Below are 114737 nucleotides of genomic sequence, written 5' to 3'. Positions count from 1 at the left end.
GAGGTGTCGGCGGCGTACTCCTCGGCCAGGGTGGCCCACAGGGTGTCCATCCACCGTGTGGCCATGCCGTCGAAGTCTCCGGCGGCGTCCGCGATGCCGCGCTCGACGATGGGGGTGGCGCCGGCGGCCAGCAGACCTTCCTCGATCCGCTTGGGGAATGCCTGGTAGGTGGCCACCCACTGGGTGTTGCCGGCGCCCAGCAACGCGTACCGCACGTTGGACAGTGAGCCCTCGGGCAGTCCGGCGGCGAGCAGGTCGTCGAAGCGCTGGGCGTTGTCGGGGGCCTTGCCGTTGTAGCTGGCGGCCACGACGACGAGCAGGCCCTCGGTGGGCAGGTCGTCGCCCAGCTCGTCCAGGCTGACGAGGATGGTGCCGAAGCCGGAGCGCTCGCCGCGGTCGGCGATGGTGCGGGCCAGGTCCTCGCAGGAGCCGAGGCTGGAGCCGTAGGCGACGGTCAGGTTCACCCCGACGCCGCTGACCGCTGCCTGCGCCTGCGTGTCGCCGGTCTGCAGGTCCGCGGCGCCGAAAACGGTCCGCTGGTGGTCCTGACGCTTACGGACGACCAACTGGAAGTCGCCGGGCTTGCGCGTCAGCGCCTCGCGGACGTCCATCTTGTAGTCGGTGGTGTCGGAGAACCTGAACTTCTGCAGCACGAGCGCAAGCGCCAGGCGGGCCTCGGTGAGCGCGAACTGCCGGCCGATGCAGGCACGCACACCGTTGCCGAACGGCTTGTAGGCGTGCGGGTGCTGCTGGGCGCGGTTCTCCGGCAGCCACCGGTCGATGTCGAACTCCTCCGGCCGGTCCCACGCCTTGGGGTGGGAGTGCAGCGCGCCCATGAGGATGTTGGCCCTGGTTCCCTTCTTCAGCTCGTACCGGTCGCCGATGACGGTGTCGTCGATGGGCGCCTTGGCGATCAGCGGGATCGGAGCCCACAGGCGCAGGGTCTCCTCCAGGATCCGCGGGATCACGTCCAGCTGCATGATCGTGTCGTAGTCCGGGACCGTGTCACCGGGCAGCAGGCGGTCCACCTCGGCGTACGCCTGGGCCAGGACGTGCGGGTTGCGCATCAGCGAGTACGTGGCGAACGACAGCAGGCCACTGGTGGTCTCGTGACCGGCGATCAGGAAGGTCACCACCTGGTCGCGGACGTTGTCGTCCGCCAGCAGCTTGCCGGTCTCAGGGTCGGTGGCCTCCAGCATCAGGCCGAGCAGGTCCTCCTCGCCGGTGCCCTTCCCCTCGCGGCGCTCCTTGATCACGCTCTCGACCAGGTCGCGCATCAGCTGGATGTTCTGGCGGTACTTCCTGTCGTCCGCCTTGCGGAGCTTGGTCATCATCGGCAGCTCCTGGGAGCGCCGCATCGACTCGATCAGCGCTTCCAGCAGCGAGTTGAGGAAGGGGTGCAGTTCCTCCTTGTCGAAGGACTTGAACCGGTAGCCGAAGCCGGACAGGGCGATGGTGTCCAGGGTGAGCCGGGTGTAGTCGTCGGTGATGTTGACCGGCTGACCCTCCCGGCGCTCCCACTTGCCGACGAGGTTCTGGGCGATCTCCAGCATCTGCCCGAAGTAGGTCTTCATGGCCCGCTGGCTGAAGGCCGGCAGCAGGATCCGGTGGGCCATGGCCCATTCCTCTTCGTGCTGGTGGGCCGTGAACAGGCCCGCCCCCGTGTAGTCCCGCACATGGCTCAGCGGCGTCTTGTCGATCTGCTTGAAGAACCGCGTCTCGTCGCAGACCTCGGCCACCAGGTCCGGGTCGTAGACGAAGACCTGCTCGATGCCGGCGATGTCCATGCCGTAGATGCCCTCGGGGAACTGCTTGGACAGCTCACCGAAGTACTCCACCGGATTGGTGTCGGGGATCTGCGGCGTGTTGCCGAGGAGGGGGATCCCGCGCGGGGACCGGATGGGGCGAAGGTCGTTCGCGGAGTGCGTGGTCATGTCTTGCTCCTCTGCGGAGGGTGGAGGGGGTGGGCAAGGGCGCGCTGCGCAGGTCGATGCCGTGGCGCCGTACGGAAACATACGCCGTATGGAATTGGAACCATACGCGGTACGGAAAGTGGAGTGCAACCCCGGGTCTCCAGGTGGAACCGTGATGAAGCTCATTTCCATACTGTGTACGGAACTGGTACCGTACGAGGTATGGAAAAGAAGGTGAGACGTCCCCCGCGGGGAACGAGGAAGAGAGACGTGCCTCTGACCGAGGCCGGGATCTACGCCGCCGCCCTGCGGCTCATCGACGCGGACGGTGTCGAGGCGCTCACCATGCGCAAACTCGCCACCGAGCTCGACGCGAATCCGATGTCGCTGTACCACCACGTGCCGAACAAGGAAGCCGTGCTGCGTGGCGTGACGAGAATGGTCGGCGCCCAGTTCCGCACCGTGACACTGGAGGACGCGCCCTGGCAGGAGCGGATCCGCCTGCTCGCCACGGACTTCCGGACCCTGGCGCACCGTCACCCCAAGCTGATGGCCTACTCGTTCAGCCACCAGCCGGACTTCATCCAGCCCGACGACCCGTTCTGGACCGCGCTCACCGCGATCGTGGCGGCCGCCGGGGTACCGCGGTCGAAGGCCGCGGAGATCGCCGCGCTGATCGCCGCCGTCGTCGTCGGTGTCCTCGCCGCCGAACTCAACGGCGCTCTCCACCAGTGGTCGACCCTCAAGCCCCACGGCCCTGAAGCCGACGAGGACGGGGCCGCGGACGCACACCCTGGCTCTGCGAGTGCGGCCCCTGAAGGCCCTGACCAGGACCACATGTTCCGCCTCGTGATGGACACGCTGATCACGGGCCTGGAAAGCCGGCTCGCCGGCGATCCGGGACGGCCGGGGCGCCGACCTCTGAGCCAGTCATCCTGAGGCGCTGCGCCCAGGCACTGCCGCCTGAGGCGCGCCCCGCAGTAGGGCGATCTCAGGCTGCGACACACGGGAGCCCCCCGTCACATCGGGTGAGACCGCCCGGCGGGGTGGTTCCACATCCAGCCTCTACACGGCAGCCGTATGCCGACGCCGCACCGTGAAATCACCATGGTCGTCGGCTTGTTCCTGGTCTCCCTCCCGGAAGGGGGACCGTCGGCCTCGTCGAGCTGAATCACCCGCGTTCACCGAGGCGGCTACGCCGCCGAGTGCTCCCGCCCGTGAGCGCGAAGTGGCGCCCCGTACCGGATGAGCCCTACCCGATCTCTCGATCCCTTCTTTTCTCTCTTCCCCCATCCCCCCATCCCCCCATCCGCTGTCCGGAGGGCTGCCCCCATGTCCCAGAACGCCATGGCCACCGCCGGGGCCGCTGTTCTTCGAGCGCTTCTTCGTCGGGAACAACCTGGGACGCGACACCGTGAACGCCGTCGTGGACGCCGCTTTGCGAGGTTGGTCCCAGGTGTAGCGGCTTGCGGCCGCGAAGCAAGCCAGGCCATCCGTCCGACAAGGTCTCCGCCCTTCAATTCTTCGCAGCGGGTTACGCCTTGCTTCCGCAGCGGCTTCGCCGACCATGTTCGCCGATGCTCTGCTCGCCTGGGCGGTGTACATGGCCCCGGTCTCGTAGGGCTCCAGGAAACGCAGCGTCTGGCAGTGGCCAGGACCCTGGGCGCCGGCGTTCGGGTCGCTCGCTCCGGACCACGGACCCGCTAAGGCGTGAGATCAGAGCGCCGCGATGGCCTGCGGGGGCCGGCTGCGCATTCGAGAGTCGACGCCAACGACCGAAAACGAGCACACGGTACCGTGGCCCGCCCCTGACCCCGGTCGTCGCCGCCACAGGCCACCGAGAGCCAGTTCCTCGGACTCGCCGTGTACGCGGCGCAGCTCTCCGACGGTCTCCTGACCGCGCCTCAATTACTGGTGACAGCAGTTAATTTGCCGCTTCGACCGGTGGGTACGTACCAATGTGTTACGCGCGTAAATTCTGCCTCCGGCTTCTTGTTCACCGACCGCGGGGCACGGAATACTCCCGTCGGAACTTGTCAGGGACACGCTGTTCGCGAGGGCTCTAGTTGTTCTGTCCAGGGAGGTTGGTGACGGACGGCACGGCTGGGTGGTCTTGAACGGGTGAGGGCCTTCCGGCTTCGGTGTGGATTGCGACATCTCCACCGAGCACCGAGAAGGCCCTCTTGCCCCACCGTAATGCACCGCTGACCGAGACCGGCCGTCTTCGCCTGGCCCGCTGTGTGGTCGAGGACGGCTGGCCCCTGCGCCGGGCTGCCGAACGTTTCCAGGTCTCACCGACCACGGCCCAGCGATGGGCCGACCGCTACCGCCAGCTCGGCGAGGCGGGTATGAGCGACCGCTCCTCCCGACCGCGCACAAGCCCGCGCCGTACTCCGACCCGCACCGAGCGCCGGATCATCAAGGTCCGCGTGCTGCGCCGGTGGGGACCGGCCCGCATCGCACACCTGCTCCGCCTGGTTCCCTCGACGGTGCACCGCGTGCTGACCCGCTACGGCCTGGCCCGCCTCACGCACCTGGACCGGGCCACGGGCCGTGTCATACGCCGCTACGAACGCGACCGCCCCGGTGAACTGGTGCACGTCGACATCAAGAAGCTCGGCAACATCCCCGATGGCGGCGGCCACAAGGTCCTCGGCCGACAAACGGGCCGCAAGACCCGCGCCAACGCCGGCTACAGCTACCTGCACACCGCCGTCGACGACCACTCCCGCCTGGCCTACAGCGAGATCCACCCGGACGAGAAGAAGGAGACTGCCACCGGCTTCTGGACTCGGGCGCAGGCGTTCTTCACCGGCTGTGGGGTCACCGTCGAACGAGTCCTGACGGACAACGGCGCCTGCTACCGCTCACGCGACTGGCGAGACCTGCTGACGGCGGCAGGGATCACCCACAAGCGAACCCGGCCCTACCGGCCCCAGACCAACGGCAAGGTCGAACGCTTCAACCGCACCCTGCTCGACGAATGGGCCTACGCCCGCCCCTACCGCTCCGAGCAGGAACGACGCGACGCCTTCCCACAATGGCTGCACACCTACAATCACCACCGCGGACACACCGCACTCAAGGGCCACCCACCCGCCAGCCGCGTCCCCAACCTCTCAGGGCAATACATCTAGTGCCGCCCTGACGGGTCTCGCCTGTCCCCACCCAGGAGGAACGAGTGAAGGTCAAGACCCTCCGCACCGCCAGACGCTCCGGGCTGATCGCCTTGGCGTCCGGGCTCCTCGCGGTGTCGCTCACCACGCCCACCGCCCAGGCCGCCCCCTCGGCCAAGGCCTCGCCCGAGGCCGCGGCCAAGCTCACCAAGACCCTCGGCACCACCTCGACGGCCGGCTCGTACTACGACGCCGAGACCAAGTCCGTGGTGGTCAACGTCACCACGCGGAAGGCCGCGGAGGCCGTCCGCGAGGCCGGTGCCGTGCCGAGGCTCGTCACCCACAGCTCAGCGCAGCTGGCCAAGGCCGGCGCCGCCACCAAGGCTGCCGACATCCCCGGCACCGCCTGGGCCGTCGACCCCAGGAGCAACAAACTCGTGGTGAGCGCCGACAGCAGCGTCTCGCGCGCCGGCCTCGCCGAGCTCAAGTCCGCCATCGCCTCCTACGGCGACGCGGTCACCGTCAAACGAGTCAGCGGCACCTTCAGGAAGCTGCTCAACGGCGGCACCGCCATCTACGCCGACGCCGGCTGGCGCTGCTCCGTCGGTTTCAACGTCCGGAGCAGCAGCGGCGCCTACTACTTCCTGACTGCCGGTCACTGCACCGACGGTTACCCGAACTGGTACACCAACTCCGGCCTGACCACCTACGTCGGCCCGACCATCGACTCCAGCTTCCCCACCAACGACTACGGCATCGTCCGCTACGACAACACCGGCGTCAGCCACCCCGGCACCGTCAACCTCTACAACGGCACCAGCCAGGACATCACGTCCGCCGCCAACGCCTACGTCGGCGAGTCGGTCAAGCGCAGCGGTTCCACCACCGGCGTGCACGGCGGGACCGTCCAGGCCCTCAACGCCACGGTCAACTACGGTGGCGGCGACGTCGTCTACGGCCTCATCCAGACCAACGTCTGCGCCGAGCCCGGCGACTCCGGCGGTTCGCTGTTCGACGGCACCAAGGCGATCGGTCTGACCTCCGGCGGCAGCGGCGACTGCACCTCCGGCGGTACGACCTTCTTCCAGCCGGTGACCGAGGCGCTGAGCGCGTACGGCGTCAGCGTGTATTAGGTCCTCCTCCCTCTCCCGAGCGTTGACGACGCACGTGACCGCCGCCCGGAAGGCGGCGGTCACACGCGGCCTGTGGGAGCGCCGCTCCGCCAACCCGCCCTTCGCCTCCTGGGGGACGTTCGCGGGCGACAACGGTGAGGACAACGCCGCGCACACGCCCTGGGCCTGGGACGACGGGGACGACGGCAGCGATCTGCAGGACGGCTCGATCGCGCCTGACTCCGCGTACCTGATCTCCCAGTTCTTCGCCAACACCGCTCCGCTCAGCCTCACCTGCACCCGCAACGCCTACCGGTCCTGACGGGCACACCGAAGAGAGGGCTCGTGAACCCTGCAGCAGACTCCGGCCGAGGCCTGGACCGGCGTACCATGCTCCGCGGCGCGCTGGGCCTGACGGCCGCGCTCGGTACGGCGGCGACCGTCAGCCTCGTGTCGGCCCCCGCGCCTCGGCCTACGGATGGACCCGCACTCTTCAGCAGGGCGACAGCGGCTCCGATGTGAAGACCGAGGCCGGCTTCGGCCCGGCCGTCCTCGACGCCACGACTGCGGACCTCCACTCACCATGGCGGTGAACACCGAGGCGCAGACGTCCGTGTGCCTGCCTCAGGTCGCACCCTGACAGGACTCACCCTTCGGCGAGGAAGTGCGCCGGCAAGCGGTCGAAGTCGCTGTGGGCGAGCTCGGCCCCCCGGGGCACCACTGCCTCCGTTTCCTGCAGGAACGCCTTGAACTCCTGCGCTGGGGCCTTGAGCAGGGCCGTACCGGATGGCGGGTTGAGAAGGATGTACAAGTCGCGGCGGCCCTCCTCGCCGGAGGGCCATATGCGAACGTCTCCCTCGCCGGCGGGGCCCTCCAGGCCGTCGATCAGCACATCGCGCCCGATGATCCATTCCACCGGCTCGTGGCTGTCGACATCGGTGGTGAATGCGGCATGGACCACATAGGGATCACTCGGCTCGTACCGCAGATTCATGATCATGGGCAAGGACGTCGCATGCACGCCGACAAGCTTCACAGGCAGCCCCTGGATCACAGTTCTCAATGACTTCATCGGGTCTTACTCCTGGTGCTTCGAGTCATCCGGGGAGGGCATCGGAAGGGCTGTCGACGGATTCAAAAGGGCTGCACAGAGACGCGGTTACTGCGAGGACCGGTGGCGGTCGGCACGAGGACACCCGCAGGAGCAGTTCTTCGTGCCGTCGGCAAGGGCGCCCGGCCGACGGGAGCAGGCGAGGCCACTACTTTTGGCCGGGGCCATCACGGAGATGTGGCCAACGGTGGTTGCCGGACAAAGGGCGCCCTTGGTCTCAGCGATCGACGCTGTACCGGTCGTGGTTGCAGTGAACCGACTCGTCACGGTCCCCACCTCGACGCCGGCCGTGGTTGCCGGGGCCCGGTCACGCAGGGCAGAGCCGCCGGATACAGGCCCTTCCGGCCGCGTCACTCGTCGCAGGGCGACCGTCAGCGCAAGGGAGAGTCCACGGTGGGCGTCAGCAGGGTCTCGTCGAGGCCGACGATCTGGCTGATGTCGAAGCCCGCCATGTCCGCGCGGAATTCAGGACTCGACAGGTATGTCTCCAGCCGCTCCTGCACGTCGTCGGCGTCCCTGTAGGAAACGAGGGCGTACAGCCGGGGAGTGTCGCTTCCGGGCGCCGCGGGCACCGTCCAGACGCCGTGGGTGGTGATCCGGTGCTTGGCCATACCGGGAATGTGCTGGGCCCAGATCTTCTCGTAGGCGGTGAGCGCGTCGGAGCTGCGCAGGGTGTAGACGCGAAGCTGGTACTGGGACATGACACTGGTTCCTTTACTTCTGAGCATGGATGGTCGGCGGTCAGCCTCGGGGGAGGAGGTGTGCCAGTTCGGCATCCCAGTCGATGAGTCCGGACTCGGTCCCCCGTGGCACCAGAGCCTGGGTGTCCTGAAGGAAGGACGAGATGTCCTGCACGGGGACGTCGAGCAAGGCGGTGCCTGCGGAAGAACCGAGGGCGATGTAGATCGACTCGTCACCCCGCCCTGCGGCCGACCAGATCCGGGCGTCCGCGTGGCCTGCGGAACCCTCCAGGCCGTCAGCCAGAAGATCCCGCCCCAGGATCCATTCGACCGGCTCGTCACAGTCGACGAAGAAGGCGGCACGGACGACATAGGGATCAGCGGGCTCGTAGCGCAGACGTACACATAGAGGCAACGAGTAGACGTGCGAGACGACCAGCTGCACGGCCACCCGCCGTTCTACGACCTTCAAGGACTTCTTCATCGGCTTCCGCTCCCGGGTATGGCTCGGCGGTGCCTCACACCGGCCGGTGGCGAAGAGGCAGCGCGGGCGGAGGCGGTACAGCAGGGCGCGGGCGCCGGACGGCACCGGCGCACCGCATCAGGAGTGGCGCTGCACTCACTCGGCCGGCAGTCGGGGATGCCACCCCCCGACCGCCGGACGGGCCCCCGCCGCCGGCAGGGACAGGGCCGAGGGGAACTACTTGCGCACATGGCCGATACCCGTCTCACCGGTCGTCGCGGCTCACGTCATGGTGGTGCCTGCCCCCGCCGTCGTGCGCGCAGCGGTCCCCGTCGTGGCGGTAGGACCTGTCGGACGTCCAGCCGTGTCCCTCGCCCTCCCAGCGGTAGAAGTGACCATCGCGGTAGTAGAGCCCGTCGCAGTCGTGCCGGGTCGAATCGCTGCCGTGGCGGTCCTGGTGCCAGCCGCGGGTCTCGTCGCAGGAGTAGCCCCGCTCGAGCAGGTAGCCGACACCGTGGTCCCAGCTGTAATCAGCGGCCACGGCCCCGTCGGTCCGGTGCTGGGCGTGCGTGGACGCAAGGGGCGCGGCCGAGGCGGTGCCACCGGCACCGAGGACGGCGGCACCGGCGACCGCGACGGAGGAGACAGCGAGGGCGATGCGCTTCGCGAGCTTGTTCATGATCTTTCCTTCCCGAGGGGGTGATCTGGGCCAACGGCGGTTCTGCCAGGCGATGTATGACGCCCGGCGCGGCCCGAGCGAGCACTTCCATACGCTGTATGGAAGTGCGCTTTCATTCTTACCATACGCCGTATGGAAATGTCGAAGTGACGAAGGTGACCGTTGACCGGCTGGCACGAGCGCCAGCAGATGTCGTTCTTCGGCGCGAGCTGCCCGTCGCCGTCCTCTCGGCACGCCGGCCTTCTTCGCCTTGGCCGCGGCAGTGTGTGTCCCCTCGGCGCAAGCGCCAGGACGCGGTCGGGTTGGCCCGGCGGCGGGACGGCGGCCGGAGCGGGGCCTGGTGATCGGTGGCTTCACCGGCCCGGAGTTCGCCTCAGCCCGGGCAGTGAGGGCTCGAAGTCACGGATGCGTCCAGTTCGCCCGTCCGTTCAAGCTGTGCCCTGCAACCCCGACCGGCCTGTCAAACGATCTTTCGCCTGACGAGGAAAGGCCCAGCCGTCGACCCGGGCGAACTCCTCGCTGCGCTTGTGGCGGCCGGCTTCCACGGGGCCGTCATCCGGGGGCGTCGGACCGGTCGGCGTTCTCGGGGCCGTTGTCTGCCCGTGTCGGCAGCCCCAGTGGCCGACCGCCGCGGTGAGCCCAGATGTCACCGAGGACGACCTGGATGATGCCGGTGACGGGAATCGCCAGCAGGGCACCGAGGATCCCGGCGACTTCGGCGGCGATCAGGGTGGCCAGCAGCACGGTGAGGGGGTTGAGTTTCACCGTCCGAGACAGGATGACCGGTTGCAGGAGGTGGTTTTCGGCCTGCTGATAGACGATGAAGAAGATGATGGCCCCGATGCCGGCCGGCAGGGAGTGGACGAACGCCACTGCGGAGGCGACGACAGCTCCTATGGTGGCTCCCACCAGGGGAATGAGGTCGGTCACGGCGACGAAGAGGGCCAGCAGGCCGGCGAACGGCACTCCGGAAACCAGCAACACGACGTAGGTCAGAAGCCCGCAGATGACGCTGATCAGCAAGTTCCCGGTCAGATAGCCGTTGACGGTACGGGCGCACGCGGCTCCGACGCGGCGTATGCGGGCCGCGGGCGCCTCGTCCACGAGGGCCAGGGACCGGTCTATGGCCTTGGGGCCCTCCAGCACCATCAGATAGGCCAGCACGAAAATGGTGAGAGCGCCTGCCGCGGTGCTCGCTGCACCGCGGAGGAACTTCGCGATGGGCGTGCTCAGGCCGGTGGCGAACCCGTGGATCTGCGCCTGATGGTGCTGGACATACTGCAGAGCGTGCGTCCGTTCCAGCAGGTTGCCGACTGGCCCGCGGCCGGCCTGGGCGTCCCTGATCATCGCGGGTAGGCGACCGGCGAACCGGCTTCCCTCCTGGGCCAGGGGGATGACGAACAGGGCGATCACCGCGCCGACGGCCGCGGCCGCAGCCAGGAAGACCAGCAAGGTGGCCACCGGCCGTCGGCACCGCGGCGCCCGTCGCTGCAGGGCTTCGACCGCCGGATGAAGTGAGACGGCCAGGAACAACGCGATGACCGCCCAGATCAGGACCCGGCGAGCCTGGACCACCAGCTCGAGTACGACGTAGGTGGCGAGCACCAGGCCGATGGTGGCGAGGATGGTCCGCACCGGAACCGGACGCGTCGCCATGGGCATCGGGTGCCCAGCCCCGGTCACGGGAAAACGAGGAGACCTCTTCGCCCGGTGGGCGATGCTTCCCGGCACTGTCGCACTTGACCCCTTCCAACACGGGCTGCGGTGAGTCGCCACCGGCCACCAGGGACGGAGTCAGAGACAACCAATGGTGCTCGGCCGTCCGCAACGGATCACCCCGAGGCTGCCGCGTCCGTCACGTCCTGGGCGTTCCCGCCTTGTTCGGCTGGCGCTGGAGAAGGCCCCGGCCGGGCTCTCATCCGTACGCCGTGGATGAAAAGGGCACCACGGGTAACGAGATGCTGTTGGTGCGCCAGTCCGACCCCGGGCACGCAGGTTGGGGAGAAGGCGTCGGCTCGGCGGTGGTGAAGGCGTTCGGGGCACCGCCGATCCCAGGTGCGGATCACAGGCCGAGCTGCAAGCTGATGCCATAGGCCGTAACCGTCGAAGGAGTGTCATGGTGGCGGTGGCCGCAGGTGCAATCGCCGGACCGCCGGCCCGGTGGGGGAGGGAGCCGTCAGCCGCGGGCGTGTTCGCGGCAGTCGTGCTGTCGCCAGTGAGGTGCGCGCGGCTGATGCATGCGACTTTCGGGTACGCGCCGTGAGCGAGAACGCGGCGCGGCCGACGACCGGCGCGCGGCGGCCCTGGCTGATCGTGAATCCGCGTTCGGGTGGAGGGAAGGCGAGCCGGTTCCGGATCGCGGAACGCGCCTGCGCGTTCGGAGCCCAGGTGTTCCTGATCGATCCTTCCCTGCCCCAGGACGTGGCGACCGTCGCCCGACGCGCGGTGGACGACGGTGCGGATCTGCTGGGCGTGGCCGGCGGAGACGGTACACAGGCGCTTGTCGCCGAGGTGGCCGCGGAGAGCGGCCTGCCCTTCGTGGTCATTCCGGCGGGTACCCGCAACCACTTCGCCATGGATCTCGGCCTGGACCGTGAGGACCCTTCGGCCGCGCTGGAGGCCCTCAGGGACGGCGTCGAGCTGCGCGTGGGTCTGGGATACGCGGGCGAGCGGGCGTTCGTCAACAACGTCTCGTTCGGTGCTTGTGCCGCCCTTGTGCAGGACCCGGCTTATCGGGACGACAAGCTTGGCACGGCAGTGCGCATCCTTCCGGAATTGCCGGCCCGGCACGAGGGCCCGGAGCTGGTGGTCCGCACCGGGCTGCTCACCGTTGACGGGCCGGATGCCGTGCTGGTGAGCAGCAATCCCTACCAGTTCGACGACCCGGCCGGACTCGGCAGGCGTGCGCACCTGGACTCCGGCCTGCTGGGAGTGCTGACCGCCAGGGCAGAGACGCCCGCCGAGACGGCCGCGAGGCTGCGCGGTGGACAACCGCACAACCTCGCCGGTCTTGCCACGCCCGACGACGTCGTCGTCTACGCCGCCGCCCCGGCCCCCCCGCCGGGCTGGACGGCGAAGCCGTCAGACTGCCGACTCCCGTGCGGTGTCAAATCAGCCCTCGAGCACTCCGGGTATGGATTCCCCGGCATCGTCCCGGCGCCCAGCCTGCCGAGCGATCGCCGGGGTGGGCCGCCATCCGGCGGGTGGTCTGAACCTCGGGGAGCCGCTCCCGCTCACCGCGCATGCTCGGCGGAAGCCGCTACCCGTCCGTTCACCTGCGAAGCCGTGACCTGGAGCGGCAGTATCTGACCTTTCGATCACCTATGAGGGTCTTGACGTACAAGCCATTACATCTGATGATTTCATCAGAAAAGGGCAAATTGCTCTGATCTGACACATACCGCACCGTGTGCCGCTCACCGGGACATCGCTGTTCACCACCGCTGCACACAGGGCCGGCAGGCCACAGGCCGACGCTCCTACTTCCGCACCGATGAGATGGACCGCGAATGACCAACATTGACCACACCCTCCTCGCCGAGCCGGTGAGCCTTCCTGAGGTGCCCGATGCCGCGATAGCGATGATCGATGCCGAGGGCATCGTCGTGGGGTGGACGCACGCCGCTCAGCAGCTCGTCGGCTACTCGGCCGGTGAGGTGGTGGGCCGGTCCGCCGCACACGTGCTGCCGCCTCCCGAGGACACCCGGAGGGCGTTGGCGTTCGCCGAGCAGTGCCGTGCGCGGGGCGGCTGGTCCGGCACCGTCGCGATAGGCCACCGCGACGGCCACACGCTCAGGATGACGCTGCGGGTCTCGCTGCTACGGGGACAGGGCGACGACACCCGGTGGCTGGCGTCCGTGACGGACATAGGTTCCCTGTCCTCGGGGGCGACCGGGGGACCGGTGCGGGAGTCGCTCCTTGCCCGAGCCCCGATCGGCATCGTCGTCTATGACGCGCAGCTGCGCTGTGTCTGGGCGAACGACGCCATGGAGCGGCACGACGGCGTGCCTCGTCACCGGCGCTTCGGGCGCGGCCTGAAGGACTCCCTGCCCGCCGTCGAGGCCGAAGCGCTCAAGGTCGTGATGCGACAGGTGCTGGAGAGCGGCACGACGACGGTGCACGAGTACCGTGCGTGGCCGCCTGCGGACCGGCGCCGTGAGCATGCGTTCTCGGCTTCCTTCTTCTGCCTCCAGGGCGCGGACGGCACCCCGTTTGGCGTGTGCTCCATGACCGTGGACGTCACCGGAAACAAGCGGGCACGCGAGCGCCTCGCCATCCTCAGCGAGGCCAGCACGCACATCGGCAGCACCCTCGACGTGATGCAGACCGCCCAGGAACTGGCAGAGCTCACCGTGCCCCTGCTGGCCGACCACGCCGTCGTCGACCTGGTGGAGTCGGTTCCGTTCGGACTCGAGCCCGCCGCACGGATCAGCACGACGAGCGGACGCCGCCCTGTGTTGCGCCGTGCCGGGGTGGCCTCCGTCGACCAGGGTGTCCTGGAGATGCCAGCGGTGCGTGAAGAGGTGATCCACGTCCCCCCGACCTCGTCGTTCGCCGCCGTCCTGCGCACGGGCAGATCTCACCTGGAACCGGTGCTGGACACTCATGCCGGCCCCTGGGTCGACCACGATCCGACGCGTGCGCAGAAGGTACGCGACAGCGGCGTCCACTCTTTGATGGTCGTACCCATCCGCGCGCGGCGCTGCGTGCTGGGCCTGGCGCTGTTCGGCCGTTCCACGGAACAGACGCCGTTCCAGGAGGACGACCTGCTCCTCGCCGAGGAGCTGGTCACCCGGGCCGCGCTCTGTTTGGACAACGCGCTCCAGTACGCGCGCGAGCGCACCGCCGCTCTCACGCTGCAACGCGACCTGCTCCCTCACCGGGTGCAGGGCGGCGCCGCCGTCGAGGTCGCCTCGCGCTATGTGCCCGCCGACATGGACCACGGTGTGGGGGGCGACTGGTTCGACGTGATCGAGCTGTCCGGCGCACGGGTGGCCCTGGTCGTCGGCGATGTGGTGGGACACGGCATCAACGCCGCGGCGACCATGGGCAGGCTGCGCACCGCCGTACGCACGCTCGCGGCCCTCGACCTGCCCCCGGACGAACTGCTGACGCACCTCGACGACACGGTCCGGCGACTGAACGACGAGGACGCCGACGACACCGACCGGGTTCCAGCGGTCGTCGGTGCCACCTGTCTGTACGCCGTCTACGACCCGGTCTCCCGACGGTGCACGCTGGCACGGGCCGGGCATCCGCCGCCCCTGGTCGTCGACGCGCAGGGCGGGGTCACCGTCCCCGACCTGCCGGCCGGAGCCCCGCTGGGCCTCGGTCTCGGCCTGGTGCCTTTCGAGTCCGTGGAACTGGAACTGCCGGAAGGAAGCGTGCTCGCCCTCTACTCCGACGGCCTGGTGGAGTCCCGCGGCGAGGACATCGACGTCGGCCTGCGGCGTCTGGGCGCCGCCCTGGCACAGCCCGGTGCCGCCCTGGAGGACCTGTGCTCGCGGGCGATGGAGAACGTGTCGGCGCAGGCACCGGCCGACGACGTCACCCTGCTCCTTGCGCGGACGCGCGCCCTGCCACCCGCCCAAGTCGCGTCCTGGGATCTGCCGAACGAACTCGTCACCGTCCCGACGGCCCGGCGTCTGGCCGCCCGTCAGCTCCGTGAATGGGGTCTGGAGCCGCTGGTGACGGCCGTGGAGTCGCTCGTCAGTGAACTGGTCACCAATGCGATCCGCCACGGCGACGGCCCGGTCCGCCTACGGCTCATCCAGCACCGGGTGCTTACCTGCGAAGTCTCCGACACCAACACCGGTCGGCCACGCTCCCGCCATCCCGGCAATCTCGACGAGCACGGCCGCGGCCTTCACCTGGTCGGCCGGCTGTCGCGCAGGTGCGGTTCCCGCTCCGTAACAGACGGCAAGGTCGTCTGGGCCGAACAGGACCTGCCGTCCCCAACAGGCGCCCGCTGAGCGCCGACAGCCGCCACAGGATCCCCATCTGCCGTAGTCGCGGAACCTCGTAATGAAAGCCAGAGACATGGACCCATCGGATGTTGAAAACGCCGACCCGGCAGGCGCCTTTCGAGGTGCGACGAGCGTCTCCGGCGCCGGCCCCGGCGGCCGGCCGCCCGCCTTCGACGGTCTGGCCGCGGCCGTGCTCGACGATCGGGGCACGGTGGTGGGGTGGACCGGCACAGCACAGGACCTGACCGGGTTCTGCGCCGACGAGGTCCACGGCCGCCCCGTGCGGGAGCTCGTGGCCGACCTCCCGCACGGGGCGCACAGGGCCGCACACGTGCCGGCGACCGGCCGGGTACGACTGCGTCACCAGTGCGGCAACACGATCGACGTCACATTCCGGACCACACGGGTGAGCGGCTCGGCGGACTTCCTCGTGCTCGCAGCCCCCACTCCTCACGTCGCCGGCCACCGGCACGGCGCAGCCCTCCTGCGCGCACTGTCCGCACAGAACCGGATCACGATCGCCCTGCACGACACGGATCTCACCACCGTGCAGACGAACGCCATGCCGGACACTCCCGACGGCCGTCCCATACAGCCCGGCGCCCGACTGAGCGACGTGCTGTGCGCCGGGGACGCCGAGACCATCGAGGCGGTACTGCGGCAGGTGCTCGAGACGGGCGTCCCGGTGATCCACAGGAACCAGCGAGTGAGCTGGCGACACCGTCCGTGGCGGCGGCACGCGCTGTCGCTGTCCGCCTTCCGGCTGGAGGACGCGCGAGGACACCCCACAGGAGTCGCAGCCCTGTACATAGACGACACCGACCAACTGCGTGCCCGCCGACAGCTGGATCTTGCCCACGCGGTCGCCGAGCGGGTGGGGGGCTCCCTGGATGCCGTGCGGACCGCCCAGGATCTCGCGGACGCCCTTGTACCCACCTTCGGTGATCTCGCGGCAGTCGACCTTGCGGAAGCCGTCTTCGACGGTGACGAACCCGCCGAGCGGCTGGGCGGAGGAGATCCGCATCGACGCAACGCGGCCCTGGCGCCGGCCACCGCGGACTGGCCGCCCGGCATCCAGCGCGGCAACCTCGTCCCGTCCCTGTCCGACCACCCCCTCCTGCGCCGCTTCCAGCACGGCGAGACGGTCGTCTACGACCGGGACGACTACATCGCCCTGATCGGCGGCCCACATCCGGCCGAGCAGTTCCTCCCGCACGACGTCCAGGCGGTGATGGTGGCACCGCTGCACGCCCGCGGCCTCACCCTCGGAGCGATCGTGGTCTGGCGCACCGGTCCGTCCGAACCGTTCACCGAGGACGAGGTGGATCTCATGAGGCAGATCGCCTCACGGGGAGCACTCGCCATCGACAACGCCCGCCGCTACACGCGCGAGCACAGAGCGGCCATGGCCCTGCAGCAAAGACTCCTTCCCCCGGCCACGACCGACACTCCGGCAGCCGAGACCGCCGGCGTCTACCTGCCCACAGACCGTGGGGGCGGCACCAGCGGCGACTGGTACGACGCCATACCCCTGCCCGCTCTCCGGCTGGCCCTCGTCGCTGGAGACGTGATCGGCCGCGGCATACCCGCCAGTGCCACCATGGGCCGTCTGCGCGCTGCCATCCAGACCCTCGCCGACCTCGAACTGGAGCCGGACGAGTTGCTCACGCGCCTCGCTGACCTGGTCCAGCGCCTCGCGGCGGAAGCACCCCCTGGCGACCATGACGCCATGGGCGCCACCTGTCTGTACGCGGTCTACGACCCGGTCACCCGACGCTGCGCCATGGCCAGTGCCGGGCACCCGCCGCCCGTGCTCGTGCGGCCCGACGGGAGTGCCGAAGCCGTCGACATACTCCCGGGGCCGCCCCTCGCCGTCTGCGGCATGCCGTACGAGACAACCACGATCGACGTCGAGCCGGGCAGCGTCCTCGCGCTCTACACCGACGGCCTGGTCCAGCAAGCCACACACGACGTCTGCGACGGGCTCCAGCGGCTGACCGGTGCCCTCGCCACCTCCTGCCGCCCGGACCGCGCGCTGGAGGAGACCGGCAGGACCCTCCTCGACAATCTGGTGGACGAAGCACCACGTGACGACGCGACCCTGCTGCTGGCACGCACCCGCGCCGTACCCGCCAACGACACCGCTCGCTGGCGGATACCGGCTGATCCGGCTGCCGTCTCGGACGCCCGGGAATGGGCGACCCGCCAGCTCACCGCATGGGGGTTGGACGACCTCCTCTTCCCCACCGAGCTCATCGTCAGCGAACTGGTCACCAACGCGATCCGCTACGGTCGTCCGCCGGCGGAGCTGCGACTGATCCGGCACCACGTTCTGGTCTGCGAGGTCACCGACTCCAACACCGCCCAACCCCGTCTGCGCCGCGCTCGCACCACCGACGAGGGTGGACGCGGACTGTTCCTCGTCGCCCAACTCGCCGAGCGCTGGGGCTGCCGCCACGGCCAGAACCACAAGACCATCTGGTCCGAACAGCCGATCACGCGCGCCCACTGATCACGCCCTGTGGCCATCTTTAGTAGGTGGGGCCGTAGGGGCTCCAGTGCCCGAGGAAGGGTTTCAGGTCGCGCCGGCGGCAGCGTCAGCCGCTCCACGAACGGCACGAGCTGGCAGAACCTGGTGATCGCGGTCAGCAACGACGGCCAGGGCTACGACAAGGAGTGGATCGTCTGCGACAACTCCGCCACCAGCCCGTACTACGGCACCTGCTACGTCGAGGTGGACGTAAGCCGCGCCTGGGGCGCCCTGATCGCCGAACACCACCCCCGCGCGGTACGCCTCTCCATCCATCCACAGCCCGTCGGCGCCCCGAAATTCGGCATCCGCCTCCTCGACGCCCCGACGCCTGGACAACCCCCTGGCACTCCGCCGCCTTGCGCCGTAGCGACGGCAGGTGGACTCTCATGCCCAGAGCCGAAGCCGCCCGGATGGGTCGACTGGTGCGGCAAGGCGGCAGAGACAGTCACTTCGACCAGAACCGGGCAGCCGCACCGGGGGACGTTGGGGGTGCGCGGTCGCCTGGTGGTGGCGGCCCCGTGCCGTACCGCGCTGCGGGCGAGCCACTCGGACCAGGTGAGATTTCGTAGCCGTAGCGGGCGCTCGGCCCGTGCCGTCAGGCCGTGCTGGTGCCGCGCTGGTTACGCGAACGCGGCTGCGTGCACTGCCTGATCCGGAACACCGGCATCTTTCAGACCACCGGCTACCGCTACCTGCAGGGAGCGTCGGCCTCCGGACGTCGAGCAACGCAAAGTCCCGGACACTCCGCGACTGCGCCTGTACGCTGAGTTGGTGCCACTTCGCCACAGTTCCGAGGCCGCTCACAGCGGGAAACCGGTCGATTCGGCCTGGGACGAGTTGGGCGACGCGATACGGAAGCTGACGTTCGCCCGAGGCTGGGACGACGTCCGGCGCGCGTTCGACCAGCACCCCGAACTGCTGAGTGACACCGGTGTGGAACTCCTCGAGTATCTGGCCGAAGGGCTGCGGAAGGAGGGAAACCCCGCCGGGACGCGCCTCTACGGCCAGTACCTCGACCTCTTGGTGCTGGCCCGCCACACCGGCGTCGAGGCCGCGATCGCCGAGATGAGTGGCGACGACCTCCCCGCCGAACTGCGGTCTGCCCTTGCCCCTTTGTCCCAGGCGCCCACGGCCGCCGACGACCCGCCCGGGCATATCGCGCGCATCCGGCATGCCCTGGAGTCGGCCTCGCCGGACAGCGCGCCGAAGGTCTGGCGCTCGCTGCAGGCGATGCTCGGTGACGCCCTGCTCGACGACCGCACGGGCGATCGCGCCCAGAACGTCGAGGACGCGCTCGCGGCGCTCCAGGCGTCCCTGTCCCGGCAGTCGAGGACCGCCCGGCCGATCCTGTGGGCCATCACGATGAACGACATGGCGAGGGCGCACATGGAGCGGGTGCGGGGTAACGCGGAGGAGAACGCCTCGCACGCGCGCGCCACCTTCCGGCAGGCCCTCGACATCTTCACCGGTAACCCGAGGCCACGGATCATCGCGGTCGACACGGAGCGAACCCTCCTGCTGCTGGCGACCGGCACGGACGCCGAGCTGCGCCGAGCGATCGACATCCTCCGCCGCCTGCTCAACCACCTGCACGGCATCTTCCCGGTCGACAGCGTGGTCGATCTTCCCCGGCTGGCGCGATGCGTCCGAGAGGTACGTCTGTCGCAGGCCGACGAGGACGACGCGGACGATGCGGGCCACGCGGACCATGAGGGCCACGAGCACGACGAGCACGACGAGCACCTCGTGGTGGACGTGCCGAACGGTTCTATGCGGTTCGATCCGGCGCGGGAGCGCGTGGCCGTCGGCGTGTGGCTGCTGGCCGAGTACGGGCGGACCGGCCACGGCGACACTCTCCGGCTCGCGCTGCGCCATGCCGAGGAGACGGCACGGTCCACCGACGCGTCCTCGACATGGCGGGGAGAGGTCCTCGCCCTGCTCGGCAACGCCTTGTGGAGCTACCACGACCGGGTCCGGGATCCGCGGGCCCGCGCCCAGGCCATGGACGCGCACCGGCAGGCCGCGGCCGTGTTGCCGCCCGACTCCCCTCTTGTCGCCGACTGTCTGACCACGCTCGCCGAGGGCCTCTACCAGCAACACGTGGAGAGCGGTGACCGGGAAGACCTGGACGAGGCGATCGCACTGGCCGACCGGGCCACCGCCCTCCTCCCGCCCGACTCACCACTACGCCCGGGGTTCCTCCTGCGGCTGAGCAACTACCGGCGGGCCCGGCACTTCGCCGACGGCGACCTGCGTGACCTGGAGGCCGGCCTGGCGGCACTGCGGTCGGCCGAGGAGCTGACACCGCCCGACGCCGCCGGCCGGCTCACGGTGCTGTGCAAACTGTCCGCGGCGCTGACCGTACGGTACGAGCGACTGGGCGACCTCGCCGACCTGGACGACGCCATCGCCCGTGGCCGCGAGGCGCTCGGCCACACGCCGGAACCGTCCCCCGTCCGCGCCGCTGTGCTCGGAGAGCTGTCCTCCGCGTTGCAGGGCCGTTACGAGGCCACCAGTCGGCCGGCCGACCTCGACCACGCCATCGAGGCCGCCCGCGAGGCCCTGACCCTCACCCCCGCCACGGTCCCGGAGCGCGCGCGGTCCCTGTTTCGGCTGGGCCACGCACTGAACGCCCGCTACGACCTGGCACAACGGCCTGACGACCTCACCGAGAGCGTCACGCTCATCGAGCAGGCCGTGGCGCTCTCCCCGCCCGGGACGGACTTCCGGGATGCGGCGTTGGGCGCGCTCAGCATGGTCATGCGCGACCGCTACTTCCGCGACGGCGACCTCGCCGATCTCGCCCGGTCCGTCGAAGTGGCCCGCGCCGCACTAGCCCTCTCACCACCCGGCACTCCCGGCCGATGGCTGCACCTGACGGGCCTCGGTGTCGCGCTGCGCCAGCAGTACACCCGTAGCGGCGCGCTGTCCGACCTGGACGAGGCGATCGCGCAGTGGCGGGAGGCACTCGAGGACGACTCCCCTGACGAGGCTCTCCCAGTGGCTCTCAGCGGTCTCGCCGTCGCCCTCTTCGACCGTCATCGGCACACCGGTGACCGGGCACACCTCCAGGAAGCGATCGGGCTGGCCCGCAAGGGACTGGACTTCGTCCCACCGTCGTCGGCGTCCTATCCCAACGCCACCCACCTCCTGGCTCGCGCGTTGCGGGACAGCTTCCTGAGCGCGGGCGACCCCGCAGATCTCGACGAGGCCGCGACACTGTTGCGCGGTGGCATCGAGGCGGACCAGGGCAGCGTGCACGGCCGGATGTTCCTGCCCAGCAGTCTGGCGCGTGTGCTGACCTGCCGGTACGAGGTCGACGTGGTGGGCCACGCGGCCGACCGGGACGAGGCGCGAGCGCTGTTCCGCCGGGCCGTGACCGCCGGGCTGGTCATGTGTCCGGACCTCGCCCGCGCCGACAGCATGGCGTGGGGCAGGTGGGCCGCCCGGCGGGAAGCCTGGAGCGAGGCGGCGGAAGCGTACGGCTACGGCCTGCGGGCGATGGAGCAGTTGTTCCGGGCGCAGCTCACCCGCGCGACGAAGGAGTCGCGGCTGCGTGATGCGCAGGGACTAGCGGTGGCCGCCGCCCATGCGCTGGCAAGGACCGGTGACGCGACCGGGGCGGCGGTGGCGCTCGAACGCGGCCGGGCCCTGCTCCTCTCCGAGGCGCTCGAACGTGGCCGGGTCGGGCTGGAACAGCTCAGCGCCACCGGTCACGCGGACCTCGTCGAACGCTACCGGCGTGGCAGTGCGGCCCTGGCGGCACTGGAGCGCCAGACGCTCGCCTCGGCAGACGGGTCAGGCCCGGCGCCGGCGCACCACGTACCGGCTCATGATCCCGAAGTCACCGACGCATTGCGCGCCGCCCGAGCCGAACTGGAGGCCGCCATCACCGCCATCCGGCGGGTCGACGGCTACGAAAGGTTCCTCGACCCGCCGCGCTTCGACGACATTCGGGCGGCCGCGACGACCCCGCTCGTCTACCTGGCGGCGGCGGAACGGACCGGATTCGCCCTGCTCGTCACCGGCGACCACGTCGAGGTGCGCTGGTTGCCGTCGCTGACCGAGGAGTCACTGCGCGCCCGGGTGGAGTCGTATCTGAGGGCGTACGGTGCGCGAGCGAGCGATCCCATCGCTTGGGAGAACCGTCTGGACGAGGTCACGCGATGGCTCTGGGACGCCGTCATGGAGCCCGTCGTCGCGACCCTGGCGCCCGCCGGCCGGGCGGTGCTGGTGCCCGCGGGCCTGCTCGGCCTGGTCCCGCTGCACGCCGCCTGGCGCGAGGACGCGTCGGCGCCGACCGGGCGCCGGTACGCACTCGACGATCTGCTGCTGACCTGCGTACCCAACGCGCGCGCCCGCGTCGCCGCTGCGGAGCGGGCCGCCACCGTCAGCCAGGAGGGGCTGCTGGCGGTGGAGGACCCCCATCCGGTGTCCGCGCGGCCGCTGCTGGCTGCCGGCCCTGAAGTGCGGGAGGCTCTCGGCCACTTCACCCGCACGTGCAGTCTCGGCGGTGACCGGGCCACCCTGACGGCCGTCCGGGACGCGCTCGGCGACTACCCTGTACTCCACTTCGCCTGCCATGGTTTCGCCAAGGTCGACCAGCCCTTGGCCAGCGGGCTCCTGCTCGCCGGCGACGAGCCGCTGACCCTTCGCGACCTGCTGAGGGGCAGCCCGCTCGACGCCCGGCTGGCCGTCTTGTCGGCCTGCGAGACCGCTGTGCCCGGCGTCGATCTGCCCGACGAGGTCGTGAGCCTGCCCACCGGGCTGCTCCAGGCCGGTGCGGCGGGTGTCGTCGGATCGCTGTGGGCCGTCTCCGACCTGAGCACGATGGTGCTGATGGCCCGCTTCTACGCCTTGTGGCGCTCGGACGGGCTGGATCCGCCGGAAGCACTGCGACGGGCGCAGCAATGGGTCCGCGACACGCCGAACGGCGTGAAGCGCGACATGTGCCCCGGCATCGGGGAACTGAGCGGCGACCATGTGCCGGCCGGAGCCAAGCCCCTGTGGGAGCGGGCGCGGGCGCACCGTTCGCCGTCCTGCTGGGCCGCGTTCGTGTACGTGGGCGAGTGAGCCGTGGCGCGGGGCGCCCGCCGTTCACATGCCGGTGTAGGTGAACGCGGCCCAGTGGGCGGGGCCGGTGTGGGGCCGGGCCTTCTGCCAGAAGCGGCGGTGCAGTGCGGGCATCCCCGGCCTGGTCACCTCCGGAATGTCCGGGAAGCGGTGCGCCTTGTCGCCGTTCGTGCTGTCGCGCACCCAGATCTGGGCCCGGCGCAGTGCCTGCGCGGGCTCCAGTCCCTCCTGCCGCCAGCTCTGGTAGAAGCGGGAGACGAGGAGGGTGGTGGTGATATCGGGTACACGCCACAGGCTGCCGACCACCCCCGCTGCGCCGGCCTCGCTCAGGCCGGTCGGCAGTCCCACGGCCTCGTCAGGCAGGACGGTGCCCGACAGCGCGCTCTCGCACGCGGACAGCACGGCGACCCTCACCGACGTGAGGCGCTGTTCCAGCACGTCACGCAGGGTCAGTTCGCCCTGTGCCAGGAGCAGTGCACTGTCGAGCGGATGATCGAGGTGGGCGAGGCCGTGGCAGGCGAAGTGCAGGACGTGATGCTCCGTCATCGCGGCCAGGACGTCGGGTAAGGAGCAGTCGGGGCCGGTCAGTCGCCGGTGGTGGCGGAAGCAGCCGAGGGCCGCGTTCACCTCATGGCTGATCGCAGGCAGATCCGCGGTCGACTGGGACCCGACGGCGTCGACCATCAGCAAGCTCGTCGGATCGGCCTCGGCGGCGAGTCGGCGGGCCACGTCGAGGGCTCGCGCGTTGGGCGCGTAGGTGAGGAGCATCTGATCCACGGCGTACCAGCGGCCGCTCGCCGTGGACGCGGGCCGCCAGGCGGCGTGCAGCGGCAGCAGGTTCAGTTCGCCGGCGGCCACGAGAACGGCGTGCTCGTACCCGTCGAGCGCCGTCAGCACGGGTGCCATGGCCGCGTCCCAGAGCCATCGCGTGACGTCGTCCAGGCAGGTCTCCCACACGGCGGCCGACGCCGAGCGCGTGGCCTGGGCGGCCAGGAAGTCGCTGGCCCTGGACGCGACGGCGGCCTCCGTGAGCGCAGGCAGTGGGACCGTGCGGAGATCATCGCCGATGATGACGGCTTGACCGCCGACCGGAGCGGTCACCAGGTAGACCACGGCCGGACCGTCCGGGGGCCGGGCCGGACTATGGGAGTCCGTATTCCGCAGAAAACCGGAGAAGCCGCCGGTCGCACGGATCGCGGTGATCGCCTGGTCCAGTTCCTTCCGCGCCGCGTCATGGGCGTCCCGTCTGCGAGGTGCTGCCGGCCCGGTGAACGGGTGGCGCGAGTCGCCGGGAGCGGCTCGTTCGAGGGCGGTGACGCGTTGCGCGGCCAACTGGTAGCGGTCGGCGAGGTCTTCGTGTCCCTGGGCGCGCAGACGGGACAGGTCGACGCGTTCGCGTTCCAGGACTTCGGAGAGGACCAGCGCCCGGCCGTGTTCGAAGCCGGCAGCGGCCTGGGGCACCCGCCCGGCACTGACCATGGCGAAGGCCGCTCGGGCCGGAAGCCGCCGTGCCTCGCGCAGCCAGGTCTCGCGCTGGGCCCGGGTGGTCTGCGCGCGCACCAGCTGGTGCATGGCCTTCAGCCCGATGGCGTACGCGCAGGCGGACTCGTCCCACGCCTCCCATTCGGCGGTCCAGTCCCCCAGGGTACGGGCGGCGAGCAGCGCGACCTGGGGGCTGTGGACGAGTCCGATCCGAGCGGCGCGGCGCAGCGCCTCCACGGCCCGGCGCAGGTCCCGGATGTGGGAGCCGCGGTCGTGGCGCAACCGGAGGCCGACCGCCAGGTTGTACGAGAGGGCGGCCAGCTCGGGGCTGCGCGGCCGGACCGCGGCGATCGCCCGTTCGTAGTGGTGACATGCGCGATCGAGGTCTGCCGGGTCCCGGCGCGTCTCGTAGCGGTCGAGCAGACCGGCGGCCAGGTTGCTTGCGTGGAGCCACCACTGCGGGGAGTGGTCCGGGGTGAGGTCGAACGCCTCCTGGGAACGAGCCACGATGGTGTCCAGCAGGTCCGGTCGGATGCGTTCCCCGTCGTGTGTGGTCGCCAGGCAGCCGGCGAGCGTTGCCAGGCGGCGGGCTCGTTCGGTGGCGTCGGCGCCGGTCATTCCCACCGCCTGCTCGGCGTGCCCGACGGCACGGCGCAGCTCCGTGGGGTCGCCGGTGCGCAGGAAGCGCTCCCGTCGGGCCGAGGCCAAAGTGTCCAGGTAGATGGCCCGCTCGGGTGCGGTGGCAGGGGTGGCCTCGACCGCCTGTTCGCCGACGTCGATCGCCAGGTCGAGGTCGTCGAGGTCGCCGCTGCGGGTGTGCCGGGCGAACAGGCAGCCCGCGTAGGTGTTGAGACACCCCGGCCGTTCGGCGGGGGTGAGTTCCCGGTGGGACAGCGCCTGCTCCACGGCGTCGACGGCGCGCTCCAGGTCGGCCGCGTCGGCACCGCTCTCGTACGCCTGGAGGCGGGCGTTGGCGAGGTTGGCCAGTGCACCGGGCCGTTGCGGGGCGTCCTCGTCGAAGGCGTCCACCACGCTCTCCAGGGCCGCCACCGCGCGGTCGAGGTCCTCGAACGCGCCGGCTGCCTCGTAACGGTTGAGCAGGCCGAGGCCAAGGTTGTTGACGAACTCGGCCCGCGCCGGATCGCCCTCGGGAACGAGGTCCACGGCCTGTTGCAGGGCATGCACCGCGGCGTCCGCGTCGGCAGCGGTCTGCTTGGCCTCGAACAGGGCGATCAGCACGTTTCCCAGCCCGGTGAACGCGCCGGCCCGGGTGAGGGCCTCGGCCGAGGGGGTCCGCGAGGCGGCGGTGAAGGCCTCGACCGCCTCCGCCAGGTCTTGGAGGTCGCCGTTCAGCTCGTAGCGGCGTGCCAGGGCCGCGCCCAGGTTGGTGCGGTAACCGGCGGCCTCCGCGGGATCGGCGGCCTCACGGACAGCCTGGCGCCACAGCGCCACCACCTCGTCGAGCGTGGGTCCGTCCGGCTCGGTGTCCGTCATCAGACGGGAGAACAGCAGACGGGCCAGTCCGTCCAGGGCAGCCGTGCGCGCCTGCGGGGAGACACGGTCGGCGTCGTACGGCACCAGCTCCAGGACGCGCCGCCATGCCTCCTCGGCAAGTGCCCGTTCGGTCCCGCTACCGCCGTCCTCAAAGGCGGCAGTGGCGGCGAGGGCGGTCTCCCAGGTGTCGGTGACTCCCGTGGGGTGTCCCCGGATTTCCCCGAAGGTCTCGGCCACGCCGACGACACGGCAGCGGTACAGCAGCCGCGCGTGGAAGGAGAGGACATCAGCGGTCTGCCGGTCCTGGGCGTCGACCGCCCGCTCCTCCCACTCCCGCAGCAGGTCCATGCTCGCGTGGTCGGTCAACTCGCCGTGGTGCCGTACCAGTTGCTCCGCCTCGTCGAGGGTGCCGGCGCCGATGAGGGCGGCGAGCCGGTCGGCCGGGCCGTTCTCCGTCATCCTTCGTCGGTCCTCCTGACCTTTAGGGTGTCGGCGGGTTCGGGGGCTCGGCACTGGTGAACGTCGGACTCGTCCCATCGAGTCCGCGCAGGAGGTACGTCGTGATCCTGCGCCCCGTGACGCGTTCCTCGGCGGGATTGGCCGGAAGCGGCCAGCGCAACTGGGCGTACAGCGCGCCCCGGTGCAGGTCGAAGGAGGCTTCCAGCAGGTCGGCGAAGACCTCGGCCCTGGCCGGAACCCATACGAACACCGCGGAGAGGGCGACGGCGAGCCCGGCGGGCAGGGCCCACGGTGTCCAGGGGGTGAAGCCGAGGAAGAGCAGTCCCCACACGCAGGCGCCGACCGAGGTGTCCAAGGACCGGCGAGCGGCGGTCAGTTCGGCCCGTACGGTGTCTGGGAGCAGCAGCCACAGACAGGGCCAGACCACCACCGCGTCCAGCCCGTACTTGTCGATGGGGCGGGTCTCCGCGGCCCGCAGAACGTTGCCGACCCGCGTGGGCAGCATGCGCGGCCCGGTGGGCAGGCGCCGCAGGCGTTTGTCGACGGACGTGTAGCGTTCGCGCTGTTCGGGAGTAGCGCTGCCATCGTGGATCGCCTCGGCGAGTGACTGGAACTCCTCCCCGGCAGCGCGCGCCCTGCGCGACGCCCGCCGGACCAGCCGTCGGCGGACCGGCCGCAGCGGCGCGGGCCAATAGCCCTCCAGCAGTGCGAGGACGGGTCCGGTCAACCGGTCGACGACGACTCCGCAGGCGCCGACGGCGCAGAGCAGCGCGAGCAGTACCACCGCCTGCCCACCGGCGGGTTGCCGTCCGAGCCAGTGTGCGGGTGCCTCCCACGCGTGGGGCCCGCCTCGGGCGCGTGTCCAGGCGAGCAGCCCACCCAGCCAGAACATCAGGGCGGGCAACGCGACCGTGGCCCAGCGCTCGGCGAGCTTGCCGCCCACCCCCGACCAGAACGTCCCCATGCTCAGTACGCCTTCAACTCGCGACCAGCCTGACACCCGGGTGATCGGGACACTCGGGTATCTCTTGCCCCACCGACGTGCGCCACCACGCGTAGGCGCCGTCCTCGGGACAGAGGTACCGCTGGGCGTCCACGGGATCGCCGCCGTGCGGATTGGCCAGCGGGGAATATCCCGTCTTGTCCCCCGAGCGCACGGCTCTGTGCTGCAGGTCCGGAGGCAGATGCCGCTCGTCCTCCAGCACGGACGCCGCCCATGCGAGCGTCGCCGGCGATTCGCCGAGCAGCTCCAGGACGGCCTCGCCGACGTCCACGCCGTCCCGTGCTCGGTCGAGCAGCGCGACGATCCGCAGGTCCCACCGCGGCGCGTCCTCTCCGACCAGGCCCGGAAGATACGGCCGGATGGCCCGGGCCACGTCGAGGACCACCTCATCCATCCCTGCCCCCGCTCTCCTCGTCATGCCTTCGTCGACAGGGGCTGCCAGAGGAGCGCCGGCATGTCGTACCGAACGCGACAATCCCGCCGGATCGGATGGGACGGGAAATCGGCGCCATGGGCTCCGCGTCAGTGACCGGACCGTGTTCGGCAAGCTGCGGCGGCTCCTGCGGTTCGGCTGCCCCGCGGAAATAGCCGCGCGCCGATCATGGTTGCTGCGAGCATGACGACGAATGCGCCCCAGCCCGGGGTGTTGCGATACACCGCCTTCTCCAGCGTCCCCGACGGCGGAAGTCCCGCCGGCGTCGTTCTGGACGCCGCAGCCCTGGACGACAGCGACATGCTGGCCATCGCCGCCGACCTCGGCTACTCGGAGTCCGCGTTCCTTACCGGGCCCGGGGAAGCTGGTGTTCGCCACGCGCGCCGGCACCGTGCCGGTGGAGGTGACCGAGGAGGGCGGGACGGTCAGGGCCACCCTCAGGCCCTCAAAATCTTTCAGGGGCAGCTCTGCGTCGCAAAGCGCCTCTCCAGCAGGCTTCTCGGCCGGGTCCTGCGCCGTAAGCGGGGTGCGGATGGGCTGAATTCAGTCCTCTTCCTGGGCGCGCCGGTAGAGCTTGTCCATGTCGTCGTCGACATAGGCGGCCTTCCACAGTCGTCATCCGAGGGGGTACGTGCCGTGCGGGGCCCGGGTTCCACCCACTGCAGCACCGAGAGCTGCCGCTCGTTGACCCGCCATTCCAATGGCCCGCCCTGGACTCGAAGTGACGTGCGACGGTGGCATGGTGCCAGTTCGGTTGGTAGGCGGCCGGTGCTTCGACTCACTTCGTCCGAACGAGCGAGCCGACGTGGCTGCAAGCCGGTTAGACGGAGAACAATGGGTGGGTGCTGTCCTACGGCGGGGTCTGACTCCTGAGATGCCTGACCGGAGTGTCCTGCTCACACTGTGTCGACCACCGGCCGGGGACGGTGCGTTGCTGGTCTCGGGCTGACCGGGCGTGTCTCGATAGGGGCTTGCCGGAAAGGCGTCCTCACGATTCTGACCGTCCGCACGGCCCGGTGCCGGCTAGCGATAAGCCGCCGGGTACGGTGCGCCGGGCCGGAGTAGAAGGTACCGGTTCCTTCGGTGCGGCCCTGTCCCGCTACCTGACCGCCGTCGGCGCGGCAAGTCGGACCCCGCTTGATGCCCAGAACGCGGCGCGGGCGGTGCTGAGGGGGCGGGCGTGCGCCCAGGCCAAGGCGGGCGACGGGCCGGTGGAGATCGCCCGGATGTACAAGCCGGCCAAGGACTCGGCGGTCAAGGCCCGCACCCAGGCGATCAACCAGCTCAAGGCCGTCCTCATCCGTGCACATCCGCAGCTGAGGGAGGAACTGGCCGGGCTGGGCAACGCAGAGCTCTTCCGCACCTGCGCAGGGCTCGCCGACAACAGCCTGAACGACGAGGCCGGCGAGGGATCGATGCTCCACGCCACCCACGTGACCCTGGGACTCCTGGCCCGGCGCATTGGACAGCTCAGCGAAGAGGTCCAGCACTTGAAAGGCCGCCTGACCCGGCTGGTGGAACACCACACTCCGCAGCTGCTCGAGGTAGTGGGCATCGGTCCGGACTCGGCCGTCAGCCCCGTCGAGCGTTCCTCGGGCAGTCGGCACTACCGGCGCATCAACCGGGGTGGCGACCGGCAAGCGAACGCGGCCCTGCACCGGATCGTGCAGACCCGCCTGCGCGTCGACCCGCGCACCCAGGACTACTGCGAACGCCGCAGCAAGGAGGGCAAGACCCGGCGCGACATAGTCCGAAGCCTCGAGCGCTACGCGGCCCGGGAGGTCTTTCACCTGGTCAGACCTGTGCAGTCGCAACCTGCGTTACAGGGGCAGTCGTGAGACGTGAGAGGGTCTGGGGCGTGAGTGAGACACCCCCGAACACCCTGCAATACCGCTTTGACGGGCCAGAAGACGCTCCGGTCCTGATCTTGGGTCCCTCACTGGGTACCACATGGCACAGGTTGTAGAGACCGTCCAGGGGCGTCTACGCCAGTCCAGCCCGGGCGTATGATAGCAGGTCAGGGCATCGCGGTTCGGGGAAGTCGACGTAGTTGGTGACAGACATGTGAGAGCGCCGGTGAGAGGTGCGTTCGAAGGCAAGCCCCTACAGGCGCGGCCGGCGGGGGCTTCCGGGCGGGTGTGCTGCAGCTCCGGCGGTGGCACGGTACCCCCCCGGGCTCTCCTCCACCGAGCACTTGACGCGAGGGCGTAGTGATGACACACGCCTGCGGTAGATGCGTCCCGCGTACCTCGGCGACCAGCAGGCCATGTCATTCGCTTTTGCAAAGTTGAATGCCTCCGGGAGGTCTTTGAGGGGATGCCTGCCGCCGCCTGGCCTAGGGGGTACCAGCTTCTCGCCGACGCGGATGCGAAGTGCCGGGCATGGCTGGTCGGGCTTCGGCCGGAGCGCGGGCCAGGGGCGCTACCGTCTGCCTGTCCAGCTCGCCGTGTGCGCGGACGATGGGTATTCCTCGAAGAGTGCGGGCGCTCCACCTCGCGCGGTCAACGGCTCGCGTAGGGATGGGCGGCACGGCGGGATGAGGGTGCCGGCCGTGGGCGCCCCAGGGCCGGCGTGCCTCATTCCGCCTCCCCTGTCGTGTCCCCGAGGCGATCGGTCTCGGAGAGGGCCAGCATGCGGGCCGCGGTGAGCGGGTTCTCGGGGTCGGCCGCGGCGGCCAGCAGCCGGGCGGCTGTTCCGGCCGGCTCATCCGGCGGGACGACCAGGAGCACCCAGCGTCCCACGGAGCCGCAGTCCAGGGAGATGACGTGCGTCTCGCCTCCGGGGCCGGCCGGCTCCACGGCGATCACCCGTCCGGGCGCCATGACGCTGCGCGGGGTGTCGGGCCATTCGGCGGGGTCCACGGTGACCCGTACCGTCATGTCCGGGTCCGGTTCCAAGGAGCCGGCGAGCGAGGGAAGTTCGAGCTCCAGTGCAGCGCAGCGCGGCCACCAGGTCCCGTCCAGCGGGCCGTGGCGGACGTCCGGGGTGAGGCCAGGCGAGGCGTGGGCATGCGATACGTGTGCGCATGGGCCGAGGAAGCGCCTTCGGCCGGTGTTCCGTCGGGTTCCCTCGTGCGGTTCCGTCCCGGGAGTCGTCGGACGACTGCCCGTTTCGTCGCTCGCCGGGAACGGCACCGCCGGTCGCGCTGCGCGAAAAGTTCTCGGTGCGGTCAGCTTACCTCTGGACGAGGAGAAGAGGACGGGCGAGAAGAGGACGGGTCAGTCGTCCGGCGGTGCCTCCTCCGGCTTCGCCCGATCCTCATGCTCCTCTTTGTTCCTCCTCCTGCTCCTCCATCAGACGGATGCCCTCATGTGTCAGCGCGACGGTGGCGGGGGTGTGGTGTGATGTCCAGTCCACACTGATCAGGCCCTCGTCGGCCAGATAGGCGCAGGCGGCGGAGAGATCCTCGTCGGGCAGGCCCAGCTCGGCGCGCAGCGCCGAACCGTTGACCTCGGGGCGGTTGTGCTCGACGGCCCCGTACAGGGATCGCAGGACCGCCTTCCGGTTGTTCTTGCGTTCGCGGAGTTTCGTCATGGCTGTCGTTCTCCGGTTCGACGGCCGCGCGGGGACGGAGGCGACGGCGGATCCCCGGGCCGCTCGGATCCGGGTCACACCTCGTCGGCGTGCGGCTGTGTCTGCTCTGTCGAGGCGCTGGTCGTGAGCCAGGACAGTGCGGGCTCCGCCGCTTGAGCGGTGTCGAGGGTGATGTGGAGGCGGGTCCCTCCTGCGGGGCCCACGGGATAGCTGCGCTGCTCGGTCGAGGCGAAGCAGCGCCGGAGCACTTCGGCGACGCGCCGGGCGACCTCTGGCGTCGCGGCCACGATGCGGACCTCGGCGTGGCCTTCGGACGGAAAGGGCTCGTGTGTCATACGGACCTCCTGGCAGGTGGGGGTGCGACCACCGCTGAGGCCACTGCCCGACGCCCGTCGACGGCCCGGGGCTGCGGCGCGTCGCCGCGGTAGCCCCCTTTTCAAGGGTATGCCGGGCAAGGGAGCGAGCGTGCCACGGCCGACCCCTCGCGGAAGACCGGCGCTCGCCCGGAGTGGGTTGTCGCCGTCGTCGGCCGCCACCGTGCCACCGTGGCGGGACCGGCCGGGAGTACGGTGGAGACACCGAGGGCATGCCGCGCACCGGCTCCGACACCGGTGCCGCTCTCGGTGATCGGCGACGCCGGGTGTCCGCGCCCGGGGCAGGGTTCGATCCATGAGCGCGCACATGCTCCTCCCGACGACCTCGGACCTCCCCGTGCCCCGGTCGGCACCGGGCAGGTCGCGCACGCGCAGGCCGGGCGGACCGGTGCGGGAGCGGGGATCCTCGCCCCACGAGGGAGAACGCCTCCGCCCGCTGACGCGAGGCCAGGTCGAGGACCACCTGCAGGAGCTGGGTGACCTGTACGCGGAGGTCTCCGGCGCGGCCCCTGGGCGTGGAACGAGGCGCGTGCCGCCTTCCTGCGACACCTCGAGGCCGACGCACGACGCCCCGGGTTCTCGCTGCTGATCGCGGAGGTCACGGTCCTGACCGGATACGCCTACGGCTTTCCCGTGGGCGGCGCCGGTCCTTGGCGGGCGGGCTTCGACGGACACGTTCGGGAGAGCCTGCTCCGCCGCGTCGCCCCGGGCGGCTCTTCGTCGTCTCCGGGATCGTCGTCCCCTCCCGCGTGCGTCGGGAGAACCAAGGCCGTGCCCGGAACCTCGCCCGGCGCCTCCAGCGGTGACTGCTCGCCGACCACGGCGCCGCGCTCGGAGTCAGATGGGTGGAAGCCCGGGACGCCGGGATGGCTGAGACGTTGAGGTCGTGGGGGTGGCGGAGCGCCGAGGACGACACCCACACGGCCGGACCACCCGGCTTGTGCCGCGTGCTGGTGCTGTCTGTGGGGGCGTGAGCAGCGCCGTCGGTGCTGCCGGGTGGCAATCAGCCGGACAGCCGGTCGCACAGGGTGTGCAGCGGTTCGTCGGCGAGGGGAGGGGATGGCGTGGCGCAGTCGTCCGAGCCCGTTGTCCAGGTCGCTGCCTGGAGCCTCGATCAGGCGGTCCGCGGCGGCAAACCTGCCGCACTGGCAGTTGAGGCAAAACGGCACGATTTGGGTGTAAGACACTAGCCTCGGGCCATGGTGACGCGCACCCGGCTGTATCACGACGGCACTCTCGTCCTGGAGGACTTTCCCGCCAGTGATGTCGCCGCGCATCTGGCTGATCCGGCGTCGGTCCTGTGGCTGGACCTGTACCGGCCCGGGCCTGCCGAGTTCACCATGATCGGCCAGGAGTTCGGCATCCACGAACTGGCTCTGGAGGATGCCGCTCACCGTGGACAGCGGCCGAAACTCGACCGCTATCGCACCCACGAGTTCCTCAGCGCCTATGCCGTGACCGTCAGCCCGGACGGTGCGCAACTGACGTACAGCGAGATCGCCGTATTCCTCACCAGCCAGGCCATGATCACCGTCCGCAAGGACGACGGCCTCGACATCGAGGACGTCGTCGCCCGCTGGGACGAGAGCCCGGACCTGGCCGGCCACGGCGTCGGATTCCTGCTGCACGGTCTGCTCGACCATCTCGTGGACGGGCACTTCGCCGCGGTCCAACAGTTGGACGACAGCATCGAGGACCTGGAGGGCCTGCTCTTCGCGGCCGGACGCCGTGAGATCGAAGCCGTGCAGCGCCGGGTTTTCGCACTGCGTAAGTCGCTCGTCCAGCTGCGCCGCGTCGTGCTCCCGATGCGTGAGGTGGTCAACACCCTCATGCGCCCCGGCCTGCACCTGATCAACGACCCTCTCGCCCCGTACTACCAGGACGTCTACGACCACGTGCTGCGTGCCACCGAGTGGACGGAATCGCTGCGGGACCTGGTGGCCTCGGTCATGGAGACGAACCTCTCGGTCCAGGCCAATCGCATGAACCTGATCATGAAGAAGGTGACGAGCTGGGCCGCGATCATCGCCGTACCCACCGCGATCACCGGCTACTACGGCCAGAACCTCCCCTATCCCGGTTTCGGCCGCGAGTCGGGATTCGTCACCTCCGCCGCCGTCATCGTGCTCCTGTCCGCATTGCTGTATCTGACGTTCAAGCGCAAGGACTGGCTCTGACCGGCATCGGCACCGGCGACCAGGTCCTGAAGGCAGGAAACTGCCTGGTCATCCCGGGCTTTTCGGACCGGTGAGCGGAGTAGTGTTGAAGACACCGGGAGTTCTTCGCGCACCGGCTCCGCTGCGGGTGCCGTTTCCGGTGATCGACAATGCCGGGCCGCAGCCGAGCCCGGGGACAGGTCCGCGCCATGCCCGTGACCATTGACCGTACGACATCGAGCAGGCGCGCGCCGCCCCAGCCGGCCCGGCTGTCCCTGACGCCCGCACCGGGCGGGCTGGACGGCATCTGGTGGCCGCGTTCCCGTGCCCTCACGCGTGAGCTGCCCACCCTGACTGCCGCATTGGGCGAGCGTTGGGGCCGCGTCACAGGTGTCACCGTGCACCCGGCCTACTGGCCCGTCATCCCGCACTGGGTGTCCGTCGCCGGGCGTACCGTGCAGGTGGGCTGGTCCACCGAGGCCCAGGATCCGCACAGATTGACTCTCTCGCTACCCGACGGTCGCCGAGACGTCCTGGTGATTCCGCCGGAAACCGGTGCGGGGGCAGCCGCGCAGCTGATGACGGGCGACGGCACCGAGGCCCCGGCACGGGAGGAAGCGGCAGACAGGATCGACGCCCGGATCGGGGAAGAAGCGTGGGAGACCGACGGCGGAGCAGGCCGGCCGTCGTCGTTCCCACCCCGGCCCATCGGCTCGGCAGGGCCTTCGCCCGCCGGTCGGCGGAGGTGAGATCCCATGCTCGTCATCGCCGTGGCCGTGCTGCTCGTCCTGATCGCCGTCGGAGTCGTTCTGATCCACCGGCTCAACGGCCAGCACGCCGAACGGATCGCTGCCTTCCACTACAGCGATGCTCTGCCGGGGATCGGGCGCCGGCCCCGGAGGCACGGTCGGCCGGCGGTGGACGCGACCGTTCCGACGCGCCCCACCGCGACGGCGACTGCGGAGGACATCGACTTCGGCCCGACCGTGGGCAGTAGAGGAAGGCGCGTCATGGCGATACTGCGAGACCGGAAGACGTACCGCGAGAGGATCATGCAGGCTCTGTACCAGGCCGCCGAGGGCAATCGCCTCCTGGGCATCGACGGGGCGAAGCTCCGCACCGAGCTCGGTATCCCTGAGCAGGACATGGCCGCTGCTTGTATGTACCTGGCTGCCGAAGGCTGGGTCGTCGTGGACTGGGAGAGGGGCAACACGCCCGCGATGATCACGCTGACGCACCAGGGGATCCGGCAGATGGAGACGGAAGAGGAAGGGCGTGGCTGAACCGCCGCGTCGGCTTCTCGGACCGAAGTGAACCCTCGCGAGGATTGCTTATGGCGGATTAATCCCTTTGACGTAACCTGGAAAGCGGGTCGGCGCACGCTCACGTGCAGTGACCCGGAAGGGCGGCTCCGGCGGGTATACGCCGGAGCCGTTGCGTGTTTCCGCAACCGCGCCCTGCGGCGAGGCGCTCGCGCGAGCGTCGTGCGGAGTACGGTGAGGTGGCAGGGCCGTATCGTGGTCGCACGCCCTGCGGTCGCACTGCTCTCTACGGACGGGCGGACACCATGGCCGACTCAGACACCCCCGACTTCCCCAGGCTCCTGCCGGACGCCGTCCACCGGTCGGTGCACCCCGGGACGGCCCTGCTGCGGCTGGAGACGACACACGCACGCGAGGGAATCCTGGACGGCGCATGGTGGCCGCGGTCCCGGGACATCGGTGCGGAGCTGCCCTCGCTGATCTCCGCGTTGACCGAGCACCTCGGACCTGTCACCCGGGTCGGTCTGGACGGCAGTGCCTGGGACGGACTGCCGACCCGGGTGGTGGTCGACGACCGGGTCGTGCACATCGACTCCTTCCCGGTCGGTGACGACACCGTCCTCATCACCCGAGGCGAAGGGGACCTTTTCTCTCTGTTGCTGGTCCCTCCGGACACGTCGCCCGATGCGGCACGCGCCGCGATGGCCAGGGCCGTACGGGCCGACAACGTCACCGAGGCCAGGCAGATCCTCATCGATACGGGCAGCGACACGCCACCTGCGCCGGCCTGACACGTCCGTCGCAGATCGACTCCCCATCGGCCTGGACGCTAGATGCGGGCGAACTCCTCCGTCTGCTGGGCGAAGTCCTGGGCCATGGCAGCGCTGACCGTGGGCTTGGTGTCGCGGATCGTGTCCAGGTAGTCGTCGGTGCTGGGGGTGGTCCGGGTTCCCGTGTCGAAGGTGCGCTCGAACTGGGCCTGGGAGACGGTGCGCGCCGCGTGGGCGATGTCGGCGGGGGTGAACCCCTCGCTGGCGGACGCGAGTACCGCGCTGTCGGCCCGCGCGCCCGCTCGGGCAAGGTAGCTCTCCCACAGCGCGGTCCTGGCGGTGTGGTCGGGAGGGCCGATCGGCAGCACGTAGTCGAAGCGGCCGTGCCGCAGGAACGCGGAGTCGAGCGTGGTCACGTTGTTCGTGGCGCAGACGAGCAGCCGTCCGTCCTGGCTTCGGAACCGGACGATCGCCTTGAGCAGTTCGTTGACGACGCCGACAGCAGTGGCGTCCGCGCCGCCGCGTTCGCCGGCGACCTCCTCGACCTCGTCGATGAAGACAAGGACGTGGTCGAGCCGGGCGATCTCGTCGAAGCGCCGGTTCAGCCCGGTCGCCAGGCCGTACTCGGCGGCCAGACGGGCGGGGAACAGTTCGAGGAAGGGCCATCCCAGGCGGCTGGCGATCGCGTGCGCGAACGTGCTCTTGCCGGTCCCGGGCGGGCCGAACAGCATCACCGCCCGTGGCAGTTCCACTCCGTGCTGGGCGGCCAGTTCGGGATGGGCCAGCGGCAGGACCAGGCGCCGCTCGATGAGCTGCTTCTCCCGTTGCATGCCCGCGACCTTCTGCCACAGCCCCCCTGGCGGCAGCTCCGCTCCGAGCGAGGACAGCGTGCCGGCCGACTGCGGGGTCACCGGACCGCGTTTCTCGAAGAAGACCAGCCCGGGGCGGGCGCCGAAGTCGCAATTGCGCAGGGCGGTGGCACCGGTCTCGCCCTCGGGCAGGACGGCGTGCACCGCGCGGACGCCGGCGGCGAAGAGCCGTTGCTCAAGGGCGGTGATCAGGGCACTCCCCAGCCCGCGCTGCCGCCAGCCGGGCGCCATGCAGATGCGCAGGATCCATGCCCGTTCGCCCTCCACCCTGCTCACCGCGGCGCCGATCAGCACGTCGTCGGCCGTGGCCACCACGGCCGGGTGGCGGGTCTGGAGGGCCGTCACGGCGTCCGAGAGCGGGAAGAGCGGCGGCTCCTCGGTCGTGCCGCTCTGCATGTCGACACGGATCACCGCTTCGAGATCGTCCTGGGTGTAGTCCCTGACCCGCCAACCCGTCATGATCAGCTCCGCGTGTTCGGCCGTACCCCCATCATCAGCCGGTGCCCGGAGGATGCGCGCGACAGGCGACGGTCACGAATCCTCCCTGGTGCCACGGATCGCTCGGGCCGTAGCCAACTTCACGCCGCGGTGCCGGACGCGCTGTCTGCCGGGCTGAGGGACGTGTCGGTGCGGCCGGTGCCGGCCGGTGGCGCTGCCGCGGCGGGTGCGGCGGCAGCGGTTTCCCGGGCGAGGAAGGAGCCGAGCTCGCCGATCGTGCTCATGAGGGGGGCCGGGAAGACGACGGTGGTGTTCTGGTCGACACCGATCTCCACCAGGCTCTGGAGATTGCGCAGTTGAAGCGCCAGGGGGTGGGCCATCATGGTGTCCGAGGCGTCGCCGAGCGCGGCTGCGGCCAGGGACTCGCCCTCCGCGTTGATGATCTTCGCTCGCTTCTCCCGCTCGGCCTCGGCCTGGCGGGCCATGGCGCGCTTCATGGTGTCGGGCAGCTGGATGTCCTTGAGCTCGACCAGCGTGACCTGCACACCCCAGTCGACGGTGGTGACGTCGAGGATCTGGCGGATGTCCAGGTTGATACGGTCCGTCTCCGACAGCGTCTCGTCGAGCGTGTGCCGGCCGACGACCTTCCGCAGGGTGGTCTGGGCGATCTGGTTGATCGCCGCGTTGACGTTCTCCACGGCGACGACCGACTTCACGGCGTCGACGACCCGGAAGTAGGCGACCGCCGACACGTCCACGCTCACGTTGTCCCGGGTGATGATGCCCTGGGACTGGATCGGCATGGTGACGACCCGCAGCGACACCCGGTGCAGGGCGTCGACGAACGGGATGATGAACCGCAGCCCCGGGGAGCGTGTTCCGACGAGTCGGCCGAAGCGGAACAGCACTCCCTTCTCGTACTGCTTGACGACCTTCACGGACAGGGCGAGGGCCAGGACGGCCAGAAGACCGATCACGACGATGAGAACGATCAGGGCTTGCATGTACTGCTCCTCGGGACGAGGACCACGGGGGCGGGGATCCGCCGGTCGAGACCCCTGCATGTGCCTGCGCCCGTCCGCGAGGCAGGGCCGAAACCCGGGAAGGCACCGGTCGGGGCGGCCGTCTCACATGCCGATGACCAGGCGACTGGCACGATCCGTCCCTGCCGGAACGGCCGCTGAGGCGGGGCCGTCCTCCTCGTGCTTCCCTGCCTCGTCGGGTTCGAGTGGCCGGTCGGCGGCGGAGATGGCGTGCCGGGTCTCGTCCGCGGCGATGAGAGCGCTTGCGGTCAGCGGTGGGCCGTCGTAGTCGGACGCGGCCGCCATCAGGCGGGCCGCCGACTCCGTCTCGGTCTCGGGCGGGATGACCAGCAGGTCCCAGCGGCCGGTGCCGTAGGAGAGCAGCAGCAGCTTGTGCGGGTCGATCTCCGGGGTGAACCATCCGACCTTGACGACATGACCGCCCACGGGGATCTCGTGCGGGATGACCGGCCAGTACTTCGGGTTGACGGCGATGCGGGTGATGCGGCCCCACAGAGGGTCCAGCACATCGGTCAGTGCGGGCAGCTCGCTCAGCAGGTCCCGGGAGCGGGGCCACCAGGCACCGTCCAGGAGGCCGCGCGACGGGCCGTCGGTCTTCATCGCGAGACGCGCGGCCGGGGCTGCGACGGGCTCGTGCTGTGGCAGGGGTTGGTGCAAGGTCGCCGGCATGATGCGGACCCGTCTCCGGGCCGCCTTGGCGGCGCCCCGGGTTTCGTCTCTCGCCGAGGACGACCCGGCGTGGAAGCCGGTGCGCGAAATGCCCTCGGTGCTGTCCACGGTACTCCGCACACGCCGGGGCGGTTGTGGAGACGCCGCCGCATTCGGTGAAGCGGCTGTCGATACCGGCGGGAAGTGGGCTGAGGGCGCCGGGGCACGCCGTACGCCGGCTACCGGACCGGTCTCACGCCCGACGGCTCGCATGCCCTGGCCGGCACTCCTTGGCTGTATTGCGCGGGAGGTTTTCCTCGTGTTCCGTTCAACCCCTCGCTCCGCATCGGTCCGCCGGGCGCGGGCGAGGAGTATCCTGGTGATTACCGAGAGCATCTCGTACACCGGCTTCCACGCCGGGTCGTTCTCGGCGATTGATGGCAACCGGGCCGGCCGTGACCGGCCCGGGGTTGGGTCCGCGTCATGACCGCGACCATTCCGTTCACACCCGCAGTCGGAGACCGGGCCCCTTCTTCGTCACCGCTCCGACTCACGCTGGCGCGGGCCGGCGCCCCTCCGGCCCTGATCGACGGTGCCTGGTGGCCCCGTTCGCGCAACCTGACGGAGGAGCTCCCGGCGCTCGTCGAATGTCTCGACCCGCTGTGGGGGCGGATCACCCGGATAGCGGTGAGTCGCACGTTGTGGCCGGTCATCCCGGGTGAAGTGCCCGCGCACGGCCACATGGTGCGCGTCGGCTGGTCCAACGCCGGGCAGGACCCGCACAAGCTGTTGCTGCTGTCCCACACCTTCGGCCGCTGGGACCTGCTGGTGATCCCACCGGAGACAGCCCCTGCCACCGCAGCCCGGCTCATGGCCACGGCCACCGACCCGTCGCGGAGCCTCACGGCGACCGGCCTGATCCATGAGGCCGAACGTTTCCGGGCCGCGGCAGAGGCAGCGGCCGACTCGGACTCGCTCCGGGAGGCGGTCTGGGACTCCGAAGGCGGACACGACGCCCCCCCACCCCGCCTCACGCACTCCTGACGGACCGGTCACCGGTCACGGGCCCACCACGGCAGTAGGAGTGCGGGAGATATGGGCACCTTCGTGACGGTGAGTGTGCTGTTCGCGGTGATCGTCTTCGGTGTGATCGTGATTCAGCTGTTCACCGCGAGCCACGATGATCGCATGGAGACCCTGACCTCCGGCCGTACCCGGCGGTGGCGGTTCTCGCCACGCACGGGGAAGTCAACCCGCTCCAAGGGGGGATCGCGGAGCCGCCCCCGCCGGTAGGACTTTCGCAAACAGCGGCGGGAGAGGAACGTAGTGTGCCGTCGGCCATGTCCATGGTGGTGCGCTGCCGGCTCACTCCAGGAAGGCGAGGTCGTCGGTGGCGCTCCCGCGCCATTCGATCAGCAGGAGCGTCGCATCGTCCGTCGTGATCCCGCCCCGCGCCCGTTGCAGCGTGTGGGAGAGGGAGCGCGCCACCGTCCGGATCTGCTGGGCCGTGGGCTCAAGGCGGTTCACCCACCCGATGAGCTGCTCCTCACTGAATTCCTCACCGCCGACATCGCGCTCCTCTATCAGTCCGTCGGTGAAGCACAGGATCCGGTCGCCGGGGATGAGAGCCACTTCACTGATCCGGGGCTCGTGACCGCCGAAGCCGACGGGCAGCGTCGTCGGGCCCTGCAGCCGTCGTACGACACGGTGTCCACGGATCAACAGAGGAGCGGGATGTCCGGCGTTGACCCACTGAAGCCTGCCCGTTGCCGTGTTGAGCCGCATCATCTGAGCGGTCACGAAGTGGTCGGGGCCGAACTGCTCGGCGACGGCCCGGTCCATGAACGTATAGATCTCCGACAGGCCGACGCTGATGCGCCGGGCATGCCGGTAGGCTCCGATGACCACCGTGGCCATCGTGGCGGCATCCAGTCCGTGGCCCATCGCGTCGACCATGGCCACATGCAGGACATCGCCGTTGAGGGCGTAGTCGAAGCTGTCGCCGGCCACGTCGTAGGCGGGTTCCAGCATCCCGGCCAGCTCGACCCGGGGCGTGGACATCGCCAGCGGTGGCAGCAGCGACCACTGGATCTCCGCCGCCACACTCATCGGCTCCCTGCGGCGCAGCCGGAAGAACAGATCGGTGTAACCGTGCTTGGTCACCAGCATGTCGGCCACGAGCGAGGCGAGCCTGCGCAGCAGCCGTCGGTCGTCGTCCTGGAGGCGGTCCAGGGTGACGGCCAGGACGCCCACCTGGTCGCCACCGTCCAGCAGGGGCAGATAGACCCGCACACCGCCGGCCTGCGGCACCTCGACGGGACGCGCCTCCTGGAAGGCACGGCCGGCATCGGAGCCGTCGATCGGCTGCGGTTCCCCGGCCACCAGCCCGTCACCCGGCAGGGGGACGAGCCACACCTGGCCGTAGTCCTGCAGGAAGAGCGAGGTCTCGCGGCCGTCGAGCATGCCGGTCTGCCGTGCGACGAGCGGACCGAGCTCGTGCGGCGGCAACTCGTGCCCCTGGTCCAGCAGGACTCCCAGGAACTCCTCCCCGAAGCGCTCCGACCGGGCGGAGCCTTCCCCGGGTCCTTGCCGCTCACCACCCGTCATCGCCGTGGCCCGGGGGGAGCGTTCTGGCGGATCTTCACGAAGGTGCTGTGCATACGAACTCCCGACGGAGACTCACCGGTCGACGCGGTGGGAACTCCCGCCCGGACCGTGGGGGCCGATCCACCGACTCCCCAACGAGTCAGCCGTGTGCTCGTGCGGCGAGGACCGGCACAACGGCCACCGGGCGCCCCGCGTCCGAGCCGAGGCGGCTGGCCGGCACCGGCGGCGGCCTCAGGCGGATCGACCTCTTCGCCGTCGTCGTCCGCCGCTGTGGCCGTCCGGGTGGGGTCCGCGACGTCTGCCGGCCTGCCCGCAGCCTGGATCACTGCCCTGCAGGGCGACGATTCCGCCTACCAGTAGTGGCGTCGACCGGCGACGGCGTGTCCCATCGCGCCGAGGATCCACAGGATGGCTCCGACGACCAGCAGGATGATCCCGATGGTCCACAGGATGGACAGGCCGGTGAGGAAGCCGACGACGAGCAGTATGACGCCCAGGATGATCATGATGTCTCCTTCGGGGAGTGGTGCCGGCACGCCCGCGAACCGCGGTGGGCCGCAAGGGCGTCGGCGGGAACGGCTGATCTCCTCCTTACTCCACGCGGTGTGGTCCGTGGCGGCTGACCTGTAGCCGGACCTCGGTAGGCGGGTCAGGGAGGCCGGTGGACCGGCGAGCCGTGCTGAGCGGGCCTTCGCAGAGGGCGCCGAGAGTGGCGCCGGGCGTGCCCTCGGGGGTGAGGGTGAGGTCGATGCGGGTGCGGTGGCGGGCCGGTCGGCCGGTGATGTGTACGGCCGCATGGCCTACCCCTGGCAGGGCACCGGCTTCGTTCGCGATCGCTTCGCTGAGTGCGTGGTCGCGCAGTTCGACGCCTTCCTGCGGGGGTGTGCCGCCGACGGGCAGGGAGCCGGGGCGGCGTCGGCTCAGCTGGGCGAGCAGCCACCACAGGGCGAGCAGGGCGACGAGTGCGAGGGCGGCGATGACCGCGGGCCACCACCAGCCCTGGCTGCTCCAGCGTGCCCGGTCGGCGGAGCCGAGCAGGACGTCGGCCGGGGTGGTCAGGGGCCAGCCGGCGGGTGGGGCCAGATCGTGCCGCCGGTAGAGGTCAAGCCCGGCGAAGAGGATGAGCAGTCCGCCGCCGAGGAGGACCAGCCCGGCGAGGGCCAGCAGGGTGCGGTTGAGAGCGGATCTCGGCGTCATGGCGGGCTCCGGTGCTGCGGGTTTGTGTCAGCGGGTGCGTCGCCGCGTCCGTACGGCGATGCGGGGAGGACGGGCGAGGGCGAGCCGGTCGCGCTCCTCGTCGAGGACGGCGGTGAGGTCGTCCTTCACTTGTCGGGGGTCTCGGAAGCGGACGTCCGCGCGGGCTTTGATGCGGTGGCGGCCCACCAGGACGTGTGCCGCGCCGACTCCGGGGACCCGCATGGCGGCGTCGCGCAGCAGGACGGCGGCTCCGTCGCGGTCCACGAAGGCCCGCAAGCGCGGGCAGCCGGCGGGTGAGCGCAGGGGCAGCCAACGGCGTTGACCGGGGGTGAGGGCCAGGACGATCAGCCAGACGCCGACGGCGGCGGCCACGGCGGCCCCCGTCAGCATCCACACGTCGTCCACCGGGCGGGTCGCCAGTTCGTCGGCCAGGTGCCGTCGCCAGGCCGCGGCCGGACGTCCCGCCCGTACGGCGATAACGTCGACGAGCGTCGCGACCGCGGCCACGAGGATCACCGCGGCGACCAGCGCCGCCGTGATGCGGCGCGCGGACCACTTGCGACGGGTTCGGTGCCCTCCTTCGCGCTCACCAGCTGTGAGGTCCGAGGTGGACTCGTCGCGTTCGGGAGGATCGGGCTCCTTCGCCAGCGGTACTGCGGCACGGTGCGTGGACGACGCGGGGCCGCGGCCCGGGGGACGTGGACCGGATGTCATCGCGATCGCCCTTCCTGCACGGCGTGCCCGGTGACCCGGGCCGCCCGGCCGCTCACCGGACCCGCCCCCGGCTCGGGTCGGCGGCGGTCACCAGCCGCCGGACGGTGAGGAGGACCTCTCCCACCCGCAGCCCGGTCAACTGGGCGACCCGTTCGGCGACGTCCCGCTGGATCCGCTCGCAGACACGGGGGATGTCGGTGGGGTAGGGCAGGTCCATGGTCAGATGCAGGCGCACCGATCCGGTACGGACGGCGGCGGAGGCGCGGGGTGCCGCAGGTCCGCCCCGATCGGGCGGTACGGCGGCGCGCCGCGACTGCGCCGCGCGCGCGGCCTGCGCGGCGATACGGGCGACCACCCTGTCCGGGATGACGGTGGCGCCCCGCTCGGCCGGGGGCGGCAGCCCGGCGGCCGGCGCCGGCGGGCCCGACCCCTCGCCGGGGGAACCGGGCCGGGTCTTCACCGCTGCCTCCGTGTCCGGAGGTCCAGGTCGCCCTGTACGACGAGGCCGACGATCAGCCCCGCCGCGCCCAGGACCAGGACCAGCAAAAACGCCCAGAAGCCGCCGAAGTAGCCGGCGAAGCCGAGGGCCATGCCGGCCGCGAGTCCCGTCGTTGCTGTGTTCATCTCGCACTCACCCGTCTCGCGAGCGTCCCTCTCGCCGTGATCATCCGCTCGGGCCCGAGAACACGGCGGTGGTCCCGGCAGCGGTCATCTCACGCGGCCCTCGTCCGGTTCGGTCTGCTGCTCCTCGTCGTCGGGCAGGTGGACGTCGTCGACGGCGATGTTCACCTCCACGACCTCCAGGCCCGTCATCCGCTCCACGGCGCTGATGACATTGACGCGTACGCCGCCCGCGACGTCGACGATGGAGACGCCGTACTCGACGACGACGTCCAGGTCCACCGCGGCCTGCCGTTCCCCGACCTCGACCTTGACGCCGCGGGTGACCGCTCCGCCTCCGCCTGCGCCGGGGACGCGTTCCCGCATGGCTCCGAAGGCGCGGGCCATGCCGGCGCCCAGGCTGTGGATGCCCGGTACCTCGCGGGCGGCCATGCCCGCGATCTTGGCCACCACACCGTCCGCGATGGTGGTCCTGCCCCGTGTCTCGGCCGGAGCCCCGGCCCCGGTGCGGCCCTTGAGCGCGCTCACGCCGGCTTCGGGCCGACTGCCCCCGCCGACGCTGGTGATGTTGTCCGTCATGGCGGTCGCCTCGATCGGTCGGCCGGACACCGGAATGGTGCCCGTCGAACGTTGGACATACCGGGCGGCACAATCCTCACACGTCTGGCATGTGATGTGCGTCACAACTCGTATCGGGGGTACACGATCGTTCCGAGCCTGCGTGGGAGCGTCATGATCGAACGCACTGCTTGCCCACGACTGGGGTGCGACCTGCCCGACCGTCTGCTGGCGGTACGGGCGGCCGAGGGAGACGAGGACTCCTTCGCCGTCCTCGTCCAGCGGCACAGCCGGTCCCTGCTGACCCTGGCCCGTTGCATTCTGGGCAACCCCCAGGACGCCGAAGAGGCCGTTCAGGACGCCTTCGTCAGTGCCTGGCGCCACCTGCCGGAATACCGTCACAGGGCGGAGTTCCGCACCTGGATGTACCGGATCACCGTCAACCGCTGTCAGACCATGTGCCACCGCCGGCCGCCGCCCGTTCCCCTGGACACCGTCGCCGAACCCGCGGCGGGCGACGCGTGGAGCCAGCCCGCCCGGACCGCCGAGGAGGACGCGGCCATGGCCGCCCTGTTCCGCGCGCTCGCCGAGCTGGACGCCGGACAGCGGGTCTGCTGGATCCTGAGGGAGGTGCAGGGCCTGCCCTACAAGGAGATAGCGCACGTGACGCGTACCGACGAGCAGACGGTACGCGGCAGACTGTTCAGGGCACGCCGATCCCTGCAGGAGGCGATGGGCCCATGGCGCTAGACGACCCGCACACGCGGCCTCCCGAACCGCCCGGAGCCGACGGGCCCCGCAACGGCTGGGCCGCCGCCGACATGCCCCCGATCGCAGGCGATGAGGTACTGCCCTGCGGCCGCCTGCTCAGCCGGGTCTGGGAACAGGCGCGGGACGCACCACCGGCCGCGGACCCGCACCCGGTGTCCTGTCCATACTGCCGAGAGGCGGTTGAGGGACTGGCCACGGTGAACGCGGCCGCCCGGGCGCTGCGCGACGAGGACCCTCCGGGCCTGCACGCACTCGCCGACCGGGTCATGGACGTCGTCAGGGCAGAGGTCCGGTTCGGGCGGCTGCTGCCCCTGGCCGACCCCGACCGGGACCTGCGGATCGCCGAGAGCGCCGCGGCGAAGGTGCTGAGGCGGGCCGCGGACACGGTCCCCGGTGCCAGGGCCGCGACCTGCCGGCTCGTACCCGAGGGCAACGGCACCGACGTGCGGGTGACCATGACCCTGGCCGCCGCCCTCGACCGCCCGCTGCCCGACCGGGTCCACCAGGTACGCCGATCGGTCCTCCACTCGGCCGGACAGGACCTGGGGCTCACGGTGACAGCCGTCGACATCACCGTGGCCGACGTACTGGAACCGGGACCGACCTTTGGTCCCCGCCTCCCGACGGGCGGTGGCGCATGATGACCGCCACCGGCACCACCGCGCTCCTCGGCGTCGCGGCCGAGGCAGCCCTCGCGGTTCCTGGCGTGGCCGCCCTGCAACCCCGCCTCGCCCGGCGCCTCGCGGCAGCCGCCGCGCCCACCCGGGCGGACACCACGCCGCCCGAGGCCGGCATACGCGCCGACCGGGCGCCGGACGGTTCCGGATGGCACATCGAGGTGCGCTGCGTCCTGACGGAGGGTCGGCGGGCGCTGGACATCGCCCGAAACGTCCACGACCGGGTGACAGCCGCCCTCGTCACCCACCTCGCCACCCACGGTGCCGCGGAGCCGGTCACCGTCGCGGTCACGGTGACCCGTATCGCCGCCTGGCGCGACGCGGCATGAGCGGCGGCGCGGGCACGGGCCCCGCGAACCGTCGTTCGGCAAGCAGCAGGTCGCCGACCGTGGGAGCACGCTGCTCCCGTCCGGAAGTCCTACATGGGCGGTCGCGGCTCAAGCCTCGATGCCGCCGACGATCCAGCCTTCGTGCGCGGTGACCGGCTGTGAGTTACGGGTACGCGGGGAGGCGGCCGACCACGCGGGGAGGCAGCCGACCACGGCAGCGGGAGAGATGAGGGTCGCATGCGTACTGTCCTCGGCAGCCGCCCGCCTCCCGCCATGCGCGACGGCCCACTGCGGGGCCGGGTCGCTGTGGTCACGGGGGCGGCGCGCGGCGTCGGCGAGGCACTGGTGCGGCGCCTGTCCGCGGAGGGCATGCGGATCGCTCTGCTCGGTCGTGAGGAGGAGACGCTGTCCCAGGTGGCGGCGTCACTGGCCGTCATGACCGTCTGCATCGAGGCGGACGTGACCGATCAGGCCGCCCTCGACAGGGCTGCGCGGCAGGTCGAGGAGCGGCTCGGACCGGCCGGCGTCGTCGTGGCCAACGCCGGCATCGCCGTCGGCGGCCCCTTCACCCGCACCGAGGCCGAGCTGTGGCGACGCGTCGTCGGCGTCAACCTGGTCGGGGCGGCGAACACCGCCAGGGCCTTCCTTCCCCAACTCACGCGGACCGGAGGTTACTTCCTCCAGATCGCCTCGACCGCCGCGTTCGGCTCCGCTCCGATGATGAGCGCGTACTGCGCGTCCAAGGCAGGCGCGGAGTCCTTCGCCCTGGCGCTGCGCGGTGAGGTCGCCCCCGAGGGGGTCGCCGTCGGCATCGCCTACCTGCACTGGACCGGCACCGACATGATCGCCGGAATGGACGAGCACCCGGTGCTGAGAGTCCTCCGCCGACACCAGCCGCCCTTCGCTCGGCGGGTCCACAGTCCCGCACAGGTGGCCGACTGGCTCGCCACCGGCATCACACACCGTGCCCGGAGCATCTACGCGCCCCCGTGGCTGCGCTGGTGCCAGCCCTTGCGGCCGCTCTTCCCGTTCGTGGTCGGCCGCATCGCCCGACGCGAACTGCGGGAGGGATCGACCGACGACCTCGGGGCCGAGGCCGACGTGCTCGGGGCGGGCGGCCGTGCCGACTGGATGTCGGTCAGGCCCGAGACCTGACCCACGACGGGGGCCGGAGGCGTCCAGAGGGTGTCCGACAGGCCGTGCGACGTCCGCGCATGCTGCGATCGTAGAGCGAGAGCCGGCCGGACCGGCCGATCAGAACGCTCGGTAACACGCCGGAAGCAGGAGACTCGGCCCCGGGGAGACCGTAAGGACATGCCCGGGCCCCTGCCGTATACGGACGCGGTGCACTGCCCGGGGAGTGGTTTCCCAGGGCGGAAGCGGCCGTAGAGCCCCCAGGCGGGTAGGTGGTCGCCATGGACGAGGATGACGCGGACGCGGCGCTGCGAGCGGCGCTCGACCAGCTGGCGTTCGCCACCCGGAGCGCGGCGGCGCTGTCGAGCACGCTGGACGCGGTCGAGGGGCTCAGGCGGGTGTGCCGCGTGCTGGTGCCGGGGCTGGCCGACTGGGCCGCGGCCGATCTGATGGACGAGGACGGCGCCGTCGAGCGGGTCTGTTTCTCACACCGTGACCCCAACACCGCCCTGACCGGCCTGACGGGACCGTTGCCGCCGGTGCCGGAGACGGCGACAGGCCCGCTGTCCCGGGTGCTTCGCGGCGCCGGCCCGCTGCTGTTGTCGGCCGGGCGGCTGCCGACCGCGCAGGAGGCGTCCGATCCGCTGCACACGGCAACCATGCAACCGTTCGCGCGACTCGGGGGAGACTCCGTGATCGTGGCACCCTTGCGGGCACGCGGGAGAGTGCTCGGTGCGCTGACCCTGGTCAGGGGTGAGGGACACCCGCCGTGGGCCGAGGCTGACCTGGAACTGGTCGAGGACCTGACTCACCGCATCGCGCTGGCCCTCGACAACGCCAGGCTCTACGCCGAGACCCAGGCCGTCGCCGAGCGCCTCCAGCGCTCCCTGCTGCCGGACCTGCCCGTCGTACCGGGTCTGCGCATCACCGCCCGCTACTCCCCGGCGCTCGCCACCGCGCAGATCGGCGGTGACTGGTACGACAGCTTCGTCCTGCCGGAAAGCGGTGACACCACTTTGATCATCGGCGACGTCACCGGCCACGATCTGCATGCCGCCGTGACCATGAGCCAGATCCGGAACATGCTGCGTGGCATCGCCTGCGACCGTCGGGAGCCGCCCGGCATGATCCTGCGCCGCCTGGACGTCGCAGTCGACGCCCTCTACGGCCACCGCACCGCCACCTGTGTGTACGCACTGCTCAAGGGCCAGGAAGGAGGGCCGTACCAGCTGGAATGGGCGAGTGCCGGACATCCACCACCCCTGCTGGTCACCGCGGACGGCGACACCACCTACCTCTGGAAAGCGCACGGCCTCCTGCTGGGCGTCGACCCGCACGCCGAACGGCCCAGTGCCTGCCTGCCCCTGCCCGAGGGCAGCACCCTGCTGTTGTACACGGACGGCTTGATCGAACGGCGCGGCGAATCCATGGATCACGGCATGACCCGGCTCCGGCAGCGCGCTGCCGCCCTGGTCGGCCAGGACATCGACGAGCTGAGCGACGAGCTGATGAACGGACTCGTGGCAGGGGCCCACGACGACATCGCCCTGCTCGCCCTGCGACTGCCACGGCCGGGAGACGGCGTCTCACCCTGAGGCCAGGCAGTGCAGGCCGTACGCGATGATCCTGCGACCGTGACACCTAGGTGCGCGCGCCGGCAAGGAGACACCGCAAGAGCCCGGATCATGTACGGGGGCCTGCCGAGCAGCGAGGAGGGCGAGGCGGCCACCCGTGGGCCAGGAGATCGACACTCACGTCAGCAGCCATCCGAGTCCGTCCGGCCAGGCGTCTTGCGGACGCGGTCAACCGCATCGCCGGGCCGGATGAGCGGACCGGCGGCTGGTTTCCCCACCGCGCCCGGGCGGCCGCTCCCCGGCTTCCGGGGCTCCGCCTGTCCGGCAGCACAAGCCCGACGGCTCCGCAGGGCGCGGTCCTCGGCGCGGGGCTGCGCCGCGTACTGGAGATCACCGAGACCGCCATGGGCCATGTGCGGCTCGCCGATGTTCCCGGCACGTGATCCTGCACGCCGGCAGCCGCGCTTGTCACAGCATCCCGCTGCTCGACGAGCGTGGTGCCTTGCTGGGAGCGATCTCGACGCATCACGCCCGGCCCATCGCCGGATTCACCCGCAGCCAGCTCGCGGCCCTGCGCGAAACCGCCGACGTGGTGGGCAGCTGGCTGGCATGACACCGACGCACCGTCATCCCGGGCGCCCTGGAGGATCTCCAGCGCACAGGTCCCAGGCGTACTGAGCGGCTGTTCGGCCCGCGCCGGCCTGCCGCCCGGTGCCGGTACGCGGCCTCGGCGGGCACCGGCCGCGTACATACGGCGTCTCGCTCAGCGCATGACGCAGACGAGAACGGACCGGCTACGACGTTGTCCCGAGCGGCGTTCCGGTTTGGCCCCGGCGCTTCGTAGCGTGCGTGATCAGCGACCGCCGGAAAGTCTGGCGTGCGACGTTTTGGTCAGATGGGTGCGGGGACACGTTGAGCGGAGGTCGCGTCGCGTGCGGGTTCGAAAGTGAGCTGGCATTCAACTCGTCCGCCCGCCCTGCCGTCCGGCTCAGAACGCGGGCGGCAGAGCTGTGCTGCGTTCAGATGGACCGTGCGGTGGCCAGTGCCTTGTCCAGGGAGGTGCGGATCTCGTCGGGCAGCTGTTCGCCGTGTACCCAGTCCACGATCAGTTCGCAGACCTGCCGCAGTTTCGTATTGGTGTGCTGTGAGACCTCTCGTAGCACTTGGAAGCCCTGCACGGGACGCAGGCCACCGAGGGCGATGACCACACCGATCGCTTGGTCCACCACGGTGTGGGAGACGACGGCCTCCTGCAGCTGACTGATTTCCGTCTGCAACTCGCTGATCTTGTTCAGGAGCGGTGTCCGTGGCGGAACCAAGTCCCCCTCGAGCCGCATCGGGGTGCCGTTCAGAGAGTCTTCCATCATGATCACATCCCAGACCTCGGGTTTCCCGTCCGGGCCGCCGGTGCCGTACGGAATTGCGAGGACGACAGTTCGACTATTACCCCAGGTTGCCGTTCTCGTGCATCCCGTTCCACGGCGCGCACCGGCCGGTGGAGCGGAGCTCACTCGGGGTTCCACTCGGCCATGACGGTGGGACCTGCCCGTCGGACGATCAGTACCGCTCGGATCGCGGGATGTGCCGTCCATGGTCGCGGGTGGCTGCCGGCGCGCCTGATCCGGGCGGAGGACTGTTCGACCATCAGATACCGGGGCAGGATCACGAGGCCGGGTGTCGTCCTGGCTCGGCTGACCGTCTTCAGAGTCGGTTCGAGGGTCTCCGGTGGGGGCGCGGACGGCCGTGCGTTCGGAGTGCATCAACCCCAGCCGGAAGAAGACGTCTTGATCGCGGCGTCCCAGAGCATCCCCTCCTCCCGGGGCCCTGCGCACGACCGGTCGCGGCTTCGATTGAGCGCCTGTCGCACATCGCGGCAGGCATTCGGGTGTGGGTGGGGGACTCGGGAGGGGGACCCGGAGGTGGGCCGCGTTCAGCAGCGTATCCATGGGGCTGGCTCGACTCAGGCTCCTCCGGTTCAGCCAACGAGCCGGGGGAGCCGCTGACGGGACCGCAGTGGTGGCGCCCCACGATGGCGCCCATGGCCCCGCCGTTGGTGTGGCGGGTGGTGACGGCGAGTTCCACGCACGACCCTGTGCCATCGCGACCCGGGAGGTGCCCTCGTCCCGCGGGAGCGCTGCCCGCTGCTGTGGGCACTGGCCGAGAGGCGTTCGGCACGCGGGGACGACGACAGATGCCTGCGTGGTGACGGACGGCTGGTCCCGATCTCCTCGTCGGCCACCCCTGGCGGACGACGTCTCCGGCGTCTGCGTGGCCTGGTCGTGCTGATTGTCGAGACCGCGGCGGACCGCCGTGCCGGTAGGGAACGCGCGGAACGTGCGGGGCAGTCAGAACGGATGGAACAGGCGGAACGAGCCGCTCGTGCGAGCGCTCTGGAGAGTCTCGCCGAGCGGTTGACACTCGTCGCGGAGATCACCGAGGTGCTCGGTCAGACCCTGGAGGTGGACGAGGCCCTCGCCCGGTTGAGCCGCAGCCTTGCTCCCCGCCTCGCCGACTGGGCCGCGGTGGACCCGCGGGTCGGATCCCGTCAGGTGCACCGAGTTGCCGTGACCGGCCCGGAGAGCCGTGAAGCCCGGCAGGAGGACTGGCGCGGTCATCTGCCCCCGGTCGGGGAGGCGACCCACTCGCCCCTGGTCCAGGTACTGAACGGAGGCGCTCCCGTCCTTGAGAAGCGGGTGGACCTGGACGCACCGCCCGACTCCCCGCTGGCCACCGTGCACAGCGCCTTCCTGGGAGCGGCCGGTGCGGCATCCGTCTTCTGCTCGCCGACCACGGCGCCGCGCTCGGCGTCGCCGAGGCTCGCGAGCGGCTGGAACTGCTGCGGGTCATCGGTATCGAGGAATTCCCCGCGGAACGGGCCCGACGGCACGGTGAAGCGGCCGGCCATGGGACCCGGCTCGGTATTCGGCGGTCAGGTCGGCGGAGTGGCCGCCCCTGAACTGCGGGATTGCGGGCCGGCTGCGTTGCGGGTCCACGTCAGCCGGGACCGGTGGCCGCCAACGTACCGGCCGCGTGGTCGGCAGCGGGCGCGACGCTCGCTGAAACTCCCCACTCCGTTGAACGCCGGACCAAGTGGGGCGACAAGTAGCCCTGGCCGTTTTCAGGGCTCTGTCCGCAGTTTCGTGAATCCCCAGGTCAGCGGGAACGACGGGCACAGCGCCCACGGCGCGGTGAGGTTCTGTTCGGCAAAGAGGCGTTCCAGAGCAGCCCTGCGGTGCCCGCGTACGGCCATCTGGTCGTGTCGGTGCCCGCCAGGCGCAACAAGTCGAAGGCGACGAAGTGGGCGGGCCACTGCTCGGCGAGCCGGGCAGCGCCGGCACCGCGCCGCTGGAGGCGACCCCGGAGTCGCTCGAAGGCGAGCCTGCTGGATTTCCCGTACGACCAGCTCGCCGTCCAGGGCCGTCGCGTCGGCGGCTGGACCGTGCCCGGAACGAACCTCGGGGAAGGAGGGTGCGAGGTTCCTGTCCCTGCGCGAGCGCAACACCAAACGCCCGGCATCCAGAGAGAGCAGCGCTCTCCAGCCATCGTTATCCAGACTCTGGCGTGTCTCCTAAGACATGGGCCCGTCGAGCCGCTTTTGTACAGAGCAGCCGTGGCGGCCGCGTCCGCGGGCGAATGCCGGAGCGTGACTGTTCACGGATTGACGCTCACTGCGGCGACTACCAAGCTGGTGGGGGGCTGTGGAAGGGACTGCGGTCGTGAGTGGTCGACAGAGTGGGCTCCCCCGATTGCTGACGGCAGCGGAGACAGCGGCGCCGGCGGACGCCGTCGACGTGATCGCGGAGGACCTGCGGCGGCGTTTCGAGGCCACGAAGGTCTCTTTCCTCATCGTGGACCTGACGGGGAAGGCGGTGGCTCGGCTGTCCACCGCTCCCACTCAGGGTGGGCGGCAGGCCGAGCGGATTCCCCTGTTCGGCAGCGTCTACGAGGAGGTGATCCGTACCCAGCGCCTGTATCAGGACGCGACCGGCGAGGGACAGCGGGTGATCGTGCCCGTCACCAACCGCGGGGATGCGATCGGGCTGCTGGAACTGCTCCTGCCGACCGGCCCTGGCGAGGACGTGCTCGACGCAGTCGGGGAAGCCGCCCACATCCTGGCCTACATCGTGATCGCCAACGGCCACTTCACCGATCTCTACACCTGGGGCAAACGCTCCAAGCCCCCCACCCTGGCAGCTGAAATCCAGTACCAGCTGCTGCCCCTGTCGCTGTCGTGCGAGGCCGCACAGTTCACCCTGTGCGGGAACCTGGAGCCCTCCGAGGACCTCAGCGGCGACACCTTCGACTACACCGTGGACCGCGACACCTTGCACGTGTCGGTGACCGATCCCATGGGCCACGACATGGATTCCGCCCTGGCCGCCACGGTCCTGGTGGGCGCCCTGCGCGGTGCCCGCCGGGCGGGCACCGGCCTGGCCGAACAGGCCCACCGGGCAGACCAGGCACTGATCGAACACGGCCACGGTCATGCCACCGGGCAGCTCCTGCGCATCAATCTCCATACCGGGCGGGCCCAACTCGTCAACGCCGGTCATCCCTGGCCACTGCGCATGCGCAACGGGGCTGTGGAGACGATCACCTGCGAGGTGGACCATCCCTTCGGGCTGTCTGAGCTGACTCCCCACCCGTACCGTGCGCAGGACCTCGACCTGCGGCCCGGTGACCGTCTGCTCATGTTCACCGACGGCATGCTCGAACGTCACGGAGAGAAGGTCGATCTGCCCGCCCTGCTGGCGCGCACCCGGAATTTGCACCCGAGGGAGACCGTGCTGGCGCTGACGTCCGCGGTCCGGGACGCCGCCGACGGCCGGCTCGAAGACGATGCCACCGCCGTCTGCCTGGACTGGCACGGCCCCCAGGAGACCCAGCGGCACGTCAGCGCCGGCGCAGACACCCGGCAAGCCTCAGCCGCACGCACGAAGGACCAGTCGTGACCTAGGTGAACGGTGCCAACGCGAATGAGACATCACGAGGTGTCTGGAGAACCGTCCCACTTCTCCTCGGCGGCCCACCCATCGGGCGGCGCCGGGTCGGAGACGGGGGCCGCGAGCATCGGGTCCGGCAGCGCCCACATGCGCCATGCCTTCCACGCGGGCGCCCCTTCGTGCGGTGCTGCTGGTTCCCCGTTACTCGAGTAGGCCGAGTTCCGTATCCGGTCCGCAGTGGATGCACGGCGCCACGTTCTGCCGCAGGGCATCCAGCGCCTGTTCCCGACTGACCGGCCGACACCGGCCGCTCTTGGCCGCCGCCCAGCACTCGCCGGTGCTCTTGCCGAGTTGCTAGGCCGTCTCTTTGGCAGCCCGCTCCATGACTTGCGGACAACCGTGCACCAGAATGAGGGCTCGAAGCCGTTCGTGCGATGGCTGATGGAGGGCGACCAGTAAGGCGGGTCACAGGCTGTCCGTCATTGCCGGTCGCGAGTGGGCGGGGAGTCAACTCATTCTCAGCCTGCTCCGGCCAGGTTGGGCATTGGTTCGGGCGAAGCCATCCGGCTGTGGTCGGTAGGTGCCGATACGCCGGGATCGATGGGACGGTTGCGCGATGCCGTCCCGGACGGGGGTCTGACTCTTGAGATCTTTGACCGAAGTGTCCAGTCACAGGCTTGTCGACCGTCGTTGCGGGCTGGCTTCTGCTGTCACCGAGCCACAGGGCGTGTCCCAATAGGGGCCTTGCCGAGTTCCAGGCGCCATCACGGTTCAGACCGCCCGAGCGGGCCGGTGCCATCCGCCCAGCAGGTCACCACGCGGGAGGCCAAACACCATGACGACCAGACAGCACAGCACCTCCTCCAGCGCGGATCCTCCTGTTCGGGGCGAGGTCGTCCTGGGCGTGGACACGCACGGCGAGGTCCATGTCGCCGCCGTGGTGTCCTCGCTGGGGAAGGTTCTGGGTACCGAGTCCTTTCCGGCGACGGCGGCCGGCTACCGCCGGCTGCTCGTCTGGGCCCGCAAGCGGGGGACGGTGCGTCGGGCCGGTGTGGAGGGCACCGGCACCTTCGGCGCGGGCCTGTCCCGCTACCTGCTGGCGCAGCAGGTCGAGGTATACGAGGTGAACCGGCCCGATCGCTCGGCCCGCCGGCTGCTGGGAAAGTCAGACCCGCTCGACGCGCAAGCCGCCGCGCGAGCCGTGCTCAGCGGTCGCACCCGGGCCCAGGCCAAGTCCGGCGACGGACCCGTGCAAGGCGCCCGGATCTACAAACTCGCCAAGGACTCCGCGGTCAAGGCCCGCACACAGGCGATCAACCAGCTCAAGGCCGTCCTAGTGATCGCCGACCCCGCCCTGCGGGAACGGTTGTCGAGCTTGGGCAATGCCGAGCTGTTCCGCACCTGCGCACGCCTCAGCCCACCCGACAGCGAGGGAGACAAAGACGCGGTGACCCAGGCCACCCACATGACGTTGCGCATGCTCTCCGAACGCATCGAACAGCTCACCGGGCAGATCAATGAGCTGAACCAACGCCTGACCCAGCTCGTCGAACACCACGCCCCACAGCTGCTCGTACCGGTGGGCATCGGTCCGGACAGCGCCGTCACTCTCCTGATCACCATGGGAGACAACCCCGAGCGGCTGAACACCGAAGCGTCCTTTGCTGCCCTTTGCGGAGTCAGCCCCATCGAGTACTCCTCCGGCCGTCGGAGCACGCGCCGACTCAACCACGGCGGCGACCGGCAGGCCAACGCCGCCCTGCACCGCATCGTGTTCACCCGCCTGCGCCACGACCCCCGAACCCAGGCGTACTACGAACGCCGCACCCAGGAAGGCAAGACCCGGCGCGAGATCATCCGATGCCTCAAGCGGTATGTCGCCCGCGAGGTCTTCAACCTGGTCAGACCGGTTTCCCGCGCCCCCGCGTTATAGGGGCGTCCGTGAGACGTGAGAGGGTCTGGGGCGTGAGTGAGACACCACCGAACACCCTGCAATACCGCTTTGACGGGCCAGAAGACGCTCCGGTCCTGATCTTGGGTCCCTCACTGGGTACCACATGGCACATGTGGGACCGCCAGGTGCCGGAGCTGACCAAGCAGTGGCGGGTCCTGCGGTTCGACCTGCCGGGGCACGGCGGCGCTCCGGCCCGCCCGGCCGGTTCCGTCGCCGAGCTGGCCGCCCGGCTGCTGGCCACGCTGGACGCGCTCGGCGTGCAGCGCTTCGGCTACGCGGGCTGCGCGCTGGGCGGCGCGGTCGGCATCGAGCTCGCCCTGCGCCACCCCGAACGGCTCGCCTCCCTGGCGCTGGTCGCGGCCTCGCCCCGGTTCGGGACCGCCGACGAGTTCCGCCAGCGCGGAGTGATCGTCCGCACCAACGGGCTCGACCCGATCGCCCGGACCTCGCCGGACCGCTGGTTCACCGGCGCCTTCGCCGCCGCCCAGCCCGCGATCACCGAGTGGGCGGTGCAGATGGTCCGCACCACCGACCCGGGCTGCTACATCGCCGCCTGCGAGGCGCTCGCCTCCTTCGACGTCCGCGGCGAGCTGGGCCGGGTCGGCGTGCCGACGCTCGTGCTCGTCGGCTCCGACGACCAGGTCACCGGGCCCGCCGAGGCCCGCGGTCTGGTCGCCGGCATCCCGGACGCCCGGCTCGCCGTGGTCCCCGGCGCCTCCCACCTGGTCCCGGTCGAGCAGCCGGCTGCCGTCACCGACCTGCTGGTGCACCACTTCTCCACCGCCTGGCAGCAGCCCTACGACACCGGGCAGACGGTCCTGCCGCCGGCAGCGGTCGTGCCGGTGCCGGCCGTGCCGCCGCAGCCCGTGCCGGTCGCGGAGATAGCCCCGGCCGCCGTACCGGAGCAGCCGGCCGCGCGGCCCGACCGGTACGAGACCGGGCTGAAGATCCGCCGGGAGGTGCTCGGCGACGCGCACGTGGACCGGGCGCTGGCCGAGGCCGACGACTTCTCCCGGGACTTCCAGGAGTTCCTCACCCGCTGCACCTGGGGCGAGATCTGGGACCGGCCGGGCCTGGACCGCCGTACCCGCAGCTGCATCACGCTGACCGCACTGGTCGCGGGCGGTCACCTGGAGGAGCTGGCCGTCCACACCCGGGCCGCCCTGCGCAACGGGCTCACCCCGGACGAGATCAAGGAGGTGCTCCTGCAGGCGGCCGTGTACTGCGGGATGCCGGCCGCGAACCGTGCTTTCCGGGTGGCCCGGCAGGTCATCCGGGAGGAGACCACGCCCGCCGAGTGAACCCCGGCCCGTGAGCCCCGCCGGGTGAGCCCCGCCACGTCGCGCAGGGCAGGATGGGGAGACATGAAGCTCACGAAGAAGTCGCACGCCTGTGTCCGCCTCGACAAGGAGGGACAGACCCTCGTCATCGATCCCGGCGGGTTCAGCGAGGAGGACGCCGCGCTCGGCGCCGACGCCATCCTGATCACGCACGAGCACCCGGACCACTTCGACGAGTTCCGGCTCCGGGCCGCCATGGAGAACAACCCCGCGGCCCGGATCTGGACGCTGAAGTCCGTCGCCGAGCGGATCACGGCGGCCTTCCCGGGCCGGGTGCACACCGTCGGCCACGGCGACACCTTCACCGCGGCCGGGTTCGACGTGCAGGTCCACGGCGAACTGCACGCGGTGATCCACCCCGACATCCCGCGGATCACCAACGTCGGCTACCTCATCGACGGCGGCACGGTCTTCCACCCCGGCGACGCCCTCACCGTCCCGAACCATCCGGTGCAGACGCTGATGCTGCCGGTGATGGCCCCCTGGAACAAGATCTCCGAGGTCATCGACTACGTCCGCGAGGTCAGGCCGCAGCGCGCCTACGACGTCCACGACGCCCTGCTCACCGACCTGGCCCGCCCGATCTACGACCGACAGATCGGCGCCCTGGGCGGCACCGACCACCGGCGGCTGACGCCCGGGGCCTCGGCGGAGGTCTGAGCCCGTTGTCAGTGGCGCCGGGTAGGTTGTCAGGCATGCGCATCGCCACTTGGAACGTGAACTCGATCACCGCCCGCCTTCCGAGGCTGCTGGCCTGGCTGGAGAGCAGCGGCACCGACGTGCTGTGCCTGCAGGAGGCCAAGGTCGCCGAGGAGCAGTTCCCGTTCGACCAGCTCCGCGAGCTGGGCTACGAGTCGGCGGTCCACGCCACCGGCCGGTGGAACGGCGTGGCGGTGCTCTCCCGCGTGGGCATCGAGGACGTCGTCAGGGGCCTGCCCGGCGACCCCGGCTTCGACGGCGTGACCGAGCCGCGCGCCATCTCGGCGACCTGCGGCCCGGTCCGCGTCTGGTCGGTGTACGTGCCGAACGGCCGCGAGGTGGGCCACCCGCACTACGCGTACAAGCTCCAGTGGTTCGAGGCCCTGAAGGCGGCGGTGTACGGCGACGCGCAGGGCAGCCGCCCGTTCGCCGTGATGGGCGACTACAACGTGGCGCCGACCGACGACGACGTCTACGACCCGGCCGCCTTCGAGGGCTCCACCCATGTCACCGCCGCCGAGCGCGCCGCCCTCGCCTCCCTGCGCGAGGCGGGCCTGAGCGACGTGGTGCCGCGCCCGCTGAAGTACGACCACCCGTTCACCTACTGGGACTACCGCCAGCTCTGCTTCCCCAAGAACCGCGGCATGCGCATCGACCTGGTGTACGGCAACGCGCCGTTCGCCGAGGCCGTCAAGGACGCCTACGTCGACCGCGAGGAGCGCAAGGGCAAGGGCGCCTCCGATCACGCACCGGTGGTGGTCGACCTCGACGTCTGATGCCACGCTGGGTCCATGAACCTTCCGTTCCTGGGCCACTGGCACAAGAAGCACGGCGAGGCGGCGCCCCCTGCCGATCCCGAGGGGATCGCCGCCCTGCTGTCCGAGTGCGAACTGCTCCGCTCCCAGGCGGCCCGGGCGGGCGTCCGCCTCGACGACACCCCGGGCTCCCTGGAGGCCCTGGACCAGCTGGTCCCGCGCTGGCGCGACGACGCCGAGACCCTGCCCTGGCTGGGTCATGACGCGGGGCTGTATCTGGGCACCGTCGTGGTGCGCACCGTGCCCGGCGCCGCCTGGCTGCTCCGCCCGGAGGGCGAGCCCGTGGTGCGGCTGGCCTCCGGACGCGAGGTGGAGGTGGTGGGCGCCGGGCAGGCCTGGGCCGAGAGCGGCGTCCCCGAACTCTCCCAGTTGTACGCGGAGATCGCGGAGAACTGACGCCGCGCCCGTGAGCTGACGCCCCCTCACTCTCCGGCCGTACGAGGACGGCGGGGACCAACCCGCCGTACCTCGACTACGATGTGCCGTTCATCCCTGTGGTGAAGGGGGAACCCCGCCGAGCCACACCGGGACGTGCACGCTGCTCTCGGGGGGCGGCAGTTCACGGGCCAGGCTCGTCCGGCGGCAGCCGGAGATCACTGCTCGCCGAGCGGGACGGACACGTACGACGGGTCGTCCGGGGGCGAGGAGAAGGTCAGCTGCGCGCCGGACGGGTTGTGCTCGATGTAGAGCGGGTCGACCGTGTCCACCACCAGCGCCAGACGGTGCCCGGCGGGCACGTCGTACGCCGTGGAGAACAGGTCGAGGTCCACGCCGAACGGCTCGCCGGGTGTCCGCCCGTGCCAGGTGTACGGCGCCTGCGTGACCAGCTTGCCGAGGCCGAGCGGCCCCACGTCGTACAGATAGGCGATGAACGTACCGCTCTCCGCGGTCGGGGTCAGCGTGGTGTGCAGGGTGGCCGTGCCGCGCACCTTCTGGGTGCTGCCGTACCGCTCCGACTGCCAGACGGCCGCCCAGCGGCGCGGCAGCAGCGGGATCGCCGCCATGGGCGGCAGGTGGGCGACCTGGTCGAGGATGCTGGAGAGGAAGACGACGCCGCCGTCGGCGCCGGAGTCGACGTTGGTGTGGAGGGTGGTGGAGCCGGCGAGCGCGAGCTTCCGGCGGGTCGCGGCGATCGACTTCCAGTCCGGGTAACCCTCGTATCCCGCCGTGCTGCGGGACTCCAGCTGGACGGGCTGCTCGTGGTCGATGCCGTTCGCGGCGCCCTTGAGGTAGTGGTCGAACCAGCGCTCGGTGTCCGTCCAGATGTCGTTGGGCAGCCCGAAGAGGCCGGTCAGTTCGGGGGTCGCGTGGTCGCCGGGACGCAGTTCCAGGCGCTTGGGCACCTTCAGCTTCTCGTAGAAGTCGGCGTACTGGTTCACCGGGAAGACGGTGTCGCCCCACGCGTTGGCGAGCATCAGGGCCGTGCCGTTCTGGTTCAGCTGGTCCGTGTAGGTCGCAACGGAACGTTTCCTCCCCCACGCGATCATCTCCTGTTCCCGGGACAGGTCGGAGGCGTAGAAGTGGTCGAAGACGTCCCGCACTTCGGGGCTCTCCCGGCCGGTGAGGGTGGCCGTGCCGTCCAGCAGCGCCGCCGCCTCCACATGCTGGGTGCGGCCCGAGTAGATCGAGTCGATCAGGTCCGCCCAGCCGCTGAGCGCCGCCACCGCCTTGATGCGCTTGTCGTGCGCGGCGGCGAGCAGGCTGATCCCGGCGCCGTACGACACCCCCGCCATGCCGACGTGCCGCGGGTCGGCCGGGGTGTTCGCGAGGGCCCAGTCGATGACCTTGGAGGCGTCCGCCACGTCCGGCGGACCGGCCACTTCTATCTGTCCACCGGACTGCCAGAACCCGCGCACGTTGTAGGTGAGCACCACATAGCCGGCGTCGGCGAGCTTCTGGGCCTGGGCGAGGTACTCCACCTGCGGCAGGGACCAGCTCGTGGGCAGCACGATGAGCGGGTAGCTGCGGGTGCCGTCGGCGCCGGCGGGCGTGACGACGTTCGCCTTCAGCACGGTGCCGCCGTCGCCGGTGATGTCGACGAACCGGACGCTCGGCGTGCCGGCCCGGGCGGCGGGGGCCAGGCCGGCGGCAGCGGCGAACAGCGTTGCCGAGACGGCGGTGACGGCGGCGGTGCGCACGGAGGCGCGGCGGTGTCCCATGGGCCACTCCTTCAACTGTTCCAGTCCAAAGTGACCCGACGGTAACCTTGACCGCTTACCGTAAGTAACCCGTCGGCAAGTTACGTGCCGGTAAAGGTTGTTGAAACGCGCTAGGCGGCCGTGTCGGCGGCGGCCGTCTCGGGCAGGGGTGTGCGCGCCGCCCGGGTCACGTCCGCGACCAGCTCGACCACGTCCGGGCCGTACGCCTGGGAGTTGACCACCTTCAGCAGCAGCACGAAGGTGCCGGTGCCGTACTTGCGGTGCAACCTCTCGTGGTGGCGGGCGAGATAGCGGGCGGCGGCCTGGTTGGTGACGGCCCGCTGGCCGCAGAAGAGGAACACCGGGCGTCCGGCGCCGTGCCCGTCCGCGGAGAGCCGGGCGAGCAGGACGTACTCGCTGCGGCCGCGCTCCATCCGGTAGTGCTCTCCGCCGATGCGGAACGCGCCCCGCTCCTGCACCGGTTCGGTCTCCGTGTTGACCCACACTCCCGGCAGCAGCGAGGAGAGGTGGGCCGCCATCCGGTGGTTCGAGTAGGGGCCGCCGACGCAGAACTCCGTCCGTTCGCCGAATCCCTGCTGGGTCGCGTCGTGCGCCACGAGCTGGGCGCGCGCGTGGCAGTCCTTGATCAGGGCGGAGAGTTCCAGCAGGGCGAACATGTCGGAGCGCATCACCGTCAGCTCCGGACCGCCTGCCGCGCGGTTGACGACGAGCAGCGACTCCGAGTGGTCCGGCAGCCCGAAGAACGCCTGCTTGCGGCGCAGTTTGCGGCGCCACAGATACGTACGGGCCAGCCAGCCCAGCGAGGCGGAGATGCCCGTGGCCACCAGGCCGAGGACGATGTTGCGCACGTCGTCGTTCATGGCCGGGGATGGTAGCGGGCCGGGGAGAACCGTCGCGTACCCCTGTTCGAACTGTGACGGTCGTGTGGCGAGTGACCCAGGCGTACTGTCGGTACTACGGCAATCTCGTTACGCTGCGCGGACGTGTCCCTACGGGAGGTACGGATGGGTCGTCCTGGCACGCGGAAACTGGCGGTTCTGGCGGTCTCGGCCGCCATGGTGTCGGTGGGGGCGGCGGCGCCACCCGCCGCGACGACGAGCGGCACGCCCGCCAAGGTTCCCGTGGCGGTGGGCTACGGCGGCGCGGTCGCCAGCGTGGACGCCGACGCCTCCGCCGCCGGCATCGAGGTCCTCAGACACGGCGGCAACGCGGTCGACGCGGCCGTCGCCACCGCCGCGGCGCTCGGCGTCACCGAGCCCTACTCGGCCGGCATCGGCGGAGGCGGCTACTTCGTCTACTACGACGCGAGGTCCCGCACGGTGCACACCATCGACGGCCGGGAGACGGCGCCGCTGAGCGCCGGCTCCGACCTGTTCCTGGAGAACGGCAAGCCGCTCTCCTTCGCCGACGCCGTCAGCAGCGGCCTGAGCGTCGGCACCCCGGGCACGCCCGCGACCTGGCAGCAGGCGCTGGACGAATGGGGCAGCGAGCGGCTCGGCACGGTCCTGAAGCCGGCCGAGCGGATCGCCCGCGACGGCTTCACCGTGGACGACACCTTCCGCTCGCAGACCGCGTCCAACGAGACCCGGTTCCGCTACTTCCCCGACACCGCGAAGCTGTTCCTGCCGAACGGGCAGCTGCCGGTCGTCGGCTCCAGGCTGAAGAACCCCGAACTGGCCCGCACCTACGAGGAACTGGGCCGCAGGGGCGTCGACGCGATCTACCGCGGGGACATCGGCGACGACATCGTCAAGACGGTCGAGCACCCGCCCGTCGACCCCGCCTCCGGCTGGAACGCCCGCCCCGGCAAGCTGGAGGAGAAGGACCTCGCCGTCTACCGGGCCAAGCTCCAGGCGCCCACCAGGACCTCGTACCGCGGCCTGAACGTGTACTCCATCGCCCCCTCCTCCTCGGGCGGCACCACGGTCGGCGAGGCCCTGAACATCCTGGAGAACACCGACCTGTCGAAGGCGAGCGAGGTGCAGTACCTGCACCACTTCATCGAGGCGAGCCGGATCGCGTTCGCCGACCGCGGGCGCTGGGTCGGCGACCCCGCCTTCGAGGACGTGCCGACGAAAGAGCTGCTGTCCCAGCGGTACGCCGACTCGCGCGCCTGCCTGATCAAGGACGACGCGGTCCTCACCAGCCCCCTCGCCCCCGGCGACCCCCGCCACCCCGCGGCCTGCGGCCAGGGCGGTACGGCCGCCCCGACGACGTACGAGGGCGAGAACACCACGCATCTGACCGTGGCCGACAAGTGGGGCAACGTCGTCTCCTACACGCTCACCATCGAGCAGACCGGCGGCAGCGCCATGACCGTGCCCGGCCGGGGCTTCCTGCTCAACAACGAGCTGACCGACTTCTCCTTCGCCCCGGCCAACCCGGCCGTGCACGACCCGAACCTGCCGGGACCGGGCAAGCGGCCGCGCTCGTCGATCTCGCCGACGATCGTGCTGGACCGGAACAACCGCCCCGTGGTGGCGCTCGGTTCACCCGGCGGGGCCACCATCATCACCACCGTGCTGCAGACCCTCACCGAGTTCCTCGACCGGCACCTTCCGCTGGTCGACGCCATCGCCGCACCGAGGGCCAGCCAGCGCAACGCGGCCAAGACCGAACTCGAACCCGCCCTCTACGACAGCGACCTGAGGAAGCAACTCGAGGGCATCGGCCACTCCTTCTCCCTCAACCCCGAGATCGGCGCGGCGACCGGCGTGCAGCGGCTGCCGGGCGGCAAGTGGCTGGCGGCCGCCGAGAAGGTACGGCGCGGCGGCGGCTCGGCGATGGTGGTGGACCCGGCGCCGTAGGCGAGCGAGGACGGCCCCGGGGCCCGAAGCGGCGGCCGGCGTCACGACTCCGGCGCGGGCAACTCCGTCGCGGGCGGCCGGTTTTCCTGGGGGCGGAAGTCCAGCCGGCCGTCGCGGACGTCCACCGTCACCCGGCTGCCCTCGGAGATCTTGCCGTTCAGCAGCAGCCGGGACAGCTGGTTGTCCACCTCCCGCTGGATGGTGCGGCGCAGCGGCCGGGCGCCGTACTCCGGCTGGTAGCCGCGCTCGGCGATCCAGTCGACGGCGGCGTCCGTGAACTCGACCGAGACGCCCTGCCCGTCCAGCAGCCGCCGGGTGCTCTCCAGCAACAGGTCGGTGATCTGCCGCAGTTGCGCGCTGGTGAGCTGCCGGAACACCACGATCTCGTCGATGCGGTTGAGGAACTCCGGCCGGAAGTGCTCGCGCAGCGGCCGCAGGATCTGCTCGCGCCGCGCCTCCTCGTCCGCCTCCGCGCCGCCCGGCCCGAACCCGATCCCGGCGCCGCGCCGGGTGATCGCCTCGGAGCCGAGGTTGCTGGTCATCACGATGACCGTGTTGGTGAAGTCCACCGTCCGGCCCTGGGAGTCGGTCAGCCGGCCGTCGTCCAGCACCTGCAGCAGGATGTTGAAGACGTCCGGGTGGGCCTTCTCCACCTCGTCCAGCAGGAGCAGCGAGTACGGGTGCCGGCGCACCACCTCGGTGAGCTGCCCGGCCTCCTCGTGGCCGACGTACCCGGGCGGGGCGCCGACCAGCCGGGAGACGGTGTGCCGCTCCTGGTACTCGCTCATGTCGAGCCGGACCATGCGGTCCTCGCTGCCGAACAGCGCCTCGGCGAGCGCCCGGGCCAGCTCGGTCTTGCCGACGCCGGTCGGGCCGAGGAACAGGAAGCTGCCGATCGGCCGGTTCGGGCTCGCGAGCCCCGCGCGGGAGCGCAGCACGGCCTCCGAGACCACGGCCACGGCCTCCTCCTGGCCGACCACCCGCTGGTGCAGGTGCTCCTCCAGGCCCAGCAGCCGTTCCTTCTCCTCCTGGGTGAGCCGGCTGACCGGGATGCCGGTCTGCCGGGACACCACCTCGGCGATGGCCTCCGCCGTCACCTCCAGGTCCAGGCCCTCGTCGGCCTTGTCGTCGCCGCTCGCCTCGGCGATCCGCTGCTTCAGCTCGCCGATCCGGTCGCGCAGCTCCTTGGCCTTGTCGTAGTCCTCCCCGGCGACCGCCTGGTCCTTGTCCAGCACGAGCTGCTCGACCTCGCGCTCCATGGCGCGCACGTCCGTGCCCTTGGTCCGCGCGCCGAGCCGCACCCGGGCGCCCGCCTGGTCGATCAGGTCGATGGCCTTGTCCGGCAGCCGCCGGTCGGTGAGATAGCGGTCGGACAGCTCCACGGCGGCGACCAGCGCCTCGTCGGTGTAGCGGACCTGGTGGTGGGCCTCGTACCGGTCGCGCAGCCCGCGCAGGATCTCGATGGTGTCCTCGGCCGTCGGCTCCGGCACCAGCACCGGCTGGAACCGGCGGGCCAGCGCCGCGTCCTTCTCGATCCGGCGGTACTCCTCCAGCGTGGTCGCGCCCACGATGTGCAGCTCGCCCCGGGCCAGGGCGGGCTTGAGGATGTTCCCGGCGTCCATCGCGCCGCCCTCGGCGCCGGAGCCCGCGCCCACGACCGTGTGCAGCTCGTCGATGAACACGATCAGCCGGTCGGAGTGGGCGCGGATCTCCTCCACGATGTTGTTCAGGCGCTCCTCGAAGTCGCCCCGGTAGCGGGTGCCGGCCACGACCCCGGTGAGGTCCAGCGCGACGACCCTGCGGCCCGAGAGGATGTCCGGCACGTCCCCGTCGGCGATGCGCTGGGCCAGCCCCTCGACGATGGCCGTCTTGCCGACCCCGGCGTCGCCGATGAGGACCGGGTTGTTCTTGCCCCGGCGCGAGAGCACCTCGATGGTCTGCTCGATCTCGGTGTCCCGGCCGATCACGGGGTCGATCCGGCCCTGCCGGGCCAGGTCGGTCAGGTCGCGGCCGTACTTGTCCAGCGTGGGGGTGCCGGTGGCGCGCGGCCGCTCCGGGCGCGTCTGGGTGCTCTCCGGGGCCTCCGGCGGCAGGGAGCCGGCCGAGAACCGGGCCGCGTTCAGGATGTGCCCGGCGGCCGAGTCCGGATTGGCGGCCAGCGCGCTCAGCACGTGCTCCGGGCCGATGTACCCCGCGCCGCTCGCCCGCGCCAGATCGTGCGCGTCCAGCAGGGCGCGCTTGACGGCCGGGGTGAGCGACAGCGAGGTCGGCGGCGGGGCCTCGCCCGGCGGGTGCTGCACCGGGCCCGCACGGTCGTCGATCTCCGAGGCCAGCGAGTCCGGGTCCGCGCCCGCGCGGCTCAGCAGGCTCCGGGTGGGCTCGGACTCCAGCGCCGCGCGCAGCAGGTGCTGGGTGTCCAGATCCCGGCTGCCGTGCTCCACGGCGTACACGGCGGCCCCTCTGACCAGCTCACGGGCCGGCTGGCTGAGCAGCCGGCCGATGTCGATGTGGCGCTTGGCTCCGCTGGGGGGACCACCGAAGAAACGGCCCAGGAATTCGCCGAAGGGGTCAGGAGGGTAGCCGTTGGTCATGGCGATGCGCTTCCTTCGCTGACGACTGGCTCCGCCGGGTAACCGGATGGGGGCTGTTCATGCCCACGATGACATGAACCGTGGGGGGTGGCATGTCCGCCTGCGGGGGAGGGGCTTTCCGCACGTCGGCGGCTGCGGGTGGTCCGTGGTCGCTCGCCCCCGGATTCTCGGCCGCGCCCGAACCCGGGGGACCCCCGTCGCGGCGGAACCGCGCCTCGGCACGGCCTCGCGCTCCCTCAGGGAGTCAGGGGGTTTCCCTTGCCGTCAGGATCCGGGGACCGGACTCCGTGACGGCCACCGTGTGCTCCGCGTGGGCCGCGCGGGAGCCGTCGGACGTGCGGAGGGTCCAGCCGTCGGACGCCTCGTAGTAGCCGTCCTCGCCGCTCGCGATGACCATGGGCTCGATGGCGAGGACCATGCCCGGGCGCAGCGGGAGCCCTCGCCCCGGGCGGCCCTCGTTGGGGACGTCGGGATCCTCGTGCATACGGCGGCCGATGCCGTGGCCGCCGAAGCCGTGCGGGATGCCGTACCCCGCCTCGCGGCAGACCCGGCCGACGGCGTGGGCGATGTCGCCGATGCGGTTGCCCGGGACGGCCGCCGCGATGCCCGCCGCCAGCGCCCGCTCGGCGGTGTCGATCAGCCGCAGGTCCGCCGGGCGCGGGCGGCCCACGGTGAAGCTGATCGCCGAGTCGCCGGCCCACCCGTCCAGGACGGCGCCGCAGTCGATCGAGACCAGGTCGCCGTCGCGCAGCCGGTAGCGGCCGGGGATGCCGTGCACGATCGCGTCGTTCACGGAGGCGCAGATCACCGCGGGGAAGGGGGTCGGCGCGAAGGACGGCCGGTAGCCGAGGAACGGCGAGGACGCCCCGGCCTCGCGCAGCACCGCCCGTGCCACCTCGTCCAGCTCCAGCAGACTGACGCCCACGGCCGCGGCGTCCCGTACGGCCGTCAGGGCCCGCCCGACGACCTGGCCGGCGGCGTGCATCGCGTCGATCGACGTGTCCGTCTTCAGTTCCACCATGCCAATTACTATACCGGTATTTGAATGGGGTGCCCGAGTGCGGGCCGGTGCCGGCGTGCGGACCGGTATTAGAATGGGCGCATGGTGCGCACCCCCCTGACCCCCGAAGAGCGTGAACGCGGCGAGCGGCTCGGGAGGTTGCTGCGCGAGGCGCGCGGGGACCGGAGCATGGCCGAGGTCGCCGCGCGGGCGGGCGTGTCCGCCGAGACGCTCCGCAAGATCGAGACGGGCCGGGCGCCGACGCCGGCGTTCTTCACCGTCGCCGCGCTGGCCGGCGCCCTCGGACTGTCGATGGACGACCTGGTCGCGCGGTCCCTGCTCGTACCCGCCTGAGAGGCCGGGTCCGCACAGCGCGCGGCGCCGGGCGATGATCCGCCCGCGCCCTGCCGGAAAACCCTGTGTAGCAGCGCCGTAACACATCTGGTGTTGCCTGACCGGCGGAGTACCGGCGGCTGGGCGGGAGCTGAGCGATGGCGGTGGAACGACTCCCAGGCGGAGCGGAGGAGTTCGCGGGCTACCTGGACGGCCTGCTGGCACGGCTGGACCAGGACGGAGGCTGGAGCGGGGTCTTCTGGCGGCGCGACCCCGACGGCCTGCGGGCCTGCCTGGACGGGCGCGAGGTGCCGCCGTGGGACGTGGTCGAGGCGCTGCTGGAGGACCTCGCGGCGGCATACGGCCCCGCCGCCGCTGCCGCCGAGCGGGAACGGGCCCGCGCCCTGCACCGGGCCGCGCTCACGGCGCACGACGCCCGCCCCGGCGCCCGCGAGGCCCTGCTCGCCCGCCTCGACGTCATGCTCCGCGAACAGCACCGCGCCGCCGAACGCCGGGCCGCACTGACCCGCCGGCTGTCCCTGCCGGCCTCCACGGCGGAGGCCGAGTCCGTCCGCCTCGACCTGGCCTGGACCGACGACGACCACGCCCGCGCGACCGCCCGGTGCGCCGAACTCCGCTCCCGCATCGCGGAGCTGGACCTCCGGGAGGCGGAGAGGGCGCGCGGGGAGCGGAGGGGTGGTGACTCCGCTCCGGTGCGGAAGGGGGGTGCCCAGGCCGCGGGGGAGCCGGCGCCGCGTTTCCGGCGTGCCGACCCCGGTGGCCGCTCGGGGGAGCGGGACTGGTGGGGAGGGGCGAGTGGTTCCGGGCGTGAAGAACAGGCTCCGGCCATCCAGGCCACCACGCCGGACCACGCCCCCGGTGCCGTACCTCTCGCCCCGCCGGTCAGCGCGCCCGTCCACGGTTCCGCCCCCACCCGCGTGCCCTCCGCTCGCCCCGCCGACGCCGCGGCTTCCGTCCCTCCGGCCGCCGTGCCCGCCCACGCCCCCGCCCCCGTGCCGTCCGGCCGCCCCGCCGGTACCGCGCCCACCACGCCGCCGCTCACCCGTCCAGCCACCACTCCGCCTCCCGCCCCACCGCTCGCCGCCCCCGCGCCCGCCACGCCTCAGGCACCCGCCGCAGAGTCCGCCAAGTCCCGGAAACGCCGTCGGGGAAGCGCCCGGTTCGCCGGGATGGCGGAAGAGCAGGGCGCCGCCGTCGTACCCGTGGTGCCGCTGCCGGCCGGGGGCGAGAGCAGTACCGGGGACCGGGCGCCGCGTGGGGCGCGGTTCGCCGGGGTGGGGGAGGGGGCCGAGGCCGGTGTGGCGGCGGCGCCCGGTGAGGTGGTGGACGCCGAGGCGGGCGCGGTCGTGGCCGGGGCCGTGGAGCGGCTCGCCCGGCTTCGGGCCGAAGGGCGCAGCGGGGAGGCGCATGTGCTGCTGGTGGAGGTCGCGCAGTGGCCCCCCGCGCGGTTCCCGGCGCTCGCGGAGAGCCTGCAGCGCGCCGGGCTCGACGCCGACTGGGCCACGCTGCTGTGGGAGACCGCCTCGCTGGCCCCGGAACGGCTGGTCGCCGCCGCCGACGCGCTCGTCGCCGCCGGTCGGGAGGCCGACGCGCGGCAGATGCTGCGGCAGGGCGTCGCGCGCCCGGCGGAGGAGATCGGCGCGGCCGTGCTGCGGCTCGAGGACGAGGGGCGCGGCAGGGAGGCGGCGGTGCTGCTCGACGCCGTGGTGCGCGGCCGTACGGCGCAGGAGGCGGCCCGCGGCGTCGCCCCCGACCCCCGCCGGCTGGTGCCGCTGCTGCTCGGCGCCGCGCGGGCCGTCTCCGACGAGCGGCACTGGGACCTGGTGCACGCACTGCGGGTCGCCGGACACGCCACGTGAACGGCCACCAGGGGGCATCGTCCCGGTATGCTCCGGTTCACCCCCTGGAGCGACCCTCAGGCTCACCCGCAGGGGCGCCCCACCTGATCGACTCCGCGGGATGACGACGATGGTCTTGGCAAGGGCCTCCCGGAGGCTTACTTTCGTCCCTCTACGGCCTGCTCTACGGGCGTAGAGGCTCTGACGGCCCGTCGAAGGAGCAGCTCATGGCCAACGTCGTACGCGCCGCACTGGTCCAGGCCACGTGGACCGGCGACACCGAGTCCATGGTGGCGAAACACGAGGAGCACGCCCGCGAGGCGGCCCGCCGCGGCGCCCGGGTCATCGGGTTCCAGGAGGTCTTCAACTCGCCCTACTTCTGCCAGGTCCAGGAGCCCGAGCACTACCGCTGGGCCGAACGGGTGCCGGACGGGCCGACGGTGCGGCGGATGCAGGAGCTCGCGCGGGAGACCGGGATGGTCGTCGTGGTCCCCGTCTTCGAGGTCGAGCAGTCCGGCTTCTACTACAACACCGCCGCCGTGATCGACGCCGACGGCACCTACCTCGGCAAGTACCGCAAGCACCACATCCCGCAGGTCAAGGGCTTCTGGGAGAAGTACTACTTCAAGCCCGGCAACCTCGGCTGGCCCGTCTTCGACACCGCCGTCGGCAAGGTCGGCGTCTACATCTGCTACGACCGGCACTTCCCGGAGGGCTGGCGGCAACTCGGTCTCAACGGAGCCCAGTTGGTCTACAACCCGTCGGCCACCCACCGAGGGCTGTCCGCCTACCTGTGGCAGCTGGAGCAGCCCGCCGCCGCCGTCGCCAACGAGTACTTCGTCGCCGCCATCAACCGGGTCGGGCGGGAGGAGTACGGCGACAACGACTTCTACGGGACCAGTTACTTCGTCGACCCCCGCGGGCAGTTCGTCGGCGAGGTCGCGAGCGACACCTCCGAGGAACTCCTCGTCCGCGACCTCGATTTCGACCTGATCGAGGAAGTGCGGCAGCAGTGGGCCTTCTACCGAGACCGCCGCCCCGACGCCTACGAAGGACTGGTACAGCCGTGAACGACCTCTACTCCCGCCACCGCCAGGTCATGCCCGACTGGCTCGCGCTCTACTACGACGAGCCGATCGAGATCACCCACGGCGAGGGCCGCCACGTCTGGGACTCCGCCGGCAACAAGTACCTGGACTTCTTCGGCGGCATCCTGACGACGATGACCGCGCACGCCCTGCCCGAGGTGACCAAGGCGGTCGCCGAGCAGGCCGGGCGGATCATCCACTCCTCCACCCTCTACCTCAACCGCCCCATGGTCGACCTCGCCGAGCGCATCGCCCAGGTGAGCGGCATCCCCGACGCCCGGGTCTTCTTCACCACCTCCGGCACCGAGGCCAACGACACCGCCCTGCTGCTCGCCACCTCCTACCGGCGCAGCAACACGGTCCTGGCGATGCGCAACAGCTACCACGGGCGGTCCTTCAGCACGGTCGGCATCACCGGCAACCGCGGCTGGTCGCCGACCTCCCTGTCCCCGCTGCAGACCCTGTACGTGCACGGCGGCGTGCGCACCCGGGGCCCGTTCGCCGGCCTGGACGACCGCGCCTTCATCGACGCCTGTGTCGCCGACCTGAAGGACGTCCTCGGGCACACCCGGCCGCCCGCCGCGCTGATCGCCGAGCCGATCCAGGGCGTCGGCGGCTTCACCTCCCCGCCCGACGGGCTCTACGCCGCCTTCCGGGACGTCCTGAAGGAGCACGGCATCCTGTGGATCGCCGACGAGGTGCAGACCGGCTGGGGCCGCACCGGCGACCACTTCTGGGGCTGGCAGGCACACGCCCGCAGCGGCCCGCCGGACATCGTCACGTTCGCCAAGGGCATCGGCAACGGCACCTCGATCGGCGGCGTGATCGCCCGCGCCGACATCATGAACTGCCTGGACGCCAACAGCATCTCCACGTTCGGCGGCACCCAGCTCACCATGGCCGCCGGCCTCGCCAACCTCACCTACCTCCTCGAACACGACCTCCAGGGCAACGCCCGCCGGGTCGGCGGCCTGCTCATCGAACGGCTGCGCGCCGTCGCCGCCCAGCTGCCGGGCGTCCGGGAAGTGCGCGGGCGCGGCCTGATGATCGGCATCGAGCTGGTCAGGCCCGGCACCGACCAGGCCGACCCGCAGGCGGCCGCCGCCGTCCTGGAGGCGGCCCGCGAGGGCGGGCTGCTCATCGGCAAGGGCGGCGGCCACGACACCAGCGCCCTGCGCATCGCCCCGCCGCTGTCGCTCACGGTCGCGGAGGCGGAGGAGGGCGCGGCGATCCTGGAACGGGCGCTCAGGAGTACGCACTAGAGAACGGCGGTACGGCCATGACCACCACCCTGGAGTCCCGGCACGGCTGGGAACCCGCCCTCTCCGTCCGCCAGGTGCTCACCCTGGAACGGGTCCTCGCCGGGGAACCCGAGGTGGTGGCCGGCGCCGGGCAGCTCGACCGGCCGGTGCGCTGGGTGCACGTCGCCGAGGCCGCCGACGTCGGCGTGATGCTCAGCGGCGGCGAGATGGTGCTCACCACCGGCGTCCTCCTGGCCGGCGACGAGGCCAAGCAGGCCGAGTACATCCAGTCGCTGCACCGGGCCGAGGCCGCCGCCGTCGTGCTCGGCCTCGGGCGGGCCTTCCCGGCGCCGCCCGAGGTGATGCGCCGGGCCGCCGAGCGGTGCGGGCTGCCCATGGTCGTCCTGCACCGGCCCTTCCCGTTCGCCGAGCTGACCGAGGAGGTCCAGTGCCGGCTGGTACGGCGGAAGTTCGCCGCCGTCAGCCTCTCGGAGACGGTACGCACCGAACTCACCGCCCTGATCACCGCCGGCGCCCCCGTGCAGCGGCTGCTCGACGAGGTCGCCCGGCACGGCGGCTGCCCGGTCGTGCTCACCAACCTCGCCCACCGCGTCCTCGCCACGGCGGGGGAGCGGTCCGCCGTGGACGACGTGCTGCGCGACTGGGAGCGGATCGCCCGGCAGGCCGGGGCGGCGGCGGGCGACGAGTGGATCAGCGCCGAGCTGGGCGGGCGCGGGGAGCGCTGGGGCCGGCTGCTGCTGTGCGGCTACCGGGGCGAGGCGGCCACCGGCCGGCTGCTCGCCGACCGGGCCGCCGAGGCGCTGGTCCTGCACCGCATGCTCGGCGGCGGTTCCGCGCCGTCCTGGGAGGAGGAGTCCGCGCAGAGCCTGCTCACCGACCTGGTCTCCGGCGCCGTACCGGCCCGGCAGCTGCTGCCCCGGGCGCGGGCGGCCGGGCTGCCGGTCAACCGGCGCACCTTCGTGCCGCTGGTAGTCCTCGGCCGCGCCCCCGGCGAACTCGACCGAGTGCTGCGTCTGCTGGGGCTGGCCGGGCTGGTCGCCGAACTCGCCGACGGCCGCGCCGCCGTCCTGCTCAGCCTCCCGCGCGACCAGGACGCCGACGCCCTCACCGCCCACTTCGCGGCCCGGCTGCGCGCCGGGTCACGGGCCGTGGTCGCGGCCAGCGACGCCCGCACCGCCTGGGACGACGTGCCCGCCGGGCTGCGCGAGGCCCGGCACGTCGCCGACGCCGTCGCCGACTCCCCGGCCGCGCTCGACCTGCCGGCCGTGGTCCGCCTGAAGGACGTGCACCTGCGCGGACTGGTCCGGTTGCTGCGCGACGACCCGCACGTGCAGTCCTTCGCCGAACGGGAACTGGACGGGCTGCTCGGCGAGGCCGAGCCCGAGCTGCTGAACGTCCTGCGCACCTACCTCGCCACCGGCCGCAACAAGTCCCGCACCGCCCAGCTCCACCACGTCTCCCGGCCCGCCCTCTACCGCCGCCTGGAGGCCATACAGGCCCGGCTCGGCGTCGACCTGGACGACTTCGAACAGGCGGCCTCCGTGCACATCGCGCTCCTCGCGCACGACGCGCAACTGCGGTGAAACATGCGACGACCTGGGAAAACGGCGGTGAAACATGGGACTGCGCACACGTGACACGGTGACACGCCGAGGGCCCGCAGACGTGACACGCTGCCACTCAACCGGCCCGCGCGGGCTTTCTACGCTCACGGCACACCGAGCTACCGGAGGTCCCGATGAGCCGAGTGATCCGAGCCGCCCTGTTCCAGACCGCGTGGACGGGCGACAAGGAATCCATGATCCAGGTCCACGAGCAGGCGGCCCGCGACGCGGCCGCGCAGGGCGCCCAGGTCCTCTGCTTCCAGGAGCTGTTCTACGGCCCCTACTTCTGCCAGGTCCAGGACAAGGCCTTCTACGAGTACGCCGAACGGATCCCCGAGGGCCCGACCGTCCAGCGCTTCCAGTCCCTCGCCCGCGAGCTGGGCATCGTCCTGATCCTGCCCATGTACGAGGAGGAGCAGCCGGGCGTCCTGTACAACACCGCCGCCGTGATCGACGCGGACGGCTCCTACCTCGGCAAGTACCGCAAGACCCACATCCCCCAGGTCCAGGGATTCTGGGAGAAGTTCTACTTCCGCCCCGGCAACAGCGGCTGGCCCGTCTTCGACACCGCCGCCGGCCGGATCGGCGTGTACATCTGCTACGACCGGCACTTCCCGGAGGGCTGGCGGGCGCTGGGCCTCGCCGGAGCCGAGATCGTCTTCAACCCCTCGGCCACCTCGCGCGGCCTGTCCCGCTACCTGTGGCAGCTGGAACAGCCGGCGGCGGCCGTCGCCAACGAGTACTTCGTCGGCGCGATCAACCGGGTCGGCGTGGAGGACCTGGGCGACAACGACTTCTACGGCACGACCTACTTCGTCGACCCCGAGGCCCAGTTCGTCGGCGAGGTCGCGAGCGACAAGGAGACCGAACTCGTCGTACGCGACCTGGACCTGGCCAAACTCCGCGAGGTCCGCGACCGCTGGCAGTTCTACCGCGACCGGGCGCCCGGGGCGTACGGACCGCTGACCGCGCCCTGACCGGAACCGAGCGACGCAAGGGAGCAGCATGAGCAGCCGTACCGTCATCCGCGGCGGTCTCGTCATCACCGCCTCGGACGAGATCCACGCCGACGTCCTGATCGAGGACGGCCGCGTCGCCGCCCTCGCCGCCTCCGGCACCCCCGCCGCCGAGGCGTTCACCGCCGACCGGGTCATCGACGCCACCGGCAAGTACGTGATCCCGGGCGGGGTCGACGGCCACACGCACATGGAGATGCCGTTCGGCGGCACCACCGCCGCCGACACCTTCGAGACCGGCACCCGCGCCGCCGCCTGGGGCGGCACGACCACGATCGTCGACTTCGCCATCCAGAGCGTCGGCGGCACCCTGCGCGAGGGCCTGGACGCCTGGCACGCCAAGGCCGAGGGCAACTGCGCCGTCGACTACGGGTTCCACATGATCGTCTCCGATGTGAACGAGGAGACGCTGAAGGAGATGGACCTGCTGGTGGAGGAGGGCGTCACCTCCTTCAAGCAGTTCATGGCCTACCCCGGTGTCTTCTACAGCGACGACGGGCAGATCCTGCGCGCCATGCAGCGGGCCGCCGAGAACGGCGGGCTGATCATGATGCACGCCGAGAACGGCATCGCCATCGACGTCCTGGTCGAACAGGCCCTCGCCCGGGGCGAGACCGACCCGCGTTACCACGGAGAGGTCCGCAAGGCCCTGCTGGAGGCCGAGGCCACCCACCGCGCCATCCGGCTCGCACAGGTCGCCGGCGCACCCCTGTACGTCGTCCACGTCTCCGCGATGGAAGCGGTCGCCGAGCTGGCGCGGGCCCGCGACGAGGGGCTGAACGTCTTCGGCGAGACCTGCCCGCAGTACCTGTTCCTGTCCACCGACAACCTCGCCGAGCCGGACTTCGAGGGCGCGAAGTACGTGTGCAGCACGCCCCTGCGGCCCAAGGAGCACCAGGCCAAGCTGTGGCAGGGGCTGCGCACCAACGACCTCCAGGTCGTCTCCACCGACCACTGCCCCTTCTGCTTCACGGGCCAGAAGGAGCTGGGCCGCGGCGACTTCTCCAAGATCCCCAACGGCCTGCCCGGCGTGGAGAACCGCATGGACCTGCTCCACCAGGCCGTCGTCGACGGGCACATCTCCCGCCGCCGCTGGATCGAGATCGCCTGCGCCACCCCGGCCCGGATGTTCGGCATGTACCCCAAGAAGGGCACCATCGCGCCGGGCGCCGACGCCGACATCGTGATCTACGACCCGCACGCCGAGCAGGTCATGTCGGCCGAGACCCACCACATGAACGTCGACTACTCCGCCTACGAGGGCAGGCGCACCACCGGCCGGGTCGAGACCGTGCTCTCGCGAGGCGTGCCCGTCATCACCGAGCGGGAGTACACCGGGCACGCCGGCCACGGCGTCTTCACCCCGCGCTCCACCTGTCAGTACCTCAACTAGGAGCAGCGCCCATGGACTTCGGACTCGTCCTGCAGACCGACCCGCCGGCCTCCCGCGTCGTCAGCCTGATGAAACGGGCCGAGCGCAACGGGTTCACGTACGGCTGGACGTTCGACTCCGCCGTGCTCTGGCAGGAGCCGTTCGTGATCTACAGCCAGATCCTCGCGAACACGACGAAGCTGAAGGTCGGCCCGATGGTCACCAACCCGGGAACCCGCACCTGGGAGGTCACCGCGTCCACCTTCGCCACCCTCAACGACATGTTCGGCAACCGCACCGTCTGCGGCATCGGCCGCGGCGACTCCGCGATGCGGGTCGCGGGCCGCAAACCCAACACCCTCGCCCGCATCAGCGAGGCGATGAAGGTCATCCGCGCCCTGGCCAGGGGAGAGGAGGCCGACCTCGGCGGCGGCACGGTGATCAGGTTCCCCTGGATCAAGCCGGGCGCCGAACTCCCGGTCTGGATGGCCGCGTACGGTCCCAAGGCGCTGAAGATGACCGGCGAGGAGGCCGACGGGTTCATCCTCCAGCTGTCCGACCTGTATCTGACCGAGTACATGGTGAAGGCCGTCAAGGACGCGGCCGCCGCCGCCGGCCGCGACCCCGCGAAGGTGACGATCTGCGTGGCGGCCCCGGCGTACGTCACCGAGGACGACTCGCCCGAGGCCCTCGCCCACGCCCGCGAGCAGTGCCGCTGGTTCGGCGGCATGGTCGGCAACCACGTCGCCGACCTCGTCGCCCGGTACGGCGAGCACTCCGCACAGGTCCCCGACGCCCTCACCGACTACATCAAGGCACGCCAGGGCTACGACTACGCCCACCACGGGCGCAGCGGCAACCCCGACACCGCCTTCGTGCCCGACGAGATCGTCGACCGGTTCTGCGTCATCGGACCGGTCGAGAAGCACATCGAGAAGCTGACCGCGCTCCGCGCGCTGGGCGTCGACCAGTTCGCGGTGTACGACATGCACGACGCGCAGGAGGCCACCATCGACGCCTACGGCAGGGCGGTGATCCCGGCCCTCAACGCCTGAGCCCCCGCCCCACGTACGAGCCCCCCACGCCCCCTCTTGGTCTCCCCTCCCCGCCGCCGGCGGGGAGGGGGCTGGTGCCCGCACGGCAACTCCCGCTCCCTCTCACCCGATTGGCCAGCCCATGACCGACACCGCTCCCACGGCCATACCCCCGTCCGGCCAAGTCACCCGCTCCGACGGGCGCGTGGAACTCGCACCCGGCACCCTGCCGCCCAGCGGTCCCTACGCCAACGAGGACCTCCTCCCGGTCCCGGTCGAACGGCGCACCTGGACCACGTACAACTTCTCCGCCCTGTGGGTCGGCATGGCCCACAACACGGCCTCCTGGACGCTGGCCTCCGGCCTGATCGCCGTCGGCATGGACTGGAAGCAGGCCGTGTTCACCATCGCCCTGGCCAACCTGGTCGTCCTGGTGCCGATGCTGCTGACCGGGCATGCCGGCCCCAAGTACGGCATCCCCTTCCCCGTCTTCGCCCGCGCCTCCTTCGGCGTGCGCGGCGCCAACCTGCCCGCCGTCGTACGGGCGCTGGTGGCGTGCGGCTGGTTCGGCATCCAGACCTGGATCGGCGGCGAGGCCATCTACTTCCTCGCCGGGAAACTGATCGGCGACAGCTGGTCGAACGCGGCGCACGTCGGCGGCTACGCCTGGACCATGTGGCTGTCCTTCGCGATCTTCTGGGTGCTCCAGGTGGCGATCATCTACCGGGGCATGGAGACCATCCGCCGCTTCGAGAACTGGGCCGCGCCGTTCGTGCTCGTCGGCGCGTTCGTCATGCTGTGGTGGATGAGCAGCAAGGCGGGCGGGGTCGGCCCGCTCTTCGACCAGCCATCGAAGCTCGGCTGGGGCGGCAGCTTCTGGAAGCTGTTCTGGCCGTCCCTCATGGGCATGATCGGCTTCTGGTCCACGCTGTCGCTGAACATCCCGGACTTCACCCGCTACGGCAGGAGCCAGAAGGCGCAGACCTGGGGCCAGGCCCTCGGCCTGCCCACCACCATGACCCTGTTCGCCTTCCTGTCCGTCCTGGTCACCTCCGGCTCCCAGGCCGTCTACGGCCAGCCGGTCTGGGACCCGGTGCAGCTCGCCGCCAAGACGGACAACGTGGTGGGCCTGCTCTACGCGCTCGTCACCGTCCTCGTCGCCACGCTGTCCGTGAACATCGCGGCCAACCTGGTCTCCCCGGCGTTCGACTTCTCCAACGTGGCGCCGAGAAAGGTGAGTTTCCGCGCCGGCGCCCTGATCACCGCCGTCCTCGCGGTGCTGATCTTCCCGTGGAAGCTCTACTCCGACCCGCAGGGCTACATCTTCACCTGGCTGGGCCTGGTCGGCGGCCTGCTCGGCACGGTCGCGGGCATCCTCGTCGCCGACTACTGGCTGCTGCGCCGCACCCGGCTGCACCTCGCCGACCTGTACCGCACCGGCGGCCGCTACTGGTACGCGGCCGGCTGGAACTGGCGGGCGGTGGTGTCCTTCCTCGCGGGCGGTGTCCTCGCGATCGGCGGCGCCAGCTTCAAGCCCCTGATCGACGGCCGCCCCATCCCGTCCCTCGCCTCCCTCGCCGACTACGGCTGGGCGGTGGGCCTCGGCACGTCCCTGGTGCTGTACCTGGCGCTCACCGCGCTGACCGGCGCCCGGCGGGCCGCGGTCTGAGGACGCGGGGGCGGGCGGTCAGCCGGACTGCGACCGCCCGCCCCCGAGCGCGCCCACCGCGGCGCGGGCCGCCTGGATGGCACCCTTGTTGATCTCGTCCGTGCCGGGCGCCTTCTTGGTGTCGAAGTCGCTTCCGTTGTACGTGACGACGACCAGGGCGTTGGACACCCGCACCACGACGACGCCCTCGCGGGTCTGCTGCTTGTCCTCCGTGGTGAGGTTGACGACGGAGTACGCGCTGTCGCCGAGCCCCGGCACGTCCCCGCCGCCGCTCTTCTCCTTCACCCGCTGCTGGTACTCCTGCGTCGCCTCCTGCTCCGAGCCGCTGATCTCGAACGACACGTCGAGCCAGCGGTAGCTGTACCCCTGCAGCGCGTTCCAGGAGCAGGTGCGGCGCAGCTTGGCGTCCGTGGACGGGATCTCCTTGCCGTCCGTCTTCGCCCCGGGCACCAGGGACTTCACGGTCGCCGCGGGCACGCTGGTGCAGGGCGACGGCGCGGTGCCGTACGCCTTCGCCGCCGCCGTGGACGACGGACCGGCGGACGAGGAGGAGGTCTGGGTCGACGAACTCTGCACCGTCTGGTGCCCGGCGGAGGCGTGCGGCGCGGCGCCGGACGTCAGCGCCCAGCCGGCACAGGCGAGGACCGCGACCGGCGAGATCCGCGCGGTCAGGGCGAGCGGCAGGGGAAGGGATCGCACGGCGCACTTCTCGTGGGGGAGGGGGTGCGGACAGGGCCCGCAGGTGGACGTGGGACGCCAGTGTCACACGACTCCCTGTGGGGCGGAAGCGGAAACTCGCAGCGTGCGCGGGCGGTTACGGCGGCACGGTCACGACGTACGGTTCCGCCCGCTTTGCTCCTCGAGCCAACGGCGGGTGCCGACCTCGCTGGGGTACTCCCGGACGGTCAGCATGGCCACGCTCCAGCCGACGACCCAGGCGGCCAGCGCCGGGACGACGGGCGCCGCGACCAGCCACAGAACGCGGCCGGCGACGACGAGGCCGGGCGTACGGCGGCTCTGGTCCCGCTTCGCGGCGCGGAACTCCTCGGGGGCGGGCGGGTCGAGGAGTTTCCTGCGATGGTCCCGGCGCTGCACCAGCCATCCCCACACCAGCGCCCCGGCGGACGCGACGGCCTGCGCCCAGTCCCACACCGTACGGACGCCCGACGGCAGTCCGGTGCGGAAGCTGCCGTAGAGGACGAGCGCGATGTAGCAGCAGAAGGCCAGCACCGCGAGCCACACCAGGGCGGTCAGGCACCGGCGCAGCCAGTAGCGCGGGCCGCGCTCGTACCACGTGGTGCCGAGCCCCTGCACCGCGGGGATCCGGACGGGGGCCGGCGAGGCCGCGCCCTCAGAAGATGCTCTTGATGCCATGCCACACGTCGTCTTTCAGCCGCACGAAGTCGTCCCCGGTCTCGGACAGGACGTGACCCGAGCCGTGGAGGATGCCGCCCACCACTCCGTGGTCGTGGATGTCCTCGCTCCAGTGCTCGTGGAAGGAGTGGTCGATGATGCCGGTCGCGCCGATCACGATGCCACCGCCGACCCCGGCCACCACGGCGACCGGCACGTCGACGGGAGCGAGCGCGACGAGACCCGCCGTGACGGCGGTGCCGGCCGCCAGGCCCGCGAGGTTCGCGCCGCCGTCCACCGCGATCGAGTGCTGCCAGGACCAGCCCTTGTCGTGGTCGTCGGACGCCTCCAGCAGCCCGCAGGCACCCGCCGCGGCGACGTCCAGCACCGGAATCTCCTTCAGGAAGTCCGGGACCTTCTCCAGGCCTTCGCCCACGCGCAACGCCTCGGCCGCGTCGGCCAGTTTCACGTTGAGCGCCCGGTCGTACGGCAGCGCGGTGCTGCCGTGGTCGGCCCGCGCGAGATCCTGCTCCAGCGCGTCCACCTTGGTGACCGCGTCACGGTAGGCGCTCTTGGCGGGCAGGTCCTTGGGCAGCGCCTTGCCGGCCTTCTGGTAGGCCTTGCGCTCCGCCCGCAGCTCCTTCTTGGCGGCCTGCGCCTCGGCCTTGGCCGCGTCGATGCGCTTGCGGGCCTCGATGCCGCCCGCCCGGGCGTCCTCGGCGTCGTACGCGTACAGGCCGCGCAGATAGTCGGCGAGGGTGACCTTGTCCCCGGGGGACGTCGCGTCGCCCTTCGTCACCTGGTCGCACAGGCTCTGCAGATCCCTCGCCGCCACCAGCCGCGCGTGCTGCGCGGTGTGCAGGATCTCCTCGCGCGCCTTGGCGTAGTCGTTCATCGCGGAGATGGCCTTCTGGTCCTCCGCGCTCGGGGGATTCGCCGTCACCATCGGCAGCGGCGCCCCCTTGGCGTCCGTGGAGACGCCCTTGCCGGCCGCGATGTGCTGCGCGTTCTGCAGGGACGTCTCGCACGTGGACAGCGCGTTCGCGAGGGTCTCGAGGATCTCGCCCGCCGAGTGCACCAGTTCGGCGAAGCCGCCGGCCGTCAGCGCGTCCTCGCTCCACTTGGCGCGGAAGCTCTCGGCCGCCTCGCCCTTCCAGCCCGCGTCGCCGACCAGCTTGTCGACCGCCGTGCTGAGGGGCTTGACCACGCCGTCCAGCTTGTCCTTGGCGCTCTTGTACGTCTCGGCCATCGTGCGCAGTCCGCCGATGTCGCCGCCGACCCAGCTGTCACCCATCGGCCCTCATCCCATCAGGTCTTCGAAGACGCCGTGGACGTCCACGTCGTGGCGGTGGAAGGAGTCCCGCGCGTACGCGACCTTGTCCCCGTGGTCGTCCAGCCGGTCCGCCATGCCGGTGTGCAGGGCGATGATGAGGTTCGCGGCCTCCTTGATGACCGAGTCCAGGCCGGGGTCGCCGCCGCTGACCACGGGCGGCGCCACGTCGGGGTGCAGCCTGCGGTAGTCGTCGGCCTGGGTGTGGAACGTCTTCGCCATGGCGGCGAGGTCGTCGTAGACCGCCTTGAAGTCGCTCACCGGCGCACCTCCCGTGCGTACGCGGCCAGGTCCTCGGGCCGCCAGTTGGGTTCTCCGGGGGCCACCCGCGGGTCCAGCAGGACGGTGACGCCCTGCTCGCGCACGTTTTCCGCCAGCGGGCCCAGGGAGGCGGCGACCCACGGCTGGGCCTCGCCGAGCGCCTGCGCCAGCCTGGCCGGCGAGGTGAACGCGTAGGCCACGGTGCCGTGTTCGGGGTGCCGGAAGAGTTCGAGGACGATGAAGGGCACGCGCGCGGGGCGGCCGTCCGAGCCGGTACCGGCGACGGACCGCGGATGCGCCGGCACGCACACCGGCGTGTGGTAGGCGGGGACTCCCGGCTTCGGGCCGGGCCGGCCGTCCGTGTCCGCTCGCGGCGGCGGCGCGGCCTCCGCGAAGTCCCGCAGCGCCGAGCGGGGCGGCTGCGGAGTCTGCTGCGGGAGGCTCGTCCCGGGCGGATCCGGCTCAGCGAAGTCGAGCAGGCGTGATCGAGTCGGCGCCCCCATCGCCGTCACCTTCTTCCCCGTGCGTTCGTGGCCGATCGGGCCCGACCACGGTAGCCACCGGGCAAGAGGGCAAATCCAGCCATGTCGGGACCTGCCGCCGGGCACACACCGAACCCATACGCCCGCTTGGCAGACGGCAGAGCAACCCTTGACCCGTTGCTGAACCGGGGTTTCCGGCCGGGCTCACGCCGCCGTCACGGGGCCGGGGGCAGGTGCACCGTCATGATCGGTTCGCACGGCTCGGTGCCGGAGCCGCGGCAGGTGTGCGCGGTGTCCCCCTCGAACGTGGCGGTGCGGCCCGCCTCCAGCGGGTGCTCGGTGCCGTCGACGACCAGGGTCATCCGGCCGGCGACGACGCTGATCGTCTCCACGACCCCGGCCTGATGGGGACGGCTCGGATACTCCTCGCCCGGCTCCAGGCGCCGGCGCCAGACCTCCACCGGCGCCGGCCCGGAGGTCGTCAGCATGAGGCGGGCCCAGCTGGAGCAGCGGCTCGCCGACGGCACCTGGCAGCGGCGGACGAGAGCGACCCGCGGATCGGGGCCTGGCACACCGCGTACCTGTCCTTCGGCACCAACCCCCGCCGTAGCCGCCCCAGCGTCGACGCGCTCGGCCGCCGCCTCGCCAAGAAGGGCACGCCGCCCCGTATCAACCCGGCCGTCGACTCCTGCAACACCGTCTCCGTCCGCCACGGCCTGCCCGCCGGCGCCTTCGACCTGGACCAGGTCACCGGCGACGTCGACATCCGGTACGCCGACGGCACGGAGACCTTCACCCCGCTCGGCGAACCGGACACCGTCGAGAACCCCGGGCCCGGCGAGATCGTCTACACGGGCGCCACCGGCGTCCTCACCCGCCACTGGAACCACCGCGACGCCCATCGCACCCGCGTCACCGAGGACTCCTCGCGCGTCGCCTTCGTCCTCGAGACCCTCCACGCCGACCGCGACGGCGACCTCCCCAAGGTCGCGGCCGACGAACTCCTGGCCCTCCTCGCCCCGCACGCCGGCCAGACCGCCGTGCGCTGCCTCGGCCCGGCACAGCCGCACGTCGCCGTCTGACGACCCCGGGGTGCACGCGCCCCCCGAACGCCCCTCGCAGGAAGAGAGCGCCCGATAGCCTTCCAGGGACCGGTCCGAGCGCCCGGCAGCCGGGCGGACGCACGGAATCAGCGAGGTGAGCGTTCCTGTGTTCACGACCCGCCCCACCCTTCAGGGCACGTTCGGCATGGTGTCCTCCACCCACTGGCTGGCCTCCCAGTCGGCGATGGCGGTCCTGGAGGACGGCGGCAACGCCTTCGACGCCGCCGTGGCCGGCGCCTTCGTGCTGCACGTGGTGGAGCCCCACCTGAACGGGCCGGCCGGCGAGGTGCCGATCCTGCTCGCCCCGGCGGACGGCGCGGTACGCGTGCTCTGCGGCCAGGGCGTGGCCCCGGCCGGCGCCACGGCCGCCCACTACCGCGCCCTCGGACTGGACCTCGTACCCGGCACCGGACCGCTCGCGGCCGCCGTGCCCGGCGCCTTCGACGCCTGGCTGCTGCTCCTGCGCGACCACGGCACCAAGTCCCTGGACGACGTCCTGAAGTACGCCGTCGGATACGCCGAGCACGGGCACGCGCCCGTGGAGAGGCTCGGGGCCACCGTGGAGGCCGTACGGCGGCTGTTCGAGACCGAGTGGACCTCGTCGGCGGAGGTCTATCTGCCCGGCGGCCGGGCGCCCCGGCCCGGCCGGCTCTTCCGCAACCCCGCGCTCGCCGCCACCTGGAAGCGGCTGCTGGCCGAGACCGCCGGCGCCGGCGACCGCGAGGCGCGGATCGACGCCGCGCGCGAGGTGTGGCGCCGCGGATTCATCGCCGAGGCCCTGGTACGGCAGTCGCGGCGGCCCACGAGGGACACCAGCGGCGAACGGCACACCGGCACGCTCACCGAGGCCGACCTCGCCGGCTGGTCGGCGGGCTACGAGACACCGGTGACGTACGACTGGAACGGCTGGACCGTGTGCAAGGCCGGCCCCTGGAGCCAGGGCCCCGCCCTCCTCCAGCAGCTCGCCCTGCTTCCGCCCGAACTGCCCGCCCACGGCTCCGCCGCGTACGTCCACCTGCTCGTCGAGGGCTGCAAGCTCGCCATGGCCGACCGCGAGGCCTGGTACGGCGACGCCGCCGAGGTGCCCCTCGCCGATCTGCTCTCGGACGACTACAACGCCGGCCGGCGGGCTCTGATCGGCGCCAAGGCCTCCTGGGAGCTGCGGCCCGGCAGCCCCGGCGGACGCACCCCGCGGCTGCCCGCGCAGGCGTACGCGCGCGTGGAGAGCGGCGACGACCGAGGCTTCGACCCCATGGGAGCGGGCGAACCGACGGTCGCCCAGCTCCCCGGCGAGCCGCACGTCGCCGCCGACGGCACGACCCGCGGCGACACCTGCCACCTGGACGTCGCCGACCGCTGGGGCAACATGGTCGCGGCCACGCCCAGCGGCGGCTGGCTGCAGTCCAACCCGGTCGTGCCCGAGCTGGGCTTCCCGCTGGGCACCCGGCTGCAGATGACCTGGCTGGAGGAGGGCCTGCCGAACACCCTCACCCCCGGCCGCCGCCCCCGTACGACCCTGACCCCGTCCCTCGCGCTGCGCGGCGGCGTGCCGGTCCTGGCGTTCGGCACGCCCGGCGGCGACCAGCAGGACCAGTGGCAGCTGCACTTCTTCCTCGCCGCCGCCCTGCGCGCCCCGGTCCGCGGCGGCCTGGACCTCCAGGGCGCGATCGACGCCCCGAACTGGCACAACGACAGCTTCCCCAGCTCCTTCCACCCGCGCGGCCGGCGCCCCGGCAGCGTCACCGTCGAGTCCCGCATGGACACCGGGGTGGCCGAGGAGCTGCGGCGGCGCGGGCACGACGTCACCGTCGGCCCCGCCTGGTCCGAGGGGCGGCTGTGCGCGGTGGCGCGGGATCCGGAGACCGGCGTGCTGTCGGCCGCGGCGAACCCGCGCGGCATGCAGGGCTACGCGGTGGGCCGCTGACCGATCTTCGGCACCTGTTCTTCATGCCGATTCCACCCGGTGTGCACCGGGCGGGCGGGGATTGTCAGCGGGGCGTGCTCTCATGGGGGACATGATCGAAGCAACCACGGAAACCATCGACGAGTTTCTCACCCGCTGCTCGGCCCATGTGGAGGACGCGGTCCGGAGGGCCGCCGCGGCCGAGATCCTGCCCCGCTTCCGCCGCCTGGCCGCGCACGAGGTGGACCAGAAGAACGGCCCGCACGACCTGGTGACGGACGCCGACCGGCTCGCCGAGCTGCGGCTCACCGAGGACCTCGGCACCCTGCTGCCCGGCTCGGTCGTGGTCGGCGAGGAGGCGGTGCACGCCGACCCGGCGACGTACGCGGCGCTGGGGGGCGAGGCGCCCGTGTGGATCGTGGACCCGGTCGACGGGACCCGGCAGTTCGTGCACGGCGACGACGGGTTCTGCACCCTGGTCGCGCTCGCCCACCGGGGTGTCGTCCTCGCCTCCTGGACGTATGCGGCGGCGCGCGGCCAGTTCGCCACCGCGATCCGCGGACGGGGCGCCTTCCTCGACGGCGAGCGGCTGTCCGCGGGCTCGCCCGAGCCCGGCCGGGACCTCGTCGTCGCCACCTCCCACCCGGACTACACCACCGACGAGGAGAAGCGCGCGCTGAGCGCCCTGTGGACCGACGGCCTCGCCCCGCGGCCCTGCGGCTCGGCGGGCCTGGAGTATCTGGCCGTCGCCCGGGGCGAGCTGGACGCCGTCGCGTTCTCCTGGGAGGCGGCCTGGGACCACGCGGCCGGCCTGCTCCTCGTCGAGGAGGCGGGCGGCGCGCACCTCACCCGCACCGGCGAGCCGTTCCGCGTGACCGGCGGCAACACCCTTCCGTTCACCGCGGCCCGGAACAGCGCGACGGCCCGCCGCGTGGCCGGCCTGCTGCGCGCGGCGGCCTGACGGCCGGGTCCGGCCTGCTCCACCGCCCCCCGACCGCCGGTTCCTCCCTGGCCACCGGTTCCCGGCGACCCGGCCCGGGGGAGTGTCAGTCCTCCGGCATATCCTGGGCCCGAGTGGCCATCGGCTGACGAAGGGGTCCGAAGGTGCCGTCGATGCTCGATGCGGTCGTGGTGGGTGCGGGGCCGAACGGACTGACCGCTGCCGTGGAGCTGGCCCGCCGCGGCTTCTCCGTCGCGGTGTTCGAGGCGAAGCCCACCGTCGGCGGCGGCGCCCGCACCGAGGAGCTGACCCTGCCCGGCTTCCGGCACGACCCGTGCTCGGCCGCCCACCCCCTCGGCGTCAACTCACCGGCGTTCCGCGCCCTCCCCCTCGAGCGCTACGGCCTGCAGTGGCTGCACTCCGAGCTCCCGATGGCGCACCCCTTCCCCGACGGCACCGCGGCCGTGCTCGCCCGCTCGGTGGCGCAGACGGCCGCCTCCTTCGGCCCGCGCGACGCGGGCGCGTACCGCAGGCTGGTCGAGCCGTTCCTCGCCCACTGGGACACCCTCGTGCGGGACTTCATGTCCCTGCCGCTGACCGCGCTCCCGCGCGACCCCGTCACCCTCGCCCGGTTCGGCCTGGCCGGGCTGCCGCCGTCCACCTGGCTGCTGCGCCGCTTCCGGGACGAACGCGCCAAGGCCCTGTTCGCCGGTCTGGTCGCCCATGTCATCGCGCCGCTCGGCGGCCTGGCCACCGGCGCCGTCGGCCTGGTCTTCGCCCTGTCCGCGCACGCCCGCGGCTGGCCGGTGCCCCGCGGTGGCTCCCAGGCGATCTCCGACGCCCTCGCCGCGTACCTGAAGGACCTCGGCGGCGCCGTGCACACCGACTACGAGGTCAAGCGCCTGGACGACCTGCCGCCCGCGCGGGCGTACGTCTTCGACACCTCGCCCACCGCGCTCGCCCGCATCGCCGGGTTCGGCGACACCTACGCGCACTACCGCTACGGCCCCAGCGTCTTCAAGATCGACTACGCGCTGGACGGCCCGGTGCCCTGGACCGCGCCCGAGGCCCGCGTCGCCACGACCGTGCAGATCGGCGCGAGCAAGGCCGAGATCGCCACCGCCCTGCGCGCCGCCTCCCGCGAGGGCCGCGCCCCCGACCGGCCGTTCCTGATCACCGTGCAGCCCGGCATCGTCGACCCCACCCGCGCCCCCGAGGGCAAGCAGGTCTTCTGGGCGTACGGCCACGTCCCGAACGGCTGGTCCGGCGACCTCACCGACGCCATGGAACGCCAGCTGGAGCGCTTCGCCCCCGGCTTCCGCGACCGCGTCCTCGCCCGCGCCGTCGCCGGCCCCGCCGAAGTGGCCGCCCGCAACGCCAACTACGTCGGCGGGGACATCGCCTGCGGCGCGGCGTCCGGACTCCAGCTGCTGCTGCGTCCCAGACTGTCCCTGTTCCCGTACCACACCCCGCATCCGGCCGTCTTCATCTGCTCCTCGGCCACCCCGCCGGGCCCCGGCGTGCACGGCATGTCGGGGCACAACGCGGCCAAGGCCGTCTGGCGAAGACTGAGGCAGACATGACCACCATCACCCTCGTCCAGGGAGACATCACGCGGGAGAGCGCCGACGCGATCGTCAACGCGGCCAACTCCTCCCTCCTCGGCGGCGGTGGCGTCGACGGCGCGATCCACCGGCGCGGCGGCCCCGCCATCCTCGAGGAGTGCCGCGCCCTGCGCGCCTCCCGGTACGGCAAGGGCCTGCCCACCGGACAGGCGGTGGCCACGACGGCGGGCGATCTCGACGCCCGCTGGGTCATCCACACCGTGGGCCCGGTCTTCAGCGGGAGCGAGGACCGCTCCGGCCTGCTCGCCTCCTGCTACCGCGAGTCCCTGAAGGTCGCCGACGAACTCGGCGCCCGCACGGTCGCGTTCCCGGCCGTCTCCACCGGCGTGTACCGCTGGCCGATGGACGACGCGGCCCGGATCGCCGTGGAGACGGTGCGCGGCACGGACACGTCGGTCGAAGAGGTGCGCTTCGTCCTCTTCGACCAGCGGGCGTACGACGCGTTCGCCCGCCAAGTCGGCCGGCAGTAGACGCAGTCGGTCTTCCCCGGATGGTCAGGCCAGTTCGCGCAGGACCCGGCCGAGCAGGGCCACGCCCTCGGCGACGGCTCCCGGCGCGGTGGCCGCGTAGCCGAGGACGAGTCCGGGAGGGCCGGGCAACTGCCGGTGCCAGGACAGCGGTTGGCACTTCACGCCGTGGGCCAGCGCGGCCGCGGCGACCTCCGTGTCGGGCACGTCGGCCGGGTACGTCACCGTCAGATGCAGGCCCGCGGCGGCGCCGTGCACGGTGCCGCCGGGCAGATGCTCGGCGAGGGCCGCGATCATGGCGTCCCGGCGGTCGCGGTGCCGGCGCCGCAACAGCCGCAACTGCCGCTCCAGGCCGCCGGACTCCATCAGCCGGGCGAGCACCAGTTGCGGCAGCACCGCGTTGCCCAGGTCGTCGAACCGCTTGGCGTCGACCAGCTCCTCGCGATACCGGGCCGGGGCCACCAGCCAGCCGATCCGCAGCGCCGGCGCGAGCAGCTTCGACACGCTGCCCATGTAGCACACCCGGTCGGCCAGCAGCGCCCGCAGCGCGGGGACCGGCGGCCGGTCGTACCGGTGCTCGGCGTCGTAGTCGTCCTCCAGGATCAGCCCGCCGTCCGCGGCCCATCCCAGCAGCTCCCGCCGCCGCTCGCCGCTGGTGACCACCCCGGTCGGGAACTGGTGGGCCGGCGTGAGCAGCACAACACGGGCGCCGGTCGCCCGCAGCGCGTCCACCCGCACCCCGTCCTCGTCGACCGGTACCGGCGGGGTGTCCAGGCCGCCGTTGCGCAGATGCTGCCGGCCGCCGAGCGAGCCCGGGTCCTCCACCGCCACCGCGTCGACGCCGTCCGCCCGCAGCACCTGGCGCAGCAGCGTGAGCGCCTGGGCGGTGCCGGCGACGATCAGCACCTCGTCCGGCTCCACCCGCACGCCCCGCATCCGCGCCAGCCACCCGGCGACGGCCCGCCGCAGCGCGGGAGCACCCCGCGGGTCGCCGTAGCCGAAGTGCTCCGCGGACAGTTCCGCGAGCACGGCACGCTCGGCCCGCAGCCAGGCGGTCCGCGGGAACGCGGCCAGATCCGGCCGCCCGGGCGTGAGATCCACACCGGCCGGCGCCTCCCGCAGCATGTCGAAGACATCGGGACCGGGGGTGCGGGAGAAGGGCGAAGCGGGGGAGGCCGGGGAGACGGGGGAGACGGGGGCGCCTGGGGGGAGGTACCGGGACGGGCGAGCGGGCGGGGAGGTGGCCGACCCGCCGTACGACGGCGCGTCCGACGAGCCCGGCGGTACGCTTCCGGGCCCGCGGGCGGCCGAGGTGCCGGGTGGCGTGTTTCCGGGCGTGCGGGTGCGCGGTGCTCGCGGCGGTGCGGTGCCCGTCGCGTGCGCGCCCGGCAGCCCGGGCGTGCCGGGACTGCCGCTTCGGGAGAGGTGGTCGAGGGGGCCGCCCTGCGTGCCGTGCCGAGGTTTCCCCGGCGCCCCGCCGCTCGCAGTGCCGTCGGCACGAGGCACGGTCGTGCCCTTCGGTACGTCCCCGCGGACACCCCCGCCCCCCGAAGCGAACGGTGCCGCCACCACCACCGTGCCCCCGCGGCGGCGGCCCTCCAGGTGACCGTCCTCGGCGAGCCGGCGGTAGGCCTCGGTGATCACCCCGCGTGAGACCCGCAGCTCCGCGGCCAGCACCCGGGTGGGCGGCAGCCGGCTGCCCACCGCGAGGCGGCCGTCCGCTATGGCCTGCCGCAGCCGCCCCGCCAGCCACTCGGCCTTCCCGCCGGCCGGCACGTCACCGGCCGCCAGTTGCAGGAAGTCCGAGCCGCGGCCCGGCAGTTCACGCCCCGCGCCGGGTGCCCCTCGCTCCTCGTCCACCGTTCTCATGGTGTCATCCGCGGGTGATCAGCCGCCGAAGACGAAGTCCGGAGCCGCCCGGGTGAGGACGGCCTGTTCCGTGACGGACCCCCAGTGCGCCGCCACCTCCTCCTCGACCGCCTTCAGCAGCTCGGGCACGGTCTCCGCGCCGCCGTCGTGCATGGCCTCCGCCACCACCAGCACCCGGCCGGTGTGCTCCCCGACCGCCGAGTGGCCGCTCTGCCGGTGGGTCCAGCGCCGGGCGTGCGCGCGTCCCGCGGAGTCGGCGAACGTGACCTCGCCGGGTGCGGGATGCTCGACGCCTCCGCCGAACGCCGTGTACGTCTCGTCGCCCGCGGCGGGCCGCACCTCCAGCAGCGGCCCGGTGATCCGGTCGACGTCGAGGACCGCCACCGGGACCGCGTACGCCACCGACAACGCGTTGCACAGGTCGACCAGCGGGTGGATGCGGGGCAGCGCGCCTTCCTTCCGCAGCCGCCGCAGCAGCGACTCCGAGGCGCACCGGTACTGCGTCGGCTTCACCCCCAGCCGGCTGAACGTCCGCCGCCAAGCCAGCACTTCGGGGAACTCGCCCTCGGTGGCGCCGGCCAGCCGGGCCAGGGCGCGGGCGGTGTACGGCGCGGCGCGCGGGCCGGTGTCCACACGGGCGTCGACGCCGGTGGCGTACAGCGCGCCGCAGGCCAGTTCGGGGAACGCGGCCCAGATGGTGTCCGCGTGCCGGAATCGCATGGTCGGGGACCTCCTCGAGTTCGGGAGCTCCACCCTGCCGGGCTCGTGGTCCGGTCACCAGTGCCAAACCCGGTGCGTGCGACCGGTCCATAACCGGCCGACGACACGCGGCCCGCGACCGGGGAGCGGCACGTGGGTCCATGGCGGACGGGCGGCACCCGGGTCCGGAAGGTGCGGGCGGTACGCGGGTCATGGCCGGGGAGCGGCACCCGAATCCAAAAGGTGCGAGCGGCACGCGCGGACAGCGTGCGGCTCGTGCTCGGGTCGGTCCACGCCTTGTCCGAGCACGAGCCGGTGCGGTTCACGCCGTGCGCGGAGCGCACGATTGTGTCGTGCCCCGGGCGCCCCGGCAGGGCCTGCTGTTGGGCCCGGCCGGTGCGGCGGACGGCGCTGCCGTGGGGCGGCGAGCCGTCCCCCGCTCATCCAGCTTGGGCTCCGGTCGTGTCCGGGACGCGGAGGACCATGGGCTGTTGATCGTGCTTAGACGCGAGTTTTTCCACCTCTTTGCGATGATCATCCCTGTTTGTGTGGACCATGCTTCCTGCACGCGCCCGCCCAGCGCTACGGCCCCGAGCGGCGCGGGGTGGCCAAGGCCGTTGGTGGAACGCAAGTCCGGCAGGCCGGCGGACGCTGATGTCGGATTTCCGCCAGCACAGGAGGGGCCGCCCGGCCGATGCTGGACCCATGCAGACAGCGACGCACCTCGACCGGGAGCACTGCGTACGGGCCGTGCAGTCCAAGGACGCCCGGTTCGACGGATGGTTCTTCACGGCCGTCCTGACCACCCGGATCTACTGCCGCCCCAGCTGTCCCGTCGTCCCGCCCAAGCCCGAGAACATGACGTTCTACCCGAGCGCGGCCGCCTGCCAGCAGGCCGGGTTCCGTGCCTGCAAGCGCTGCCGCCCGGACACCAGCCCTGGCTCCCCGGAGTGGAACCACCGCGCCGACCTGGTCGCCCGCGCCATGCGGCTCATCGCCGACGGGGTCGTGGACCGCGAGGGCGTGCCCGGACTCGCCTCCCGGCTCGGTTACAGCGCCCGCCAGGTCGAGCGGCAGCTGCTCGCCGAACTCGGTGCCGGCCCCCTGGCCCTCGCCCGCGCCCAGCGCGCCCAGACCGCGAGGCTGCTCATCGAGACCACCGCCCTGCCCATGGCGGAGATCGCCTTCGCGGCCGGTTTCGCCTCCGTCCGCGCCTTCAACGACACCGTCCGCGAGGTCTTCGCCCTGACCCCGAGCGAACTGCGCGCCCGCGCGCCCCGGTCCGGCGTCGGCACTCCGGCCGGGATCGGCCTGAGGCTGCCCTTCCGCGCCCCGCTCAATCCGTCCAACCTCTTCGGGCACCTCGCCGCCACGGCCGTACCCGGTGTCGAGGAATGGCGGGACGGCGCCTACCGGCGCACGCTGCGCCTGCCGTACGGCCACGGGACCGCCTCCCTCACCCCCCGCCCCGACCACATCGCCTGCCGCCTCACCCTCAGCGATCTGCGCGACCTGCCCGTGGCCATCAGCCGGTGCCGCCGCATGCTCGACCTGGACGCCGATCCGGTCGCGGTGGACGACCATCTGCGCACCGACCCGCTGCTCGCGCCGCTGGTGGACAAGGCGCCCGGACGCCGGGTGCCGCGCACGGTCGACGAGGCCGAGTTCGCCGTCCGCGCCGTCCTCGGGCAGCAGGTGTCCACGGCCGCCGCCCGCACCCACGCCGCCCGCCTGGTCACGGCGCACGGCAAGCCCCTCGACGACCCCGAGGGCGGCCTCACCCACCTCTTCCCGTCCCCGGAGGCCCTCGCCGCCGTCGATCCGGAGACCCTGGCGATGCCCCGCACCCGGCGCACCACCTTCACCACGCTCGTCCGCGAACTGGCCGAGGGCACCCTGCAGTTGGGCGTCGAGTCCGACTGGGCCGAGGCCCGGGCCCGGCTGCTCTCCCTGCCCGGCTTCGGTCCCTGGACCGCCGACGTCATAGCGATGCGGGCCCTCGGCGACCCCGACGCCTTCCTCCCCACCGACCTCGGCATCCGGCGTGCGGCGGCGGAGCTGGGCCTGCCCGCCACCCCGGCCGCGCTCACCGCCCGTGCCGAGGCGTGGCGGCCCTGGCGGGCGTACGCCGTGCAGTACCTCTGGGCGACCGACGGCCACCCCATCAACTTCCTTCCGGTGTAAGGACGTTCCCGAACATGGATGCGATCACGGACGCGATCACGGATGAGATCATGGATGCCTCGAAGAAGCGGCACACCGTCGTCGACAGCCCCTACGGCCCGCTGACGCTCGTCGCGGACGACGACGGCGCCCTCTGCGGCCTGTACATGACCGACCAGCGCCACCGGCCGCCCGAGGAGACCTTCGGCAGCCGCGACGACACGCCCTTCGCCGAGGCCGAGGAGCAGCTGTCGGCCTACTTCGCGGGGGAGCTGACGCAGTTCACCCTGGAACTGCGCCTGCACGGCACGCCGTTCCAGCGCCGGGTCTGGGACCAGCTGACCCGCATCCCCTACGGCGAGACCCGCAGCTACGGCGAACTCGCCGAGGCCCTGGGCAACCCCAAGGCGTCCCGCGCGGTCGGCCTCGCCAACGGCCGCAACCCGATCGGCATCATCGTCCCCTGCCACCGCGTCGTCGGCGCGAACGGCGACCTCACGGGCTACGGCGGCGGCCTGGACCGCAAACGCCGCCTGCTGGACTTCGAACGGAGGCGGCGCTGTTCTAGCCACGCTCACCCGGGCGTCCAGCCACGCCCACCCGGGCACGGCAGCCGCCGCGTCCCGCCCTTTCACCGGCGGGACGCCGGGGGAGCGATCCAGACCCGGATGGTCCTGTCGGCGCTCCCCGTGGCGAGCACGCGGTCGTCGGACGAGAACGCCACCGAGACGACCGGCTTGGTATGACCGGTCAGCGCGGGACCCGCCTGCTTGTGCTGGGCGACGTCCCAGAGGAGCACCTTCTTGTCGTTGCCGCCACTGGCCAGGAGACGCCCGTCCGGTGAGAACGCCACGGCATTGACCGACCTGCGGTGACCGGTCAGAGGGTCGGCGATCTGTTCGCGCCGCTCGAGGTCCCACAGCCGTACGGTTCTGTCCCCGCCGCAGGTGGCGGCGATCCGGCCGTCGGGGGAGAACGCCAGTGCCTCGAATTTCAACGGGCGCTCCCCGAAGAGGAAGGACGCCACGGCGTTGCTGTGCTGGACGGTGCCCACCAGGGGCGGTCCCACCGCTTTCCCGGTGACGAAGTCGAGGAAGACGACGCCGGTGCCACTCCGGTTCGTCGTGGCCACCAGTCTCCCGTCCGGCGAGAAGGCCACCAGCGGACGCCCTCCCGAAGAAGGGGGGGCCGTCGTCGTGCTCGGGCCCGAGGGCTCTGAGGCGCTTTCCCGTCAGAGGGCTCACCAGGTGCACCCGCGCGTCCCCCGCCGACCGCACCGCCACCGTGCGCCCGTCCGGCGCGTACGCCAGCGCCTGCACGGATCCGGGCACCGGGACCGCCCTGATCGGCTGCCAGGCCTCGACGTCCCAGAACGCCACGCTCCACTCCCCGGAACCGCGGGTGCTGCCGACGGCGAGGATCCTCTCCGTCGGCGACAGCGCCATCGCCCGCCCGGCAGCGTCGATGGAACCGCCCGACTGGCGCAGGCCGGCGCACTCCCAGAGCCGTACCGTCCCTGATGCGCTGCAGCTCGCGAGACGGCTGTCGTCGTGGAGGAACCCCAGCGACACGATCGGTGCGGCATCGCGACGGGACGACACGAGCGGAAAGGAACTGCCTTCCGCCCAGATCTTCCTGAGCACGCTCCGGGCCAGCGCGCCCTCCGCGCGCTGCCGGTCCCCGGAGGAACCCGGCTCGCCCTTCTCCCTCTCCTTGTCCGGGGAGTTCCCGGGCAGAGTCGCGTGGATGTGCGTGTTGTTGATGGTGAAGGTGCGCAAGCCATCGACGATGCCACCGGCACCGGCCGTGTCGGCGCCGTCGACCGCGGTGGAGGGTGGGCTTGTCCGTGCCGGTCCGCTCAGCCCTGGTGCGGATCCGGCAGTTGAGGGACCGAGAAGACGAAGCCTCCGTAGTTCAGGCCGGTGGCCACCCCGTTGGGCGCCTCGGCGCGGATGGTGACGTCCCTGTTCGCGGCCACCCCGCCCGGTGCGGACGCTCCGCCCGCGGGCTCGGCGTGCGTCTGCAGGAGCGCCCGGAGATCGGCCGCCGCCTGCCGGCGCCGGGCGTCGTCCAGCGTTTCCAGCAGGGACTCCAACCGCCCCCGCCAGACGCCGTTCTGCTCCACCTGCCGCAGCATCCGGGCCTGGTCGTCGCCTTGCTCGGCCGCGAGAAGGGCCGCGGTCCGCTCCAGTTGCCGCGCCGCGTCCCGTTCCCGCTCGGGGTCGCCCTGCCCGATCAGCCGCGCCATCCCCTGCCGGAACCCGGACCACGCATCCGTACCCGCCGCCTGCACCACGGCAGCACCCCCGGCCGCCGCCAGGGCCGTCAACGTCTCAGCAAGCATCCCCCACCGTTCCCTCCGACGGCTGCCCGATGACCGGACGATACTCGCAGGCATGCTCCCCGAGTAGGCCTTTCGTCAACCCGTACCGACGTGCCCGGCCCCGTACTCCCGTCTGTGAACGGCGGCCGCCCGCAGCCGAGTTGCGGGCTGGCCCGCCGTCACGCCTCCCGGACGCGGGCACCCTCGCTCAGGGTGCGCAGCAGTGCGGGCAGGGCGGTGCCGATGGGCTCGCGGATGATCTGGTCGGCCCGGTCGTCGTACGGAGTGGGCTCGGCGTTGACGATGATCAGGCGGGCGCCGTGGTCGGCGGCGACGCCCGCCAGGCCCGCGGCGGGGTGGACCTGGAGGCTGCTGCCGACGGCGATGAAGACGGTGCAGGCCTTGGAGACGGCCATGGCCTGGCCGAGGACCATCGGGTCCAGCCGTTCGCCGAACATCACGGTGGCGGACTTGAGGACGCCCCCGCACGTCCGGCACGGCGGATCGTCCTCACCGGCCTCGACGCGGGCGAGGGCGTCCTCCATGGTCCCGCGCGCGTGGCACCGGGTGCACACGACACTGCGCGCGCTGCCGTGCAGTTCGAGGACCTTCCGCGCGGGCAGGCCGGCCAACTGGTGCAGCCCGTCCACGTTCTGGGTGATCACCCGCACCGGGACGCCGGACCTCTCCAGCTCGGCGACCGCCCGGTGCGCGGCGTTCGGCTCGGCCTTCAGCGTGTGGTTCTCGCGCCGCATCCGCCAGGACCGCCGCCGGATCTCCGGGTCGGCCATGTAGTACTCGTACGTGACGAGCTTCTCCGCCTCCGGATCCCGCCGCCACAGTCCGTTCGGACCGCGGTAGTCGGGGATTCCGGAGTCGGTCGAGATGCCGGCGCCGCTGAGAATGGCTACGAGAGGCCTGTCCATGGGGCCGAGGGTAGGACGCCGCTCTGCGCGGGGCGAGCGGATATCGCCCGCAGGGGCAGGGGCAGGGGCAGGGGCAGGGGCAGGGGCAGGGGCAGGGGCTGGGGCCGGTCGCGAGGCCTACGTCTGTTCCACCGCATCCGCGAGTTCCCGTCCGCGGATTTCCGCACCGCGTCCGAGCGGGCCTGCTCCGGGACGCCGGGCTCACGGCACCCGGTGGCCGTTCTCCAGTTCCGCCGTGCCGGAGCCGTCCGCGAGCACGTCGAGAGCCGTCAGGACGCGGCGGCCGAGGGCGCCCGGGAGGTGGGCCGGGAGGTCCTCGCGGGGGACCAGGCGCCAGGAGAGGAGTTCCTCCTCCTGCAGCCGGATCGCCTTCAGGTCGGCCTCGTCGAGGACGCCGCCGTCGTACAGATACGCCACCAGCGGCGGGCGGCCCGCCCCGTGCACCCAGTCCACGGCCAGCAGCCGGCCCGGTTCCCGGTCGAGGCCGATCTCCTCCAGCGTCTCCCGGCGCGCGCCCTGACGCGGGGTCTCCCCGTCGTCCGACTCGATCGTGCCGCCCGGCAGTGCCCAGCCCTCACGGTAGTTGGGCTCGACCAGCAGCACGCGCCCCTCGGCGTCCCGGAAGAGCACGGCGGCGCCGGCGAGGACCCGGGGCAGGCTCGCGATGTACGTGGCGAAGTCAGGAGTGGTGGTCATGGAGGGAAGGGTAACCAGCGGCGGCGCGGCCACGTTCAGGTCGTCGCCAGGCGCAGGGTGCGTTCGGCCAGCGCACTGATCCGCACGCCGTCGAAGCCGAACACCGCGCTCCTGACCGTGTCCTCGAGCGGGTCCTTCCACCGGGCCGGGATCGCGTCCGCACCGGTGAGGACCCCGGCCACCGAGCCCGCGGTCGCCCCGTTGGAGTCGGTGTCCAGGCCGCCGCGCACGGTCAGCGCGATGGTCCGGGTGAAGTCGCCGTCGCCGTACAGCAGCCCGGCGGTCAGCACGGCGGCGTTCGGGACGGTGTGGATCCAGCCGAGCCCCGCGGTCTCCGCGGCCAGCGTGGCCAGGGTCTCCTCCCAGGGCAGCCGGGTCTCGTGCAGGCCGATCACCCGCCGTACGGTGCGGGCGAGCCTGCTGCTCGCCGGGATCACGCCGAGGGCCGCGTCGAGCGCGTGGCGCACCGTGGGCGCGGTGAAGGCCGCGGCGATCAGCGCCGCGGCCCACATGGCCCCGTACACGCCGTTCCCGGTGTGGGACAGCACGGCGTCCCTGCGGGCCAGGGCTGCGGCGCCGGCCGGGTCGCCCGGACGGGTCCAGCCGTGGACGTCGGCGCGGATCAGCGCGCCGATCCACTCCTGGTACGGGTTGTCGTACGTCGCCGTCAGCGGCGGCTTCAGCCCGTTCGCGAGGTTGCGGTACGCCGCCCGTTCCGCCGTGAAGGTCTGCAGGTACGGCAGCCTGAGCAGCCACAGATCGCCGACCTGCTCGGTGCTGAAGCCGAAGCCGTGCGTCTCCAGCAGGTGCAGGCCGAGGATCGCGTAGTCGACATCGTCGTCGCGCACGCTGCCGTGGATCCGGCCGCGCACGCAACCGCGCCACTCCGGGCGCAGCACGGCGGTCTCGGCCGGGTCGGCGGGCTCGGGCAGATAGTCGGTGAGCGGCAGCGCCCCGGCTCCGCGCAGATAGCGGTCGATGCGCTCGCGGGTCCACACCTCGCCCTGCTCGACCGGCTTGCCGAGCATGTTGCCCGCGATCCGGCCGAGCCAGCCGCCGTGGACGCGGTCGGCGACGTCCGGTCCTGTGCTGGTCATGGCTGGGGTCTACCCGTTTTTCCCAGGCGGCTCCCAGGCGCTTCCCAGCCTTCGGGCGGGGCATGACGGCGAGGGCGTCCTGCGGTTAGGGTCGCAGCGGCGCGACTGGCCCTGACGTGCGCGGGGCCCGGAGAGCAAGGGGAAAGCAAGGTGGCGGACGCTGCAGTGAACGAGACCCGTCGGGTGCTCATCGCCGCGGACAAGTTCAAGGGCTCGCTGACGGCCGTGCAGGTCGCCGAGCGGGTGACGGCCGGGCTGCGCCGGGTCGTGCCGGACCTCCGGGTCGAGGCGCTGCCCGTGGCCGACGGCGGCGACGGGACCGTGGACGCCGCGGTGGCGGCCGGTTTCGAGCGGCGGGAGGTACGGGTCGCAGGCCCGCTGGGCCAGGAGGTGACCGCCGCGTTCGCGCTGCGCGGCGGCACCGCCGTGGTGGAGATGGCCGAGGCCAGCGGCCTGCAGCGCCTTCCGGCGGGCGTCTTCGGGCCGCTGACGGCCTCCACGTACGGCTCCGGCGAGCTGCTGCGGGCCGCGCTCGACGCGGGCGCCCGGACGATCGTGTTCGGCGTCGGCGGCAGCGCCACGACCGACGGCGGCGCGGGGATGCTGTCGGCGCTGGGCGCCCGGTTCCTGAACGAGGACGGTGAGCCGGTGCCGCCGGGCGGCGGCGGACTGGCCGACCTGGCCCGGGCCGACCTGTCCGGCCTGGACCCGCGGCTGTCCTCCGTCGAACTGGTCCTCGCCAGCGACGTCGACAACCCGCTGACCGGGCCGAAGGGCGCGCCGGCGGTGTACGGCCCGCAGAAGGGCGCCTCGCCGGACGACGTGGACACCCTCGACGCGGCGCTGGCCCGCTTCGCCAAGGTGCTGGAGGCCGAGGCCGGGCCGGCGGCGGCGCGGTACGCGGCGTCGCCGGGCGCGGGCGCGGCGGGCGGCATCGGCTTCGGCGCGCTGCTGCTGGGGGCCCGTTTCCGCCCCGGTATCGAGGTCATGCTGGACGTCCTGGGCTTCGCGCCCGCGCTGGAGCGGGCCTCGCTGGTGATCACCGGTGAGGGCTCGCTGGACGAGCAGACGCTGCACGGGAAGGCGCCGGCGGGGGTCGCCGCCGCGGCGCGGGCCGCGGGCAAGGAGGTCGTCGCGGTCTGCGGCCGGCTCGCCCTGTCCGCGGAGGCGCTGGACCGGGCCGGGATCCGGCAGGCCTACCCGCTCACCTCGGTCGAGCCGGACGTGGCGCGGTGCATCGCCGAAGCCGGTCCGATCCTGGAGGACGTGGCGGAGCGGATCGCCCGGGACCGGCTGGTCTGAGCGGGCGCAACGCCCGACGGGCCGGGCCGCCCGACGGGCCGGGCAGCCGGCCCGTCGTCGCCCTGAATGGCGTGGTAGAGCGCTTGACAACTCAACGGGGAATCCGGGCAGATCTTGAACGCACAACGGGTGTGGCCCGGGCCGCGAGGGCCCGGGCCACACCCGTCGGTGCCGGCGAGGCTCAGGGCAGCTGCGCCGCCCGCGCCTCCCGCCGGTTGTCGCGGAAGTTGTTCACCCGGCGAGCCGTGGCGAACAGCGGGATCACCGCGCCCATGACCAGCTGCAGCGCGCAGCCCGTCTGGAGGAGCAGCTGGCCGCTCGGGGCGTCGAAGGCCCACGCCGCCAGCAGACCCATGGACAGCACGATCCAGGAGAGCATCGCACCCGCGAGGCGTCCCCTCGGCTTCGGGTACTCCACCCGGCTCACCATCAGCCACGCCGTACCGAGGATCGCCAGCAGGGTCGCCACGAAGGGCAGCTCCAGCAGGACGATGGAGACCACCGTCAGCGCGCCGAACGGCGAGGGCATGCCCTGGAACATGCCGTCCTTCATGGTCACGCAGGAGAAGCGTGCGAGTCTCAGCACCACCGCCAGCAGCACCACGATCGCGCCCAGCGCCGCCACTCTCTGGTGCGCGTCGTCCGCGACCATGCCGTAGACGAGGACGAAGTACGCGGGCGCCAGCCCGAAGCTGATCAGGTCGGACAGGTTGTCCAGCTCGGCGCCCATCGGCGAGGAGCGCAGCTTGCGCGCGACCAGGCCGTCGAACAGGTCGAAGACGGCGGCGCAGAGCATCAGGATGACGGCCGTGGCGGCGCTGTGCCGCGCCATGCCCGCGGACTCGTCGTTCCCGGTCAGGTGCGGGATCAGGATGCCGGTGGTGGTGAAGTACACCGCCATGAACCCGCACGTGGCGTTGCCCAGGGTGAGGGTGTCCGCTATCGACAGGCGGAGCGAGAGGGGCATCTCCTCCTCGTCGTCCACGTCGTCGGCCTCGGGCACCCAGCCCGCCTGGGTCTCCGGATCAATCACGGTCAATGCGAGTCACCCCAGCCACGGTCTTCTGTCCGACCTCGACCGCGACCTCCACGCCCTCGGGCAGGTAGAGGTCGACACGCGAGCCGAAGCGGATCAGACCGATTCGGTCGCCCTGCTCGACCTTCGTGCCCCGCGGGATGTAGGGGACGATGCGGCGGGCCACCGCGCCGGCGATCTGGATCATCTCGATGTCGCCGAGTTCGGTGTCGAAATGCCAGACTACGCGCTCGTTGTTCTCGCTCTCCTTGTTGAAGGCCGGAACGAAGCCGCCGGGGATGTGCTCGACGGACGTCACCGTGCCCGCGAGGGGCGCGCGGTTGACGTGGACGTTCAGCGGGCTCATGAAGATCGCGACGCGGGTGCGGCCGTCCTTCCACGGCATGATGCTCTGCACCACGCCGTCGGCGGGCGAGATCACCCGGCCGGAGCCGATCTCGCGCTCGGGGTCGCGGAAGAACCACAGCATGCCCGCCGCGAGCGCGGTGGCGGGCACGGCCACGGCCCGGGCCGCGCCGGAGCGGCGGGCGCGGGCCAGGCTGAGGGCTGCGGTGGCGACGGTCGGGAGAAGCCACGGCGATGCTCCGCGCGCGAGACGGACGCCGGCTCGGCTGTCGCGAGGTGCAGAGGTTTGGCTGTGGGGCATGGATGACCTTCGTAGCGGATGATGCCGCACAAGACGGGGGACGGCGGCTTTCCGGGATCGTACCGGTCGCGGGGCGCAACTGGGCAAGCTGGGAAGCCGAGTCGGCGGCCGAAGACCGGCGGAACGACGCATACGGGGTGTGATCTTCTTCTCGAAGAAAACACCCCGTACTAGGACATTCAGCCCTGGAATCGATACTCTTCGAGCAGTCTGCGCCCGATGATCATTTTCTGGATCTCGGCGGTGCCCTCACCGATGAGCAGCATCGGGGCCTCGCGGTACAGGCGCTCGATCTCGTACTCCTTGGAGAAGCCGTAGCCGCCGTGGATCCGGAAGGCGTCCTCCACGACCTCCTTGCAGTACTCGGAGGCCAGGTACTTCGCCATGCCGGCTTCCAGGTCGTTTCGCTGGCCGGAGTCCTTTTTGCGGGCCGCGTTGACCATCATCGCATGGGCGGCCTCGACCTTGGTCGCCATCTCCGCCAGCTTGAACTGGATGGCCTGGTGCTGGGCGATCGGCTTGCCGAAGGTGTGCCGCTGCTGGGCGTACTGGACGCCGAGCTCGAAGGCGCGCTGGGCGACGCCGCAGCCGCGCGCGGCCACGTTGACCCGGCCGACCTCGACGCCGTCCATCATTTGGTAAAAACCTCGGCCGGTGACGCCGCCGAGCACCCGATCGGCCGGTACCCGCAGGCCGTCCATGATCAGCTCGGTGGTGTCGACGCCCTTGTAGCCCATTTTCTCGATCTTGCCGGGGATGGTCAGGCCCGGGCGGACCTCGCCGAAGCCCGGCTCCTTCTCGACCAGGAAGGTCGTCATGGACTTGTGCGGGGCCGTGCCCTCGGGGTGACCCTCGTCACTGCGGACGAGAACGGCCACCAGGGAGGAGGTGCCGCCGTTCGTCAGCCACATCTTCTGGCCGTTCAGGACGTACTCGTCACCGTCCCTGACCGCCTTGGAGGTGATCGCCGACACGTCGGAGCCCAGGCCCGGCTCGGACATGGAGAAGGCGCCCCGGATGTCGCCGGCGGCCATCTTCGGCAGGAAGTAGTCCTTCTGCTCCTGCGTGCCGTGCTGCTTGAGCATGTACGCGACGATGAAGTGGGTGTTGATGATCCCGGACACCGACATCCAGCCGCGGGCGATCTCCTCCACGCACAGCGCGTAGGTGAGCAGCGACTCGCCCAGCCCGCCGTACTCCTCGGGGATCATCAGACCGAACAGGCCGAGTTCCTTCAGGCCGTCCACGATCGCTTGCGGGTACTCGTCGCGGTGCTCCAGCTCGGTCGCGACAGGAATGATCTCTTTGTCGACAAAGTCCCGGACGGTGGAGAGGATCTCCTGCTGGACGTCGGTCAGACCGGCGGTCTGGGCGAGACGGGCCATGGCCTACTTCTCCTGCTGCTTGAGTTCCGGGCGGCCCGGCTGCTCGCCGCCGCGCTCCTTGATGTACGTCTCGGTGGGCACCATCACCTTGCGGCGGAAGACGCACACCAGGGTGCCGTCCTGCTTGTAGCCCTTGGTCTCGACGTAGACGATGCCGCGGTCGTTCTTCGACTTCGACGGCCACTTGTCGAGGACGGTCGTCTCGCCGTAGATCGTGTCGCCGTGGAAGGTCGGCGCCACGTGCTTGAGCGACTCGATCTCCAGGTTGGCGATCGCCTTGCCGGAGATGTCCGGCACGCTCATGCCCAGCAGGAGGGAGTAGACGTAGTTCCCGACGACGACGTTCTTGCCGAAGTCCGTCGTCTTCTCCGCATAGTTGACGTCCATGTGGAGCGGGTGGTGGTTCATGGTGAGGAGACAGAACAGGTGGTCGTCGTACTCCGTGACCGTCTTGCCCGGCCAGTGCTTGTACGTCGCCCCGACCTCGAACTCCTCGTAGGTCCGTCCGAACTGCATCGCGCTCAGCCCTCCGGGATCTCGAACTTGCTGGTGCGCTGCATGCCGGCGGCGCGTCCCTTGCCCGCGATGACCAGCGCCATCTTCCGGCTGGCCTCGTCGATCATCTCGTCGCCGAGCATCGCGGAGCCCTTCTTGCCGCCCGCCTCGGACGTGTAGTGCTCGTACGCGTCCAGGATCAGCTCGGCGTGGTCGTAGTCCTCCTGGGAGGGCGAGAAGACCTCGTTGGCGGCGTCCACCTGGCCGGGGTGCAGCACCCACTTGCCGTCGAAGCCGAGGGCGGCGGCGCGGCCGGCCACCTCGCGGAAGCCGTCGACGTTGCGGATCTGCAGGTAGGGGCCGTCGATCGCCTGGAGGTCGTTGGCGCGGGCGGCCATCAGGATCTTCATCAGGATGTAGTGGTAGGCGTCCGCCGGGTAGCCGGGCGGCTGCTCGCCCACGACGAGGGACTTCATGTTGATGGACGCCATGAAGTCGGCCGGGCCGAAGATGATCGTCTCGATGCGCGGCGAGGCCTGCGCGATCTCGTTGACGTTGTTCAGGCCCTGCGCGTTCTCGATCTGCGCCTCGATGCCGATCCGGCCGACCTCGAAGCCCATGGTCTTCTCGATCTGGGTGAGCAGCAGGTCCAGGGCGACGACCTGCTGGGCGTTCTGCACCTTCGGCAGCATGATGCAGTCGAGGTTCTGGCCGGCGCCCTCGACGACCGTCACGACGTCGCGGTACGTCCACTCGGTCGTCCAGTCGTTGACGCGCACCACCCGCGTCTTGCCCGTCCAGTCGCCCTCGTTGAGGAACTTGACGATGGTGTGCCGCGCCTCGGGCTTGGCGAGCGGCGCACAGGCGTCCTCCAGGTCGAGGAAGACCTGGTCCGCCGGGAGGCCCTGCGCCTTCTCCAGGAAGCGCGGGTTGCTGCCCGGAACGGCCAGGCAGGAGCGCCGCGGGCGAAGGCGGTTGACGGTCGTCATGCGGGGACCTCCAGAGGGTCGAGCTTGTTCGCTTTCCGGATCTCGTCGACGATGCGGCCGATGATCCCGGTGATGTCGAAGTCCTTCGGGGTGAAGACGGCGGCCACTCCGGCTTCCTTGAGCTGCTCGGCGTCACCATTCGGGATGATGCCACCGGCGATCACCGGTATATCTGTGGCACCGGCCACACGCAGCCGCTGGAGTACGTCCGGGACCAGCTGGGCGTGCGATCCGGACAGGATCGACAGGCCGACCGCGTGCACGTCCTCGGCGAGGGCGGCGTCCACGATCTGCTCGGGCGTCAGCCGGATGCCCTGGTAGACCACCTCGAAGCCGGCGTCCCGCGCGCGTACGGCGATCTGCTCGGCGCCGTTGGAGTGCCCGTCCAGGCCCGGCTTGCCGACCAGGAAGCGCAGCTTGCCGACGCCCAGCTCACGGGCGGTGGCGTCCACCCTGGCCCGCACGTCGGCGAGCGCGGAGCCCGGCTCGGCGGCGACGGCCACCGGCGCGGAGGACACCCCGGTGGGTGCCCGGTACTCGCCGAAGACCTCGCGCAGGGCCGCCGCCCACTCGCCGGTCGTGACCCCGGCGCGGGCGCACTCCAGGGTGGCCTCCATCAGGTTCTCGGTGCCCTTGGCGGCCTCCTTCAGCCGCTCCAGCGCCTTGCAGGGGCGCGGGTGGTTGAACGGCGGCTGGTAGCGGGTGTCCCGCCAGCGCTGCAGGGACTCCACGACCCGGGCCTCGACCGCAGGGTCGACCGTCTGGATCGCGGTGTCCAGGTCGGCCGTGAGCGGGTTCGGCTCGGTGCCCTCGAAGATGTTGACGCCGACGATCTTCTCCTCGCCGGACTCGATCCGGGCCCGGCGCTCGGCGTGCGAGGCGACCAGCTGCGACTTCAGGTAGCCGGACTCCACGGCGGCCATCGCGCCGCCCATGTCCTGGATGTGCTCGATCTCCGCGAGGGCGTCCGCGACCAGCTGCTCCACCTTCGCCTCGATCACCTTCGAGCCCTCGAAGATGTCGTCGTACTCCAGCAGGTCGCTCTCGTAGGCGAGCACCTGCTGGATGCGCAGGCTCCACTGCTGGTCCCAGGGGCGGGGCAGGCCGAGGGCCTCGTTCCAGGCCGGCAGCTGCACGGCACGCGCGCGTGCGTCCTTGGACAGCGTCACGGCCAGCATCTCCAGCACGATCCGCTGGACGTTGTTCTCCGGCTGCGCCTCGGTCAGGCCGAGCGAGTTGACCTGGACGCCGTAGCGGAAGCGGCGCTGCTTGGGGTTCTCGATGCCGTACCGCTCACGCGTGATCTTGTCCCAGATGCGGCCGAACGCCCGCATCTTGCACATCTCCTCGATGAAGCGGACGCCCGCGTTCACGAAGAAGGAGATGCGGGCGACCACGTCGCCCATGCGCTCCTGCGGCACCTGGCCGGAGTCGCGCACGGCGTCGAGGACGGCGATCGCGGTGGACATCGCGTACGCGATCTCCTGCACCGGCGTGGCCCCGGCCTCCTGCAGGTGGTAGCTGCAGATGTTGATCGGGTTCCACTTCGGGATGTGGGAGACCGTGTACGCGATCATGTCCGTCGTCAGGCGGAGGCTCGGCCCCGGCGGGAACACATGGGTGCCCCGGGACAGGTACTCCTTGACGATGTCGTTCTGGGTCGTGCCCTGGAGCTTGGTGATGTCCGCGCCCTGCTCCTCGGCGACGACCTGGTAGAGCGCCAGCAGCCACATGGCGGTGGCGTTGATCGTCATCGAGGTGTTCATCTGCTCCAGGGGGATGTCCTGGAACAGCCGGCGCATGTCGCCCAGATGGGCGACGGGCACGCCCACCCGGCCGACCTCGCCGCGGGCGAGGATGTGGTCGGGGTCGTAACCGGTCTGCGTCGGCAGGTCGAACGCCACCGACAGACCGGTCTGCCCCTTGGCCAGGTTGCGCCGGTACAGCTCGTTGGACGCCTCCGCCGTCGAGTGACCGGCGTAGGTCCGCATGAGCCACGGACGGTCCTTTTCCCTCCGGCTGCCCGAAGGCTGACGCTCTGTCATCTGCGGCTCTCAGACGTTGCGGAAGCGGTTGATGGCGTCGATGTGCTTGGCTCGCATCTCGTGGTCGCGCACGCCCAGGCCCTCCTCGGGGGCGAGGCACAGCACGCCGACCTTGCCCTGGTGCAGGTTGCGGTGGACGTCGTACGCCGCCTGGCCGGTGTCCTCCAGGGAGTACGTCTTCGACAGGGTCGGATGGATCTTGCCCTTGGCGATCAGGCGGTTGGCCTCGTACGCCTCGCGGTAGTTGGCGAAGTGGGAGCCGATGATCCGCTTCAGCGACATCCACAGGTAGCGGTTGTCGTACTCGTGCATGTAGCCCGAGGTGGAGGCGCAGGTGGTGATGGTGCCGCCCTTGCGGGTCACGTAGACCGAGGCGCCGAAGGTCTCGCGGCCGGGGTGCTCGAAGACGATGTCGATGTCCTCGCCGCCGGTCAGCTCGCGGATGCGCTTGCCGAAGCGCTTCCACTCCTTCGGGTCCTGGGTGTGCTCGTCCTTCCAGAACTTGTAGCCCTCGGCGTTGCGGTCGATGATCGCCTCGGCGCCCATCGAGCGGCAGATCTCCGCCTTCTGGGGCGAGGAGACGACACAGATCGGGTTGGCGCCGCCCGCGAGCGCGAACTGCGTGGCGTACGAGCCCAGGCCACCGCTCGCGCCCCAGATCAGGACGTTGTCGCCCTGCTTCATGGCGGCGCCGTTGCGGGAGACCAGCTGCCGGTAGGCGGTGGAGTTCACCAGGCCCGGGGCCGCCGCCTCCTCCCAGGTGAGGTGGTTCGGCTTCGGCATCAGCTGGTTCGTCTTGACCAGCGCGATCTCCGCCAGGCCGCCGAAGTTGGTCTCGAAGCCCCAGATGCGCTGCTCGGGGTCGAGCATCGTGTCGTCGTGGCCGTCGGGGGACTCGAGTTCCACGCTGAGGCAGTGGGCGACGACCTCGTCGCCGGGCTTCCAGGCGTTGACGCCCGGGCCGGTGCGCAGGACGACGCCGGCCAGGTCGGAGCCGATGATGTGGTACGGCAGGTCGTGCCGCGCGGTCAGCGGCGAGAGCTTGCCGTAACGCTCCAGGAAGGCGAAGGTCGGCACCGGCTCGAAGATCGATGTCCACACCGAGTTGTAGTTCACCGAGGAGGCCATGACGGCCACCAGGGCCTCGCCCGGGCCCAGCTCGGGCACGGGGACCTCGTCGAGGTGGATCGACTTGCGCGGGTCCTTGTCGCGGGTCTCCAGGCCCGCGAACATCTCCGTCTCGTCCTTGTGCACGGTGATCGCGCGGTACGACTCGGGGATCGGCAGGGCGGCGAAGTCGGCGGACGTGGCGTCCTGCGACTGGATCGCGTCCAGGATGTCCTTCACGGTCACGGTGTTGCCTCCGGCGGTGAGCGCCCTGAGGGAGGGGCGCTTTGAGGGATCGTCGGTGCTGCGGTGAGTGCTGCTGAGGGTTTTCGCGGGTGTGCCGTCGGTTCGGCTCGGTGGTGCTTCGGCAGCGCTTTGTGGCGCGGGAGGGTTGCCTGTGACGCAGGCGTCCGGGCGCTCGGGCCATGGGGCCTTTGGGGACAGCCGGCGAGCGATCGGTCTCTGCTCGCCGGCCGCCCGGACCCCTTCAACGTATGACACCGCGTGTCAGTCGGCAAGGCACTGAGTGCCAGATATTGCTCTCAGATGAAATCTTTACTTGACAGATGAGCGATGATCGATCGAACGGGCCTCGAAGGGTGGGCGAAAAGGGGCGCTGACATGCAAAAACGGCCACCCGTGGGGTGGCCGTTGTCACAGGGGGCGAGCGGGGTCAGCGCTCCTTGAGCGCCTGCTCGATGGTGCGCATGACCTCGTGCAGCGGGGCGTCGGTGCGGGCGACCGTCACCAGCACCTCGCCCTGCGCGGACGCCGTGGAGGCGGCCGGACGCGGCGCCGTGCCGCGTCCCGCGCCGATCCCGTTGCCGAACGTCTTGCGCACGATGGCGAAGGCGTGGTCCAGCTGTGCCTCGACGTCCCCCTGGCCGCCCGCGCGCAGCCAGCGCCGCAGCACGTGGTTGTGGGCGGTGACGACCGCGGAGGCGGCCACCTCGGCCAGCAGCGGGTCGTCGTTGGCGTCGTCGGCGTGCGCGCGCTCGTCGAAGTGGCCGAGGAGGTAGCGGGTGAACAGACGCTCGTAGCGGGCCACCGACGCGATCTCGGCCTCCCGCAGGGTGGGCACCTCGCGGGTGAGCTTGTAGCGGGCGACCGAGACCTCCGGGGCGGCCGCGTACATCTTCATGACTTCCTTGATGCCGCGGCACACCGCGTCGAGCGGATGCTCGTGCGCGGGAGCGGCGTTCAGGACCGCCTCGACGCGGATCAGCGTGTCGTCGTGGTCCGGGAAGATCGCCTCTTCCTTGGAACGGAAGTGACGGAAGAAGGTACGGCGGGCGACGCCGGCCGCGGCCGCGATCTCGTCGACGGTGGTCGCCTCGTACCCCTTGGTCGCGAAGAGCTCCATCGCTGCCGCCGCCAGTTCTCGGCGCATCTTGAGCCGCTGGGCGGCGGCGCGACTGCCTGCGGCACTTTCCGGCGCGTCGGGCGTAGCTGGTGTACGTGAGGACTTGGCGGGCTGGGACATGCCCCGAACGTACTGCATGTGCGCAGTTCGGTGCGCGGGTGAGGGGGTTCTGCCGGCCCGGGGGCCCGCCCCGCCCCAGGAGGGCGGGGACGGGTCCACCGGGCCGAGCAGTCCGCCCCAGTCCGTCTCCGCGTGCGACCAGTCGCCGGCGCCGTCAACGCCGGGCATACTCGCGGAAGCCGCGGCCGGTCTTGCGGCCGAGGCAGCCCGCGGCCACCAGGTGCTCCAGCAGCGGCGCCGGGGCCAGGCCCGGATCGCGGAACTCGCGGTGCAGCACCTGCTCGATGGCCAGCGAGACGTCCAGCCCGACCACGTCCAGCAGCTCGAAGGGGCCCATGGGGTAGCCGCCGCCGAGCTTCATGGCCGCGTCGATGTCGTCCAGGGAAGCGTAGTGCTCCTCGACCATCTTGATCGCGTTGTTGAGGTACGGGAACAGCAGCGCGTTCACGATGAAGCCGGCCCGGTCGCCGCAGTCCACCGCGTGCTTCTTGATCTTCGTGCAGACCTCGCGGACGGTGGCGTGGACGTCGTCGCCGGTCAGCACGGTCCGCACGACCTCGACCAGCTTCATCGCGGGCGCCGGGTTGAAGAAGTGCATGCCGATCACGTCCTGCGGGCGCGAGGTGGCGCGGGCGCAGGCGACGACGGGCAGCGAGGAGGTGGTGGTGGCGAGGACCGCGCCGGGCTTGCAGACCTTGTCCAGCGTGGCGAACAGCTGCCGCTTGACCTCCAGGTCCTCGGCGATCGCCTCGACGGCCAGTTCGACGTCCGCGAAGGCGTCGTAGGAGCCGGCCGGGGTGATCCGGTCCAGGATCTGCGCGGCTGCCTCGGCGGTCAGCCGCCCCTTGTCGACAGAACGCGAAAGCGACTTGCCGATACGGGCCTTGGCGGCCTGCGCCTTCTCCTCGCTGCGGGCGGCCAGCACCACGCCGTAGCCCGCCTTGGCGAACACCTCGGCGATGCCGGAGGCCATGGTGCCGGAGCCGGCGACGCCCACCGAGCGGACCTCGCGTCCCCGGACCGCCGAGCCGCCCTCGGCCGGGGTCAGCGCGTCCGGCACGACGGTGGCGCTCCCCGGGGCGGCGTAGGTGTAGAAGCCGCGTCCCGCCTTGCGGCCGGTCAGGCCCGCCTCGCTGAGCTGCTTCAGGATCGGGGCCGGGGCGTGCAGCCGGTCGCGGGACTCGGCGTACATGGCCTCCAGGACCGTACGGGCGGTGTCGATGCCGATCAGGTCCAGCAGCGCGAGCGGGCCCATCGGCAGGCCGCAGCCGAGCCGCATCGCCGCGTCGATGTCCTCGCGGGAGGCGTAACGCGACTCGTACATCGCGGCGGCCTGGTTGAGGTAGCCGAACAGCAGGCCGTCCGCGACGAAACCGGGCCGGTCGCCGACGGCGACCGGCTCCTTGCCCAGCTCGATGGCGAGGTCGGTGACGGCGGCGACGGCGCCCGGCGCGGTCAGCACGGACGAGACGACCTCGACGAGCTTCATCGCCGGCGCCGGGTTGAAGAAGTGCAGGCCGAGCACGCGCTCGGGGCGGGCCGAGTCGGCCGCGAGACGGGTCACGGACAGGGCGTTGGTGCCGGTCGCGAGGATCGTCTCGGGACGGACGATGCCGTCCAGCTCGCGGAAGATCCGGTGCTTGATCTCGTACGACTCCGGGGCCACCTCGATGACGAGGTCGGCGTCGGCCGCCGCCGCGAGGTCGGTGCCGGTGCGCACCCGGGCCAGGGCGTCGGCGCGCTCCTGCTCGGTGAGCCGGCCGCGCTCCACGCAGTGGGCGGTGCGGGCCTCAAGGGTGGCGACGCAGCGGGCGGCCTGGGCCTCGCTGATGTCGATGCCGATCACCTCGCGGCCCGCCTTGGCGAGGACCTCGGTGATACCGGTGCCCATGGTGCCGAGGCCGACCACGGCGATCGTCTTCAGGGGCTGCGGGGTGCCGGACTGGGGGGACAGGGGAGTGGCCATCGCGGGACTCCAGGAAGAGGGTGACGACGAGGAGCGCGCCGGGTGCGCCGAGGGGCGCACCACGGAGCGGAAAGGGTGCGGGTGTTGCCGGGCTGCGAGCGCACACGCCCGGTGCTGCCGGGTGCCACGGGCGATGCACGTCGCCCGCGGTCGGCACACGGCAGGAAACCGACCGGCCCTGTCCCGGAGCCGGGTCGTACTGCGGTACACGTCCGTACCGAACCGACCTGCTCGCGACGGCCGCGTCACCAGACCGTCGCCAGCGGATGCGAGTGGGTAACTCGCTCGTCTGAGCTTAACTTGCCGGTAACGAGCGCGCCAGCCCTGAGTCCGGCCGGAGTTTGTGATGTAGCTCCCCCGGACCCCGCCACCCGCCTACGCTGGACTTCGTGGACGAAGAGTTGCGATCGCTCACGGAGCGCTTACGGCAGGAGTCGCGCGGCACGGCGGCGTTCGACCGGCTGCTGGCGACCGAGGACCACGACGAACTCGCCGAGGTGCTCACGGCGCCCGGACAGCCGCTGTGGGCCAGGGAGCTGGCCGCGTTCCGGCTCGGTGTCGCCGGCGACCGGCGCGCCTTCGAGTCCCTGGTGCTGCTGCTCAACCACCGCGACCCCCCGCGCTGCGCCTCCGCCGCCCACGCCCTCGCCCGCCTGGGCGACCCCCGCACGGCCCGCGCGGCGGCGGCCCTCGCCACCAACGAACTCCGCGTGGCCTACGCCCTGCACCCGGTACGGCTGCTGACCGAGCTGCGCGCCCCGGAATCCGTGCCCGCGCTGATCACCACCCTGGAGCGCCGCCTGCGCCCGCACGACCCCTACCGCCGCGTCGCCCTCGCCTGCGTGGAGGGCCTCGGCGCCCTCGGCGACCCCCGGGCCCGCCGCGTCCTCACCGAGGCCCTGGCCCAGCCGGCCCTCGCCGAGGCGGCGGCACGGGCACTGGCGCGGATCCCCCCGCAGCGCACAGAGGTGACCTGACGGCCGGTCAGCCGCTCAGTACCTTCGCGTAGCGGACCTCTGGCACGGGCACCCCGTCCACCTCGAAGGGCTCCTCGGCGCCGTCCGCACGGAATCCGGCGCGTTCGTAGAACCGGCGCGCCGCGGCGTTCTCCTTCAGGACCCACAGGAACATGCGGGGAAAGGCGGCGCACCGCTCCAGTGACGCCGACAGCAGCGCCCGTCCGATACCGCGGCCGAGGTGCGCCGGATCGGCGTAGAGGGCGTACAACTCCGCGTCCGCCGTGCGCACGTCACCGTCCCGGTACGGTCCGTACGCCGCCCAGCCGAGGATCTCGCCCGCGTGCTCGGCGACCAGGTTCACCACGGACCCGTCCCTCTGCGCGAACCAGCTCCGCCGCCGCTCGGCGTCCGCCGCGACGCTGAGCCCGTCGAGATACGACTGCGGCATCAACCCCCGGTAGGCGTGCTGCCAGCCCCGGACCCGGATCTCGGAGACGCGCCCGCAGTCGGCGAGGCCCATCTCCCTGACGATCAGGGAGGCGCATGCGCCCACCGCCGGCGCCTCGTCGTCCCCCGGACGGCGGTCGCCGGGTATGCCGGCGGCGCCGGCCGCGGGTGCCACGCCACCGGGGGCGGGGATGCGTGTTGGGTCCGTGCGGGAGCCGCGGTGATCGCTCATGGGGCCATGATGGACCAGCCCACCGACAACGCCCCCGACGGGCCGCTCGGGGTGCTACCGGCGGAACCCCAGCAGGCCGTGCAGGGCCGAGCCGCGCGACGACGGGGAGGCCGCCTTCGCCGTCGGCGGCGTGGGATCCGGTGACTTCGGGCAGACCGCGTCGGCGACGCCCGTGCCCGAGCCGCGCGGAACACTGCCGTCCCTCAGATACGCGGACAGGTACGCGTCCAGGCAGGCGTTGCCGCTCAGCGTGACGCCGTGGTTGCCGCCGCCCTCCTCGACTACCAGGCTGGAGCCGGCGAGCAGCCGGTGCGCCATGACCCCGCCCGGGTACGGCGTGGCGGCGTCCTCGGTCGCCTGGAACAGCAGCACCGGCGGCAGCCCTGCGTTGGCGATGTTCACCGGACTGCGGCGCACCGTGGGCCAGAACGCGCACGGCGCGTTGTACCAGGCGTTGTTCCAGGCCATGAAGGGCGCCTTGCCGTACACCGCCCAGGTGTCCGCCCGCCACTGGTTCCAGCTGCCGGGCCAGGAGGTGTCACGGCACTGCACCGCCGTGTAGACGCTGTAGCCGTTGTCCCCGGAGCCGTCCACGGCGCCGAACTTCCGGTACGCCGCCATCAGCGGCGCGGTGTTCCTGTCGCGCGCGTACGCCGCGAACGCCTGGGCGAGGTAGGGCCAGTAGCCGTCGTAGTAGCCGCCGGGGATGAAGGTGTCCTCCAGTTCGGAGGCGCCCACGGTGCCTCCGGCCGGCTTCCTCGCCAGGGCCGCCCGCATCGCGTACCACTCGGCTTCGACCCGCTCGGGGTCCCTGCCGAGGTGGTAGACGGAGTCGTTCCGGGCGATCCAGGCCATCAGCGCGCGGTGCCGCTCGTTGAAGGCGTAGTCCTGGCCGAGGTTGTCGCGGTACCAGACGCCGGTCGGGTCGACCACGGAGTCCAGCACCAGACGGCGGACCCGCGCGGGGTACAGCTTGGCGTAGACCGCGCCGAGGTAGGTGCCGTAGGAGTAGCCGAAGTAGCTGATCCGCGGCGCCCCCAGGGCCGCGCGGATGGAGTCCAGGTCGCGCACGGTGCTGACCGTGTCCATGTATGGCAGCACGTCGGCGTGCCGGCGGCCGCAGTCGGCGGCGAAGGACCGGGCGCGCTCGAGGTTGGTCCGCTCCACCGCGGCCGTGGCGGGCACCGTGTCCGGGCGCACCGTCCTGAAGTGGCCCGGCGCGCAGTCCAGGGCCGGGCGGCTGCGGCCGACCCCCCGCGGGTCGAAGCCGATGACGTCGTACTGCGCGGCCACGCTCCTGGGCAGCGCCGAGGCGACGAACCCGGCCAGGTTCAGCCCGCTGCCGCCGGGGCCGCCGGGATTGACCAGCAGCGGCCCCTGCGAGGCCGGCGCGGTGTGCGGGACGCGGGACAGGGCGAGGGTGATCTGCCGGCCCGACGGGTGTGCGTGGTCCAGCGGCACCTTCAGGGACGCGCACTGGAGCGTCGGGTAGTCGTCGGTGGCGCACGACCTCCAGGTGAGGTGCGCCGCCGGGGCGGCCTGCGCGGGAAGGGCCGCGACCGAGCCCGACAGTACGGCGGCGGCGCACAGCGCGGCTGCGCGTGTTCTCATGCGTCCTCCCGGGACGGCGGTGTCGGCGGACCGCGAGGGCCACGTCTCTCGCCGCATCGTCCCGGAATCGGCGCCCTGGACCACGCACGCCGTGCGGAGTTGACCCGTTCGGCGTGCGCGAAGCGCTCGAACGCCCTCACCCGAGGGCCTGACACACCGTCACATCAGAGTGAGCTGGGTCGCTTCGGCGGGCAGCGGGGGCTCGGCCGCCTCGGCCGGGCGGATCCGGCGGGCCAGGCCCGGACGCGTGGGCCCGATGCCGTACTCCTGTGCCAGCTCGTGCACCTGACGGGTGATCCGGCGCTGGTACCACCGGGGTGCGTAGGCGCCCTCCGCGTACAGCCGCTCGTAGCGCCGCACCAGGTGCGGGTGGTGCTGCCCGAGCCAGGCCGTGAACCACTCCCGCGCGCCGGGCCGCAGATGCAGCACCAGGGGCGTGACGGAGGTGGCCCCGGCCGCCGCGATCGCCCGTACCGTGGCGCGCAGCTGCGCCGGGTGGTCGCTGAGGAACGGGATCACCGGCGCCATCAGCACCCCGCAGCCGATGCCGCGCTCGCCGAGGGCGCGTACGACGTCCAGGCGGCGCTCGGGCGCGGGCGTGCCCGGCTCCACCGTGCGCCACAGCTCGGTGTCGAGGAAGCCGACGGAGACCGAGATGCCGATGTCGGTCACCTCGGCGGCCCGGACCAGCAGGTCCAGGTCGCGCAGGATCAGGGTGCCCTTGGTGAGGATCGAGAAGGGGTTGGCGTGCTCGGTGAGGGCGGAGATGATGCCCGGCATCAGCCGGTAGCGGCCCTCCGCTCGCTGGTAGCAGTCGACGTTCGTGCCCATCGCCACGTGGTCGCCCTGCCAGCGGCGGGAGGCGAGCTGGCGGCGCAGCACCTCGGGGGCGTTCACCTTGACCACGATCTGGGTGTCGAAGCCGATGCCGGTGTCCAGGTCCAGGTAGCTGTGCGTCTTGCGGGCGAAGCAGTAGACGCACGCGTGCGTGCAGCCGCGGTAGGGGTTGACGGTCCACTCGAACGGCATGCGGGAGGCGCCCGGCACCCGGTTCAGCACCGAGCGCGCCCGGACCTCGTGGAAGGTGATCCCGGCGAACTCCGGCGTGTCGAAGGTGCGGGTGGTGACGGCGTCCGCGCCGAACAGCGCGGTGTCGGCCCGGCCGTGTTCGCCGTCCTCGGTGAGGTTCTCCCAGCGCATGACGCCTCCTCGGTAGCACTGGGCTCACAATAGAACATCTGTTCCCATGATCGTGCGGCCCTGGTGGGAGCCCCGGACGGCACCCCCCGATTTGGGCGGCCGGGCGCCGGGGTGGTTGGCTTGCCCCAACCCCGAGAAACCAGGTCCTGGAGGAACGCAATGGCGCAGGTCGAGGCCACTACGGAGCGGGTCGTCGCGGCGGACGCGGAGAAGGTGTTCGACGCCCTCGCCGACTACCGCGGCACGCGGCAGAGGCTGC

96 protein-coding genes and 6 pseudogenes (2 of these 102 only partly in view) are annotated in these 114737 nt (G+C 71.6%); 48 read left to right on the top strand and 54 right to left on the bottom strand.

Annotation, left to right across the window (positions count from 1 at the left end; translation table 11 throughout):
- Positions 1-1934, bottom strand: the 5' portion of a protein-coding gene (locus OG956_RS06840) for a bifunctional cytochrome P450/NADPH--P450 reductase (protein WP_330337037.1). 1288 nt of this gene lie to the left of the window's left edge; only the first 1934 of its 3222 coding nucleotides appear in the window; its start codon is at positions 1932-1934; its stop codon lies beyond the left edge, outside the window.
- A gap of 249 nt (positions 1935-2183) precedes the next feature.
- On the opposite strand from OG956_RS06840, the gene OG956_RS06835 reads away from it, so the two are divergent.
- The 4 genes from OG956_RS06835 (at position 2184) to OG956_RS06820 (ending at position 6463) form a co-directional block, all read left to right on the top strand.
- A complete protein-coding gene (locus OG956_RS06835) occupies positions 2184-2852 on the top strand; it encodes a TetR/AcrR family transcriptional regulator (protein ID WP_330337036.1) in 669 nt (222 codons plus the stop codon).
- 1244 nt (positions 2853-4096) lie between these two features.
- Positions 4097-5050, top strand: coding sequence for an IS481 family transposase (locus OG956_RS06830; protein ID WP_330337035.1), 954 nt, complete (start codon positions 4097-4099; stop codon positions 5048-5050).
- Between the two features lie 44 nt (positions 5051-5094).
- Positions 5095-6162, top strand: coding sequence for a S1 family peptidase (locus OG956_RS06825; RefSeq protein WP_330337034.1), 1068 nt, complete (start codon positions 5095-5097; stop codon positions 6160-6162).
- 34 nt (positions 6163-6196) lie between these two features.
- A complete protein-coding gene (locus OG956_RS06820; RefSeq protein ID WP_330337033.1) occupies positions 6197-6463 on the top strand; it encodes a hypothetical protein in 267 nt (88 codons plus the stop codon).
- A 324-nt stretch (positions 6464-6787) separates the two neighbouring features.
- On the opposite strand, the gene OG956_RS06815 is transcribed toward OG956_RS06820, so the two are convergent.
- The 5 genes from OG956_RS06815 to OG956_RS06795 all read right to left on the bottom strand — a co-directional run bounded on the left by OG956_RS06815 (position 6788) and on the right by OG956_RS06795 (position 10709).
- The gene (locus OG956_RS06815; protein WP_330337032.1) at positions 6788-7213 is read right to left on the bottom strand and encodes an SsgA family sporulation/cell division regulator; all 426 of its coding nucleotides are present in this window, start codon (positions 7211-7213) and stop codon (positions 6788-6790) included.
- Between the two features lie 410 nt (positions 7214-7623).
- Positions 7624-7953, bottom strand: a complete 330-nt coding sequence (locus OG956_RS06810) for an NIPSNAP family protein (RefSeq protein ID WP_330337031.1) — start codon at positions 7951-7953, stop codon at positions 7624-7626.
- Between the two features lie 40 nt (positions 7954-7993).
- Positions 7994-8416 carry an SsgA family sporulation/cell division regulator gene (locus OG956_RS06805; protein ID WP_330337030.1) on the bottom strand — a complete coding sequence of 141 codons (423 nt, stop codon included), beginning with the start codon at positions 8414-8416 and terminating at the stop codon, positions 7994-7996.
- A 244-nt stretch (positions 8417-8660) separates the two neighbouring features.
- Complete coding sequence (locus tag OG956_RS06800; RefSeq protein ID WP_330337029.1) at positions 8661-9074, bottom strand: hypothetical protein; 414 nt, start codon at positions 9072-9074, stop codon at positions 8661-8663.
- Between the two features lie 552 nt (positions 9075-9626).
- Entirely contained in the window at positions 9627-10709 is a 1083-nt protein-coding gene (locus tag OG956_RS06795; protein WP_330337028.1) for an AI-2E family transporter, read from the bottom strand.
- Between the two features lie 624 nt (positions 10710-11333).
- On the opposite strand from OG956_RS06795, the gene OG956_RS06790 reads away from it, so the two are divergent.
- The 5 genes and pseudogenes from OG956_RS06790 to OG956_RS06770 all read left to right on the top strand — a co-directional run bounded on the left by OG956_RS06790 (position 11334) and on the right by OG956_RS06770 (position 22646).
- The gene (locus tag OG956_RS06790; protein ID WP_330337027.1) at positions 11334-12383 is read left to right on the top strand and encodes a diacylglycerol/lipid kinase family protein; all 1050 of its coding nucleotides are present in this window, start codon (positions 11334-11336) and stop codon (positions 12381-12383) included.
- 200 nt (positions 12384-12583) lie between these two features.
- Positions 12584-15046, top strand: coding sequence for a SpoIIE family protein phosphatase (locus tag OG956_RS06785; protein ID WP_330337026.1), 2463 nt, complete (start codon positions 12584-12586; stop codon positions 15044-15046).
- 67 nt (positions 15047-15113) lie between these two features.
- Positions 15114-17552: an ATP-binding SpoIIE family protein phosphatase gene (locus OG956_RS06780; protein WP_330337025.1), complete on the top strand. Its 2439-nt coding sequence runs from the start codon at positions 15114-15116 to the stop codon at positions 17550-17552.
- 228 nt (positions 17553-17780) lie between these two features.
- Positions 17781-18031: pseudogene (locus OG956_RS06775) on the top strand (L-tyrosine/L-tryptophan isonitrile synthase family protein); the annotation flags it as partial.
- Positions 18032-18344: 313 nt separating this feature from the next.
- Positions 18345-22646, top strand: coding sequence for a CHAT domain-containing protein (locus OG956_RS06770; protein ID WP_330337024.1), 4302 nt, complete (start codon positions 18345-18347; stop codon positions 22644-22646).
- A gap of 24 nt (positions 22647-22670) precedes the next feature.
- Here OG956_RS06770 and OG956_RS06765 read toward each other — a convergent pair whose 3' ends face one another.
- Genes OG956_RS06765 through OG956_RS06755 form a run of 3 tightly spaced genes read right to left on the bottom strand, consistent with a single transcriptional unit; the run spans position 22671 to position 27478 of the window.
- Positions 22671-26081 (bottom strand): CHAT domain-containing tetratricopeptide repeat protein, encoded by a 3411-nt coding sequence (locus OG956_RS06765; RefSeq protein ID WP_330337023.1) that lies wholly within the window; start codon positions 26079-26081, stop codon positions 22671-22673.
- Between the two features lie 22 nt (positions 26082-26103).
- The gene (locus OG956_RS06760) at positions 26104-27045 is read right to left on the bottom strand and encodes a hypothetical protein (protein WP_330337022.1); all 942 of its coding nucleotides are present in this window, start codon (positions 27043-27045) and stop codon (positions 26104-26106) included.
- A 13-nt stretch (positions 27046-27058) separates the two neighbouring features.
- On the bottom strand, positions 27059-27478 hold the full coding sequence (locus OG956_RS06755; protein ID WP_330337021.1) for a hypothetical protein: 420 nt from the start codon (positions 27476-27478) through the stop codon (positions 27059-27061).
- 222 nt (positions 27479-27700) lie between these two features.
- Here OG956_RS06755 and OG956_RS06750 point away from each other — a divergent pair.
- Both OG956_RS06750 and OG956_RS06745 read left to right on the top strand, forming a co-directional pair.
- Positions 27701-27956: pseudogene (locus tag OG956_RS06750) on the top strand (PhzF family phenazine biosynthesis protein); the annotation flags it as partial.
- A 607-nt stretch (positions 27957-28563) separates the two neighbouring features.
- Entirely contained in the window at positions 28564-29355 is a 792-nt protein-coding gene (locus OG956_RS06745; protein ID WP_330337020.1) for a transposase, read from the top strand.
- Positions 29356-30093: 738 nt separating this feature from the next.
- Here the strand turns inward: OG956_RS06745 and OG956_RS06740 are convergent.
- The 3 genes from OG956_RS06740 to OG956_RS06730 all read right to left on the bottom strand — a co-directional run bounded on the left by OG956_RS06740 (position 30094) and on the right by OG956_RS06730 (position 31386).
- A complete protein-coding gene (locus OG956_RS06740) occupies positions 30094-30651 on the bottom strand; it encodes a DUF5994 family protein (protein ID WP_330337019.1) in 558 nt (185 codons plus the stop codon).
- A 124-nt stretch (positions 30652-30775) separates the two neighbouring features.
- Positions 30776-31051, bottom strand: coding sequence for a hypothetical protein (locus OG956_RS06735; RefSeq protein WP_330337018.1), 276 nt, complete (start codon positions 31049-31051; stop codon positions 30776-30778).
- A gap of 74 nt (positions 31052-31125) precedes the next feature.
- Positions 31126-31386: a hypothetical protein gene (locus OG956_RS06730; RefSeq protein WP_330337017.1), complete on the bottom strand. Its 261-nt coding sequence runs from the start codon at positions 31384-31386 to the stop codon at positions 31126-31128.
- A 1238-nt stretch (positions 31387-32624) separates the two neighbouring features.
- Between OG956_RS06730 and OG956_RS06725 the strand changes: the two genes are divergently transcribed.
- The 4 genes from OG956_RS06725 to OG956_RS06710 all read left to right on the top strand — a co-directional run bounded on the left by OG956_RS06725 (position 32625) and on the right by OG956_RS06710 (position 35634).
- Entirely contained in the window at positions 32625-33602 is a 978-nt protein-coding gene (locus OG956_RS06725; RefSeq protein WP_330337016.1) for a magnesium transporter CorA family protein, read from the top strand.
- Positions 33603-33790: 188 nt separating this feature from the next.
- Positions 33791-34330 (top strand): DUF5994 family protein, encoded by a 540-nt coding sequence (locus tag OG956_RS06720; RefSeq protein ID WP_330342763.1) that lies wholly within the window; start codon positions 33791-33793, stop codon positions 34328-34330.
- Positions 34331-34336: 6 nt separating this feature from the next.
- Complete coding sequence (locus OG956_RS40215) at positions 34337-34864, top strand: hypothetical protein (protein WP_443065538.1); 528 nt, start codon at positions 34337-34339, stop codon at positions 34862-34864.
- Between the two features lie 284 nt (positions 34865-35148).
- A complete protein-coding gene (locus tag OG956_RS06710; RefSeq protein ID WP_330337015.1) occupies positions 35149-35634 on the top strand; it encodes a DUF5994 family protein in 486 nt (161 codons plus the stop codon).
- Positions 35635-35672: 38 nt separating this feature from the next.
- Here the strand turns inward: OG956_RS06710 and OG956_RS06705 are convergent, their stop codons facing one another.
- The 3 genes from OG956_RS06705 to OG956_RS06695 all read right to left on the bottom strand — a co-directional run bounded on the left by OG956_RS06705 (position 35673) and on the right by OG956_RS06695 (position 38740).
- Positions 35673-36941 carry an ATP-binding protein gene (locus OG956_RS06705; RefSeq protein WP_330337014.1) on the bottom strand — a complete coding sequence of 423 codons (1269 nt, stop codon included), beginning with the start codon at positions 36939-36941 and terminating at the stop codon, positions 35673-35675.
- Between the two features lie 119 nt (positions 36942-37060).
- On the bottom strand, positions 37061-37924 hold the full coding sequence (locus OG956_RS06700; protein WP_330337013.1) for a slipin family protein: 864 nt from the start codon (positions 37922-37924) through the stop codon (positions 37061-37063).
- Positions 37925-38047: 123 nt separating this feature from the next.
- Positions 38048-38740, bottom strand: a complete 693-nt coding sequence (locus OG956_RS06695) for a DUF5994 family protein (protein WP_330337012.1) — start codon at positions 38738-38740, stop codon at positions 38048-38050.
- A 354-nt stretch (positions 38741-39094) separates the two neighbouring features.
- Here OG956_RS06695 and OG956_RS06690 point away from each other — a divergent pair, with 354 nt between their 5' ends.
- Positions 39095-39655 carry a DUF5994 family protein gene (locus OG956_RS06690; RefSeq protein ID WP_055495849.1) on the top strand — a complete coding sequence of 187 codons (561 nt, stop codon included), beginning with the start codon at positions 39095-39097 and terminating at the stop codon, positions 39653-39655.
- A gap of 321 nt (positions 39656-39976) precedes the next feature.
- On the opposite strand, the gene OG956_RS06685 is transcribed toward OG956_RS06690, so the two are convergent.
- From OG956_RS06685 to OG956_RS06655, 7 genes are all read right to left on the bottom strand, one after another.
- Positions 39977-41218, bottom strand: a complete 1242-nt coding sequence (locus tag OG956_RS06685; protein WP_330337011.1) for a PP2C family protein-serine/threonine phosphatase — start codon at positions 41216-41218, stop codon at positions 39977-39979.
- A gap of 350 nt (positions 41219-41568) precedes the next feature.
- Positions 41569-41724: a DUF6131 family protein gene (locus OG956_RS06680; RefSeq protein ID WP_099054839.1), complete on the bottom strand. Its 156-nt coding sequence runs from the start codon at positions 41722-41724 to the stop codon at positions 41569-41571.
- Positions 41725-41809: 85 nt separating this feature from the next.
- On the bottom strand, positions 41810-42415 hold the full coding sequence (locus OG956_RS06675) for an alkaline shock response membrane anchor protein AmaP (protein WP_330337010.1): 606 nt from the start codon (positions 42413-42415) through the stop codon (positions 41810-41812).
- Between the two features lie 27 nt (positions 42416-42442).
- Entirely contained in the window at positions 42443-43129 is a 687-nt protein-coding gene (locus OG956_RS06670; RefSeq protein WP_330337009.1) for a DUF6286 domain-containing protein, read from the bottom strand.
- Between the two features lie 52 nt (positions 43130-43181).
- Positions 43182-43589 (bottom strand): Asp23/Gls24 family envelope stress response protein, encoded by a 408-nt coding sequence (locus OG956_RS06665; protein ID WP_330337008.1) that lies wholly within the window; start codon positions 43587-43589, stop codon positions 43182-43184.
- A complete protein-coding gene (locus tag OG956_RS06660) occupies positions 43586-43753 on the bottom strand; it encodes a hypothetical protein (RefSeq protein WP_030645371.1) in 168 nt (55 codons plus the stop codon). Before OG956_RS06660 ends, OG956_RS06665 begins: the two co-directional genes overlap by 4 nt.
- 84 nt (positions 43754-43837) lie before the next feature.
- Positions 43838-44329 (bottom strand): Asp23/Gls24 family envelope stress response protein, encoded by a 492-nt coding sequence (locus OG956_RS06655; protein WP_055495862.1) that lies wholly within the window; start codon positions 44327-44329, stop codon positions 43838-43840.
- Between the two features lie 153 nt (positions 44330-44482).
- Here OG956_RS06655 and OG956_RS06650 point away from each other — a divergent pair, with 153 nt between their 5' ends.
- The 6 genes from OG956_RS06650 (at position 44483) to OG956_RS06625 (ending at position 49406) form a co-directional block, all read left to right on the top strand.
- Positions 44483-45058 carry an RNA polymerase sigma factor gene (locus tag OG956_RS06650; protein ID WP_330337007.1) on the top strand — a complete coding sequence of 192 codons (576 nt, stop codon included), beginning with the start codon at positions 44483-44485 and terminating at the stop codon, positions 45056-45058.
- A complete protein-coding gene (locus tag OG956_RS06645; protein ID WP_330337006.1) occupies positions 45049-45720 on the top strand; it encodes a hypothetical protein in 672 nt (223 codons plus the stop codon). The genes OG956_RS06650 and OG956_RS06645 overlap by 10 nt, the downstream gene beginning before the upstream one ends.
- Complete coding sequence (locus OG956_RS06640) at positions 45717-46085, top strand: hypothetical protein (RefSeq protein WP_330337005.1); 369 nt, start codon at positions 45717-45719, stop codon at positions 46083-46085. The genes OG956_RS06645 and OG956_RS06640 overlap by 4 nt, the downstream gene beginning before the upstream one ends.
- A gap of 237 nt (positions 46086-46322) precedes the next feature.
- On the top strand, positions 46323-47240 hold the full coding sequence (locus tag OG956_RS06635; protein WP_330337004.1) for an SDR family oxidoreductase: 918 nt from the start codon (positions 46323-46325) through the stop codon (positions 47238-47240).
- A 260-nt stretch (positions 47241-47500) separates the two neighbouring features.
- Complete coding sequence (locus OG956_RS06630; RefSeq protein WP_330337003.1) at positions 47501-48814, top strand: PP2C family protein-serine/threonine phosphatase; 1314 nt, start codon at positions 47501-47503, stop codon at positions 48812-48814.
- Positions 48815-49058: 244 nt separating this feature from the next.
- Complete coding sequence (locus tag OG956_RS06625) at positions 49059-49406, top strand: GAF domain-containing protein (protein ID WP_330342761.1); 348 nt, start codon at positions 49059-49061, stop codon at positions 49404-49406.
- A gap of 406 nt (positions 49407-49812) precedes the next feature.
- Here OG956_RS06625 and OG956_RS06620 read toward each other — a convergent pair whose 3' ends face one another.
- Both OG956_RS06620 and OG956_RS06615 read right to left on the bottom strand, forming a co-directional pair.
- A complete protein-coding gene (locus tag OG956_RS06620) occupies positions 49813-50160 on the bottom strand; it encodes an ANTAR domain-containing protein (RefSeq protein WP_330337002.1) in 348 nt (115 codons plus the stop codon).
- A gap of 1244 nt (positions 50161-51404) precedes the next feature.
- Positions 51405-51698: a hypothetical protein gene (locus OG956_RS06615; protein ID WP_330337001.1), complete on the bottom strand. Its 294-nt coding sequence runs from the start codon at positions 51696-51698 to the stop codon at positions 51405-51407.
- 841 nt (positions 51699-52539) lie between these two features.
- Here OG956_RS06615 and OG956_RS06610 point away from each other — a divergent pair.
- The gene (locus OG956_RS06610; protein ID WP_330337000.1) at positions 52540-53745 is read left to right on the top strand and encodes a PP2C family protein-serine/threonine phosphatase; all 1206 of its coding nucleotides are present in this window, start codon (positions 52540-52542) and stop codon (positions 53743-53745) included.
- 192 nt (positions 53746-53937) lie between these two features.
- Here the strand turns inward: OG956_RS06610 and OG956_RS06605 are convergent.
- A pseudogene (locus OG956_RS06605) lies at positions 53938-54063 on the bottom strand (DUF6233 domain-containing protein); the annotation flags it as partial.
- Between the two features lie 508 nt (positions 54064-54571).
- On the opposite strand from OG956_RS06605, the gene OG956_RS06600 reads away from it, so the two are divergent.
- From OG956_RS06600 to OG956_RS06580, 5 genes are all read left to right on the top strand, one after another.
- Positions 54572-55669 (top strand): IS110 family transposase, encoded by a 1098-nt coding sequence (locus OG956_RS06600; protein ID WP_330336999.1) that lies wholly within the window; start codon positions 54572-54574, stop codon positions 55667-55669.
- Between the two features lie 32 nt (positions 55670-55701).
- On the top strand, positions 55702-56991 hold the full coding sequence (gene pcaDC / locus OG956_RS06595) for a bifunctional 3-oxoadipate enol-lactonase/4-carboxymuconolactone decarboxylase PcaDC (RefSeq protein WP_330336998.1): 1290 nt from the start codon (positions 55702-55704) through the stop codon (positions 56989-56991).
- Positions 56992-57054: 63 nt separating this feature from the next.
- Positions 57055-57690, top strand: a complete 636-nt coding sequence (locus OG956_RS06590; RefSeq protein WP_330336997.1) for an MBL fold metallo-hydrolase — start codon at positions 57055-57057, stop codon at positions 57688-57690.
- 35 nt (positions 57691-57725) lie between these two features.
- Positions 57726-58505: an exodeoxyribonuclease III gene (locus OG956_RS06585; RefSeq protein WP_330336996.1), complete on the top strand. Its 780-nt coding sequence runs from the start codon at positions 57726-57728 to the stop codon at positions 58503-58505.
- 15 nt (positions 58506-58520) lie between these two features.
- Positions 58521-58940, top strand: a complete 420-nt coding sequence (locus OG956_RS06580; protein WP_330336995.1) for a DUF6278 family protein — start codon at positions 58521-58523, stop codon at positions 58938-58940.
- A gap of 197 nt (positions 58941-59137) precedes the next feature.
- Here OG956_RS06580 and OG956_RS06575 read toward each other — a convergent pair whose 3' ends face one another.
- Positions 59138-60703, bottom strand: a complete 1566-nt coding sequence (locus OG956_RS06575) for an alpha/beta fold hydrolase (RefSeq protein WP_330336994.1) — start codon at positions 60701-60703, stop codon at positions 59138-59140.
- A 110-nt stretch (positions 60704-60813) separates the two neighbouring features.
- Positions 60814-61563, bottom strand: coding sequence for a hypothetical protein (locus OG956_RS06570; protein WP_330336993.1), 750 nt, complete (start codon positions 61561-61563; stop codon positions 60814-60816).
- Positions 61564-61707: 144 nt separating this feature from the next.
- On the opposite strand from OG956_RS06570, the gene ggt reads away from it, so the two are divergent.
- A complete protein-coding gene (gene ggt / locus OG956_RS06565; RefSeq protein WP_330336992.1) occupies positions 61708-63510 on the top strand; it encodes a gamma-glutamyltransferase in 1803 nt (600 codons plus the stop codon).
- Between the two features lie 41 nt (positions 63511-63551).
- Here ggt and OG956_RS06560 read toward each other — a convergent pair whose 3' ends face one another.
- On the bottom strand, positions 63552-66101 hold the full coding sequence (locus OG956_RS06560; RefSeq protein WP_330336991.1) for an ATP-dependent Clp protease ATP-binding subunit: 2550 nt from the start codon (positions 66099-66101) through the stop codon (positions 63552-63554).
- 244 nt (positions 66102-66345) lie between these two features.
- Positions 66346-67122 carry a type I methionyl aminopeptidase gene (map, locus tag OG956_RS06555; protein WP_330336990.1) on the bottom strand — a complete coding sequence of 259 codons (777 nt, stop codon included), beginning with the start codon at positions 67120-67122 and terminating at the stop codon, positions 66346-66348.
- An 81-nt stretch (positions 67123-67203) separates the two neighbouring features.
- Here map and OG956_RS06550 point away from each other — a divergent pair, with 81 nt between their 5' ends.
- The 9 genes from OG956_RS06550 (at position 67204) to OG956_RS06510 (ending at position 78338) form a co-directional block, all read left to right on the top strand.
- Positions 67204-67455 carry a helix-turn-helix domain-containing protein gene (locus OG956_RS06550; RefSeq protein ID WP_330336989.1) on the top strand — a complete coding sequence of 84 codons (252 nt, stop codon included), beginning with the start codon at positions 67204-67206 and terminating at the stop codon, positions 67453-67455.
- A 137-nt stretch (positions 67456-67592) separates the two neighbouring features.
- Positions 67593-69314: a hypothetical protein gene (locus tag OG956_RS06545; RefSeq protein WP_330336988.1), complete on the top strand. Its 1722-nt coding sequence runs from the start codon at positions 67593-67595 to the stop codon at positions 69312-69314.
- A 206-nt stretch (positions 69315-69520) separates the two neighbouring features.
- A complete protein-coding gene (locus OG956_RS06540) occupies positions 69521-70363 on the top strand; it encodes a nitrilase-related carbon-nitrogen hydrolase (protein WP_330336987.1) in 843 nt (280 codons plus the stop codon).
- Between the two features lie 29 nt (positions 70364-70392).
- Complete coding sequence (locus OG956_RS06535) at positions 70393-71643, top strand: aspartate aminotransferase family protein (protein ID WP_330342760.1); 1251 nt, start codon at positions 70393-70395, stop codon at positions 71641-71643.
- A gap of 17 nt (positions 71644-71660) precedes the next feature.
- Positions 71661-73226 (top strand): PucR family transcriptional regulator, encoded by a 1566-nt coding sequence (locus tag OG956_RS06530; protein WP_330336986.1) that lies wholly within the window; start codon positions 71661-71663, stop codon positions 73224-73226.
- 155 nt (positions 73227-73381) lie between these two features.
- Positions 73382-74224, top strand: coding sequence for a nitrilase-related carbon-nitrogen hydrolase (locus OG956_RS06525; RefSeq protein ID WP_330336985.1), 843 nt, complete (start codon positions 73382-73384; stop codon positions 74222-74224).
- A gap of 28 nt (positions 74225-74252) precedes the next feature.
- Positions 74253-75656, top strand: a complete 1404-nt coding sequence (gene hydA, locus OG956_RS06520) for a dihydropyrimidinase (RefSeq protein ID WP_330336984.1) — start codon at positions 74253-74255, stop codon at positions 75654-75656.
- 11 nt (positions 75657-75667) lie between these two features.
- Positions 75668-76690, top strand: coding sequence for a TIGR03842 family LLM class F420-dependent oxidoreductase (locus OG956_RS06515; RefSeq protein WP_330336983.1), 1023 nt, complete (start codon positions 75668-75670; stop codon positions 76688-76690).
- A 121-nt stretch (positions 76691-76811) separates the two neighbouring features.
- Positions 76812-78338, top strand: coding sequence for an NCS1 family nucleobase:cation symporter-1 (locus OG956_RS06510; RefSeq protein ID WP_330336982.1), 1527 nt, complete (start codon positions 76812-76814; stop codon positions 78336-78338).
- Positions 78339-78356: 18 nt separating this feature from the next.
- Here the strand turns inward: OG956_RS06510 and OG956_RS06505 are convergent, their stop codons facing one another.
- From OG956_RS06505 to OG956_RS06480, 6 genes and pseudogenes are all read right to left on the bottom strand, one after another.
- Positions 78357-79037 (bottom strand): hypothetical protein, encoded by a 681-nt coding sequence (locus tag OG956_RS06505; protein WP_330336981.1) that lies wholly within the window; start codon positions 79035-79037, stop codon positions 78357-78359.
- Between the two features lie 129 nt (positions 79038-79166).
- A complete protein-coding gene (locus tag OG956_RS06500; protein ID WP_330336980.1) occupies positions 79167-79712 on the bottom strand; it encodes a hypothetical protein in 546 nt (181 codons plus the stop codon).
- Positions 79690-80985, bottom strand: a complete 1296-nt coding sequence (locus OG956_RS06495; RefSeq protein ID WP_330336979.1) for a WXG100 family type VII secretion target — start codon at positions 80983-80985, stop codon at positions 79690-79692. The genes OG956_RS06500 and OG956_RS06495 overlap by 23 nt, the downstream gene beginning before the upstream one ends.
- A gap of 6 nt (positions 80986-80991) precedes the next feature.
- Positions 80992-81282, bottom strand: a complete 291-nt coding sequence (locus OG956_RS06490; protein WP_330336978.1) for a DUF6317 family protein — start codon at positions 81280-81282, stop codon at positions 80992-80994.
- Positions 81279-81785 (bottom strand): SAV_915 family protein, encoded by a 507-nt coding sequence (locus OG956_RS06485; protein ID WP_330336977.1) that lies wholly within the window; start codon positions 81783-81785, stop codon positions 81279-81281. The genes OG956_RS06490 and OG956_RS06485 overlap by 4 nt, the downstream gene beginning before the upstream one ends.
- 194 nt (positions 81786-81979) lie before the next feature.
- Positions 81980-82264: pseudogene (locus OG956_RS06480) on the bottom strand (cupin domain-containing protein); the annotation flags it as partial.
- Between OG956_RS06480 and OG956_RS06475 the strand changes: the two are divergent.
- The 5 genes and pseudogenes from OG956_RS06475 to OG956_RS06455 all read left to right on the top strand — a co-directional run.
- Positions 82263-82846: pseudogene (locus OG956_RS06475) on the top strand (B3/B4 domain-containing protein); the annotation flags it as partial. The pseudogenes OG956_RS06480 and OG956_RS06475 sit on opposite strands and share 2 nt — an antisense overlap.
- A gap of 127 nt (positions 82847-82973) precedes the next feature.
- Positions 82974-84791, top strand: a complete 1818-nt coding sequence (locus OG956_RS06470) for a gamma-glutamyltransferase family protein (RefSeq protein ID WP_330342759.1) — start codon at positions 82974-82976, stop codon at positions 84789-84791.
- A gap of 91 nt (positions 84792-84882) precedes the next feature.
- Complete coding sequence (locus OG956_RS06465; protein ID WP_330336976.1) at positions 84883-85731, top strand: inositol monophosphatase family protein; 849 nt, start codon at positions 84883-84885, stop codon at positions 85729-85731.
- A 143-nt stretch (positions 85732-85874) separates the two neighbouring features.
- Complete coding sequence (locus OG956_RS06460) at positions 85875-87293, top strand: phytoene desaturase family protein (RefSeq protein WP_330336975.1); 1419 nt, start codon at positions 85875-85877, stop codon at positions 87291-87293.
- On the top strand, positions 87290-87805 hold the full coding sequence (locus OG956_RS06455; RefSeq protein WP_330336974.1) for an O-acetyl-ADP-ribose deacetylase: 516 nt from the start codon (positions 87290-87292) through the stop codon (positions 87803-87805). The genes OG956_RS06460 and OG956_RS06455 overlap by 4 nt, the downstream gene beginning before the upstream one ends.
- Positions 87806-87829: 24 nt before the next feature.
- Here OG956_RS06455 and OG956_RS06450 read toward each other — a convergent pair whose 3' ends face one another.
- Together OG956_RS06450 and OG956_RS06445 are read right to left on the bottom strand one after the other, a co-directional pair.
- A complete protein-coding gene (locus OG956_RS06450) occupies positions 87830-89578 on the bottom strand; it encodes an aminotransferase-like domain-containing protein (protein ID WP_330342758.1) in 1749 nt (582 codons plus the stop codon).
- A 111-nt stretch (positions 89579-89689) separates the two neighbouring features.
- Positions 89690-90391 (bottom strand): B3/B4 domain-containing protein, encoded by a 702-nt coding sequence (locus OG956_RS06445; protein ID WP_330336973.1) that lies wholly within the window; start codon positions 90389-90391, stop codon positions 89690-89692.
- 684 nt (positions 90392-91075) lie between these two features.
- On the opposite strand from OG956_RS06445, the gene OG956_RS06440 reads away from it, so the two are divergent.
- Complete coding sequence (locus OG956_RS06440; RefSeq protein WP_330336972.1) at positions 91076-92554, top strand: AlkA N-terminal domain-containing protein; 1479 nt, start codon at positions 91076-91078, stop codon at positions 92552-92554.
- Between the two features lie 50 nt (positions 92555-92604).
- Positions 92605-93084 (top strand): annotated as a pseudogene (locus OG956_RS06435) (methylated-DNA--[protein]-cysteine S-methyltransferase); the annotation flags it as partial.
- An 80-nt stretch (positions 93085-93164) separates the two neighbouring features.
- On the opposite strand, the gene OG956_RS06430 reads toward OG956_RS06435, so the two are convergent.
- The 5 genes from OG956_RS06430 to OG956_RS06410 form a co-directional block, all read right to left on the bottom strand.
- Positions 93165-93665 (bottom strand): WD40 repeat domain-containing protein, encoded by a 501-nt coding sequence (locus tag OG956_RS06430; protein ID WP_330336971.1) that lies wholly within the window; start codon positions 93663-93665, stop codon positions 93165-93167.
- A gap of 726 nt (positions 93666-94391) precedes the next feature.
- On the bottom strand, positions 94392-94877 hold the full coding sequence (locus OG956_RS06425; protein WP_330336970.1) for a hypothetical protein: 486 nt from the start codon (positions 94875-94877) through the stop codon (positions 94392-94394).
- Between the two features lie 158 nt (positions 94878-95035).
- The gene (locus OG956_RS06420) at positions 95036-95782 is read right to left on the bottom strand and encodes an SIR2 family NAD-dependent protein deacylase (protein WP_330336969.1); all 747 of its coding nucleotides are present in this window, start codon (positions 95780-95782) and stop codon (positions 95036-95038) included.
- Positions 95783-95983: 201 nt separating this feature from the next.
- Positions 95984-96478 (bottom strand): NUDIX hydrolase, encoded by a 495-nt coding sequence (locus OG956_RS06415; RefSeq protein ID WP_330336968.1) that lies wholly within the window; start codon positions 96476-96478, stop codon positions 95984-95986.
- A 35-nt stretch (positions 96479-96513) separates the two neighbouring features.
- Positions 96514-97575, bottom strand: coding sequence for an ADP-ribosylglycohydrolase family protein (locus OG956_RS06410; RefSeq protein ID WP_330336967.1), 1062 nt, complete (start codon positions 97573-97575; stop codon positions 96514-96516).
- A 183-nt stretch (positions 97576-97758) separates the two neighbouring features.
- Here OG956_RS06410 and OG956_RS06405 point away from each other — a divergent pair, with 183 nt between their 5' ends.
- The gene (locus OG956_RS06405) at positions 97759-98877 is read left to right on the top strand and encodes a glycerate kinase family protein (protein WP_330342757.1); all 1119 of its coding nucleotides are present in this window, start codon (positions 97759-97761) and stop codon (positions 98875-98877) included.
- A gap of 181 nt (positions 98878-99058) precedes the next feature.
- Here the strand turns inward: OG956_RS06405 and pssA are convergent, their stop codons facing one another.
- The 9 genes from pssA to OG956_RS06360 all read right to left on the bottom strand — a co-directional run bounded on the left by pssA (position 99059) and on the right by OG956_RS06360 (position 110029).
- The gene (gene pssA / locus OG956_RS06400) at positions 99059-99880 is read right to left on the bottom strand and encodes a CDP-diacylglycerol--serine O-phosphatidyltransferase (protein WP_330342756.1); all 822 of its coding nucleotides are present in this window, start codon (positions 99878-99880) and stop codon (positions 99059-99061) included.
- A gap of 22 nt (positions 99881-99902) precedes the next feature.
- Positions 99903-100559, bottom strand: a complete 657-nt coding sequence (locus OG956_RS06395) for a phosphatidylserine decarboxylase (protein WP_330336966.1) — start codon at positions 100557-100559, stop codon at positions 99903-99905.
- 179 nt (positions 100560-100738) lie between these two features.
- Positions 100739-101944, bottom strand: a complete 1206-nt coding sequence (locus OG956_RS06390; RefSeq protein WP_330336965.1) for an acyl-CoA dehydrogenase family protein — start codon at positions 101942-101944, stop codon at positions 100739-100741.
- Positions 101945-101947: 3 nt separating this feature from the next.
- On the bottom strand, positions 101948-102460 hold the full coding sequence (locus OG956_RS06385; RefSeq protein WP_330336964.1) for a MaoC family dehydratase: 513 nt from the start codon (positions 102458-102460) through the stop codon (positions 101948-101950).
- 5 nt (positions 102461-102465) lie between these two features.
- Positions 102466-103428, bottom strand: a complete 963-nt coding sequence (locus OG956_RS06380) for an HpcH/HpaI aldolase/citrate lyase family protein (RefSeq protein WP_330336963.1) — start codon at positions 103426-103428, stop codon at positions 102466-102468.
- Positions 103425-105473: a protein meaA gene (locus OG956_RS06375; RefSeq protein WP_330336962.1), complete on the bottom strand. Its 2049-nt coding sequence runs from the start codon at positions 105471-105473 to the stop codon at positions 103425-103427. The genes OG956_RS06380 and OG956_RS06375 overlap by 4 nt, the downstream gene beginning before the upstream one ends.
- Before the next feature lie 9 nt (positions 105474-105482).
- Positions 105483-106820: a crotonyl-CoA carboxylase/reductase gene (ccrA, locus tag OG956_RS06370; protein ID WP_330342755.1), complete on the bottom strand. Its 1338-nt coding sequence runs from the start codon at positions 106818-106820 to the stop codon at positions 105483-105485.
- Positions 106821-107253: 433 nt separating this feature from the next.
- Positions 107254-108063, bottom strand: coding sequence for a TetR family transcriptional regulator (locus OG956_RS06365; RefSeq protein ID WP_330336961.1), 810 nt, complete (start codon positions 108061-108063; stop codon positions 107254-107256).
- 154 nt (positions 108064-108217) lie between these two features.
- Positions 108218-110029, bottom strand: a complete 1812-nt coding sequence (locus OG956_RS06360) for a 3-hydroxyacyl-CoA dehydrogenase family protein (protein WP_330336960.1) — start codon at positions 110027-110029, stop codon at positions 108218-108220.
- A 389-nt stretch (positions 110030-110418) separates the two neighbouring features.
- Here OG956_RS06360 and OG956_RS06355 point away from each other — a divergent pair, with 389 nt between their 5' ends.
- The gene (locus tag OG956_RS06355) at positions 110419-111006 is read left to right on the top strand and encodes an adenylosuccinate lyase (protein WP_330336959.1); all 588 of its coding nucleotides are present in this window, start codon (positions 110419-110421) and stop codon (positions 111004-111006) included.
- Positions 111007-111013: 7 nt separating this feature from the next.
- On the opposite strand, the gene OG956_RS06350 is transcribed toward OG956_RS06355, so the two are convergent.
- The 3 genes from OG956_RS06350 to OG956_RS06340 all read right to left on the bottom strand — a co-directional run bounded on the left by OG956_RS06350 (position 111014) and on the right by OG956_RS06340 (position 114478).
- Positions 111014-111508 carry a GNAT family N-acetyltransferase gene (locus OG956_RS06350; protein ID WP_330342754.1) on the bottom strand — a complete coding sequence of 165 codons (495 nt, stop codon included), beginning with the start codon at positions 111506-111508 and terminating at the stop codon, positions 111014-111016.
- Between the two features lie 213 nt (positions 111509-111721).
- Complete coding sequence (locus OG956_RS06345) at positions 111722-113278, bottom strand: alpha/beta hydrolase (RefSeq protein ID WP_330336958.1); 1557 nt, start codon at positions 113276-113278, stop codon at positions 111722-111724.
- A 159-nt stretch (positions 113279-113437) separates the two neighbouring features.
- Complete coding sequence (locus tag OG956_RS06340; RefSeq protein ID WP_330336957.1) at positions 113438-114478, bottom strand: Rv2578c family radical SAM protein; 1041 nt, start codon at positions 114476-114478, stop codon at positions 113438-113440.
- Positions 114479-114637: 159 nt separating this feature from the next.
- Between OG956_RS06340 and OG956_RS06335 the strand changes: the two genes are divergently transcribed.
- A protein-coding gene (locus OG956_RS06335; protein WP_330336956.1) for an SRPBCC family protein crosses the window boundary here: on the top strand, positions 114638-114737 show its beginning. Its footprint extends 344 nt past the window's final position; only the first 100 of its 444 coding nucleotides appear in the window; its start codon is at positions 114638-114640; its stop codon lies off the right edge, out of view.

Source organism: Streptomyces sp. NBC_00557, from assembly GCF_036345995.1.
GTDB lineage: Bacteria > Actinomycetota > Actinomycetes > Streptomycetales > Streptomycetaceae > Streptomyces.
This window is presented reverse-complemented; position numbering and strand designations above follow the sequence as displayed.

What these genes read in the sequence shown, in the direction of transcription:
- OG956_RS06735 (WP_330337018.1), bottom strand. Translation starts at nt 31,051, where the DNA reads ATGACGAAACTCCGCGAACGCAAGAACAACCGGAAGGCGGTCCTGCGA.
- OG956_RS06720 (WP_330342763.1), top strand. Translation starts at nt 33,791, where the DNA reads ATGCCCGTGACCATTGACCGTACGACATCGAGCAGGCGCGCGCCGCCC.
- OG956_RS06645 (WP_330337006.1), top strand. Translation starts at nt 45,049, where the DNA reads ATGGCGCTAGACGACCCGCACACGCGGCCTCCCGAACCGCCCGGAGCC.
- OG956_RS06780 (WP_330337025.1), top strand. Translation starts at nt 15,114, where the DNA reads ATGGACCCATCGGATGTTGAAAACGCCGACCCGGCAGGCGCCTTTCGA.
- OG956_RS06705 (WP_330337014.1), bottom strand. Translation starts at nt 36,941, where the DNA reads ATGACGGGTTGGCGGGTCAGGGACTACACCCAGGACGATCTCGAAGCG.
- hydA (WP_330336984.1), top strand. Translation starts at nt 74,253, where the DNA reads ATGAGCAGCCGTACCGTCATCCGCGGCGGTCTCGTCATCACCGCCTCG.
- OG956_RS06580 (WP_330336995.1), top strand. Translation starts at nt 58,521, where the DNA reads ATGAACCTTCCGTTCCTGGGCCACTGGCACAAGAAGCACGGCGAGGCG.
- OG956_RS06360 (WP_330336960.1), bottom strand. Translation starts at nt 110,029, where the DNA reads ATGGCCACTCCCCTGTCCCCCCAGTCCGGCACCCCGCAGCCCCTGAAG.
- OG956_RS06535 (WP_330342760.1), top strand. Translation starts at nt 70,393, where the DNA reads ATGCCCGACTGGCTCGCGCTCTACTACGACGAGCCGATCGAGATCACC.
- OG956_RS06345 (WP_330336958.1), bottom strand. Translation starts at nt 113,278, where the DNA reads ATGAGAACACGCGCAGCCGCGCTGTGCGCCGCCGCCGTACTGTCGGGC.
- OG956_RS06650 (WP_330337007.1), top strand. Translation starts at nt 44,483, where the DNA reads ATGATCGAACGCACTGCTTGCCCACGACTGGGGTGCGACCTGCCCGAC.
- OG956_RS06540 (WP_330336987.1), top strand. Translation starts at nt 69,521, where the DNA reads ATGGCCAACGTCGTACGCGCCGCACTGGTCCAGGCCACGTGGACCGGC.
- OG956_RS06395 (WP_330336966.1), bottom strand. Translation starts at nt 100,559, where the DNA reads ATGCCCCACAGCCAAACCTCTGCACCTCGCGACAGCCGAGCCGGCGTC.
- OG956_RS06465 (WP_330336976.1), top strand. Translation starts at nt 84,883, where the DNA reads ATGATCGAAGCAACCACGGAAACCATCGACGAGTTTCTCACCCGCTGC.
- OG956_RS06525 (WP_330336985.1), top strand. Translation starts at nt 73,382, where the DNA reads ATGAGCCGAGTGATCCGAGCCGCCCTGTTCCAGACCGCGTGGACGGGC.
- OG956_RS06440 (WP_330336972.1), top strand. Translation starts at nt 91,076, where the DNA reads ATGCAGACAGCGACGCACCTCGACCGGGAGCACTGCGTACGGGCCGTG.
- OG956_RS06375 (WP_330336962.1), bottom strand. Translation starts at nt 105,473, where the DNA reads ATGACAGAGCGTCAGCCTTCGGGCAGCCGGAGGGAAAAGGACCGTCCG.
- OG956_RS06630 (WP_330337003.1), top strand. Translation starts at nt 47,501, where the DNA reads ATGGACGAGGATGACGCGGACGCGGCGCTGCGAGCGGCGCTCGACCAG.
- OG956_RS06455 (WP_330336974.1), top strand. Translation starts at nt 87,290, where the DNA reads ATGACCACCATCACCCTCGTCCAGGGAGACATCACGCGGGAGAGCGCC.
- OG956_RS06815 (WP_330337032.1), bottom strand. Translation starts at nt 7,213, where the DNA reads ATGAAGTCATTGAGAACTGTGATCCAGGGGCTGCCTGTGAAGCTTGTC.
- OG956_RS06615 (WP_330337001.1), bottom strand. Translation starts at nt 51,698, where the DNA reads ATGGCCGGCCGCTTCACCGTGCCGTCGGGCCCGTTCCGCGGGGAATTC.
- OG956_RS06415 (WP_330336968.1), bottom strand. Translation starts at nt 96,478, where the DNA reads ATGACCACCACTCCTGACTTCGCCACGTACATCGCGAGCCTGCCCCGG.
- OG956_RS06700 (WP_330337013.1), bottom strand. Translation starts at nt 37,924, where the DNA reads ATGCAAGCCCTGATCGTTCTCATCGTCGTGATCGGTCTTCTGGCCGTC.
- OG956_RS06515 (WP_330336983.1), top strand. Translation starts at nt 75,668, where the DNA reads ATGGACTTCGGACTCGTCCTGCAGACCGACCCGCCGGCCTCCCGCGTC.
- OG956_RS06560 (WP_330336991.1), bottom strand. Translation starts at nt 66,101, where the DNA reads ATGACCAACGGCTACCCTCCTGACCCCTTCGGCGAATTCCTGGGCCGT.
- OG956_RS06385 (WP_330336964.1), bottom strand. Translation starts at nt 102,460, where the DNA reads ATGCAGTTCGGACGGACCTACGAGGAGTTCGAGGTCGGGGCGACGTAC.
- OG956_RS06390 (WP_330336965.1), bottom strand. Translation starts at nt 101,944, where the DNA reads ATGGCCCGTCTCGCCCAGACCGCCGGTCTGACCGACGTCCAGCAGGAG.
- OG956_RS06640 (WP_330337005.1), top strand. Translation starts at nt 45,717, where the DNA reads ATGATGACCGCCACCGGCACCACCGCGCTCCTCGGCGTCGCGGCCGAG.
- OG956_RS06365 (WP_330336961.1), bottom strand. Translation starts at nt 108,063, where the DNA reads ATGTCCCAGCCCGCCAAGTCCTCACGTACACCAGCTACGCCCGACGCG.
- OG956_RS06590 (WP_330336997.1), top strand. Translation starts at nt 57,055, where the DNA reads ATGAAGCTCACGAAGAAGTCGCACGCCTGTGTCCGCCTCGACAAGGAG.
- OG956_RS06620 (WP_330337002.1), bottom strand. Translation starts at nt 50,160, where the DNA reads ATGATGGAAGACTCTCTGAACGGCACCCCGATGCGGCTCGAGGGGGAC.
- ggt (WP_330336992.1), top strand. Translation starts at nt 61,708, where the DNA reads ATGGGTCGTCCTGGCACGCGGAAACTGGCGGTTCTGGCGGTCTCGGCC.
- OG956_RS06710 (WP_330337015.1), top strand. Translation starts at nt 35,149, where the DNA reads ATGGCCGACTCAGACACCCCCGACTTCCCCAGGCTCCTGCCGGACGCC.
- OG956_RS06410 (WP_330336967.1), bottom strand. Translation starts at nt 97,575, where the DNA reads ATGACCAGCACAGGACCGGACGTCGCCGACCGCGTCCACGGCGGCTGG.
- OG956_RS06675 (WP_330337010.1), bottom strand. Translation starts at nt 42,415, where the DNA reads ATGACGCCGAGATCCGCTCTCAACCGCACCCTGCTGGCCCTCGCCGGG.
- OG956_RS06755 (WP_330337021.1), bottom strand. Translation starts at nt 27,478, where the DNA reads ATGGATGAGGTGGTCCTCGACGTGGCCCGGGCCATCCGGCCGTATCTT.
- OG956_RS06420 (WP_330336969.1), bottom strand. Translation starts at nt 95,782, where the DNA reads ATGGACAGGCCTCTCGTAGCCATTCTCAGCGGCGCCGGCATCTCGACC.
- OG956_RS06635 (WP_330337004.1), top strand. Translation starts at nt 46,323, where the DNA reads ATGCGTACTGTCCTCGGCAGCCGCCCGCCTCCCGCCATGCGCGACGGC.
- OG956_RS06585 (WP_330336996.1), top strand. Translation starts at nt 57,726, where the DNA reads ATGCGCATCGCCACTTGGAACGTGAACTCGATCACCGCCCGCCTTCCG.
- OG956_RS06730 (WP_330337017.1), bottom strand. Translation starts at nt 31,386, where the DNA reads ATGACACACGAGCCCTTTCCGTCCGAAGGCCACGCCGAGGTCCGCATC.
- map (WP_330336990.1), bottom strand. Translation starts at nt 67,122, where the DNA reads ATGGTGGAACTGAAGACGGACACGTCGATCGACGCGATGCACGCCGCC.
- OG956_RS06495 (WP_330336979.1), bottom strand. Translation starts at nt 80,985, where the DNA reads ATGGGTGACAGCTGGGTCGGCGGCGACATCGGCGGACTGCGCACGATG.
- OG956_RS06600 (WP_330336999.1), top strand. Translation starts at nt 54,572, where the DNA reads ATGACGACCAGACAGCACAGCACCTCCTCCAGCGCGGATCCTCCTGTT.
- OG956_RS06690 (WP_055495849.1), top strand. Translation starts at nt 39,095, where the DNA reads ATGACCGCGACCATTCCGTTCACACCCGCAGTCGGAGACCGGGCCCCT.
- OG956_RS06500 (WP_330336980.1), bottom strand. Translation starts at nt 79,712, where the DNA reads ATGGCATCAAGAGCATCTTCTGAGGGCGCGGCCTCGCCGGCCCCCGTC.
- OG956_RS06805 (WP_330337030.1), bottom strand. Translation starts at nt 8,416, where the DNA reads ATGAAGAAGTCCTTGAAGGTCGTAGAACGGCGGGTGGCCGTGCAGCTG.
- OG956_RS06340 (WP_330336957.1), bottom strand. Translation starts at nt 114,478, where the DNA reads ATGCGCTGGGAGAACCTCACCGAGGACGGCGAACACGGCCGGGCCGAC.
- OG956_RS06550 (WP_330336989.1), top strand. Translation starts at nt 67,204, where the DNA reads ATGGTGCGCACCCCCCTGACCCCCGAAGAGCGTGAACGCGGCGAGCGG.
- OG956_RS06530 (WP_330336986.1), top strand. Translation starts at nt 71,661, where the DNA reads ATGACCACCACCCTGGAGTCCCGGCACGGCTGGGAACCCGCCCTCTCC.
- OG956_RS06810 (WP_330337031.1), bottom strand. Translation starts at nt 7,953, where the DNA reads ATGTCCCAGTACCAGCTTCGCGTCTACACCCTGCGCAGCTCCGACGCG.
- OG956_RS06350 (WP_330342754.1), bottom strand. Translation starts at nt 111,508, where the DNA reads ATGGGCCTCGCCGACTGCGGGCGCGTCTCCGAGATCCGGGTCCGGGGC.
- OG956_RS06660 (WP_030645371.1), bottom strand. Translation starts at nt 43,753, where the DNA reads ATGAACACAGCAACGACGGGACTCGCGGCCGGCATGGCCCTCGGCTTC.
- OG956_RS06785 (WP_330337026.1), top strand. Translation starts at nt 12,584, where the DNA reads ATGACCAACATTGACCACACCCTCCTCGCCGAGCCGGTGAGCCTTCCT.
- OG956_RS40215 (WP_443065538.1), top strand. Translation starts at nt 34,337, where the DNA reads ATGCTCGTCATCGCCGTGGCCGTGCTGCTCGTCCTGATCGCCGTCGGA.
- OG956_RS06765 (WP_330337023.1), bottom strand. Translation starts at nt 26,081, where the DNA reads ATGACGGAGAACGGCCCGGCCGACCGGCTCGCCGCCCTCATCGGCGCC.
- OG956_RS06445 (WP_330336973.1), bottom strand. Translation starts at nt 90,391, where the DNA reads ATGCGATTCCGGCACGCGGACACCATCTGGGCCGCGTTCCCCGAACTG.
- OG956_RS06655 (WP_055495862.1), bottom strand. Translation starts at nt 44,329, where the DNA reads ATGACGGACAACATCACCAGCGTCGGCGGGGGCAGTCGGCCCGAAGCC.
- OG956_RS06575 (WP_330336994.1), bottom strand. Translation starts at nt 60,703, where the DNA reads ATGGGACACCGCCGCGCCTCCGTGCGCACCGCCGCCGTCACCGCCGTC.
- OG956_RS06425 (WP_330336970.1), bottom strand. Translation starts at nt 94,877, where the DNA reads ATGCTTGCTGAGACGTTGACGGCCCTGGCGGCGGCCGGGGGTGCTGCC.
- OG956_RS06380 (WP_330336963.1), bottom strand. Translation starts at nt 103,428, where the DNA reads ATGACGACCGTCAACCGCCTTCGCCCGCGGCGCTCCTGCCTGGCCGTT.
- OG956_RS06485 (WP_330336977.1), bottom strand. Translation starts at nt 81,785, where the DNA reads ATGGGGGCGCCGACTCGATCACGCCTGCTCGACTTCGCTGAGCCGGAT.
- OG956_RS06510 (WP_330336982.1), top strand. Translation starts at nt 76,812, where the DNA reads ATGACCGACACCGCTCCCACGGCCATACCCCCGTCCGGCCAAGTCACC.
- OG956_RS06570 (WP_330336993.1), bottom strand. Translation starts at nt 61,563, where the DNA reads ATGAACGACGACGTGCGCAACATCGTCCTCGGCCTGGTGGCCACGGGC.
- OG956_RS06725 (WP_330337016.1), top strand. Translation starts at nt 32,625, where the DNA reads ATGGTGACGCGCACCCGGCTGTATCACGACGGCACTCTCGTCCTGGAG.
- OG956_RS06800 (WP_330337029.1), bottom strand. Translation starts at nt 9,074, where the DNA reads ATGAACAAGCTCGCGAAGCGCATCGCCCTCGCTGTCTCCTCCGTCGCG.
- OG956_RS06545 (WP_330336988.1), top strand. Translation starts at nt 67,593, where the DNA reads ATGGCGGTGGAACGACTCCCAGGCGGAGCGGAGGAGTTCGCGGGCTAC.
- OG956_RS06680 (WP_099054839.1), bottom strand. Translation starts at nt 41,724, where the DNA reads ATGATCATCCTGGGCGTCATACTGCTCGTCGTCGGCTTCCTCACCGGC.
- OG956_RS06670 (WP_330337009.1), bottom strand. Translation starts at nt 43,129, where the DNA reads ATGACATCCGGTCCACGTCCCCCGGGCCGCGGCCCCGCGTCGTCCACG.
- OG956_RS06685 (WP_330337011.1), bottom strand. Translation starts at nt 41,218, where the DNA reads ATGACGGGTGGTGAGCGGCAAGGACCCGGGGAAGGCTCCGCCCGGTCG.
- OG956_RS06760 (WP_330337022.1), bottom strand. Translation starts at nt 27,045, where the DNA reads ATGGGGACGTTCTGGTCGGGGGTGGGCGGCAAGCTCGCCGAGCGCTGG.